At 59.2% G+C, this 114678-nt stretch carries 99 protein-coding genes and 1 pseudogene (2 of these 100 only partly in view); 58 read left to right on the plus strand and 42 right to left on the minus strand.

All coding sequences use genetic code 11. The annotated features are described in order from the left end of the window. Both ABIE13_RS13200 and ABIE13_RS13205 read right to left on the minus strand, forming a co-directional pair. Window positions 1-957: the 5' portion of a Bug family tripartite tricarboxylate transporter substrate binding protein gene (locus ABIE13_RS13200; RefSeq protein ID WP_354444106.1), read on the minus strand. Its footprint begins 12 nt before the window's first position; only the first 957 of its 969 coding nucleotides appear in the window; the start codon lies at window positions 955-957; the stop codon falls past the left edge of the window. 111 nt (window positions 958-1068) lie between these two features. Beyond that, the gene (locus ABIE13_RS13205; RefSeq protein ID WP_354444108.1) at window positions 1069-1746 is read right to left on the minus strand and encodes a MarC family protein; all 678 of its coding nucleotides are present in this window, start codon (window positions 1744-1746) and stop codon (window positions 1069-1071) included. 188 nt (window positions 1747-1934) lie between these two features. Here ABIE13_RS13205 and ABIE13_RS13210 point away from each other — a divergent pair, with 188 nt between their 5' ends. Further along, complete coding sequence (locus tag ABIE13_RS13210; RefSeq protein WP_354444110.1) at window positions 1935-3089, plus strand: aminotransferase class V-fold PLP-dependent enzyme; 1155 nt, start codon at window positions 1935-1937, stop codon at window positions 3087-3089. Between the two features lie 841 nt (window positions 3090-3930). Here the strand turns inward: ABIE13_RS13210 and htpG are convergent. The 3 genes from htpG to ABIE13_RS13225 all read right to left on the minus strand — a co-directional run bounded on the left by htpG (window position 3931) and on the right by ABIE13_RS13225 (window position 7967). After that, window positions 3931-6018, minus strand: coding sequence for a molecular chaperone HtpG (htpG, locus tag ABIE13_RS13215; RefSeq protein WP_354444112.1), 2088 nt, complete (start codon window positions 6016-6018; stop codon window positions 3931-3933). 328 nt (window positions 6019-6346) lie between these two features. After that, the gene (locus tag ABIE13_RS13220) at window positions 6347-7171 is read right to left on the minus strand and encodes a pseudouridine synthase (RefSeq protein WP_354444114.1); all 825 of its coding nucleotides are present in this window, start codon (window positions 7169-7171) and stop codon (window positions 6347-6349) included. Window positions 7172-7259: 88 nt separating this feature from the next. Next, window positions 7260-7967, minus strand: a complete 708-nt coding sequence (locus ABIE13_RS13225) for a Crp/Fnr family transcriptional regulator (RefSeq protein WP_354444116.1) — start codon at window positions 7965-7967, stop codon at window positions 7260-7262. Window positions 7968-8121: 154 nt separating this feature from the next. Between ABIE13_RS13225 and ABIE13_RS13230 the strand changes: the two genes are divergently transcribed. The 8 genes from ABIE13_RS13230 (at window position 8122) to ABIE13_RS13265 (ending at window position 18308) form a co-directional block, all read left to right on the plus strand. Beyond that, window positions 8122-10056, plus strand: a complete 1935-nt coding sequence (locus tag ABIE13_RS13230; protein ID WP_354444118.1) for an AMP-dependent synthetase/ligase — start codon at window positions 8122-8124, stop codon at window positions 10054-10056. Further along, a complete protein-coding gene (locus tag ABIE13_RS13235; RefSeq protein ID WP_354444120.1) occupies window positions 10053-10841 on the plus strand; it encodes an ABC transporter ATP-binding protein in 789 nt (262 codons plus the stop codon). The genes ABIE13_RS13230 and ABIE13_RS13235 overlap by 4 nt, the downstream gene beginning before the upstream one ends. An 84-nt stretch (window positions 10842-10925) precedes the next feature. Next, window positions 10926-11855 (plus strand): branched-chain amino acid ABC transporter permease, encoded by a 930-nt coding sequence (locus tag ABIE13_RS13240; protein ID WP_354444122.1) that lies wholly within the window; start codon window positions 10926-10928, stop codon window positions 11853-11855. A gap of 375 nt (window positions 11856-12230) precedes the next feature. Further along, a complete protein-coding gene (locus ABIE13_RS13245) occupies window positions 12231-13307 on the plus strand; it encodes a branched-chain amino acid ABC transporter permease (protein WP_354444124.1) in 1077 nt (358 codons plus the stop codon). Window positions 13308-13357: 50 nt separating this feature from the next. Beyond that, the gene (locus ABIE13_RS13250; protein WP_354444126.1) at window positions 13358-14686 is read left to right on the plus strand and encodes an ABC transporter substrate-binding protein; all 1329 of its coding nucleotides are present in this window, start codon (window positions 13358-13360) and stop codon (window positions 14684-14686) included. 87 nt (window positions 14687-14773) lie between these two features. Next, window positions 14774-15592, plus strand: a complete 819-nt coding sequence (locus tag ABIE13_RS13255; protein WP_354444128.1) for an ABC transporter ATP-binding protein — start codon at window positions 14774-14776, stop codon at window positions 15590-15592. A 311-nt stretch (window positions 15593-15903) separates the two neighbouring features. Next, window positions 15904-17160, plus strand: a complete 1257-nt coding sequence (locus ABIE13_RS13260; RefSeq protein ID WP_354444130.1) for a phenylacetate--CoA ligase family protein — start codon at window positions 15904-15906, stop codon at window positions 17158-17160. Between the two features lie 158 nt (window positions 17161-17318). Then, complete coding sequence (locus ABIE13_RS13265) at window positions 17319-18308, plus strand: tripartite tricarboxylate transporter substrate-binding protein (RefSeq protein ID WP_436278419.1); 990 nt, start codon at window positions 17319-17321, stop codon at window positions 18306-18308. 257 nt (window positions 18309-18565) lie between these two features. Here ABIE13_RS13265 and ABIE13_RS13270 read toward each other — a convergent pair whose 3' ends face one another. The 6 genes from ABIE13_RS13270 to ABIE13_RS13295 form a co-directional block, all read right to left on the minus strand. Continuing rightward, window positions 18566-19573, minus strand: coding sequence for a Bug family tripartite tricarboxylate transporter substrate binding protein (locus ABIE13_RS13270; RefSeq protein WP_354444134.1), 1008 nt, complete (start codon window positions 19571-19573; stop codon window positions 18566-18568). A gap of 83 nt (window positions 19574-19656) precedes the next feature. Continuing rightward, window positions 19657-20043, minus strand: coding sequence for a RidA family protein (locus ABIE13_RS13275; protein WP_354444136.1), 387 nt, complete (start codon window positions 20041-20043; stop codon window positions 19657-19659). 347 nt (window positions 20044-20390) lie between these two features. Beyond that, entirely contained in the window at window positions 20391-21317 is a 927-nt protein-coding gene (locus tag ABIE13_RS13280) for a LysR substrate-binding domain-containing protein (protein WP_354444138.1), read from the minus strand. Next, complete coding sequence (locus tag ABIE13_RS13285) at window positions 21314-22774, minus strand: amidase (protein ID WP_354444140.1); 1461 nt, start codon at window positions 22772-22774, stop codon at window positions 21314-21316. The genes ABIE13_RS13280 and ABIE13_RS13285 overlap by 4 nt, the downstream gene beginning before the upstream one ends. A gap of 79 nt (window positions 22775-22853) precedes the next feature. Beyond that, window positions 22854-23831: a Bug family tripartite tricarboxylate transporter substrate binding protein gene (locus ABIE13_RS13290; RefSeq protein WP_354444142.1), complete on the minus strand. Its 978-nt coding sequence runs from the start codon at window positions 23829-23831 to the stop codon at window positions 22854-22856. Window positions 23832-23870: 39 nt separating this feature from the next. Next, entirely contained in the window at window positions 23871-24671 is an 801-nt protein-coding gene (locus ABIE13_RS13295) for a creatininase family protein (protein ID WP_354444144.1), read from the minus strand. A 282-nt stretch (window positions 24672-24953) separates the two neighbouring features. Here ABIE13_RS13295 and ABIE13_RS13300 point away from each other — a divergent pair, with 282 nt between their 5' ends. From ABIE13_RS13300 to ABIE13_RS13310, 3 genes are read left to right on the plus strand one after another with little or no spacing between them, the layout of a single operon-like run. After that, on the plus strand, window positions 24954-25145 hold the full coding sequence (locus ABIE13_RS13300) for a 2-hydroxymuconate tautomerase (protein WP_354444146.1): 192 nt from the start codon (window positions 24954-24956) through the stop codon (window positions 25143-25145). Beyond that, window positions 25146-25940 (plus strand): HpcH/HpaI aldolase family protein, encoded by a 795-nt coding sequence (locus ABIE13_RS13305; RefSeq protein WP_354444148.1) that lies wholly within the window; start codon window positions 25146-25148, stop codon window positions 25938-25940. It begins immediately after the preceding gene. Further along, window positions 25937-26779 carry a cupin domain-containing protein gene (locus ABIE13_RS13310; RefSeq protein ID WP_354444150.1) on the plus strand — a complete coding sequence of 281 codons (843 nt, stop codon included), beginning with the start codon at window positions 25937-25939 and terminating at the stop codon, window positions 26777-26779. Before ABIE13_RS13305 ends, ABIE13_RS13310 begins: the two co-directional genes overlap by 4 nt. Window positions 26780-26894: 115 nt before the next feature. Here the strand turns inward: ABIE13_RS13310 and ABIE13_RS13315 are convergent, their stop codons facing one another. Continuing rightward, window positions 26895-27215 carry a DUF1840 domain-containing protein gene (locus ABIE13_RS13315; protein ID WP_354444152.1) on the minus strand — a complete coding sequence of 107 codons (321 nt, stop codon included), beginning with the start codon at window positions 27213-27215 and terminating at the stop codon, window positions 26895-26897. Between the two features lie 171 nt (window positions 27216-27386). On the opposite strand from ABIE13_RS13315, the gene ABIE13_RS13320 reads away from it, so the two are divergent. The 6 genes from ABIE13_RS13320 to ABIE13_RS13345 are packed head-to-tail and all read left to right on the plus strand — an operon-like array spanning window position 27387 to window position 34323. Further along, a complete protein-coding gene (locus ABIE13_RS13320) occupies window positions 27387-29747 on the plus strand; it encodes a bifunctional salicylyl-CoA 5-hydroxylase/oxidoreductase (RefSeq protein ID WP_354444154.1) in 2361 nt (786 codons plus the stop codon). Further along, the gene (locus ABIE13_RS13325) at window positions 29747-30214 is read left to right on the plus strand and encodes a MarR family winged helix-turn-helix transcriptional regulator (RefSeq protein ID WP_354444156.1); all 468 of its coding nucleotides are present in this window, start codon (window positions 29747-29749) and stop codon (window positions 30212-30214) included. Before ABIE13_RS13320 ends, ABIE13_RS13325 begins: the two co-directional genes overlap by 1 nt. Beyond that, on the plus strand, window positions 30211-31068 hold the full coding sequence (locus ABIE13_RS13330; protein WP_354444158.1) for an enoyl-CoA hydratase family protein: 858 nt from the start codon (window positions 30211-30213) through the stop codon (window positions 31066-31068). Before ABIE13_RS13325 ends, ABIE13_RS13330 begins: the two co-directional genes overlap by 4 nt. Then, the gene (locus ABIE13_RS13335) at window positions 31068-32255 is read left to right on the plus strand and encodes an acyl-CoA dehydrogenase family protein (RefSeq protein ID WP_354444160.1); all 1188 of its coding nucleotides are present in this window, start codon (window positions 31068-31070) and stop codon (window positions 32253-32255) included. Before ABIE13_RS13330 ends, ABIE13_RS13335 begins: the two co-directional genes overlap by 1 nt. Then, entirely contained in the window at window positions 32252-33889 is a 1638-nt protein-coding gene (locus ABIE13_RS13340; protein ID WP_354444162.1) for an AMP-binding protein, read from the plus strand. Before ABIE13_RS13335 ends, ABIE13_RS13340 begins: the two co-directional genes overlap by 4 nt. Before the next feature lie 38 nt (window positions 33890-33927). Next, window positions 33928-34323 (plus strand): RidA family protein, encoded by a 396-nt coding sequence (locus ABIE13_RS13345; RefSeq protein ID WP_354444164.1) that lies wholly within the window; start codon window positions 33928-33930, stop codon window positions 34321-34323. Between the two features lie 1047 nt (window positions 34324-35370). On the opposite strand, the gene ABIE13_RS13350 is transcribed toward ABIE13_RS13345, so the two are convergent. Further along, the gene (locus ABIE13_RS13350; RefSeq protein ID WP_354444166.1) at window positions 35371-36828 is read right to left on the minus strand and encodes a PLP-dependent aminotransferase family protein; all 1458 of its coding nucleotides are present in this window, start codon (window positions 36826-36828) and stop codon (window positions 35371-35373) included. A gap of 119 nt (window positions 36829-36947) precedes the next feature. On the opposite strand from ABIE13_RS13350, the gene ABIE13_RS13355 reads away from it, so the two are divergent. From ABIE13_RS13355 to ABIE13_RS13370, 4 genes are all read left to right on the plus strand, one after another. Then, on the plus strand, window positions 36948-37556 hold the full coding sequence (locus tag ABIE13_RS13355) for a LysE family translocator (protein WP_354444168.1): 609 nt from the start codon (window positions 36948-36950) through the stop codon (window positions 37554-37556). A gap of 194 nt (window positions 37557-37750) precedes the next feature. Beyond that, window positions 37751-38980, plus strand: coding sequence for a PLP-dependent aminotransferase family protein (locus ABIE13_RS13360; protein WP_354444170.1), 1230 nt, complete (start codon window positions 37751-37753; stop codon window positions 38978-38980). A gap of 35 nt (window positions 38981-39015) precedes the next feature. Next, entirely contained in the window at window positions 39016-39927 is a 912-nt protein-coding gene (locus ABIE13_RS13365) for a PhzF family phenazine biosynthesis protein (RefSeq protein ID WP_354444172.1), read from the plus strand. 11 nt (window positions 39928-39938) lie between these two features. Then, complete coding sequence (locus ABIE13_RS13370) at window positions 39939-40895, plus strand: threonine dehydratase (protein ID WP_354444174.1); 957 nt, start codon at window positions 39939-39941, stop codon at window positions 40893-40895. 289 nt (window positions 40896-41184) lie between these two features. Here the strand turns inward: ABIE13_RS13370 and ABIE13_RS13375 are convergent, their stop codons facing one another. The 6 genes from ABIE13_RS13375 to ABIE13_RS13400 form a co-directional block, all read right to left on the minus strand. Beyond that, the gene (locus ABIE13_RS13375; protein WP_436278411.1) at window positions 41185-42462 is read right to left on the minus strand and encodes a c-type cytochrome; all 1278 of its coding nucleotides are present in this window, start codon (window positions 42460-42462) and stop codon (window positions 41185-41187) included. Continuing rightward, on the minus strand, window positions 42459-43010 hold the full coding sequence (locus tag ABIE13_RS13380; protein ID WP_354444176.1) for a (2Fe-2S)-binding protein: 552 nt from the start codon (window positions 43008-43010) through the stop codon (window positions 42459-42461). Before ABIE13_RS13380 ends, ABIE13_RS13375 begins: the two co-directional genes overlap by 4 nt. Window positions 43011-43252: 242 nt before the next feature. Then, window positions 43253-46093 (minus strand): xanthine dehydrogenase family protein molybdopterin-binding subunit, encoded by a 2841-nt coding sequence (locus ABIE13_RS13385; protein WP_354444178.1) that lies wholly within the window; start codon window positions 46091-46093, stop codon window positions 43253-43255. A gap of 146 nt (window positions 46094-46239) precedes the next feature. Continuing rightward, on the minus strand, window positions 46240-47220 hold the full coding sequence (locus tag ABIE13_RS13390; protein WP_354444180.1) for a Bug family tripartite tricarboxylate transporter substrate binding protein: 981 nt from the start codon (window positions 47218-47220) through the stop codon (window positions 46240-46242). Window positions 47221-47845: 625 nt separating this feature from the next. Beyond that, complete coding sequence (locus ABIE13_RS13395; RefSeq protein WP_354444182.1) at window positions 47846-48706, minus strand: creatininase family protein; 861 nt, start codon at window positions 48704-48706, stop codon at window positions 47846-47848. Window positions 48707-48784: 78 nt separating this feature from the next. After that, window positions 48785-50029: a class I SAM-dependent methyltransferase gene (locus ABIE13_RS13400; RefSeq protein ID WP_436278420.1), complete on the minus strand. Its 1245-nt coding sequence runs from the start codon at window positions 50027-50029 to the stop codon at window positions 48785-48787. Between the two features lie 284 nt (window positions 50030-50313). Here ABIE13_RS13400 and ABIE13_RS13405 point away from each other — a divergent pair, with 284 nt between their 5' ends. Beyond that, window positions 50314-52590, plus strand: coding sequence for a protein-disulfide reductase DsbD family protein (locus ABIE13_RS13405; protein ID WP_436278412.1), 2277 nt, complete (start codon window positions 50314-50316; stop codon window positions 52588-52590). 623 nt (window positions 52591-53213) lie between these two features. Here ABIE13_RS13405 and ABIE13_RS13410 read toward each other — a convergent pair. Further along, a pseudogene (locus ABIE13_RS13410) lies at window positions 53214-53912 on the minus strand (TerC family protein); the annotation flags it as partial. A 341-nt stretch (window positions 53913-54253) separates the two neighbouring features. Continuing rightward, window positions 54254-55108: a 3-hydroxybutyryl-CoA dehydrogenase gene (locus ABIE13_RS13415; RefSeq protein ID WP_354444184.1), complete on the minus strand. Its 855-nt coding sequence runs from the start codon at window positions 55106-55108 to the stop codon at window positions 54254-54256. 378 nt (window positions 55109-55486) lie between these two features. On the opposite strand from ABIE13_RS13415, the gene ABIE13_RS13420 reads away from it, so the two are divergent. Next, window positions 55487-56062 (plus strand): DUF2889 domain-containing protein, encoded by a 576-nt coding sequence (locus ABIE13_RS13420; protein ID WP_354444186.1) that lies wholly within the window; start codon window positions 55487-55489, stop codon window positions 56060-56062. A gap of 22 nt (window positions 56063-56084) precedes the next feature. Here ABIE13_RS13420 and aroQ read toward each other — a convergent pair whose 3' ends face one another. Then, complete coding sequence (gene aroQ, locus ABIE13_RS13425) at window positions 56085-56525, minus strand: type II 3-dehydroquinate dehydratase (protein ID WP_354444187.1); 441 nt, start codon at window positions 56523-56525, stop codon at window positions 56085-56087. Window positions 56526-56771: 246 nt separating this feature from the next. Between aroQ and ABIE13_RS13430 the strand changes: the two genes are divergently transcribed. The 9 genes from ABIE13_RS13430 (at window position 56772) to ABIE13_RS13470 (ending at window position 66331) form a co-directional block, all read left to right on the plus strand. Then, window positions 56772-57674 (plus strand): LysR family transcriptional regulator, encoded by a 903-nt coding sequence (locus tag ABIE13_RS13430; protein WP_354444188.1) that lies wholly within the window; start codon window positions 56772-56774, stop codon window positions 57672-57674. A 126-nt stretch (window positions 57675-57800) separates the two neighbouring features. Then, window positions 57801-58955, plus strand: coding sequence for a mandelate racemase/muconate lactonizing enzyme family protein (locus ABIE13_RS13435; protein WP_354444190.1), 1155 nt, complete (start codon window positions 57801-57803; stop codon window positions 58953-58955). A gap of 59 nt (window positions 58956-59014) precedes the next feature. Next, window positions 59015-60007: a Bug family tripartite tricarboxylate transporter substrate binding protein gene (locus tag ABIE13_RS13440; protein WP_354444192.1), complete on the plus strand. Its 993-nt coding sequence runs from the start codon at window positions 59015-59017 to the stop codon at window positions 60005-60007. Then, window positions 60004-60738 (plus strand): aspartate/glutamate racemase family protein, encoded by a 735-nt coding sequence (locus ABIE13_RS13445; RefSeq protein ID WP_354444194.1) that lies wholly within the window; start codon window positions 60004-60006, stop codon window positions 60736-60738. The genes ABIE13_RS13440 and ABIE13_RS13445 overlap by 4 nt, the downstream gene beginning before the upstream one ends. Before the next feature lie 160 nt (window positions 60739-60898). Next, window positions 60899-61900, plus strand: a complete 1002-nt coding sequence (gene ttcA / locus ABIE13_RS13450; protein ID WP_436278421.1) for a tRNA 2-thiocytidine(32) synthetase TtcA — start codon at window positions 60899-60901, stop codon at window positions 61898-61900. Between the two features lie 12 nt (window positions 61901-61912). Continuing rightward, complete coding sequence (locus ABIE13_RS13455) at window positions 61913-62554, plus strand: DUF4136 domain-containing protein (RefSeq protein WP_354444198.1); 642 nt, start codon at window positions 61913-61915, stop codon at window positions 62552-62554. Between the two features lie 118 nt (window positions 62555-62672). Continuing rightward, window positions 62673-63317: a histidine phosphatase family protein gene (locus tag ABIE13_RS13460; protein ID WP_354444200.1), complete on the plus strand. Its 645-nt coding sequence runs from the start codon at window positions 62673-62675 to the stop codon at window positions 63315-63317. Beyond that, window positions 63301-64482, plus strand: coding sequence for a DSD1 family PLP-dependent enzyme (locus ABIE13_RS13465; protein WP_354444202.1), 1182 nt, complete (start codon window positions 63301-63303; stop codon window positions 64480-64482). The genes ABIE13_RS13460 and ABIE13_RS13465 overlap by 17 nt, the downstream gene beginning before the upstream one ends. A 79-nt stretch (window positions 64483-64561) precedes the next feature. Then, entirely contained in the window at window positions 64562-66331 is a 1770-nt protein-coding gene (locus tag ABIE13_RS13470; RefSeq protein WP_354444700.1) for a lysoplasmalogenase family protein, read from the plus strand. On the opposite strand, the gene ABIE13_RS13475 is transcribed toward ABIE13_RS13470, so the two are convergent. Continuing rightward, entirely contained in the window at window positions 66323-66799 is a 477-nt protein-coding gene (locus ABIE13_RS13475; protein WP_436278413.1) for an Lrp/AsnC family transcriptional regulator, read from the minus strand. The two genes, ABIE13_RS13470 and ABIE13_RS13475, sit on opposite strands and share 9 nt — an antisense overlap. Window positions 66800-66951: 152 nt before the next feature. On the opposite strand from ABIE13_RS13475, the gene glmS reads away from it, so the two are divergent. Then, a complete protein-coding gene (glmS, locus tag ABIE13_RS13480) occupies window positions 66952-68871 on the plus strand; it encodes a glutamine--fructose-6-phosphate transaminase (isomerizing) (protein ID WP_354444206.1) in 1920 nt (639 codons plus the stop codon). Window positions 68872-69042: 171 nt separating this feature from the next. Here glmS and ABIE13_RS13485 read toward each other — a convergent pair whose 3' ends face one another. The 6 genes from ABIE13_RS13485 to ABIE13_RS13510 all read right to left on the minus strand — a co-directional run bounded on the left by ABIE13_RS13485 (window position 69043) and on the right by ABIE13_RS13510 (window position 74538). Beyond that, window positions 69043-69942 carry a LysR family transcriptional regulator gene (locus ABIE13_RS13485; RefSeq protein ID WP_354444208.1) on the minus strand — a complete coding sequence of 300 codons (900 nt, stop codon included), beginning with the start codon at window positions 69940-69942 and terminating at the stop codon, window positions 69043-69045. A gap of 140 nt (window positions 69943-70082) precedes the next feature. Then, window positions 70083-70892 (minus strand): HpcH/HpaI aldolase/citrate lyase family protein, encoded by an 810-nt coding sequence (locus ABIE13_RS13490; RefSeq protein ID WP_354444210.1) that lies wholly within the window; start codon window positions 70890-70892, stop codon window positions 70083-70085. Window positions 70893-70899: 7 nt separating this feature from the next. Continuing rightward, complete coding sequence (locus ABIE13_RS13495) at window positions 70900-71466, minus strand: fumarate hydratase C-terminal domain-containing protein (RefSeq protein ID WP_354444212.1); 567 nt, start codon at window positions 71464-71466, stop codon at window positions 70900-70902. A 14-nt stretch (window positions 71467-71480) separates the two neighbouring features. Then, window positions 71481-72326: a fumarate hydratase gene (locus tag ABIE13_RS13500; RefSeq protein WP_354444214.1), complete on the minus strand. Its 846-nt coding sequence runs from the start codon at window positions 72324-72326 to the stop codon at window positions 71481-71483. A gap of 13 nt (window positions 72327-72339) precedes the next feature. Beyond that, window positions 72340-73311: a Bug family tripartite tricarboxylate transporter substrate binding protein gene (locus tag ABIE13_RS13505; RefSeq protein ID WP_354444216.1), complete on the minus strand. Its 972-nt coding sequence runs from the start codon at window positions 73309-73311 to the stop codon at window positions 72340-72342. Between the two features lie 12 nt (window positions 73312-73323). Continuing rightward, the gene (locus ABIE13_RS13510) at window positions 73324-74538 is read right to left on the minus strand and encodes a CaiB/BaiF CoA transferase family protein (RefSeq protein ID WP_354444218.1); all 1215 of its coding nucleotides are present in this window, start codon (window positions 74536-74538) and stop codon (window positions 73324-73326) included. 523 nt (window positions 74539-75061) lie between these two features. On the opposite strand from ABIE13_RS13510, the gene ABIE13_RS13515 reads away from it, so the two are divergent. From ABIE13_RS13515 to ABIE13_RS13535, 5 genes are all read left to right on the plus strand, one after another. Continuing rightward, window positions 75062-76978: an acyltransferase family protein gene (locus ABIE13_RS13515; RefSeq protein ID WP_354444220.1), complete on the plus strand. Its 1917-nt coding sequence runs from the start codon at window positions 75062-75064 to the stop codon at window positions 76976-76978. A 65-nt stretch (window positions 76979-77043) separates the two neighbouring features. After that, complete coding sequence (locus ABIE13_RS13520; protein WP_354444222.1) at window positions 77044-77604, plus strand: GNAT family N-acetyltransferase; 561 nt, start codon at window positions 77044-77046, stop codon at window positions 77602-77604. 100 nt (window positions 77605-77704) lie between these two features. Beyond that, entirely contained in the window at window positions 77705-78745 is a 1041-nt protein-coding gene (locus ABIE13_RS13525) for a MerR family transcriptional regulator (protein WP_354444224.1), read from the plus strand. A 34-nt stretch (window positions 78746-78779) separates the two neighbouring features. Beyond that, on the plus strand, window positions 78780-80195 hold the full coding sequence (locus ABIE13_RS13530) for a carotenoid oxygenase family protein (RefSeq protein WP_354444226.1): 1416 nt from the start codon (window positions 78780-78782) through the stop codon (window positions 80193-80195). Between the two features lie 165 nt (window positions 80196-80360). Further along, window positions 80361-82784 carry a DUF3772 domain-containing protein gene (locus ABIE13_RS13535; protein WP_354444228.1) on the plus strand — a complete coding sequence of 808 codons (2424 nt, stop codon included), beginning with the start codon at window positions 80361-80363 and terminating at the stop codon, window positions 82782-82784. 82 nt (window positions 82785-82866) lie between these two features. Here ABIE13_RS13535 and ABIE13_RS13540 read toward each other — a convergent pair whose 3' ends face one another. Genes ABIE13_RS13540 through ABIE13_RS13560 form a run of 5 tightly spaced genes read right to left on the minus strand, consistent with a single transcriptional unit; the run spans window position 82867 to window position 87221 of the window. Next, complete coding sequence (locus tag ABIE13_RS13540; RefSeq protein WP_354444230.1) at window positions 82867-83769, minus strand: enoyl-CoA hydratase/isomerase family protein; 903 nt, start codon at window positions 83767-83769, stop codon at window positions 82867-82869. A 35-nt stretch (window positions 83770-83804) separates the two neighbouring features. Next, window positions 83805-84770, minus strand: a complete 966-nt coding sequence (locus tag ABIE13_RS13545; RefSeq protein ID WP_354444232.1) for a Bug family tripartite tricarboxylate transporter substrate binding protein — start codon at window positions 84768-84770, stop codon at window positions 83805-83807. A gap of 44 nt (window positions 84771-84814) precedes the next feature. Further along, entirely contained in the window at window positions 84815-85810 is a 996-nt protein-coding gene (locus ABIE13_RS13550; RefSeq protein ID WP_354444234.1) for an NADPH:quinone oxidoreductase family protein, read from the minus strand. Next, window positions 85807-86565: a crotonase/enoyl-CoA hydratase family protein gene (locus ABIE13_RS13555; protein ID WP_354444236.1), complete on the minus strand. Its 759-nt coding sequence runs from the start codon at window positions 86563-86565 to the stop codon at window positions 85807-85809. The genes ABIE13_RS13550 and ABIE13_RS13555 overlap by 4 nt, the downstream gene beginning before the upstream one ends. Continuing rightward, window positions 86562-87221, minus strand: coding sequence for a TetR/AcrR family transcriptional regulator (locus tag ABIE13_RS13560; RefSeq protein ID WP_354444238.1), 660 nt, complete (start codon window positions 87219-87221; stop codon window positions 86562-86564). The genes ABIE13_RS13555 and ABIE13_RS13560 overlap by 4 nt, the downstream gene beginning before the upstream one ends. 128 nt (window positions 87222-87349) lie before the next feature. Between ABIE13_RS13560 and ABIE13_RS13565 the strand changes: the two genes are divergently transcribed. The 6 genes from ABIE13_RS13565 (at window position 87350) to ABIE13_RS13590 (ending at window position 92970) form a co-directional block, all read left to right on the plus strand. Next, window positions 87350-88573: an acyl-CoA dehydrogenase family protein gene (locus ABIE13_RS13565; RefSeq protein ID WP_354444240.1), complete on the plus strand. Its 1224-nt coding sequence runs from the start codon at window positions 87350-87352 to the stop codon at window positions 88571-88573. Further along, window positions 88570-89751 (plus strand): CaiB/BaiF CoA transferase family protein, encoded by a 1182-nt coding sequence (locus ABIE13_RS13570; protein WP_354444242.1) that lies wholly within the window; start codon window positions 88570-88572, stop codon window positions 89749-89751. The genes ABIE13_RS13565 and ABIE13_RS13570 overlap by 4 nt, the downstream gene beginning before the upstream one ends. Continuing rightward, window positions 89748-90635, plus strand: coding sequence for a MaoC/PaaZ C-terminal domain-containing protein (locus ABIE13_RS13575; protein WP_354444244.1), 888 nt, complete (start codon window positions 89748-89750; stop codon window positions 90633-90635). Before ABIE13_RS13570 ends, ABIE13_RS13575 begins: the two co-directional genes overlap by 4 nt. Window positions 90636-90679: 44 nt before the next feature. Then, window positions 90680-91828: a CaiB/BaiF CoA transferase family protein gene (locus ABIE13_RS13580; protein ID WP_354444246.1), complete on the plus strand. Its 1149-nt coding sequence runs from the start codon at window positions 90680-90682 to the stop codon at window positions 91826-91828. A gap of 55 nt (window positions 91829-91883) precedes the next feature. Then, window positions 91884-92312 (plus strand): PaaI family thioesterase, encoded by a 429-nt coding sequence (locus ABIE13_RS13585; RefSeq protein WP_354444248.1) that lies wholly within the window; start codon window positions 91884-91886, stop codon window positions 92310-92312. 148 nt (window positions 92313-92460) lie between these two features. After that, window positions 92461-92970, plus strand: coding sequence for a GNAT family N-acetyltransferase (locus ABIE13_RS13590; protein ID WP_354444250.1), 510 nt, complete (start codon window positions 92461-92463; stop codon window positions 92968-92970). Window positions 92971-93034: 64 nt separating this feature from the next. On the opposite strand, the gene ABIE13_RS13595 is transcribed toward ABIE13_RS13590, so the two are convergent. Next, a complete protein-coding gene (locus tag ABIE13_RS13595) occupies window positions 93035-94123 on the minus strand; it encodes a GlxA family transcriptional regulator (RefSeq protein WP_354444252.1) in 1089 nt (362 codons plus the stop codon). Window positions 94124-94177: 54 nt separating this feature from the next. On the opposite strand from ABIE13_RS13595, the gene ABIE13_RS13600 reads away from it, so the two are divergent. Both ABIE13_RS13600 and ABIE13_RS13605 read left to right on the plus strand, forming a co-directional pair. Then, window positions 94178-94921 carry an SDR family oxidoreductase gene (locus tag ABIE13_RS13600; protein WP_354444254.1) on the plus strand — a complete coding sequence of 248 codons (744 nt, stop codon included), beginning with the start codon at window positions 94178-94180 and terminating at the stop codon, window positions 94919-94921. Continuing rightward, window positions 94918-95895 carry a bestrophin family protein gene (locus ABIE13_RS13605; RefSeq protein ID WP_354444256.1) on the plus strand — a complete coding sequence of 326 codons (978 nt, stop codon included), beginning with the start codon at window positions 94918-94920 and terminating at the stop codon, window positions 95893-95895. The genes ABIE13_RS13600 and ABIE13_RS13605 overlap by 4 nt, the downstream gene beginning before the upstream one ends. Before the next feature lie 196 nt (window positions 95896-96091). On the opposite strand, the gene ABIE13_RS13610 is transcribed toward ABIE13_RS13605, so the two are convergent. After that, window positions 96092-96622, minus strand: coding sequence for a GNAT family N-acetyltransferase (locus ABIE13_RS13610; RefSeq protein WP_354444258.1), 531 nt, complete (start codon window positions 96620-96622; stop codon window positions 96092-96094). A 224-nt stretch (window positions 96623-96846) separates the two neighbouring features. On the opposite strand from ABIE13_RS13610, the gene ABIE13_RS13615 reads away from it, so the two are divergent. After that, window positions 96847-98901: a PhoX family protein gene (locus ABIE13_RS13615; protein WP_354444260.1), complete on the plus strand. Its 2055-nt coding sequence runs from the start codon at window positions 96847-96849 to the stop codon at window positions 98899-98901. 153 nt (window positions 98902-99054) lie between these two features. On the opposite strand, the gene ABIE13_RS13620 is transcribed toward ABIE13_RS13615, so the two are convergent. Further along, complete coding sequence (locus ABIE13_RS13620) at window positions 99055-99831, minus strand: enoyl-CoA hydratase/isomerase family protein (RefSeq protein ID WP_354444262.1); 777 nt, start codon at window positions 99829-99831, stop codon at window positions 99055-99057. A 222-nt stretch (window positions 99832-100053) separates the two neighbouring features. Here ABIE13_RS13620 and ABIE13_RS13625 point away from each other — a divergent pair, with 222 nt between their 5' ends. After that, window positions 100054-100542: a RidA family protein gene (locus ABIE13_RS13625; protein ID WP_354444263.1), complete on the plus strand. Its 489-nt coding sequence runs from the start codon at window positions 100054-100056 to the stop codon at window positions 100540-100542. A gap of 36 nt (window positions 100543-100578) precedes the next feature. Then, window positions 100579-101118, plus strand: a complete 540-nt coding sequence (locus ABIE13_RS13630) for a phospholipase D family protein (protein ID WP_354444265.1) — start codon at window positions 100579-100581, stop codon at window positions 101116-101118. A gap of 43 nt (window positions 101119-101161) precedes the next feature. Here ABIE13_RS13630 and ABIE13_RS13635 read toward each other — a convergent pair whose 3' ends face one another. From ABIE13_RS13635 to ABIE13_RS13650, 4 genes are all read right to left on the minus strand, one after another. Then, the gene (locus ABIE13_RS13635) at window positions 101162-102298 is read right to left on the minus strand and encodes a zinc-binding dehydrogenase (protein ID WP_354444267.1); all 1137 of its coding nucleotides are present in this window, start codon (window positions 102296-102298) and stop codon (window positions 101162-101164) included. A gap of 339 nt (window positions 102299-102637) precedes the next feature. Next, a complete protein-coding gene (locus tag ABIE13_RS13640) occupies window positions 102638-105007 on the minus strand; it encodes a DNA polymerase II (protein WP_354444269.1) in 2370 nt (789 codons plus the stop codon). A gap of 112 nt (window positions 105008-105119) precedes the next feature. After that, window positions 105120-106385, minus strand: a complete 1266-nt coding sequence (locus ABIE13_RS13645; RefSeq protein ID WP_354444271.1) for an Hsp70 family protein — start codon at window positions 106383-106385, stop codon at window positions 105120-105122. A gap of 101 nt (window positions 106386-106486) precedes the next feature. Then, on the minus strand, window positions 106487-107125 hold the full coding sequence (locus ABIE13_RS13650) for a TetR/AcrR family transcriptional regulator (RefSeq protein WP_354444273.1): 639 nt from the start codon (window positions 107123-107125) through the stop codon (window positions 106487-106489). A 137-nt stretch (window positions 107126-107262) separates the two neighbouring features. Between ABIE13_RS13650 and ABIE13_RS13655 the strand changes: the two genes are divergently transcribed. The 8 genes from ABIE13_RS13655 to ABIE13_RS13690 all read left to right on the plus strand — a co-directional run bounded on the left by ABIE13_RS13655 (window position 107263) and on the right by ABIE13_RS13690 (window position 114289). Next, window positions 107263-108600 (plus strand): NAD(P)/FAD-dependent oxidoreductase, encoded by a 1338-nt coding sequence (locus tag ABIE13_RS13655; RefSeq protein WP_354444275.1) that lies wholly within the window; start codon window positions 107263-107265, stop codon window positions 108598-108600. Further along, complete coding sequence (locus ABIE13_RS13660) at window positions 108597-109349, plus strand: DUF1365 domain-containing protein (protein WP_354444277.1); 753 nt, start codon at window positions 108597-108599, stop codon at window positions 109347-109349. Before ABIE13_RS13655 ends, ABIE13_RS13660 begins: the two co-directional genes overlap by 4 nt. Then, window positions 109346-110617 (plus strand): cyclopropane-fatty-acyl-phospholipid synthase family protein, encoded by a 1272-nt coding sequence (locus ABIE13_RS13665; protein ID WP_354444279.1) that lies wholly within the window; start codon window positions 109346-109348, stop codon window positions 110615-110617. The genes ABIE13_RS13660 and ABIE13_RS13665 overlap by 4 nt, the downstream gene beginning before the upstream one ends. Window positions 110618-110706: 89 nt before the next feature. Further along, window positions 110707-111192: a chalcone isomerase family protein gene (locus ABIE13_RS13670; protein WP_436278414.1), complete on the plus strand. Its 486-nt coding sequence runs from the start codon at window positions 110707-110709 to the stop codon at window positions 111190-111192. Between the two features lie 18 nt (window positions 111193-111210). Further along, complete coding sequence (locus ABIE13_RS13675) at window positions 111211-112491, plus strand: MFS transporter (protein ID WP_354444283.1); 1281 nt, start codon at window positions 111211-111213, stop codon at window positions 112489-112491. Next, window positions 112488-113048: a DUF3833 domain-containing protein gene (locus ABIE13_RS13680; RefSeq protein ID WP_354444285.1), complete on the plus strand. Its 561-nt coding sequence runs from the start codon at window positions 112488-112490 to the stop codon at window positions 113046-113048. Before ABIE13_RS13675 ends, ABIE13_RS13680 begins: the two co-directional genes overlap by 4 nt. A gap of 3 nt (window positions 113049-113051) precedes the next feature. Further along, window positions 113052-113843, plus strand: a complete 792-nt coding sequence (locus ABIE13_RS13685) for an SDR family NAD(P)-dependent oxidoreductase (protein WP_354444287.1) — start codon at window positions 113052-113054, stop codon at window positions 113841-113843. Between the two features lie 5 nt (window positions 113844-113848). Further along, on the plus strand, window positions 113849-114289 hold the full coding sequence (locus ABIE13_RS13690; RefSeq protein WP_354444289.1) for a nuclear transport factor 2 family protein: 441 nt from the start codon (window positions 113849-113851) through the stop codon (window positions 114287-114289). A 40-nt stretch (window positions 114290-114329) separates the two neighbouring features. Here the strand turns inward: ABIE13_RS13690 and ABIE13_RS13695 are convergent, their stop codons facing one another. Then, window positions 114330-114678, minus strand: partial view of a LysR family transcriptional regulator gene (locus ABIE13_RS13695; protein WP_354444290.1) — the final stretch only. Its footprint extends 575 nt past the window's final position; the window shows 349 of its 924 coding nt (coding positions 576-924); the start codon falls outside the window, past its right edge; its stop codon occupies window positions 114330-114332.

Genomic DNA, 114678 nt, shown 5'->3' on the forward strand with positions numbered 1-114678 from the left:
GGCACCAGACGCCTTCACTGCCTTTTCCCAGCGCGGGGTCTCGGCCGCTAGAAATTTCGCAAAACCCGCACTGTCCAGGAACGCCGGGTCGGCGCCCTGCGACACCATGCGGTTGCGCATCTCGGGGTTTGTGAGCACCTGTTTGAAAGCATCGCTTAGCTTGGCCACCACGTCCGGTGGGGTGCCGGCGGGTGCCAGGAAGCCGTAGAAGCCCACCACCTCGAAGTCTTTCAGGCCAGACTCGATGGCGGTCGGGATGTCGGGGAGGGCAGGGTTGCGCTCGCGGCTGGTTACGGCCAAGGCGCGCACCTTTCCTTGCTTGTGGTAGCTGGCTGCCTGAGGAATGGATTCGGCCATGAACTGCACCTGCCCTGCCATCAGGTCGGTGAAAGCCGGGGCGCTGCCGCGGTAAGGAATGTGGACCATGAACAGCCCGGCGGCGTTCTTGAACATTTCGGGCACCAGGTGGGAGATGCCACCGTTGCCAGCCGAGCCGTAGTTGAGCTTGCCTGGGTTCTTGGCGGCGTAGTCTCGGAATTCCTTCAGGTTCTTGGCGGGCACGTTGTTATTCACTAGCAGTGCCAGCGGCTGCTGGGCCGTGCGAGCGATGGGTACGAAGTCCTTTAGCGTGTTGTAGGGCAGCTTGTTGTAGAGCGCGCCATTGATCACCATGACCCCGGTATTCGCCAGCATGATGGTGTAGCCGTCGGCCGGGCTGCGTGCTACTGCTTCGGCTCCTACTGAGCCACCCGCGCCGGGTTTGTAGTCCACGATCAGAGGCTGGCCCAGTACGGCCTGCAGTCTTTCGGTCAGCAGGCGGGCATGCTGGTCCAGCGGGCCGCCGGCAGGGAAGCCGATCACGATCTTGATGGGTTTGTCGGGAAAGGCGGCCCATGCCTGGGTGCTGGCGGCGACCAGCAGGGTGGCGACGAGGGCGGGAACGCGCTTGAGGAACATGGGCTCTGACCTTGCTGGAATATGGTCAGATGATCCTAAGTGAGCCCGGCGACTCTGCGCGCTGGGCTTTTCCCTTAGATCATGAACACGTTCTTAGGCCTCACAGGGGCTTCAAATGATCTCTCGCACCAACTCTGTAATGCCAGTCCAGAGAATCTGAACGCCGATACACAGCAAGATGAACGCTGTGAGGCGCAGGAAGACGATCAAACCGACTTCTCCCAGCGGACGCAGCAGTTGGCCGGCGTATCGGAAAGTGAGCATGACGATCACGCCGGTGGCCAGCATGGCAGATACGCCGCCGCCGAAGTTGGCCAGGGAGGTGGACCAATGGTTGCTGTGCAAGGCGGCACCCACCGTGATGGCAGCGGAGATTCCGCCCGGACCGCAGGTCAGGGGAAAAGCCATGGGGTAGAAGGCTTTGATACGCACGTTCTCTTGCGTTAATGACTGTGCCATTTCGGCTTTGTGGTCGTTGGTGATCTGCGGGGCGTACAGCATGTTCCAGGCGGTAAAGGCCACGATCAGGCCACCGGCCACCCGCACGATGGGTAAAGAAACACCAAAAAAATCAAGCACATAAGTGCCGATGAGCATGGCGCCCGTCAGCATGAGGACGACGTTGATCCCGACCCTTCGCGCGAGCATCTTGCGCGTGGAGCGGTCAAGCCCCTGAGTCAGATTGACAAACACCGGCGCTGAGGCCGGTGGGTTGACGATGGGCAGCACTGCGGCGAGTGCAAAAAGAAAGCTCTTGCCGAAAGCAAGGGCGAGTGCAGGGAGTTCCATAACACTAATGTATTCGTCCTGGATGCATTTACGCGCGGCGCCTACGTGCTAAGCTGGCTTTTTTTATGGCCGGGCCGCCCCAAATTAAAAAGCGCCCCCTCGGGGGGCAGCGGATCTCGCGAAGCGGGGGAAGCGTGGGGGCCCTTTTTTATGAGGCGCCGGACTGGCGCCCGATTTCGGAGACGCTCATGCCTGCATTGTTGCCCAATATTGATCCTGATGGCTTGCTCGAGTTCTCGGTCGTTTACACAGACCGCGCGCTCAACCACATGTCCAAGCGCTTTCAAGGCGTCATGAAGGACATTTCCAGCACCATGAAAGAAATCTACGGTGCGGATGGCACCGCGATCGTGCCCGGTAGCGGCACTTTTGGCATGGAGGCGGTGGCCAGGCAGTTCGCAGGCGATCAAAAGGTGGTGATCCTTCGCAACGGCTTTTTCAGCTATCGCTGGTCGCAGATTCTGGAGATGGGGAAGATAACCGCGCCTGAGAACATCACGGTGCTGAAAGCGCGCCGGGTGGGCGATGGTTCCCAGGCGCCCTGGACGCCTGCACTCATTGAAGAGGTGGAAGCTGCCATTGCCCGAGAAAAGCCTGCGGTGGTGTTTGCGCCCCATGTGGAAACTGCCAGCGGCATGATATTGCCTGATGACTACATGCGCCGGGTCGCGGCGGCTACGCGGGCAGCCGGGGGCCTGTTCGTGCTCGATTGCATTGCGTCGGGTGCGATGTGGGTTGATATGCGCGCCATTGGGGTAGACGTGTTGGTGAGCGCGCCGCAAAAGGGTTGGAGCAGCTCACCGGCGTGCGCCATGGTGGGCTTGTCCGAACGTGCCCTCAAGGTCATGGAGGGTACTACCAGCAGCAGTTTCTCCTGCGATCTGAAGAAGTGGTATCAGATCATGCAGTCCTATGAGACGGGTGCCCATGCCTACCATGCCACTATGCCCACCATGTCGCTGCTGGATCTACGTGATGCGATGCAGGAGACCAAGCAGTATGGTTTTGCCAAGGTGCAGCAGGAGCAAGCTGAGCTGGGCCGCAAGGTGCGCGCTTTGTTTGAAAGCCAAGGCTTTGCCAGTGTCGCGGCCGAGGGCTTTAAGGCGCCAGGCGTGGTGGTGAGCTATACGACGGATCCGGATATTCAGAACGCCAAGAAATTCATGGCGGCAGGTTTGCAGACTGCGGCAGGTGTTCCTTTGATGTGCGATGAGCCGGCGGATTTCCGCACGTTCCGCATTGGGCTGTTTGGGTTGGACAAGTGGCACGACGTGGACCGCAGCGTGGGGCAATTGGCTGCTGCGCTGGAGCAGGTGGCGCCTGAGAAAGTGGCTACGGCCTGAGTGGTGCTCGGAGAATTCAAAATGGAACATCGCAACCCAACGCCTGAAGAAGCGCCACCGCAGCCAGATCAACCGCTGGCGCCGCCGCACAAGAGTCCGCCGGACAAGCCGTTTGATCCGGGGGAGCCTGTGCTGCGTTAATTTGGGGCTTTTGGGGGGCTCACTGGGTGGGCGGTTTGGTTTGAGTGATGGCGCTGCCTGCCCTCACTGCTAGTCCGGCCCCGCACCACCTTCTCTTACATGTGGGAGAGGGAAACGAGCCTCGCGCCAGCGACTAACCATTCGAGGGCCGAGCGAAGCAATGGCCCGATTGGGTGTCCCACCCCCTGTGGCCGTGCTGAGGAGCGGACAGCGGGTGGCGGGCAAGAGCACTGCAAGATGCTCTTGCTTCAAGATCTAGCTTGCTGCGGATGTCTGAGCGGCGTGAACGAAGTGAACAAAGCGAGTTCCGCAGCGCCGCCGCACGATGGAGCACCGGAGGTTGCCCGTAGCGCAGCGAAGGGACACGGACTTGGGGCCGCCTTTTTTCTGCCTACTCTATTTTGGCGGAGCCGGATGGCCGGCCCCAAAAAAGAGTAGGTGCGCTGCCGGGCGCACTCCCCGGCCTCCGACCTCGATCTATGCGCAGAAGGTAATTAGAAAGCACAGACAACAACTCAACCGCCGCCTACCCTCACCGGTTGGCCGGCCCCGCCCCACCCTCTCCCAAAGGGAGAGGGAGTAAGACGTCGAACCCGCGCCGGTTCTGGGGCTCAAGTCGGCAGGCGCGCCTGCATCAGTCTCTCTCAGGGGACGAGGGAGTAAAAACCCCACGCGCCCCATACGCAGGGGAATCGCGGCCTTAAACCAGCAATGCGTTCACGCGGCGCACGTAGGCTGCTGGATCCTCCGGCAAGCCGCCTTCTGCAAGCACTGCCTGGTCAAACAATATGTGCGCCAGATCGTCGAAGCGGTCGTTGCCTTCCAGCTTTTTCACCAAGGCATGCTCAGCGTTGATTTCCAGAACCGGTTTGGTGTCCGGCACCTTCTGACCAGCTTGCTTGAGCATCCGTGCCAGTTGCATGCTCATGCCAGCGTCCTTGACCACCAGGCAGGCTGGTGAATCGACCAGGCGGCTGGTGACACGCACGTCTTCGACCTGATCCTTGAGGACTTCCTTGAGGCGTTCCAGTAAGGGTTTGACGGATTCTGCGGCCTCTTCAGCAGCCTTTTTCTCCGCCTCATCTTGCAGGTCACCCAGATCAACCGCGCCCTTGGCCACAGATTGCAAAGGTGTGCCGTCGAAGTCAGGCATGTGAGATAGCGACCACTCGTCCACGCGGTCGGCCATCAAGAGCACCTCAATGCCTTTTTTCTTGAATACTTCGATCTGCGGACTATTGCGGGCACCCGCCAAGGTGTCGGCGGTGATGTAGTAGATGGCTTTCTGGCCGGGCTTCATGCGTGCCTTGTAGTCGGCCAGAGACACGTTGGCGGCATCGCCGGCGGTAGAGGCATAGCGCAGCAGCTTGGCGATGCGCTCGCGGTTGGCGAAATCTTCGCCCAGGCCTTCTTTCAGCACGCTGCCAAACTCACGCCAGAAAGTCGAATACTTGCCTTCACGGGTTGCTTCTTCGGCGAACTTGGCGGCCGCATCTGCAGCCGTTGGCGCATCGTTCTTGTCGACCACATCGGTCACGCCGTCTTCTGCCATCTCGGTGGGTTCCGGGGCGGGCGTGGACTCGCCAGAGCCTATGTCCACTTTTTGCTCAGCACCGTTCTCGGCGCTGGCATCAGCGGTGGCGGGCGCGTTGGCTGCAGCCTGTTCGGTTTTGGCCAGTTCTTCAAGCATGGAAAGAACGCGCCGCGTGTTGCCTTCGCGGATAGAGCGGACGTCGCGGCTTTCTTGCAGCAGCTCACGGCTTACGTTCAGTGGCAGATCGGCGGAGTCGACCACACCTTTGATGAAGCGCAGGTAGCGCGGAATGAGTTGCTCCGCGTCGTCCATGATGAACACGCGCTTGACGTAGAGCTTGACGCCGGCTTTCTTGTCCCTATCCCACAGGTCTTGCGGCGCGTGCGAGGGAATGTAGAGCAGTTGCGTGTACTCCGTGGAGCCTTCAACCCGATTGAGCGACCAGGACAGGGGATCTTCCCAGTCGTGGGCGACCTGCTTGTAGAACTCTTTGAACTGCTCGTCAGAGATATCTTTCTTGGGGCGCGTCCATAGAGCGCTGGCCTGGTTGATGGTTTCCCACTCACCGGTTTTGACCATCTCACCGGGCTGGCCCTCTTCCTTGCCTTCTTCCCACTTCTCGCCTTCCATCTTGATGGGCAGGCTGATGTGATCAGAATATTTGCCAATGAGCTCCTTGAGGCGCCAGCCGTCTGCGTATTCCAGGGCATCGTCGCGCAGGTGCAGGATGACGCTGGTGCCGCGCTCGGCGCGTGTGATGTCTTCAACGTCGAACTCGCCAGCGCCGCTGCTGATCCAGCGTACGCCTTGCTCCGCAGGCAGGCCTGCGCGGCGCGATTCCACCGTGATCTTGTCAGCCACGATGAAGCCTGAATAAAAGCCTACGCCAAACTGACCGATGAGCTGCGAATCCTGCTTCTGGTCGCCTGAGAGGCGAGACACGAAGTCTTTGGTGCCGCTTTTGGCAATGGTGCCCAGATGATCGATGGCTTCTTCTCGACTCATGCCGATGCCGGTGTCAGTGACGGTGAGTGTCTTGGCTGCCTTGTCGAAGCTGATGCGAACTTCCAGCTCTGGCTGATCGCCATACAGAGATGAGTCGGCCAGTGCGTTGAAGCGGAGCTTGTCGCAGGCATCTGATGCGTTGGAGATCAGCTCCCGCAGGAAAATTTCCTTGTTGGAGTACAGCGAGTGCGTGACCAGATGCAGCAACTGTGCAACTTCGGCCTGAAAGGAATGTTTTTGCTTGCTCATGAGTAGAGATGAGAGAAAAGGAAGGTAACGAAAAACGTGTCCGCTGAAGACCTCGCGCACGCCATGGCCGTAAGCATGGCTATTGCTTTCAGTTAATAAACACCGTTCGTGCGGAGGTTTTCCTCAAGCGCATAGTGGCTTTTGAACTAACTAGCACCGTTCGGGCTGAGCTTGTCGAAGCCTTGTGCAACGCTTCGACAAGCTCAGCCCGAACGGACTTTTGTGGCACGACCGGTATTTGTGGTGGCACGACTGGTAGCCGAAATCGAAAGTTTTCTTTAGATGAGGGTAACAGCTTAGATTTTCAAGCGCATGAACTTGCGGCCTATCAAAACAGCTCGCCTGGCGCGAGATAGCGCCACTTACCCACGGGTAATGGGCCTAGATTCACTTTGCCGATCCGTACGCGCTTGAGGCCGACCACTTTCAGGCCCACCAGCTCGCACATGCGGCGAATCTGACGCTTCTTGCCCTCGCGCAGAACAATGCGCAATTGCTCTTCGTTCTGCCAACTTACCTTGGCGGGCTTGAGGGGCTGACCGTCCAATTGCAGTCCGTGGCGCAGAAGGGCCAGTTTTTCTGGAGCTACGCGCGCTTGCGTATTCTGGGGTTGGGCATCAGGCGAATCGAGCATGGTCACACGCACCAGATACTCTTTCTCGATATCGGAATCCTGGCCGATCAAGTGCCGCGCAATTCGCCCATCTTGTGTCAGTACCAATAGACCGATGGAATCAATGTCAAGACGACCTGCTGGAGCAAGGCCCCGCATTTGGTGGGGCGCAAAGCGGGTCTTGGAGCGGTCTTCTGTCCAATGGCTATGAGGGCCGATCAGGCTGGCGGCCGGAGCGTGGCCATCTTCGGCCTGGCCGCTCACAAAGCCCATGGGCTTGTTCAACAGAATGGTGACGCGCTCGGCCTGCTCTCCAGTGGCTTCCTTGGCCACGGTGATGTGGTCTTTCATGGTGACCTGTTGGCCCATGCGTGCGACTTCGCCGTTGACCAGCACCCAACCGCGTTCTATCCACGCGTCGGCCTCGCGGCGCGAAGCCAGGCCCAGCTCGGACATGCGCTTGTTCAGCCTTGAAGTCGCAGGTGCCTCAGGGGCTCCAGCAGGGGCGCTTACGCGGCGAAAACGGGGTGGTTCAGACATGAAAGACTATCAAAAAAATAGCATGAAGGAACTGTGAAAAGCTTCCTTGAGCGGCCATTTTAAGAGCCGGGGGAGAGCCGTCGACTATTTACTCGGCGTCCCAGCTGCGCAGCGCCGCTGAATCAAGAATCCGCAGGCCGCCATATTCGATTCGGACCACGCCCTGAGCACTCAAAGCCTTCAGGGCCTCATTCACGCGCTGACGCGACAGCCCCACCAGGTAAGCGAGTTCCTGCTGAGTGATGCGAAGCAGGTCGCCCACGCCTGGGAACAGCACGGGGTTCACCAGCGCTGCGAGGTTCAGGGCCACCTTGGTCTCGGGGATTCGGCTACTGTCGGCCTGGCGTGCGCCGATAAATTGCGCCAGACGCTCGTTGAGCTGGTTCATGACGAAGCGGTTGAAGCCGATCGAGTGGTCCAGTAGCCAGTGAAACGTATCCACGGGCAGCCCCGCCACCAAACTGGGGCGCAAAGCCTGCACGTTGTAGCGATAGACCTCACGTTTCAATACCGTGCCTTCTCCGAACCAGCCGCCGGGCGATAGTCCGGAGAAGGTTCGGGTCTGGCCCTGTGCGGTGTCGGTGGTCATTTTGAGCAAGCCATCAATAACGCCAAACCAGTAGGTCGAGGGTCGCCCCACACGAAAAACCAGCTCGCCTGGCAGCGCTTCGCTCACGCGCAACTCAGCGACGACGCGCTCAATTTCCTCGCCTTGGAGATGCGATAGCCACGGAACACCAGCCAATTCATCAGTGGTGAGAGGCCTTCGTCTGTCGTGAAGGGTAGGGTGATTCATAAGATCGTAAACACGTTCTAAGGGAATAACCTAGGCGGATTCGGTCTGAATTGTCGTCCAAACGACAACATGACGTCAAAGTATAGGCATATCATCTTCCTCACACAAAGCACGGTGAATAGCCGGGCGCCCATAAGAGGAGACAAGCTAGTCCATGGCCGATACATTTCCACGCCTGCTGCAAAAGCATGCTGCCGAGCGCCCTCAAGCGCCTGCGCTGCGTGAGAAGGAGTTCGGGATCTGGCAGACCTGGAGCTGGCAGCGGGCTCTGGATGAGGTGCGCTGGATTTCCGGCGGTTTGGCGGCGCTAGGCTTCAAGGCGGGTGAAAACCTGGCCATCGTCGGCGACAACAGACCGCATCTTTATTTGTCTTTCATGGCCGTACAGGCTTTGCGCGGTGTTCCGGTGCCTATGTATCAGGACGCCGTGGCTGCTGAGATGGCCTTCGTTCTGCAAGACGCCGAGGTTCGCTTCGTGTTCGCGGAAAACCAGGAGCAAGTCGACAAGATGCTGGAGTTGCGTGAAAGCGCCCCGGGCCTGACGCACATCATCTATGACGACCCCCGTGGCTTGCGCAACTACAAGCAAAGCGGCTTGATCAGCGTGGATCAGCTCTTTGAGTTGGGACGCAAGCATGCGCAAGAAAACCCCGAGTTCTTCGACGCCATGGTGGCCAGCGGCCAAGCAGACGATGTCTCTGTCATTCTGTATACCTCAGGCACCACCGGCAAGCCCAAGGGCGTATGCCAGACCCATGCCAGCTTCATAGGCGCGGCGCGCGGTGGGGTGGCCACCGACGGGCTCAACGGTTCGGACAATGTGCTGTCTTACCTGCCTCCGGCGTGGGTGGGCGATTTCCTGTTTTCCATGGCGCAGTGGATGGTGGCCGGCTTCACCATCAATTGCCCTGAATCAGCGGAGACCGTCAGCATAGACATGCGCGAGATTGGTCCCTCGTATTACTTTGCACCACCTCGGATTTTCGAGGGCATGCTAACTTCGGTGTCTATCCGCATGGAAGATGCCGCCAAGCCCAAACGCTGGTTGCACGAAAAATTCATGGCGGTGGCGCGCCGGGTCGGTTCTGACATTCTTGATGGCAAACCAGTGGCCTTGGGCGACCGAGTGCTCTACGCCATGGGGAGTTTTCTGGTGTATGGGCCGCTCAAGAATGCCATGGGACTGTCTCGCATTCGAGTGGCCTACACGGCGGGAGCTGCCATTGGCCCCGACCTGTTTCGATTCTTCCGCTCCATAGGCATCAACCTCAAACAGCTCTACGGTCAGACGGAAACCTGCGCGTACGTCTGCATTCAGAAGAACGGCCGTGTGAAGCTGCACACGGTGGGAGAGGCGGCGCCAGGCATTGAACTGAAGATCGCTGATTCTGGAGAAGTGTTGGTGCGAGGCGTGTCGGTGCTCAAGGAATACTACAAGCGGCCAGACGCCACTGCGGAGGTGATGGATGCGGAAGGCTATTTCCATACGGGCGACGCAGGCGTGATTGATTCAGATGGCCACCTGCGCATCATTGACCGTGCCAAGGATGTGGGCAAGACGGCCAGTGGCGCCATGTTTGCACCCAACTACATAGAGAACAAGCTGAAGTTCTTTCCGCAGATCAAGGAAGCGGTTTGCTTTGGCGATGGCAGGGAGGCCGTGTGCGCCTTTCTCAATATCGATTTCGAGGCGGTGGGCAACTGGGCGGAGCGCCAGGGCCTTCCCTACGCAGGCTATGTGGATCTGGCGGGCAAGCCCGAGGTGCTCAAGATGATGGCTGAGTGCGTTGAGAAAGTAAACGCCGATCTGGCCAGGGAAGAGGGCATGTCCGGCACGCAGATTGCGCGCTTTTTTGTGCTGCACAAAGAGCTTGATCCCGATGACGATGAACTCACCCGCACACGCAAGGTGCGGCGGGGCTTCATTGCAGAGAAATACGCCGTGCTGGTTGACGCGCTCTACTCCGGCCGCACTGAGCAGTTCATTGAAACTGCCGTGAAGTTCGAGGACGGACGCTCAGGCAAAGTCAGCGCCAATCTGAGGGTGCTGGATACCAAGATATTCCCCATGGTGAAGGAGGCAGCATGAGTGCAGGATCTCGCGCTGGCGACGTCATTCTGGAAGTAAGCAACATCAGCCTGCGTTTTGGCGGTGTGAAGGCGCTGACCGACATCAGCTTTGATGTGCGTGAGCATGAAATCCGCGCCATCATCGGCCCCAATGGTGCGGGTAAGTCGTCCATGCTGAACTGCATCAACGGCGTTTACGTGCCGAATGAGGGCAGCATCACGTTCCAGGGCAAAACCTTCAGCCACATGAATTCGCGCCAGGTGGCCGAGATGGGTGTGGCCAGGACGTTTCAGAACCTGGCGTTGTTCAAGGGCATGAGCGTGCTGGACAACATCATGACGGGGCGCAACCTGAAGATCAAAAGCAACCTGCTTTTGCAAGCGCTGCGCATCGGCCCTGCCGAGCGTGAGGAAATCAGGCATCGTCAATTCGTTGAGCGAATCATTGATTTCCTGGAAATTCAGGCCTACCGCAAGACACCCGTTGGTCAGTTGCCCTACGGCCTGCAAAAGCGGGTCGATCTGGGGCGCGCCCTGGCCATGGAGCCCAGGATTTTGTTGCTGGACGAGCCCATGGCGGGCATGAACGTAGAAGAGAAGCAGGACATGTGCCGCTTCATTCTGGACGTGAATGACGAGTTCGGCACCACCATTGTTTTGATCGAACACGACATGGGTGTGGTCATGGACATCTCCGACCGTGTGGTCGTGCTCGACTACGGCAAGAAGATTGGAGACGGCACGCCACAGGAAGTGCGCAACAACGAAGACGTGATCCGGGCTTATCTCGGAACCAGCCACTAAACCAGGTTTCAGGGTTCATGCCATACGCCCCTAGCTGAACATGAACCCCGACCTCCCTATGCACAACGCTCAACCAAGAAGAACATGGCTTTTTTCCTAGAAACACTTCTCGGCGGCCTGATGACCGGCATGTTGTATGCGCTGGTTGCATTGGGCTTCGTGCTGATCTTCAAGGCCAGTGGGGTCTTCAACTTTGCGCAAGGGGCCATGGTGCTGTTCGCCGCCCTGGCCATGGCGCGCTTTGCCGAATGGATACCTAAATGGACCGGTATCGACAATCCCTGGTTCGCCAACGGTAGCGCCTTTATCCTGGCGGGCGTGCTCATGTTTGGGGTCGCCTGGTTGATTGAGCGCCTCGTGCTGCGGCATCTGGTCAACCAGGACACAGCCACCTTGTTGATGGCTACGCTAGGGATCACCTATTTTCTGGAGGGCCTGGGCCAGACGATCTTTGGAAGTGACATCTACAAGATCGACATTGGCATGCCGAAAGATCCCGCTTTCATCCTTGATTCGGTGTTCGAAGGCGGGATTTTGGTCAACAAGGAAGACGTGGTGGCAGCGGTGATTGCTGCGGCGCTGGTGCTGGCCTTGTCGCTGTTCTTCCAGAAGACCAAGACTGGCCGTGCCTTGCGGGCAGTGGCGGATGACCACCAAGCGGCGCAATCCATTGGCATTCCGCTTGGGCGCATCTGGGTCATTGTCTGGTGCGTGGCGGGTGTGGTGGCCCTGGTGGCGGGAATGATCTGGGGCAGCAAGCTCGGTGTGCAGTTCTCACTCACCACGGTGGCTTTGCGCGCTCTGCCTGTGATCATTCTCGGGGGGCTGACTTCGGTGCCCGGCGCCATCATTGGCGGGCTGATCATCGGTGTCGGCGAAAAGCTTTCAGAGGTTTACCTGGGCCCGTTTGTGGGAGGGGGTATCGAGATCTGGTTTGCCTACGTGCTGGCGCTGGTGTTCCTGCTGTTCAGGCCGCAGGGTTTGTTTGGCGAGAAGATCATTGATCGGGTATGAGACCCCCCCTGAGTCGCTTACGCGCCTTCCCCCCAGGGGGACACACCCAGCGGCCTGGCAAAGCCAGCTCCGCGGGTGTTTGCGCATGGCCTGCTCCGCGGCCCTTTGTGTTGCACGTGAGGCGGTCTCGCCTGGGTTACTTGGGCGCCTTCTCATCGGGGGGACACACCCAGCGGCCTGGCAAAGCCAGCTCCGCGGGTGTTTGCGCATGGCCTGCTCCGCGGCCTTTGGTGTTGCAGGTGAGGCGGTCTCGCCTGGGTCACTTGGGCGCCTTCTCATCGGGGGGGCACACGCAGTGGCCTGGGAAAGCCAGCTCCGCGGCCGATCGTTGTTTCATGCTCCGCGGTTGGCGGGTGAGCGAAATGGATAACTGATATGTTCTATAGAGAAAACGGCCAATTCAAAACGTCCTATCGGGCTGACCAGCAGATCTTTCCGATTGCTCAGGATCGCTGGGCGATTGCAGTTCTGCTTGCGGTGGCGCTGGTTGCAGTGCCCATGCTGGCGAGCGACTATATGTTCAGGGCCATCCTGATACCGTTTTCCATCATGGCGCTTGCCGCTCTGGGGGTGAACATTCTGGTGGGTTATTGCGGGCAGATCTCGCTGGGGTCAGGTGCCTTCATGGCAGTGGGTGCCTATGGCGCCTACAACCTGATCGCCCGCATAGATGGCATGCCCCTGGTGCTGGCGATTATTTTGGGCGGCTTGTGCGCCACGATCTTCGGCATCGTGTTTGGCTTGCCCAGTCTGCGGGTCAAGGGTCTGTATCTGGCGGTGGCTACGCTGGCGGCTCAGTTCTTTGCCGACTGGATGTTCCTGCGGATCAAGTGGCTGACCAATGACTCGCCCTCCGGGTCCGTGTCTGTGTCTCACCCCAGTGTGTTTGGCATTCCCCTGGAAAGCGGCGTGTCCAAGTATGTGTTTTGCATGGTCGTGTTGGTGGTCATCGCCTTGCTGGCCAAGAACTTGGTGCGGGGCGCCATCGGCCGTGAATGGATGGCCATTCGCGACATGGATGTGGCGGCGTCGGTGATTGGAATCCGCCCCATGTACGCCAAGCTGAGCGCATTTGCCGTGAGCAGCTTCATCATTGGCGTTGCCGGCTCGCTCTGGGGCATTGTGCACCTGGGTACTTGGGAACCTGCGGCGTTCTCGGTGGAAGTCTCCTTCCGCCTGCTCTTCATGGTGATCATCGGCGGCTTGGGCTCGATCATGGGGGCGTTTTTTGGCGCCGCCTTCATCGTGGTGTTGCCCATCTTCCTGAACCAGTTTCTGCCAAGCCTGCTGGGTCTGTTTGGCATCGGTATCACAACAGCCGGCATCTCGCATGCCGAGCTGATGATTTTCGGTGCCCTGATTGTCTGGTTTCTGATTGTGGAGCCGCATGGCCTGGCCAAGCTGTGGTCCACCGGAAAACAAAAGATGCGTCTGTGGCCATTCCCCCACTGAGCGCACGTTCCAAGAGTTCCCGTAGTGTTCATTTCAATAAGGAGACAAGCATGAAGTTAAGCACAACCATGATCGCCGCTGCAGTAGTGGCCGCCGGAACATTGCTCACTGCGGGCAGTGCATTCGCGCAGGCCAAGGAGCAGTTCTTCCCGTTGCTGTCCTACCGCACCGGACCCTACGCGCCTAACGGCACGCCGTGGGCCAACGGCAAGCAGGATTACCTCAAGATGATCAACGCACGCGATGGCGGCGTGAACGGCGTCAAGCTGACGTTTGAGGAATGCGAAACAGGTTACGCCACCGACCGCGGCGTGGAATGCTATGAACGACTGAAAAGCCGACCTGGCGTGGCCTTGTTTGATCCGCAAGCGACGGGCATTACATTCGCCTTGACCGAGAAAGCACCGGCCGACAAGGTCGCGCTGCTGACGCTGGGTTATGGGCTCTCGGTGGCGCAAGATGGCCTGGCTTTCAAGTGGAATTTCCCGCTCATGGGCAGCTACTGGACGGGCGCCGACATCCTGATCCAGCATATCGGTAAGGAAAACGGTGGTCTCGACAAGCTCAAGGGCAAGAAGATTACGCTGGTCTACCACGACAGTCCGTTCGGCAAAGAGCCTATCCCGTTGCTGCAAGAGCGCGCCAAGATGCACGGCTTTGATCTGCAGCTGCTGCCAGTGACGGCACCAGGCGTTGAGCAAAAGGCCACGTGGCTGCAAGTGCGTCAGCAACGTCCTGACTACGTGCTGCTCTGGGGCTGGGGCGTGATGAATTCCACCGCTTTGAAAGAAGCTCAGGCCACCGGCTATCCGCGCGAGAAAATGTACGGCGTGTGGTGGGCTGGCGCAGAGCCTGATGTGCGTGACGTGGGCGCAGGTGCCAAGGGCTACCACGCGTTGGCACTCAATGGTTCCGGCCAGCAAGCCAAGGTCATGCAGGACATCCTGAAGTTCGTGCACGACAAGGGCCAGGGTACAGGGCCCAAGGATGAGGTTGGCCAAGTGCTTTACATGCGCGGAGCCATCATTCAGATGCTGAGCGTTGAAGCTGTGCGCAAGGCGCAAGAGCGATTTGGCAAAGGCAAAGTCATGACCGGCGAGCAGGTGCGTTGGGGCCTGGAAAACTTGAACCTGGACCAGAAGCGGCTGGACGCACTGGGCTTTGGCGGTGTCATGCGTCCGTTGCAAACCACTTGCGCTGACCACATGGGTTCCACCTGGGCCCGCGTGCAGACCTGGGACGGTGCCAAGTGGAATATTGGCAATGACTGGTATCAAGCCGATGAAGCTGTGATCAAACCTATGGTCAAGGATGGCGCAGCCAAATACCTGGCCGACAAGAAGATGCAAGCCCGTCCGGCAGGCGACTGCAATAGCTGATCCGAGGGCATCCAGTAAGGCATTTCACTCATAGGCAGGCAGGGCGTGTTCTTGCTCTGCCTGCGAGTGATCGATCAAGGCATTCCGATGAGTGAAACACCAGCATCTCCCACTCTCCTCGTTGTCAATGGCATCGAGGTTATCTATAACCATGTGATCCTGGTGCTCAAAGGGGTGTCGCTGACTGTGCCTCAAGGAGGTGTGGTCGCTATCCTGGGAGGCAACGGCGCTGGCAAGACGACCACGCTAAGGGCTGTCTCCAACCTGCTTAAAGGCGAGCGCGGCGAAGTCACCAAAGGAACCATCGAGTACCGGGGTGAGCGAATCGAGAACCTGAGCCCGGCGGAGCTGGTGAAGCGGGGTGTGGTTCAAGTGATGGAAGGGCGCCATTGCTTTGCGCACCTGACCATTGAAGAGAATCTGCTGACCGGCAGCTACACCCGTACCGACAAGGCGGAAATCGCCCGCAACCTTGAAAAGGTCTACACCTATTTCCCGCGTCTGAAGACTCGCCGGACCAGTCAGGCGGCCTATACCTCGGGCGGTGAGCAGCAAATGTGCGCCATAGGACGTGCGCTGATGGCCAACCCCAGCATGGTGCTGCTCGATGAGCCGTCCATGGGGCTGGCGCCCCAAATTGTTGAAGAGGTGTTCACCATCGTCAAGGATTTGAACGTCAAGGAAAAGACCACATTCCTGCTGGCCGAGCAGAACACCAACATGGCCCTGCGGTATGCCGACTATGGCTACATCATGGAAAGTGGCCGCGTGGTGATGGACGGCAAAGCATCCGATCTGGCAAGCAACGAGGACGTCAAGGAGTTCTACCTCGGAGTCGGAGGCGGCGAACGCAAGAGCTTCAAGGACGTCAAGAGTTACAAGCGCCGCAAGCGCTGGTTGGCTTGATGGACTCCCCCCTGAGTCGCTTACGCGCCTTCCCCCCAAGGGGGGGACGCCTGCAGCGGCCTGGCAAAGCCAGCTTCGCGCAAGCCCTTTATGGCTTGCTCCGCAGCCTCTCGAATTTACTCCCTCTCCCGCTTGCGGGCGCCCGGCTAGGGGAGAGGGTAGGGCGGCGATTGGAATCTCAATGCCGTCAATTTCTTCACCGCGTGTCACAGTCAATGGAAGCGGTAGAGGTTGCCAATTCGGCTCGCATTTTTGAGATGCGGGTGATGAAATTTTGACGCGTCGTCATCGATAACTGATATGGAAACATCATGAGCGTGTATTTCGACACTCTGGAGACGCGTGACCCTGCCGTTCGCGAGGCGGCATTGATGGCGGCGCTATCGGGCCAGATTGCGCATGCCCAGGCCCATAGCGCAGCGATGGGCGAGATTCTGGCTGGCGTTCAGGCTGGCGAGGTGAATTCACGCGCCACGCTGGCCAAGCTGCCCGTGACGCGCAAGAGCGATCTGCTGGCCCGGCAAAAGGCACAGCGGGCTGCGGGGCAGGATGCCTTTGGCGGATTTGCCGCCATCTCTCGCGGTCCCCGGATGCGGCGCATCTACGGCAGTCCAGGTCCCATTTACGAGCCTGAAGGCGTCGCCGCCGACTACTGGCGTGCCGCGCGCGCCATGGTGGCGGCAGGCTTTCGTTCTGGTGATCTGGTGCACAACGCTTTCAGCTACCACATGACGCCAGGGGCGTTCATCATGGAGTCTGGTGCGCATGCCGTGGGTTGTACCGTTTTTCCTGCCGGCACAGGTCAGACGGAGCAACAGTTGGAAGCCATTGTGGAGCTCAAACCGCAGGCTTATCTCGGAACGCCCAGTTTTCTGCGCATCCTGGTTGAAAAAGCCGCGGAGGTGGGCACAGACATCTCCAGCATGCGCCATGGACTTGTGGGCGGCGAGGCTTTCCCTCCCAGTCTGAGAGACTGGTTTACCGCGCGCGGCATGCAGGTCTATCAGAGCTATGCGACTGCGGATGTCGGCCTTATTGCCTATGAAACATCATCCCGCGAAGGGCTGGTACTTGATGAGGGCGTGATCGTCGAGATCGTTCGCCCTGGCACTGGAGACCCGGTCGGGGAAGGTGAAGTAGGAGAAGTGGTGGTCACGGTCTTGAACCCTGACTACCCTCTCATCCGGTTCGGCACCGGAGATTTATCAGCGGTGCTGCCAGGCTTTTGCCCTACCGGCCGAACCAATGCGCGTATCAAAGGGTGGTTGGGCCGGGCTGACCAGACCACCAAGATCCGGGGCATGTTCGTCCATCCTTCCCAGGTTGCGGAGATTGTGCGCCGCTTTCCAGGTATTGGCCGTGCCCGGCTGGTGGTGAGCGGTGAAATGGCTAATGATCACTTGACCTTGGTCATTGAAAGCGATGGAAATCAAGGAGATGATTGGCGGCAGCAGGTGGTCGATGCCATCCGCGATGTCACCAAGCTGCGGGGGGAGGTTCAAATGGTGCCCCTGGGCAGCCTGCCCAATGATGGCAAGGTCATCGAGGACGCGCGCAGCTATCAATAAGGGCTTGCCCTAGTCGCCAGGGCGCTTGGCGCGGAAATTCGCCACATCAAGCCCATGTTTGCGAGCAAACCCCGATTCGCAGTGTCTTTGAATTTCCGTAAGATCAGGCGTTTTCTCCCTCTGGATTTTCGAAAAGGAACGCATTCATGAAAACTGGTTTGCCTACTGCCCTGCGCCTTGGCGCTGCTGCCGCTGCGCTGGTTTGCGCCGCAGGTGTACAAGCCCAAGCTTTTCCAGCCGCTGGCAAGACCATCACTCTGGTCGTGCCTTTCGCCGCAGGTGGACCTACTGACAAAGTGGCTCGCGATCTCGCTGAAGCTCTGCGCAAGCCCTTGAATGGCGCCACTGTGGTTGTAGATAACGCCGCAGGCGCTGGCAGCACCATTGGCACCGCCAAGGCTTTCCGTGCTGCGCCCGACGGCTACACGCTGCTGGTGACACACGTAGGTATGGCCACCACGCCGACTCTGTACCGTAACCCTGGTTACAAGTATGAGGAATTCGAATACCTGGGCCTGATCAACGAAGTGCCTATGGTCGTGGTCGGCAAGCCAGCGCTGGCTGCCAATACCTGGGCTGAGCTCAATACCTGGATTGGCCAGAACAAGGGCAAGGTCAATCTGGGCAACGCTGGATTGGGCAGCGCGTCTCACCTTTGCGGTCTGATGCTGCAAAACGCACTCAAGACCGAAATGACGACAGTGCCTTACAAAGGTACGGCACCCGCGATGACCGACCTCATCGGTGGCCAGATCGACATCATGTGCGATCAGACGACCAACACCACCAGCCAGGTTGAAGGCAAGCGGATCAAGGCATTCGCTGCCAGTACAGCAAAGCGCGTGGCCATTCCTGCGGTTTACAAGGATTTGCCTACCCTGGACGAGGCTGGACTCAAAGGCTTCAACGTGAGCATCTGGCACGGTTTGTACGCACCTAAAGGCACGCCACCAGCCGTGCTGAAGACGCTCAATGACGCTCTCAAAGTCGCTCTGAAAGACGCTGATTTCATCAAGAAGGAAGAGGGTCTGGGTGCGGTGGTGGTGAATGACGCCCGCGTCAATCCTGCCGACCACAAGAAATTTGTAGCTGCTGAAGTGGCCAAGTGGGGCACAGTCATCAAGGCGGCGGGTCAGTACGCTGACTGATACTGTCTGATATCGAGGTGCTTCGGGACCTCGAATATGGCGCAGCCACAAGCTTGACGAGAGCTTGACATTGGCAGGAGAAAAATGGCCTCTTTTAGAGGCCATTTTTTGGTTTTCAAGTCACAAGGAAGCCACAAGACTGCCGCTAGGCTGTCTATAGGGGATCCGAAGCGGTAAATATTGGGTATCTACGCTCGGCCTCTGGATCGCTTGGGGGAACCTTGTGATTCACGGGCGGCAGGTCCTGACCTAGGGCTCTACTCTTTCTCGACCTTCGCAGAGGACAGCAGTTTGGTTTGCTCCTCGGTTTCCTTCACAAGAAACTGTCTGAACTCAGCTGCCGAATGAGGGCGGTAGTTCTCTGCGCCCAGGTCGTGCATTCTCTGAACGAGTTCGGGGGTTTGCATGACCTTATTGGCCGCCGCGTTCAGCGCCGAGACGACATCCCCGGGGGTGTTAGCAGGTGCATAGAATCCAAGCCAGGTGACATGCTGATAGTCAGGAACTCCTGCTTCAGCGATAGTCGGTACAGTGGGCATGGTGTCGAGCCGCTGGGACCCTGAGACTGCGATCGCCCTGAAGCTACCTTGCTTGGCGTTTGGAATCGCAGACGGTGCACCTGAAAACATGGAATCGATATGGCCACCCATAACGTCCAGTTCCGCAGCTCCGCTGCCCTTGTAGGGTATATGCCTCAATTTGACGCCCGCATAGTGTTGCAGCAACTCCATTGACAAGTGATTACTGGAGCCGAGCCCTGCGGACGCGTAGCTGACGCCCTCGGCTTTGACCTTTGCCGCCGCTATCAAGTCTTTTACATTTTTGTAGGGGCTTTTGTTGGGCACAACTAGAACGTTGGGGAACACTCCTACTTTGAGAATAGGTTGAAAGTCCTTGGCTGGGTCGTAGGAAATTTTGTGCCGCAATAAGGCATTGGTGATGTGCCCCGGGCCAATCAACAGAAGTGTGTTGCCATCCGGGGCCGCGCGTGCGACTTCGGTAGTACCCAGGATGCCGTTGGCGCCCGCCTTGTTGTCGACGATCACAGAGCGATTCAAAAGAGGTCGCAGGTTGTTGGCAATCAGCCTGGCGACGACATCGGTGTATCCGCCCGGTGGAAAAGGCACGACGATCCTGATAGGCAGCTTGCTGTCCTTCCAGGGTTCAGCAGCACTTGCTGTAGGAGCCAACCCAAGTTGGCCGAGTGCGATGGCCGACGTCGCCTTGATCATGGTTCTGCGGGAAGCGGGCATTGAAAGTCTCATCGGAATCTCCTTCTAGTCATCCAGAATCAGTCGGGCAATCATTTCTGAGGGCCGGCGCCTGAAGAGGCCCGCCGTCTATGGTGTTATGCGATCGCCACACACTCCACTTCCACCAGAAAATCCTTGCGAGGAAGTCTTGCTTCCACCGTGGTGCGAGCCGGCCAGCTTTGTGGGTCTGTTCCAAAAATTTCTTTGTAGATGGCATTCATTTCCTCGAAGTCAGCGCGCCGATCGAGGTACACAGTGACTTTCACAGCCTTTGCGATGGAGGAGCCTGCCGCGGCCAAGATCTCATTCACATTCGCCAGAGCCTGTCTGAACTGGCCGCCGAAGTCACCTAGCGCCAGCTGCAGCTGGGCGTCGTAACCTGCGCACCCGGAGACAAATACCAGTCCTGCTGCCTTGACCGCGTGGGCGTGCGGCGACTTGCTGCGGGCGAGTCCGGGTGCATATATGGATTCCTTGAGCATAGTTTCTTTCTAAAAATTAGGAGGTGATTGCATCCCAATGGACTGATAGGATTTCCTGGTTTCAAGTCAGTCCGGAGCGCAGGAAAAAATGGTTTTGACATTGAGATGCGTGTCTAAACCTTCGACTCCAGGAAATTGTGCCTAGCCTTGCGCGAAGTCTCAATCGATGAAAATTCGAGGTCTTTCTACGAAAAGAAAGGAGGCTCCATGAGGCCTGGCGTCAATGAACCATCTGCAGGGCGTAAGGCTGGCTTGGAGATGCAATTGAAGAGCAGGGAAATTCGTTCTTGCCCCTGAAAGAGCTTGATAGGGCGAGCTCTTTGACCAAAGGTGCTGATGCTTGAATGTCAGGTACGTGCGGAGTGATGTTCCGACAGCGCACGGTCCAGTTCAGCTTCCGAGCGAGCGCCTTCTTCCTGTAACCAGGCTACAAACAGGTCAACGGCGTCGTTGCCCTGTCTCAAAGTTCCAATGGCATAGTCGCTTGATTGCACTGACGGATGCCCGAGAAAGGTTGATATCAGGCGGCCTTCACAAATGTCGTCCACAACGGTGGTCGCGGGAGCAATGACGACGCCATCGCCTCGCACGGCGGCCTCCACGGAGAAGTAGAGCTGATCGAAATGCAATCTCTTGACAGTCGTGCCGGGTGGCGTTTTAGCGAGCGCCTGCAATGCTGTCCAATAGTCCAATCCTTCGGCAGTGTGGATCAGAGGCACGCTGGCCATGGCCGTGAGTGGAATAGCGCCTTCCGGCACGAGCCGCGGGCTGCACAACGCCATGCGCCGGGCGGCGAAAAGCCGATGCCATTGCGCTCCGGGATGGGACTTGGCCGCTAGCCGTATGGCGATGTCATAGTCCCCGCTGGAGAGATCCGCATCGCTTAACGATGTCCCCAAACGAATCTGGATTTTGGGGTGACTTTCATGGAAACGTGGTAGCCGGGGAATGAGCCATCGTGTGGTAAGTGTCAGGCCTGCATTGACAGAAACGGAGCTTGCCGTGTGGCGGCGCTTGATAGCGGCCGCGGCGTTTTCCAGGCGATCCAGCGCTGGGCCTGCGGTGGCCCAGAAACGTTCGCCATCATCGGTCAGCTCGATGCGACGGCCTACGCGCTGAAATAGTGCAGTCCCGAACCACTCTTCGAGTTGGCAAACCTGACGCCAGACAGCGCCGTGTGTGACATGCAGCTCCTCTGCCGCCTTGACCAGGCTCTGGTGGCGCGCGGCGGCCTCGAACATGCGCACTGCATTGAGAGGGGGGAGCTTCCTCATGTGACTCCGTTGGGGAATGTAGCCCCGCTGGACAGGCGCGGCTCGAGTTGCTGCTGCAACAGGGGCGGCGTGCCTAGTAGCTGGCGGGCGTTTCCAATCATGTCTTCTATAGCGCATGCAATTTGCACAAGCATAGCCTCAGCGCCGCGCGGCGCCGCCAATTGGAGGCCGATAGGGAGACCCTCATGTGAAAGTGCTACAGGCATGCTGAGGGCGCAGAAGCCAAAGAGGCTGAAAACGCCTGTATTGCCCATGGCGTCTATATTCGCTCGAATGTATGTCTGAGGGTCATTCAAATCTTCTAGTAGTGGAGGCAGGTTCAGTGTGCTGGGGGTGAGCATAGCGTCCACATGCGAGAGACGATGCTCTGCTTGCTGAGCCAACCGATCCAGTTTTCGAATACTCCTGATGTAGGTGGTAGCCGTCATGCTGCTCGCCTGTGAAAGCCGCAGCCGCACGGATTCATCCAGCTCATCGTGCCGGTCGGGGAGCGTGGTGCCGAAGGATGCGAGCAACTCAGGCCCTGCAATACCGCCGTCGTGAAAAATTTCGTAAGCCTCATCGGCTTCGGTTAACCGAACTTCGACGATGTCGGCACCCGCTGAGGCGAGCTGAGTCAACACGTTCTCTACCGCCTCTGCAATGCCAGGGGCGCAGCGCGCAAAGAAGAAGGTGCGGTCCACTCCCAGCCGATAACCCGCGAGAGGCTTGGGTGTTGGCAACTGGGTTGGAGAGAGCTCGCATGAAAGTGTACGGTAGACCAAGGCGAGATCTGCAGCGGTCCGAACCAGCACTCCCGGCGTGTCGCAGGTCGAACTCAGCGGGACAATGCCGCGAGTGGACCAGGTTCCTGGTGATGGCCTGAACCCTACCGTGCCCGTGTACGCAGCTGGCACACGGACAGAGCCTGCCGTATCGGTGCCCAGTGCCACCCAGGCCGAGCCTTCGAGAAGCGAGACTCCGGCGCCCGAGCTGGACCCGCCAGGAACGCGGTGGCCTGTAGTATCCCAGGGATTGCGAGGTGTTCCATGATGGTTGTTAAGGCCCAGGCCACCCAGTGCGAATTCCACGGTGTGGGTCTTCCCGACCAACACAGCCAATTGCCGACGCAGGCCTTGTACCAGGGGGCCTTCGCTGCGCCATTGGTTAGGTAGTGCTCGCTTGGCGCCTGCGAAGGTTGGCCAACCGGACACGCCGTACATGTCTTTCACGGAGATGGGGATGCCTTGCAGCGGCCCCAGGTCCATGCCGGCTTTGAACGCACTGTCCGCTACTGCGGCCTGGGCCAGGCAGGCGCGTTCGTCAAAAAACTTGTATGCACCCAGCAGTTCTCCATGTTGCCGGTGTTGGCGAATGACATGGTGCGCCAAGCTCGTCGCACTGAGGCAGCCTGAGCGCAACGCACGCCCCAGTTCGGCGATACCGAGGTGGCCGATGGGAACATGTTCAAGTATCACCTGGTCTCTCCATAGAGCACTGCCCGCCCACTTGTGCAAACATGGACATGTTATGTGGCGGAGGATTCACTCGGAAGAATCAATCATTGGTGATCCCTGCTTCGCGGATGATGGCACCCCATTTCTGGCTTTCTGTGCGCATCAGTTGTGTCAGGGCTTCAGGTCTGCCGCCACGCAGGTCTACGCCGATGGCGCTGAGTCGCACTCGGATGTCCGGATCAGACAAGGCTTCGTTAAAGGCTCGGTTCAATACATCGATGCGCGCCTTCGGAGTGCCCTTGGGAGCCAGAATTCCATAGAAACCAATCAACTCGTAGCCCTTGAGGCCAGTTTCATGAAGTGTAGGCATTTGGGGGGCCAGCGGGGAGCGCTCACGCGTGGTGATTCCGATCGCTCTGAGCTGGCCGGAGTCCAGAAAGGCCTGCACTTCGGACATATAGGCGAACATCATGGACACTCGTCCCGCCATCAAGTCGGTTAATGCAGGAGCCCCTCCTTTGTAGGGAATGTGGGCCATGTCCACCTTGGCACTGCGTTTGAAGAGCTCAGATCCCAGATGGCTGGGCGTGCCGTTGCCCGCGGAGGCATAGTTCATTTTTCCGTTCTGACTTTTCAGGTAAGTGACCAACTCGCTGACGGTATTGGCAGGAACGCTGGGGTTGACGACCAAATAGCTGGGAAGAAAGGCTGCGTGGACGATGGGCTCAAAATCCTTCTGGGGGTCAAATGCCAAATCCTTGAACAGATGGGGGTTGACCGACAAGGCCACACCCGTGCCGAAGAAAAGGGTATAGCCATCCGGTTTGGAACGTACGACCGATAAGGCGCCAATATTGCCGCTTGCGCCTGCGCGGTTATGAATCAAGACGGGTTGATTGAGTTTTTCGCCCACCCGTTTGCCGACCAAGCGTGCGAAGGCGTCCGCGCCGCCGCCTGCTGGGTAAGGCACGACAAGGTTGATCGGGCTGCTGGGGAAGGCTTGTTGCGAGAGCGCGGGGGTGGCGCAGGCCAGGCCAAGAGCCAACGAAGCGATAGAGCGGACGAGTAGGTGTTTCATGGGGACTTTTAAATGATGCTGGTGGCAGGTGGTTGAGTTTTACGCGCTGGGCCCAGTGGCATCGGGTAATGGGCTCTGAATGGGGGCTCGCTGGCGCCGCGCCAGGTAGCGCTCTCGTGTCGATACCAAGGGGGCGAGGTCGCGCACGACACCTTCTTGCATGGCGCGAAGATGGGCCGCAGTCCGCTCAATGGCTTGTTCCACCATGGGGCGACCGATTTTTGCCGTGGATCGAGAGGCCACGGGTTCCCCTTCTTCGAGCAGGAGGTCGCTACGGACGTTGCCGGGTAACGCATGCAGCACCGTGGACGTTTCATATTCCTGCGCATGGCCCGGTACCGGGGCTTCGCAATGGTCTTCCGAGAATTCGCGGCATAGATTCCAATAGGACTCGAACTGGAGGTTGACTAGCGGCGCGGTGTGACGGTAGTAGAGCTGCCATTGGCGCAGGATGCCTTCTACTGGTGCTTCGTTTCCGGCATGACCGTTCAGGAGCAGGATGTGCGTTAACCCGCTTCGCACCAGGCTGTCTATGGTGTCGAAGACCACGCTGAACCAACTGCCTGGCTTGGCGGTCATGGAGCCTGGATGCTCCATGTGGTGTTCGGAAAGCCCCAGGCATGTGGGTACCGCCACGACGGCACGCGGATAAAGCTGTTGCGCCGCATACGTCGCGATGTGCGTTGCCATGGCGATATCGTGGTCCATGGCCAGGTGGTCCAGATGTTGTTCGGTCGCACCCAGAGCCACGATGGCCGAGTCGAGACGGCCTGCAGAGACAGCCTCCCGAAACTCACGCCGTGTGAGTTTTCCTATAAGTACTTCTTTATGAGATTCCACGACTACTCCTGCATGCACGGCTTTGGGCCGTGCATGTCGCTTTAATGGCGAGACTGGCATGAATACACGCCTATGGGCTAGCGCAGTCCCGTTTGACGAAGGGGATTGTGTGTCGAGCCTTCAGCTGCTTCAACCGAAAAAAATGCATTGAGGATCGATGAAAACTCAAACGATAGTGGAATTCGTTGTATCCGCAGATAACGCTGGATAGACTGAAAAAGCAGCGCTGATTGCCATCTTGTGAAAAGGCTGTGGTGCTGCACAACCCCACTAAGGAACACCATGCCCATCGTACAAATTCAACTTCTCGAAGGCCGGTCTGAGCAACAACTCAGTCATCTGATCAAGGAGGTCACTGAGGCCTGCCACAAAACCGTAGAGGTGCCGCGCGAGGCTGTTCGCGTGTCTGTGATCGAGGTTCGTAATACCCAGTTTGGAGTTGGGGGGAAGACACTCAAGGAGTTGGGGCGCTAGATGCGAGCGGAAAAAAATTTACAGTTAGCGCGAGCAGAGCGGGTTGAAGCACCGCGGATCGGTACTTTTATCAAAACGAACGCACCCTCCCTTGTGGAAGTCCTTGGTACAACAGGGCTGGATTTTGGTGTGCTCGATGCCGAGCACGCCCCTTTCGATCGCAATGCCCTGGATCTGATGCTGCTGGCTGGGAGGGCGGCTGGGCTGCCCCTGTATGTGCGTGTTCCCGACACCATGGCGTCTACCATTCTCAACGCCCTGGACCTGGGGGCTTGTGGCATTGTCGTTCCTCGCGTCGATTCTGCCGACATGGCACGGCATGTGGTGTCCTGTGCACGGTATGGAGGGGGGACACGAGGCTACTCCGGATCGCCGCGCGCAGCAGATTACGGAAGTGCGGATGGGGCTACCGCCCGTGCCCGGGGAGACCTTTTACCCGTGATATGCCAGATAGAGAGCGTCGAAGGATTGGCGTCTGTGCGCGAGATCGCGGCGGTCGCAGGAGTGGATGGCCTGTTCATAGGCCGTGCTGACTTGGCGCTATCCATGGGCGAGTCCGGTTCTCGTGCGGCGAACGTCATGGCTGCCACCGATCTGATCATGGCGGCCGCGCGGGAAGCCGGAAAGTTCTCAGTCCTGTATGCCTCGGCGCAGGAACAACAAGAGCTCGCCGGCCGAGGAGCGGATTGGCTCGTCGTGGAGTCCGACCAGTCGTTAATGAAGTTGGCCGCTGTCGCGTTAACGTCTGCCAATGCAGATCGGATTGCACATCTTTGCGGAAGGGGGCAGCCATGAGCTTAGATCTCCCCTACATGGCTACCTACGCGGACTATGGCGTATTGCCGCCCACCCAGGAGACTGCGGGTGGACGAACTTGGATCACGCGCGGCGCCCATTTCGTCGTCGGGTTGTCGGAGCTCGATTCTGGTGCGGAGGTGCATCGCCACCACCGGGATGAATCCTTCGTGCTGGTGGCGCGCGGTTCGGTGGGTATTCAAGCCGGACTTCATCAGGTGGAGGCCGCAGCCGAAACGCTCAGCATCACGCCGCCGGGAACGCAACGTTTAGTGGCGCGTACACCTAGTCTCGTGGCCTGGATTTGCACTGCCCGTGAGCAGGAGTGGGCAGCCTTGGCCAGCAATGCAGCTCTCTACGCGAAGGGCATACCATCGGCAGTGGCGGCTGCTGTCCCCTGGCCCATGCCAGTGGGGGGATTCAGGCTGCGGCACTACGTGCTGGCCGAACACACTCGGACCGGATCAGTCATGAGGCCTTTTCGCAGCTGCACCTTAATGGTCAACCCCTTGGTGAAACGGGCCGTGCCACGCGATAGCCGGCAACTGGATCCTCATGTTCATACTGATTTCGAACAAGGATCGCTGGTTTTGCAAGGCACCTACAAGCACCATTTGCGCTATCCATGGCCACCAAACTTGCAAGACTGGCGAGACGATGAGCATGTGAGTATCGGTGCACCGTCCTTGACGGTTATTCCAGCGGGTGCAATCCATACCAGCCATAACGTGGGACATGAACCTGGTTGGATGGTAGATATCTTCGGTCCCCCGCGCAGAGATTTCTCGTTGCAACCAGGAATGGTCTGCAACGAGTCCGAATACCCCCTGCCGGAATAGAGGATTGGCGGGCTAGGGGAAAGCACTCACCTTCAGGAGAGGCGGGCCATGGCTAGCCCGAGCCAGTCTAGCAGCCCATACTGCAGGGGAGAACGCTAGACTGCCCTCAAGGAGCTCAAACCCCCCAGACCACATCTTTTCCTGCTTCAGCGCTTTCGCGCAGCAAATCGATGAACGGCACGACGCGGCGGCCCAATGCTATGGGTTCATCGCCTGCCTTCGCGTGGTCCTTTTTTTCATCTTCGGGCTGAGGCGCGGGCAAAGCTTCACGCCGTTTGACCTCTGCCTGCAGTGCTGCGATGGCTGCCGGAATCTGCGCGACCGTGATGATGCCCGTCGCGCCGGGTGTCTTGCCGATGATCTTGAGCAACTCATCGCCAGTGTCCCGCAACATGATGACTTCAGCGGCGGCCTGGGATTTGAATTTGTACAGCATGCGGTTTCTCCTCAATTAAAGCCGTTCCGGACGTGGAAGGGCACTCAGCGTTCATTCTGCCTGTAAGCCTGCTGCGTGTGCGTAGGACCGGGGATAAAACGCGTCCAGCCCGAGCTCCCCTAGGGCGAACCCTTAATTGACTTTTATTGTTTAGACATAAATAATTGGTCCATGAACAAATTGTCCAGCATCGTTTGCATCGGCGGTGGCCCCGCCGGGCTGTACTTCGGCCTGTTGATGAAAAAGCAGCAGCCTGATTGCCGCGTGACCGTGGTCGAGCGCAATCGCCCGTTCGATACTTTCGGCTGGGGCGTGGTGCTGTCAGACCAGACGCTTGGAAACCTTCAGTTGGCTGATCCGGAAAGTGCTCAGCAGATCGGTGACGCGTTCAACCACTGGGACGACATAGAGGTATTTTTCAGAGGCCGCAGCGTGCGCTCTGGCGGCCACGGCTTCTGCGGCATTGGGCGTAAACATCTGCTCAACATCTTGCAAGAGCGCTGTCTGGTGCTTGGCGTCGATCTGGTGTTTGAGACGGATGTCACGGACGACCAAGCCATCGCGGCCCGGTACAACGCTGATCTGGTGATTGCCAGTGATGGGCTGAACAGCCGCATACGCACGCGCTATGAGAGCGTTTTCCAGCCGGATATAGACCTTCGGCAGTGCCGCTTTGTATGGCTTGGGACGCACAAGACCTTCGATGCGTTTACCTTTGCTTTTGAACAGACCGAGCACGGCTGGTTTCAAGCGCATGCCTACAAGTTTGACGAGAACACCTCGACCTTTATTGTCGAGACGCCAGAAGAAGTCTGGAATGCGCATGGGCTCGACAAGATGAGCCAGGAAGAAGGCATCGCCTTCTGCCAGAAGTTGTTCGAAAAATACCTGGACGGACATGACCTGATCAGCAACGCCAAGCACCTGCGCGGATCAGCCATCTGGATACGTTTCCCCCGCGTGATCTGCGAGACCTGGATCCATCATGAAGTCATCCAGGGCAAGCGCACGCCCATAGTGCTGATGGGCGACGCTGCGCACACGGCGCATTTCTCGATCGGAAGCGGCTCCAAGCTGGCCCTGGAAGATGCGATTGACCTCGCCAATGAGTTTGCGACCGGCTCCGATACCGACGAGGTGCTCGCAGCGTACCAGGCTCGGCGCAGCGTGGAAGTTCTGAAAATCCAGAACGCAGCGCGCAACTCCACGGAGTGGTTCGAGAACGTGGATCGCTACACCGGCATGGAGGTCGAGCAGTTTGCCTACTCGCTGCTGACGCGCAGCCAGCGCATCAGTCACGAGAATCTGCGACTGCGTGACGCCAAATGGCTGGAAGGCTACGAAGGCTGGCTGGCCAACGGGCCTGCGGTGCCACCCATGTTCACGCCGTTCAAAGTGCGGGGGCTGACGCTGAAAAACCGCATCGTTGTCTCTCCCATGGCGCAGTACAGTGCCAAAGACGGCGTGGTCGGAGATTTCCACATGGTCCACTTGGGCGCTCGCGCACTGGGCGGAGCAGCGCTGGTGATGGTAGAGATGACCAGCCCGGACGCCGAGGGCCGCATCACGCCTGGATGCCCTGCACTCTACAACGATGAGCAGGAGCAGGCTTTCAAGCGCATTGTCGATTTTGTGCATGCGCAAAGCGATGCAGCCATTGGTATCCAGCTGGGTCACAGCGGTCCCAAAGGCTCTACCCAACTGGGCTGGGAAGGCACTGATGAGCCCTTGCCTACGGGCAATTGGCCCTTGCTGGCTGCCAGCGCCTTGGCTTATGGTGAACAGAATCAGACTCCGGCGGCCATTAGCGTTGAGCAAATGCAAGCGCTCAAGCAGGCCTTTGTGGAGTCCACTCGCCGCGCCGCGAATGCGGGATTCGATTGGCTGGAACTGCACTGCGCACACGGTTATCTGCTGGCCTCTTTCATCAGCCCGCTGACCAACCACCGTACTGATGCGTATGGCGGCTCCCTTGAAAACCGCTGCCGCTATCCCCTGGAAGTGTTTGCAGCCATGCGCGCCGTCTGGCCTCAAGACAAACCCATGAGCGTGCGGATCTCCGCACACGACTGGGCGCCCGGTGGGACAACCCCAGATGACGCCGTTGAAATGGCGCGCTTGTTCAAGGCGGCTGGCTGCGATCTGATCGACGTCTCGTCCGGGCAGACCACGCGTGAGGCCAAGCCAGTCTACGGGCGCATGTACCAGACCCCTTTTTCCGACCGCATACGCAACGAAACCGGCGTTGCGACCATGGCCGTGGGCGCCATCTCGGAAGCAGACCATGCCAACAGCATCATCGCCGCAGGGCGTGCTGACTTGTGCGCAGTGGCTCGCCCGCACCTGGCGGATCCGGCGTGGACGCTGCATGAAGCCGCGAAGCTCCAGAGCCGGGCAGTTACGTGGCCCAAACCCTACCTGAGCGGTCGGGACCAGCTTTATCGCGAGATCGCCAAGCAGCAAGCGATGCTGGCCAGCGCCAACCTGGCGAACGCTGGTCCCAGCAACGACACGCAAGAGCAGGGTGCGTAATGGACCTGGAAGCGCGCGCCCACAGTGAGCATCCGGAGGAGCTTCGGCTGTGGCTTCGCATGCTCACCTGCACTCAGCTCATTGAAAAAGATATTCGCGCTGGTTTGCGGGAGCAATGGAATACCACCTTGCCGAGATTTGACCTGATGGCGCAGCTGGAACGTGCAACCGATGGGCTGCGAATGAATGAGCTTTCGCGTCGAATGATGGTAACCGGAGGCAATGTGACGGGCATCACGGACCAGCTCGAAAGCGAGGGCCTGGTCGAGCGCGCGGGTGTCGAGGGAGATCGGCGTGCCTATCTGGTGCGGCTGACCCCCAAGGGCCGGCAAGAATTCAAAACCATGGCAGCGGCCCATGAAGGGTGGATCGTGGAAGCATTTGCCGGCCTCGAGCCTTCCGAGTTGCGCGCCCTTCATCAACTGCTTGGCAAAGTGAAGCAGCATTTTCTTCAGGAGAACCCGTGAAACATTACATCGGCAAGAGCAACCCCATGCATGCGCAGTTTCGTGCGCAATCGAGCTACACCGCCCAGCACTTCAGCTGGCAATGTGATGCGGCGGGTGTCGCAACCGTGATGCTCAACCGGCCCGAGCGCAAGAACCCACTGACGTTTGACTCCTACGCCGAACTGCGCGACTTGTTCAATAGTTTGCGCTATGCGACGGACGTGAAGGTGGTCGTGGTGACCGGCGCGGGCGGCAACTTCTGCTCCGGCGGCGACGTGCACGACATCATTGGCCCGCTCACCAAGATGAGCATGCCTGAGATGCTGGAATTCACCCGCATGACCGGAGATCTTGTAAAGGCTATGCGTGGTTGCCCTCAACCCATCATTGGCGCGATCGACGGCATTTGTGCGGGTGCTGGCGCCATGATGGCCCTGGCTTGCGACATGCGCTTTGGCACGCCAACTGCGAAGACGGCGTTCCTGTTCACCCGCGTGGGTCTGGCAGGTGCGGACATGGGCGCCTGCGCGCTGCTGCCGCGCGTCATTGGCCAAGGCAGGGCGAGTGAACTGCTGTTCACCGGGCGCGCCATGACGGCGCAAGAGGGCGTGACCTGGGGCTTTTTCAATGCCCTGTACGAAGGTGGAGAATTGGCCGAGAAAGTCAACGCACTGGCACACGAGCTTGCGGCTGGCCCAACTTTTGCGCACGGCATGACCAAGACCATGCTGAGCCAGGAATGGTCGATGACGATTGATCAGGCCATTGAAGCAGAAGCGCAGGCGCAAGCTATCTGCATGCAGACGCAAGATTTCCGGCGCGCTTACGAAGCGTTTGCAGCCAAGCAAAAACCTGTGTTTGGGGGCGACTGATGAGCGGCGCATTGATGCAACCGACGGCGCTGAAACCTTCCACCGAGCATCTTGCGCTGCCTTTTTTTGATGCGACGCATCGAGAAATTTCCACACGCTTGCCGGACTGGGCCAACGCGCAGGATGTGAACGAGTCAGATGACCGTGCTGCTTGCAGGGACTGGGTGCGCAGACTGGGGGATGCCGGTTGGCTGCGCTATTGCGTCTCGGCCGAGTTTGGCGGTACTTTGCCCCAGCTCGATTCCCGGGCTCTGGTGGTGCTGCGCGAAACATTGGCGTTTTATTCACCGCTGGCTGATTTCGCGTTTGCCATGCAGGGCCTCGGTAGCGGCGCCATCTCCCTGGGGGGCACGGCCGCGCAGCAACAAGCCTATCTTCCGGCGGTGGCCAGGGGCGAGAAGATTGCGGCCTTTGCGCTCAGCGAACCTCAAGCCGGATCGGACGTTGCAGCCATGGCCACGCAGGCTGTGGAGGCGCCGGCCTGGCACCTGAACGGGACCAAGACCTGGATCAGCAACGGCGGTATTGCCGACTTCTATTGCGTGTTTGCCAAGACGGATGCGCAAGCGGGAAGCCGCGGAATTACAGCGTTCATCGTGGACAAGAACGAGGCTGGGCTCGACGACAGCGAACACATACACGTTATGGCGCCACACCCGCTGGCGACACTAAAGTTGACAAATTGCAAAGTGGCGGGCAATACCCCGCTGGGCGAAGTCAACGGCGGATTCAAGCTTGCCATGCAGACGCTTGACATCTTTCGAGCCAGTGTGGCGGGCGCAGCGCTGGGCATGGCGCGTCGCGCATTGGCCGAAGCGATCGCCCATGCACGCGGTCGCACCATGTTTGGCCACACGCTCGCTGATTTCCAGCTCACGCAGGCCAAGTTGGGCGAGATGGCCGCACTGATCGACGCTGGTGCATTGTTGACCTACCGCGCTGCCTGGATGCGCGACACGCAGCAAGGTTCCATGAAGGAGCGCAGCGTGGCTGCCGCCATGGCCAAGATGACCGCTACAGAGAACGCTCAGCGTGTGATCGATATGGCGCTGCAGATGCATGGTGGTCTGGGCGTGATGGTGGGCAGCAAAGTGGAATCCTTGTACAGGGACATTCGCAGTCTGCGCATTTACGAGGGAGCGACCGAAGTCCAGCAACTGATTATTGGGAAGGCCGTGTTGCAATGAAATCCCCCAGCGCCCAAACCGACCGCTTCGTTCATGACCGTCTGCCTCCTCCTGAGCAGTGGCCTGAGCTGCTCCTGGATCGGCCGGAACTCGAATTTCCTCCTCAGCTCAACATCGTGGCGCGGCTGCTCGATGATGCGGTAGAACACAAAGGCTGGGCAGATCGACCTTTGCTGCGCTCCCCTCAGATAAGTTTTACCTACGCGCAGACGCGCGAGCGGGTGGACCGGATTGCGGGCTACCTCATACACGAACTAAAGCTGGTACCTGGCAACCGGGTGTTGCTGCGTGGCGGAAACTCGATTGGCATGGCGTTGTCTTGGCTGGCCGTGGTCAAGGCGGGGCTGGTGGCGGTGGCCACCATGCCACTGCTGCGTGCAGCGGAGCTGGTCAAAGTGATTGAAAAAGCCCAGCCGGCAGCCGCCATTTGCGATGCCAGTTTGCTGGCGGATCTGGAGCAGGCTCGGGCCCAGACCCCCGGCGTATTGCGCCATGTGACCTGCTTTGGATCTCCTGATAACCCTCAAGATCTTGGCGCACTGGCTGCCCAGCAACCGGCCAGCTTCAGTGCTTGCCCTACTGCGGCCGATGATATTGCACTGCTCGCCTTTACCAGCGGCACGACTGGGCTTCCCAAGGCCGTCGTACATACACACCGTGACGTGCTGGCCGCGTGCGAGTGCTGGCCCCGGCATGTGTTGAAGTCCAGTCCGGAAGACGTGGTGACTGGATCCCCTCCGCTGGCGTTTACCTTCGGCCTGGGCGGGTTGTTGCTGTTTCCAATGTGGGCGGGCGCCAGCATTTATTACCCTGATGTGCCTTACAACCCGGAGACCATGGTGCGCCAGATGCGTGAGCATGGCGTGACGACCTGCTACACCGCACCCACCTTTTATCGCCAGATGGCGCCGCATGCCAAGGCGATCGGAATACCAAGTTTGCGCACTTGTGTGAGCGCAGGAGAGGCCTTGCCCGACGCGACGCGCCAACTTTGGAAGGAAGCTACCGGTATCGAGATGCTGGACGGTATCGGTGCGACCGAGATGTTTCACATCTTCATCTCCTCCGCGGGTTCGGATGTCCGACGGGGTGCGATTGGGAGAGTGGTTCCAGGCTATGAGGCCAAGGTGGTGGACGATCGGGGGCAGGAACTACCGCGCGGAACGGTGGGCAAGCTGGCCGTGAAGGGTCCGACGGGCTGCCGCTACATGGACGATGTTCGCCAGGCCAAGTATGTACACGATGGCTGGAACCATCCCGGCGATGCCTTTGTACAGGACGAAGATGATTACTTCCATTACCAGGCGCGCGACGATGACATGATCATTACCGCGGGCTACAACGTCGGCGGGCCTGAAGTAGAAGATTGCCTGCTCACGCACCCTGCCGTGGCGGAATGCGGTGTCGTCGGCAAGCCTGACGAAGACCGCGGCATGATCATCAAGGCGATCGTGGTGCTGAAGCCAGGGATTGAGGGCAATGCGGCCCTGGTCAAGGCCTTGCAGGACCATGTCAAAAATCAGATTGCGCCCTACAAGTATCCACGCGAGGTGGAGTTTGTCTCCGTATTGCCGCGCACGGAAACCGGCAAGCTGCAGCGCTTCAGATTGCGGCAAACCCCGGGTGGTCAATGACGAGCGCCGTTTCACATCCATACAGAACAAGCACTGACATGCATACAAATCTTCAACCAGAAGGCTGGGCGCCAGCCAAGGGCTATGCCAACGGCATCGCCGCGCGCGGTACACAAATCTATGTGGGTGGCCAGATTGGCTGGAATGCCCAGCAGCAGTTTGAGACCGATGATTTCATCGAACAATGTCGCCAAACTTTGCAGAATGTGATGGATGTTTTGCGCACGGGCGGTGCGGGTCCGGAGCACATGGTTCGCATGACCTGGTATGTGGTGGATCGCGTTGAATACAACGCGCGCCTGAAGGAGCTGGGCGCGGTGTACAGAGATGTCGTGGGCAAGAATTTTCCTGCCATGACTTGTGTGCAGGTCGCGGGCCTGATGGAGGCCAGGGCGAAGGTGGAGATTGAAGTGACGGCGGTGGTACCGGATTGATTTGAGCCTCATCGTCGGCTGGACGGCCTTCGGATCGCCTGCCCTCTCGCAGGCGTGAAGTGATGTGCAAGCAGGACTACCTCTCTTTTTCTTGAGGGCTGTTTAACTCCCTCTCCCTATAGGGCGGGGCGGGGCCGGCCAACCGGTGAGGGCAGGCGGCGGTTGATTCAATCGCGGTGGCTACTAATTACCTGTTGCGCTTGCATTGAGGTCGGAGGCCGGGGAGTGCGCCCGGCAGCGCAGCCACCTTCTTTTGCTCCGCCAAAAGAACCTGGCGCAAGAAAAGGCGGCCCCAAGTCCGTGCCTATGCCGGCCGCGACCCTACACTTCGCTACGGGCAACCTCCGGTGCTCCATCGTGCGGCGGCGCTGCGGAACTCGCTTTGTTCACTTCGTTCACGCCGCTCAGACATCCGCAGCAAGCTAGATCTTGAAGCAAGAGCATCTTGCAGTGCTCTTGCCCGCCACCCGCTGTCCGCTCCTCAGCACGGCCACAGGGGGTGGGACACCCAATCGGGCCATTGCTGCGCTCGGCCCTACACGTATCAGTCGCAAGCGAAGGGCTTTACTCCCTCTCCCGCTAGCGGGAGAGGGGACAGCATCCTCGCGCCAGCGATTGATTATTCGAGGGCCGAGCGAAGCGATGGCCCGAGTGGGTATCCACCCCCTTTGGCCGTGCCGAGGAGCGCAGGGTCAGGGGCGGGCAAGAGCACTGCAAGATGCTCTTGCTTCGTGAACTAGCTTGCGGCAGCTGTTTGAACGTAAAGAGCGAAGCGAAAGAAGTGAGTTCTGCCGCGCCGCCCCTGGACCGAGCACCGGAGGTTGCCCGGAGCGCAGCGCAGGGACGCGGGCAGTGGGGCCGCCTTTTTTCTGCCTACTCTATTTTGGCGGAGCCGGATGGCCGGCCCCAAAAAAGAGTAGGTGCGCTGCCGGGCGCACTCCCCGGCCTCCGACTTCAATAAAAAAGCAGAAGGTAATTAGTAGCCGCAGCGATCAATCAACCGCCGCTCGCCCTCTCCCATACGGAGAGCGAGTAAAAGCCTATCTGTCACCCCAACATCACATCCCTCACCTTCGCAAACTTCGTCCAGAACTGCGCATCCTGCGTAGTCGCAAAGTTGATGCGCATCAGCGTGCTCGGACGCCGCTCCGCGTAGAACACGGCGCCTGGGGCCAGCAGGTAGCCATCGTCCAGCATGCGCATGGCCAATTGATCGGTGTCGACGCCGGTGTCTACCCAACCAAACATGCCCGCAGGCTCGGCGACCAGCGTGCAGCCGTGTGCCAGAGCCAGCTTCACGCAGCGGCTGCGCGCGGCGTCCAGGCGAGTGCGTATGAGTTGGGCATGGCGGCGCAGCAAGCCCTGCTCAATGCAATGAGCAAGCGCGCGCTCCAACAGGCTTGGGGTGGTTAAGGTCGACAGCAGCTTGGTGTCCAGCAGAGGCTCCATCAAGGCAGGTGGAGCGGCCAGAAAGCCTATGCGCCAGTTGGGTGCGAGGATTTTGGCGAAGCCCCCTACGTACACGGTGCGCCGCAAGCCATCGAGTTGCGTCAAGCGGGTGGCGTGCGCGGGAGCCAGGTGGCCGTAGCAATCGTCCTCGGCAATGTGAAAATCGTATTGCTCGGCCATTTGCAGAAGCTGATGGGCGTTGGCCGGTGTGATGCTGCAGCCCGTGGGGTTGTGCAGGACGCTCACACACACGAAGAGCCTGGGGGCCGCCGGAGTGCCGGCATGCGCCTGGCAGTAGCGCGCCATGACTTCCAGATCGGGACCGTCCGATCGGCGCGGTACGGCCAGCATGCGAACTCCCAATGCAGCAAGCCGTGTGAATTCCACAGGCCAACCCGGTTCCTCCACCATTACGGTGTCTCCGGGTTTGAGCAGTGTGCGGCTGATGATGTCCAGTGCGTTCGTGGCCCCTACGGTCGTGATGATCTGGTCGGATCCTGCGCTGATACCCAGATCACCCAGGCGTGCGGCCAACACCCGTCGCAACCCTGCGTCTCCGGTGGGGTCGCCATAGCGTACGCTGGCCTCGCGCAATGCAGCACTGCTGGAGACCTTTCGCAGTGATGTAACCAGAGGATCGGTGGCGATCCAGCTCGGTGGCAACATACCCACACCAGGTTGCGGCTTATCGTCTTGATAGGAAAACATGCCGCGCATCAGCGTGGTGGCGCTGATGGTGGTGCCGTAGGGACGCGTTGCGCTTGTCAAGACTGGCTTGGGGGGCGCCTCACCGCGCTCAAGCGCTGCTGAGCGGGGCGATCTCAGCGTCCTGTCCCTCACAAAGAATCCGCGATTGCGGCTGGCTTCCACCAGACCTTGCGCCAGCAACTGGTCATAGGCCGCCACCACAGTCGAAGGGCTGACACCATGTTGCTCTGCACACTTGCGGACGCTAGGCAGGCGGGTGCCGGGTGCCAGCAGATGGTCGCGAATGTGGGTCGCAAACCGCGCTGCCAGTTGGTCCGAGAGCGACTGTGAAGGAGAGCGCAGCAGCATGGGGCCTTTCGGGGTACTCGGTGAAAACAGTGTGTGGTTCAGGCGAACAATACAGTTCGAATTCTGAGCTTGTCAACTGTACCGGTGGTGTACTGAAATTTTCGGTACATTGCCATCCTATGCCGCTCTCTGAATTCACCGCACTGCTGATGCTGGCCATGGCCTCCAGCTTTACGCCTGGGCCCAATACGACCTTGTCCACCGCCATCGCGGCCAACCGAGGGGTGCGTGGCACCATGCATTTCGTCTGTGCGGTACCGGTGGGTTGGGTTCTTCTGCTGTTGCTTTGCACTTTTGGCGTTGGCGCACTTTTGGCCGCATGGCCGCCTCTTCGCTGGGCATTGATCGCTTTTGGTGTCGGCTACATGCTATGGCTGGCAGCCCGGCTGGCGCTCTCCAGAAAAATGATGGCTCAAGCAGGCGGGGCGGAGGTGAACGTGAGCTTCGTGCAAGGCGTGCTGCTGCAATTCCTGAACATCAAGGCCTGGATGCTGGCGCTTTCCATCGTGGGAAGCTGGATTGCCGGCAGACCAGACTGGGGCACCCGTACCCTTCTTGTGCTGCCGGTCATCATGGCCTTCGCATTCTTCAGCAATTTGAGCTATGCCCTGGTGGGTTCACTGCTTCGCCAATGGTTGGCACAGGGGCAGCGTCTGCTGTGGTTCAACCGCATGATGGCCCTCATATTGGTCTTGACCGCCTTCTGGATGGCCTGGATGTCGTTATGAGCGCACCCACAAATTCTGATCAGGGCGAACGTCTGGTGGCTACAGGGTTTGCCAGCCAGCGTTTGTCAAAGCCACAATAAGCGCTTGGCCCACAGACAACGGTTTTTTCTGCGCATTGTTTTTTGTTGAAACGACAACTGCTTTTTTCCAATTCTTCCGTACTTCCTGTATCTCCCACTCACAAGAGAGCTCCCATGAACCTGACAGACAAACCACACCCCTGGCAACTCGCTGCCCGCGCTGAGGCCATGAACCCCTCGGCAATCCGTGAAATCCTGAAGGTCACGGAACGGCCTGGTGTGCTCAATTTTGCGGGAGGCCTGCCTTCACCGGAGACATTTCCCATCGAGGCCATGCGTGCCGCTTGCGCCACCATATTGGCTGAGGGCAGCTTGACGGCCAAACCTTCGCTGCAATATGCCGCCAGCGAAGGCTTGCCAGAGTTGCGTGAGTGGGTCGCCAGTGAGATGGGTAAGCAGGGCGCTACAGTCTCCCCTGACCAGGTGTTGATCACCACCGGTAGCCAACAAGGCCTGGACCTTATCGCCAAGGTGCTGATAGACAAAGCGGCACCTGTGATGGTTGAAACCCCTACCTACCTGGGCGCGCTTCAGGCCTTTTCGCCCATGGAGCCGAGCATCGTGAGCGTCGGCAGCGATGAGCAGGGCGTGCAGCCAGAGGCGTTGCGTGCGCAATTGGAAGGCATGGCTGAGCGGCCCCGCTTCATGTATTTGCTTCCGAACTTCCAGAATCCGACTGGCCGGAGCATGTCAGATACCCGGCGCGCAGAAGTCTTGGCGGTGTGTCAGGAATTCGGTCTGCCTGTGGTGGAAGACAACCCCTATGGTGAACTCTGGTTCGATCAGGCGCCCGCCAAGCCACTGCTGGCTCGCTGGCCAGAAGGCGTGATCTACCTCGGCTCGTTCAGCAAGATTCTGGCGCCTGGTTTGCGACTGGGTTATGTCATCGCTCCGCCTGGTCTGTATCCCAAGCTGCTTCAAGCCAAGCAAGCCGCGGATTTGCACACGTCCGGCTTTAACCAGCGCGTGGTGGCTGAAGTCATTCGCGACGGCTTTCTTGATAAACATGTGCCCACCATCCGCGCGCGCTACCAGGTTCAGCGCAACGCCATGGTGGCGGCCCTGGCGCGAGAACTGGGTCCCACGGGCGCGACCTGGAACGAGCCCAGCGGCGGTATGTTCATCTGGGTGCGCTTGCCAGAAGGCCTGAATGCTCAAGCCTTGCTGCCCAAAGCAGTCGATGCAGGCATGGCCTTCGTTCCCGGCGCGCCCTTCTATGCGCGCGACCCTGATACGCGCACCATGCGGCTTTCGTTCGTCACCTCCAAACCAGAAGAGATTGACCGCGGCATGGCGGCACTGGGGCAAGTGGTGAAACAGGCACTGGCCGCGCTCAAGAGCTGACACCCTCCACTAACCACTACACCCATCCAGGCACCATGACTTTCCATCGGCCCTTCGCTCAGATCGACGTTTTCACAGCGGTACCCGGTTACGGCAATCCGGTAGCTGTGGTGCTGGACGGCCATGGCCTGGACGATGCGGCCATGCAGCGTTTTGCACGCTGGACCAATCTTTCCGAGACCACTTTCGTTCTGCCGCCCACCGATGCGGCAGCCGACTACGCCTTGCGCATTTTCACGCCAGGAGGCGAGCTGCCCTTTGCTGGTCACCCTACGCTGGGCTCCTGCTTTGCGTGGCTCGCGGCGGGAGGGCAGCCGAAGTCTCGTGATCAGATCGTGCAGCAGTGTGCCAAGGGTTTGGTCCGTATCCGGCAAGAGGGTGGGCGCCTTGCTTTCGCAGCGCCACCGGTTCGCTGCACTGCTCCGGCGCCGGATTTGTTGGCGCGGGTGGCGCAGGCGATGAACCTGCGCGCGGAACAAATCGTGCGCGCGCAGGAGCTGGACAACGGGCCGGTCTGGTTGACGCTTCAATTGGAAAGCGCAGATGCGGTCTTGGCTGTAGAGCCGGACCACGCCCAACTGGCCGCGCACGGGTACAAAGTGGGCATCCTGGGAGTCTATGAGTCGGCAGACAACCCACTGATTTCCAGGTCAAGTCGTGAGGCGAAGGCATTTGCGAGCGCCCTCCAGCGAGCTGATGCTCCATTGATCGAAGTGCGGGCTTTTGCGGCGTCTACGGGTGTGCCGGAAGATCCTGTGACGGGTAGCCTGAATGCCAGCCTGGCTCAGTGGTTGACTGGAGAAAAAGAATTGCCCCCGACTTATGTGGCAAGCCAGGGTACCGTGCTTGGTCGTGAGGGCCGTGTGCATGTCCAGCGCGACGAGACCGGACAGGTCTGGGTGGGCGGTGACTGTGTTTCCTGCATAGAAGGCAAGGTGCTGCTGTGAGTGGCAGCAAAATGAGCATGCCCTCTTTAAGAGAGATCGAAGCCGCGGCCGAAGTTGTGTACCGGGAATTTCCCCCCACACCGCAATATCGGTGGGCGCTTTTGTCTGAAAGACTGGGTACGGAGTGCTGGGTCAAGCACGAAAACCATACACCTGTGGGTGCCTTCAAGATTCGCGGCGGCTTGACCTATTTTCACGAACTGTCCAAGCGCGGTGAGCTCCCGAAAGAAGTTGTCAGCGCGACCCGCGGCAATCATGGGCAAAGCATTGGATGGGCCGCGCGTGCGCACGGGGTGGCTTGTACGATTGTGGTGCCACAGGGCAACTCGGCAGAGAAGAACGCGGCCATGCGCGCACTCGGCGTCCAACTTATCGAGCATGGCAATGATTTCACTGAAAGCGCGGACTTTGCTCGCCAACTGGCGGCAGAGCGGAAAGCGCTGATGGTGCCAAGTTTCCACATGGATCTGGTCCGTGGTGTGTCAACGTACTGGTTGGAGTTTCTGCGCGCCGTGCCTGATCTTGAGGTGGCCTATGTGCCCATCGGACTGGGTTCGGGTGCCTGTGCGGCCATTGTGGCCAAGCAAGCCTTGAATCATCCCGTGCGTATCGTCGGGGTTGTGAGCGCTCATGCAAGAACTTACGCAGATTCCATTGCCGCCGGGAAGGTCGTGGAAGCACCGGTGAGCACCAGGCTGGCGGATGGTATGGCGGTGCGAAGAGCGGACGAGCGCGCGCTTGAATGGCTGTCTCGGCATTTACATCATGTGGCGGTGGTCACGGACCAAGAAGTCGCGGGTGCCATGCGTGCGCTCTATGCCGATACACACAATCTGGCCGAAGGCGCAGGAGCTGCAGGCTTCGCTGCTGCGTTGCAGGAACGAGGTCAACTGCGCGATCAGCGGGTGGGTGTGGTGCTCACGGGGGCCAATGTGGATGCTTCTCTGATGCGCGAGGTCTTGCAGTAACGAGTCTCTCCGGGGACCGACGATCTTCTGCTCGGCATCTTTGGATTGGGGTACGCCGCAGAATGCCAAGCTGGAGCTTGGCGCTCCCAGGAAACAGCCCACTTCCAAGAATGCACCTCAGCGCGTCAATAAGTGTCCTCCTGGGACCGCCGAGCTCCTGCTCGGCTTCTTTGGAGTTGGACACGCTGCAAAATGCCGAGCAGGAGCTCGGCGGTCCCAGCAGAACAGCCGAAGGCGAGTTACTTTCAGCTTGAGCTGCTATGGATTGAGCGCATTGGGCCAGAAGGCATCACTTGCCGTGATGTCCCGCCCCGGGTTGCACACGAAGCGCTTTGACCTGTTCTGCTGTGACGTCGGCGGGTTGGCCGCCATGCGCGGCGCGCAGGTAGTTGGCCAGCTGAGCCAGCGAAGCGTCGTCCAGGTCGCGCGCGAAGCCCGGCATTTCCTGCATGGCTTCGACACCCGGGAATTTCTGCGCTTCGATGCCATCCAGTATGGAGACGATCAGATTGCGCGCATCGCCGTAGCGCACGGTGGAGTTGCCATGCATGGCCACTGCGACGTGCGGTTTGCCTTCGCCGGCAATCCCATGGCAGCCAGCACAAAGAGCCACATAGTGCTTGCGGCCTTGCACCTGCTGCGCTGCTTCTGCAGATGGCGGGGGCAGTGGCTTGGGTGGAGGAGGGGTGTCCCCCAGCAGATAGGTGCTTAGCGCGACGAGGTCGTCTGGCTTGAGGTACTGGCTGCTCAGGTGGATGACGGGATACATCTCACCAAACGCAGAGCCCTGAGGGGCGATGCCGGTAGCGAAGAATGTGCGCAGGTCTTCTCCTGTCCAGCCGCGCGAAGCCAGTCCTTCCGGAGTGATGTCCGGAGCTGCTACACGTGCCAGGGCAGAGCCCTTCAGCGGAAGGGCGTCGTCCAGCCGCCCCATCATCGCGCGGGGCGTGTGGCACTCTGCGCAATGTCCCAGCGCATTGGCCAGATAGCGGCCCCGCAGCCAGGCGTCGGACTGGCCTTTGGAGGCATCAGGCAGTTCATCCTTTAGGAACAACATGTTCCAGCCCATCATGGCGATGCGGATGTTGTAGGGGAAAGAGAGGTCGTGTGGCCGGTTTGCTACCGGCGCGGGCTTGACCTGCATCAGGTACGCATAGATGGCATCGCTGTCTCCACGAGAGATTCCCCGGTAGGACGTATACGGCATCGCCGGATAGAGATGCTTTTCTGGGGTGACGCCGTCGTGCAAGGCCTTGTAGAAATCGTCAGCACTCCAGTTTCCGATGCCGTGTTCCTTGTCAGGGGTGATGTTGGTGCCGTAGAAAGTGCCGAAAGGCGAGGCCAGCGGCACCCCGCCAGCGAAGGTGGCGCCGCGCGGGGTGGTGTGGCAAGCGGCGCAGTCTGCAGCGCGTGCCAGATAGCGGCCTCTTTCAACCTTCTGCGCGTCTGTCAGCGGCTGGGCGGGTGGCTGGTCTGCTGCAGGCGGAATGGCCGCGCCATTGCCACATGCGGCCAAGCTCAGAACTATGGCAGAGAGGGACAGGAGGCAGGCGAGGCGGCGCATCATGACTCCTTTATCAGCCCGGGCGTGGAAAGGATCACTTCCTTGACCGCCGAGTAATACCGCACATAACCGGTACAACGACAGATATGCTCGTCCAGTGCCTCGGTGATGGTCTCTTCGACTTTGTCCCTGGCGATGGGCTGCCGTTTGAGGCGCTCCACCAGCACAGTGGCACCGTTGACAAAACCGGGCGTGCAATAGCCGCACTGAAAGCTGAAGTGGTCCAGGAATTTCTGCTGGATAGGCGACAAAGCAACGACTTCGCCCTTTTCATTGCGCTGCGCGTGGCCTTCTACGGTGCGGACCTTCTTGCCGGCAAAAAAGTGCGCGCCGGTGATGCAGGTGCGCCTTTCCTCACTGGTGCCATCGTCGTGGTCCAGAATCACCACACAGGCGCGGCACACGCCCTGTCCGCAGCCCAGCCGCGAGCCAGTGAGGCTCAGGTACTCGTGCAAGAAGTCAATCATCATCAGGCCTTCCGGCACAGCCATAGGGCCGACGGCCTTGCCGTTGATGGTGAGAGACAGTGGTTGGGTGGTGAGACCTGTCATGGGTGGGGCCTGAATGGAGCGGTTGCACCTGCCAAGGCAGGACTTACGGAGTGACGCTGAAAAGCTCTTTTCATCGCAGGGCCGCTCCCAAGATGAAAAGCACCCCCTTGGGGGGGCAGCGGACCACGCGAAGCGGAGGAGCGAGGGGGCCATTTTTCATTGCAGGGCCGCTCCCAAGATGAAAAGCACCCCCCCGGGGGCAGCGGACCACGCGAAGCGGGGGAGCGTGGGGGCCATTTCCTTCATTGCAGCACCTTCTGAATATGCTGAGGGCTCACTGGCAATTCGGTGAACCGATGGCCGATTGCATGGTGAATACCTGTCACGATGGCACCGACTACAGGGATCATCACCACCTCAGCGATCCCTTTGGGAGGATCGGTTTCGGAAAGCGGTGGCAGGGTGGTGCCGGTCTGCGTCCAGACTGCCACATCGCTGGCGCGTGGCAGGTGGTAACGGTTGAAGTTCCAGGTCCCGTTACCCGGTCCTTCTTCATAGAGGGGAAGGTATTCATGCAAGGCATGGCCAATGCCCATGGCTATGCCACCTTGCAACTGGCCTGACACCAGTTCAGGTGACAACTGCGTGCCGCACTCCATGATGGAGTGATGCTTGAGGACTTCGACTTTGCCGCTGGCCTCGTGCACGGCCAACTCCACCAGCGTTCCCACGGCAGAGTAGTAGGTCACCGCTGCGTTGTTGCGTTGAACCGGGGGGATGTAGACTTTAAGCCGGTCGAGTGCCTTCCAATTCCCATCTGCCGCATTGTTGTCGGTCTGCTTTTCAGCGGCGCCTGCACCCGACGGGTGGCGGACTGCCAAGCCGTCGATAGGCAGCCGAACGTTCTTGCCATCCACTTCGAAATCTGCCTCGCTCCACTGCCAGCGGTTGAACACGTGCACTGAGGCACCTGTCACCAGGCCCAGCTCATGTGCCTTTTTGGCCAGTTGTTCCAGCGACAGCAATTCCATGCCTCCGGCCGTGAGCTTGCCTTCTACCCAGCGCGCATCTTCCAGCCGTACGACGAAAGAGGCGGCTTGACCGCCACCGATGCCTTGCTGCCAGATGGCCAGTGCCGCAGGCCACAGGCCGTGCATGAAGATTACCCGCGCCGCCTCTCGTGTGCTGTGGGTGTAGTAGTAGGCAGAATTGGTAGCACTTGCAGGGGAAACGGAGGCGGGTGACCAGCGCGGGTTGGTTGACAGCTTGTCTTGTTCCTCCTGGCTCATCAGGTAGGGGTTGCCGCTGGTAACCATCGGCAATTCTGGCCAATCGGTCACGGATACCCGCACTTCGCTTGCCGGCTTGCCCAGCCAGCGCGCCACAGCGACCGCTTGCGAGGTGGACATACCCGTACCGATTTCCGCCCCGGAGTGATGCAGCGCAATGCTGCCATCGGCAGCCATCTCTACCCTGGCCATGGATGCCTCGGCACCCGTGCCAAAGTCTTTCTGCACACAGGAAAAGCCAACGCCGTAGCGCCAACCCGGATGACTGGCCTCGTAGTCTGCCTTGCGTTTGGTCCGTTCAGTCCACAGTGGATGAACTTGCGCAGCACGGAGCACTTCGTCCGCACGGATGGCGCCTGCCGGAATGGCGCCCTGCGTATTTTTCATGCCTGAACGCAGCGCGTTGCGAAGCCTGAATTCGATAGGGTCCAGCTTCAGCTGTTCCGCGAATTCGTCAACCATCATCTCCATGGCCGCCATGCTTTGCAGCGTGCCGTAACCCCTGGCAGAGCCAGCGTCAATCGCGCGCGACGCAATGGCGACCGCGCTGAGATCGCTTTTTGGAAAGTAGTAGATGGACTGAGCTGCCGTGGCGGCCACCATGGCCACTGAAGGCGAGAAGTTGGCACGGCCCCCTCCGTCGCATTCCATCTCTGCCTGGAAAGACTTGAAGAGACCGCTCTTTCTGTCCACCGCGACCCTATAGTGCATTTTGAACGCGTGGCGTTTGATCGAAGTCTGGAACTGTTCGTAGCGGTCGTTGGCCAGCCGCACTGGCTTTCCGTCTGCATAGAGTGCAGTGGCCAGACCGTAGAAAGGAAAGTTGTAGTGGTCCTTGGAGCCATACCCTACGGTGTAGCAAGGGTGCACGACAATCTTGTCGACCGGAAAAACCGATTTCGATTTGGCCGCCATTTCCGCAGCGCTTTCCACCACCTCAGAAGGGCCTTGTGAGGCCACCACCAGATGGAGGGTACGGTTCGCCGCGTCGTACCAGCAGTTGGCGTTGTCAGGCTCCAGTGCGGCGGTGTCGACAGATTGCGTCTGGTATTGACGATCCAGCACCAGCCAATCAGCTGGAGGTTCTGCCAACTCCTTGCGAAGGGCATTGGCACGCGCCATGCCTTGCTCGCCCAGCTTGCCATGGTCGTTTCCATCCGGCCATACGGGTTGATGCTTTCGCATGGAGCTTGGAAAAATGGGCGCGTCTTTCAAGCTCGAGAACACGTCATCGTCGAATGGCGTGGCGCCACCTTCGCGCACAAAGCGGAACGTGCCCCAGGGGTCGCGCTCCAGAGGGCCTGTCTTTTCCCCGTACCGGATGACGTCGTTCTGAAACTGAAGCTTGTCTTTGGCAAAGCGATAGCGAGCGAAGTCGTGATAAATCAAGATAGCGACCGCATGCCCCAGGTAGGCGGGTGTCTTGCCCACCGGCAGCAGCATGTCTTCGCCATAAAACTCAGGAAAGGCCACACCGTCTCGCACGAGGTCTTCCGCAGTGACCAGGCGGTCAGGCTTGAGCTCTTCTCCGAGCCGAGAAATATCGATACCCTGAAAAAGCCTGTCCGCTTGCGTGGTTCGCAGAATGAACGCATGTGATTGTTGGTCAGGCCAATGCGGCATGTCGCGTGCACGCACGTCGCGGGCGAACACCTTCTCGCCGGTGACCTTGGCCATGCCGTCAATGCGAAAACGTGGTGCTCCGGTCTTGGGATCGACCTGCACAGGCTGCAGGATCTTCTCTTCGAAAAGGGCGGCGAACGCTTTGCTGCCCAATGGGGCAATGTAGACCGATATGCCCGCGACCACACTGGCCTTCAGCAGCGTGCGGCGTGACAGAGGAAAGTCCGGCATGGGTCACCTTTTTTTCGTCGGACCGCCCTACCTGGTCTCTGATAGGGGCGGGCGGTTCACTACGAAGCGAGAAATCGTGGGTACTGGGCTTCCATGTTGGCTGTGTCGCCGCGGATGGATTCCGCCAGGGGTCTGCGGGTGGCAGCTTACTGTGGCTGAAATCCGCTGTCTTTGATGATGCCGGACCACACTTTGGTGTAGGCCTGTTCCCGGCTGGCGAGCTGGCGTGGCGTCATGTAACCCACAGCCAGACCCATATCAGTCAACTGCTTGGCGACCTCAGGCATGGCCACCACTTTTTGCAGTCCACGCGTGAAGCTGTCCACAAAGCCGGCAGGCGTGCCTTTGGGCGCCCAGATGCCGTAGAAAGGCTCGTCCTCCAGGCCTTTGAAACCGAGCTCACTGAAGGTAGGCACGTCGGGCAACGCGGCCTGGCGGCGGCCGCCGAGCACGCCAATCACGCGCACCTTCCCGGCACGTTGGTACTCGATAAAGTCCTGCACGGAAGCCACACCCGCTGCAATCTGATTGCCTAGCATGTCGGCGATCATGGGCGCACTGCCTTTGTAGGGCGCCGACACCAGATCCACGCTGTATTTCTTGCTCAAAAGCTGCACCAGGAATTCAGGCGTGGATGCTGGGGCAGGAATGCCCACTGCACCTTTGCCGCCCTGTTGGGTTTTCACCCACTCCACATACTCGGCAACGGTCTTGGCGGGCGTGCCGGGCGACACCGCCAGACAATTGACGAAGGTGGCGAACCCGCCTACGTTGACAAAATCGGCTTGTGGCGCGTACCCGGCCGTCTTCACAACCTGGGGCAGTATGGAAATAGTGTGGTCGTGCGAGAGGAAAAGGGTAGTGCCGTCAGCACGGGCCGCCTTGAGCTGCTGCGCCGCCACTTGGCCACCTGCGCCGGGTCGGTTGTCCACCACCACGTTGCGACCCAGCACATCTTTCAACTTGTCGGCCAGCAGACGAGCGATGACATCCGTGCCACCGCCGGCCGGAAATCCCACCAGCAGGTGAATGGGGCGTTCGTCGCGTGCTGCCCATGCGGGTGTGGCGGCGATACCCCATGCGGCGGAGGCCAGCAGTCTGGAAGAGAAAGTGCGGCGGTCGATCATGCGGTGCTCCGTTAGGCTGAGTATTTATGTGGTAACGACATGATTCTAAGAGCGGGGAAAGAAAATGCCCACCCCAAAAGGTGGGCGTTCACATTGGGAAAGATGGGGCGGCCGACTTGAGCCCCAACTCTTACTCACTCTACCTTGGGGAGAGGGTGGGGCGGGGCCGGCCAACCGGTGAGGGCAAGCGGCGGTTGATTCAATCGCGGTGGCTACTAATTACCTGCTGCTCTTGCATTGAGGTCGGAGGCCGGGGAGTGCGCCCGGCAGCGCACCTACGTTTCTTTGCTCCGCCACCGGATGGCCGGCCCAAGAAATGTAGGCCAAAGAAAGGCGGCCCCAAGTCCGCGCCTATGCCGGCCGCGTCCCCACACTTCGCTCCGGGCAGCCTGCGATGCTCGGTCCAGGAGCGGTGCCGCCGAACTCACTTCGTTCACTTCGCTCTCTAAGTTCAAACAGCGGCGGCAAGCTAGATCACGAAGCAAGAGCATCTTTCAGTGCTCTTGCCCGCCCCCGGATGGCCGGCCCCGGGCCCTGCGCTTCTCAGCGCGGCCAAAGGGGTGGGAGCCCGATTCGGGCCATTGCTGCGCTCGGCCCTACACGTATCAGTCGCAAGCGAATGGCTTTACTCCCTCTCCCGCGGGCGGGAGAGGGTAGGGGTGAGGGCGGGCAATTCACTACTCAGCGGCGGCAGACGGTCAATTTCCGCAAGCAATGCTGCAAGCGAGCGGCCCGCGCTTTCCACCAGAACGCGGCCATCTTCAACAGTCGCGGCTGCCGCGTTGCCCATGGCACCTGCGGCGTTGTAGTCTTGCGCAGCCCAGGCCAGCTTGGCGCTTTTGCCGTTTCCAAGAATGGAAAACGCTGCAGCGCGGTCCTTGGAGGCCGAGTGAAAGTCCTGCGCGGAATCCATGCGCACGGTGTCGGGCTTGAGGTGGCGCATCATGGCCGTTTCAAGCTGCCCACCATGCACCCCAAACCTGTGCTCTCCCGCTGAAAAGCGGGCATTCACGTCTTCACCCTCCGTGTCGAGGAGGGGCAAGTTGAACCAGCTGCAGGTGTAGACCAGAAGATTCAAACGCACCCTGAGATCTCGCGCCACAACGTCGAGCAGTCCTACATTGCCGCCATGGGTGTTGAAGATGAGGAGCTTTTTCACCCCGGTGGCTGCCACGCTTTCTGCAATATCGGTCCACAGCCGTAGGACTGTGTCGGCCTTCAAGGTCAGGGTTCCGGTAAAACTTGCATGCTCCGGGCTATACCCGATGGCTTGTACCGGAAGAAAAAGCGCTGGTACCTGCGCCGGTATGTGCGGCAGTGATGCGTCAATGATGCCCTGCGCCAGGTCGCTGTCCACAGAAAGCGGCAAGTGCGGACCGTGTTGCTCCGTGGCGGCAACTGGCAAGACCGCAATGGCGCGTTCCAGAGAAGGATGGGCGAAGTCTGTGGTGGCCAGATCGTGCCAGAAGCGAGTTAGCGTGGGCATCGCCGCATCTTACTGAAACAGAGGCCTCCCCTCGTATTCGGAGAGAAGTTTGTTTCAATGAGAGGCTAGGCGTGCCTCCTAGGACGAGGGGTACATCCAACGTCTCGACAACGGAATGCTGCCAGCGCTTTGGCCGCGGCGTCGGCACAAAACCTGAAAGAGCGACACTTCGTCATGCTCGAAAGCCCATTGACTGCCTACAAGATACATGCGCCAGATACGCCAGTGCTTCTCGTCCACAAGGGACTTCAGGTGTGCCCCACCGGCTTCAAAAGATTTACTCCAGAACTCCAGCGTACGCGCGTAATGGCGGCGAAGGTTTTCGGCGTCAATAGCCTCCAGGCCTCCCTGCTGCATGGTCGTCAGGACGGTTCCTATATGAGGTAACTCGCCTTGAGGGAAGACGTAGCGGTCTATGAATCTGCCGCCACCATGGCTCGTCTCGCCGTTTTGTGGATCGGTACTGGTAATACCGTGATTCAAGGCCCAGCCACCGGGTGTCAGAAGATCGTGGATGATGCGGAAATAGCCCGGCAGGTTTTTCAGGCCAACATGCTCGAACATACCTACGCTGGTGATGCGGTCAAAGGGGCCGCTGACGTCCCGATAGTCCTGCAAGCGGATTTCGATCTGATTCTGCAGACCTGCAGCCCGCACGCGCTCGGTGGCCAATTCGTGCTGGTTCTCTGAAAGGGTGATACCCACGCAGGTGGCCCCGAATTTCTCTGCCGCCCGCAGTACCAGTGCGCCCCATCCGCATCCTATATCCAGCAGTTTATGGCCTGGTTCGATGCGCAGTTTGGTCAAGATATGGTCTATCTTTTTCTGCTGAGCCTGCTCCAAGGTTTCCGTACCGGTTTCGAAGTAGGCACACGAATAGACCATGGCGGGATCCAGCCACTGCGCATAGAACTCGTTGGAGACGTCGTAGTGGTATTGGATCGCGGCCTTGTCATGCTCACGGGTGTGGTGGCCTGCTTCTGCAATGCGGTGGAGCAGGCGTTGCAGCAGGCCTTCTTGCTCCTCGGTAGTGCCATTTTCCGCCAGTCTGTGCGCCATATCGATCACATCCTGCACAGACCCGGTGACGTCGATATGGCCTTCCACATAGGCGCGGCCCAGGTTTTCGAGCGAGGGGGCCAGCAAGGCCGTAATTCCCGCAGCGTCCTTGACATCAACGGTCACGCGAGCAGTATCAAAGTTTCCCAGCGCGACAGCCGGGCCTCCGTGCCAGCGTACCTGCAACGGGAGATCAATTTTCTTGCGCAGCCGCTCTGCCCACGGGTTCAGGGCTGATGCGAGCTGCGAAGGATCAAGAGTCAGTCTCACGGGTTTCGCGCCTCCCTAAGTGCTGATCGAGAAAAAAAGAAAATCCACAAGAGCCTTCAGGCAGCAGACTTCAGCCTTCTGCCCGTCGACAATAGTAAAAAGTTACCATGAACGAAGAAAATTTGCACGGGTGGACCTGATTGCCCGCGCAACGTGTGTCCAATGGGCTTTCTGCCAAAGCTCTATAGTCAGTGTTTTGGCCCCTCTTTTGACAATGCCGCCCGGGAACCAAGCGCTCTCGTGGAGGTCCTATGGCGCTGCCTCTCCCTTCTTTTCCCATGAGAACGCTTTCTTTCTTCAGTGGTGTGTTGATCGCCGCCTTTGCCATGGCGGGCACGCTTGGGGTTACGCCCGTTGCTGCTCAGAACAACTCACTCAAGTCCACTGCATCCACGGAGCAGGTGCGCGCAGAGTTAATGGCTTATGCCCCGCAGGGTGTGCCGGTTGGCCAGACTGGTGCCCTGGCCGGCACCGGGGCGTCCGTGGCCGCGGGGCAATCCACTCAAGAGGCGCCGGTCTGGGTTGGCCTTCAACTGACGCATGCTCCCCATTGGCATACCTACTGGAAGAATTCCGGTGATTCGGGTTTGCCTACAGAGCTGGAATGGACATTGCCGCCAGGCGTCATGGCGGGAGACATCGCCTGGCCGTTGCCCAGGAAGTTTCCGATTGGCCAGTTGGCCAACTACGGCTATGACGGTACGGTTCTCCTGCCAGTCCCTCTGACCATCACCCCTGAATACAAGCCTTCGGCTTTCTCTAATACGCTGGATGTCAAGCTCAAGGCGAGCTGGCTGGTCTGTCGGCAAGAATGCATTCCACAGGACGCAGAATTTGCACTGCAGATTCCACTGCGCAGCTCCACGGCGCTGAACGGAAGTGCGTTCGAGGCTGCCTTCAAGAGCCAACCTCAACAGGTAGAGGGGGCGCATCGTATCGAGCTGCGCGATGGCGGAAAACGGCTCTCGGTAAGGGTTGAAGGCTTGCCCTCTGCATTGCAAGGCCAGGTCCTGGAAATGTTCCCCGAGACCCCGCAAGTCTTGCTGACGGCTGCCACCCCAGCTACTGCGGGACAGGCCCCAACACCTTCGACCTGGTCCCAGCGTTGGGATGGCAAGGTCTGGACCGCCGATTTTCCGCTCTCGCCCGATCGGTCCGAAAGTCCATCCATGATGCCCTTGGTGCTGGTCTCAGGGGGGCAAGGCTGGCGTGCTGAAGTGCCTGTAGAGGGGCCATGGCCCGCAGTCGCCCAGGCAGCTACAGTCTCACCGGCATTGGAAGCCGCGCTCAAGGCCAACGCAGATTCCCAGCCGACTACAGCCCCGCCCAACACCGCCGTTCCTGCGGCCACCTTCATGCTGGCTCTGGTGGGGGCTCTGATCGGCGGCTTGGTGCTGAACCTGATGCCTTGCGTGTTTCCGGTGCTGGCGATCAAGGTGCTGGGGTTTGCTCAGCACGCCCAGGACAAGCGTGCGCACCGCGTCAGTGGACTGGCCTATACGGCCGGCGTGGTTCTGTCCTTTCTGGCGCTGGGAGCACTCATGCTGGGGTTGCGCGCGGCTGGAGAGCAATTGGGCTGGGGCTTTCAGCTGCAATCGCCAGCGGTCGTCGCAGCGCTGGCAGTGCTGTTTACCGTGATCGGCCTGAACCTCGCGGGCCTGTTTGAGTTTGGGAGTTTCTTGCCTAGCCGCGTGGCGACCATGGAAGCCAAGCACCCTGCCGCCAACTCGTTTCTCACCGGTGTTCTGGCGGTGGCGGTGGCATCCCCCTGCACGGCGCCCTTCATGGGCGCTTCTCTGGGGCTGGCGGTGGGCTTGCCTGCTATGCAGGCACTGCTGGTGTTCGGCGCCATTGGCCTTGGTATGGCGCTGCCCTACCTGGCCGCCAGTTGGTTGCCCGCAGTGGCGCGCATGCTGCCCAAGCCTGGGGCGTGGATGATCGTCTTCAAGCAGTTCATGGCGTTTCCCATGTTCGGCACCGTGGCATGGCTCTTGTGGGTGCTGGGGCAGCAAAGCGGCATTGACGGTGCGGCCGCCCTGATCGCTTTACTGGTGGCGTTGGCCTTTCTACTCTGGGCCGTGGGTCTGGGAGGCCGCACGCGCTGGAGCATGACTGCTTTGTCTGCTCTGGCGCTGGTGCTGCTGGCGGGAGCCATCGGCCCCAACGTGGTCAAGCCCATGGAAGAGGCGCCCGCCTCGGCTTCAGTGTCCACGGGGCAGCGGTGGCAGCCCTGGTCTCATGAACGGGTAGCGCAAACACTGGCGGCGGGGCAGCCGGTGTTCGTGGATTTCACTGCTGCATGGTGCGTGACCTGTCAGTACAACAAGAAGACTACCCTGAACAACAGTGACGTGCTGGCCGCCTTTGATGCGGCCAAGGTTCAGACCTTGCGTGCAGACTGGACACGCCGCGACCCCGTCATCAGCGCAGAACTACAACGCCTGGGGCGCAGTGGTGTGCCCGTTTATGTGTTGCTGGCCCCTGGGCGAGACCCGGTGGTGCTGAGCGAAATCCTCAGCGTAGCCGATGTGAAGGCGGCCCTGGGGCGTATCTGATCTCCAAGGCCGGAGCCGAGCTGAGGTGAATAGGGCGCCAAGGCTATTTACTCTGCCAGCTCATTGACAAGAATCAGCAAGGTTCCCATGCTGGCAGCTGCACCATGCATGGCCCAGCCCGACTTGGCGGGCGTGAGTTCAGGAGCGACGGGCTCCAGATCTATTCCCGCCTTGGGCCGACGACCATCGAGCACCATCAATGCCCTGTTCTCCAGCCTCAAGCTACGTGTGACATCCAGCAGTGGCAGTGTAGCCAGCCGGCCCTCCACCGTGCTTCCATCCGCTTGCAAAACGGGCCTCAGTGCACTGAGGGCTTCGGCCATCCAGTCTTCTCGCCGCTGTTTGCGCGCTTCGGGGCTGGTCCATTGGCTGGCATGCCGAGTCAATTTCGGTGCACAGCCCATCACTATCCAGTTGCGTGGCCCCTCGATCGCTTTGCCCGCGGGCGCGGATTGCTGCCGCGCCAGGAACTCGGCGGCGTAGGCAGCGTCGTCGACATAGAGAATGACGGTTTCCATGCTGGACTCCTTCTTCAGGTGAGAATGCACCGGCCCAACCGGTGCGGAAATGGCAGCGAGAGCTTCCGCTGCGATAGGGTGGGTATGTCCATCGGTGGGTGCGATCGCTGCGGTGCGCTCACCTTTTGATTTGCGATTGGAAAGCCATGCGCCACCCAGCACCAGGACGATGCACGAGGCGATCACGGCCCAGCGAACCCAGGTGACTGGAGCCTCATCGGTGCCGAACCAGCGAGCCAGCAGGCGCTCCCCAACCAGCATGGAGCCGGCCGTGTAGGCCAGCACGCCTGCGCCTATGTAGATGATGGCCGGGAAGCGATCCACCAGCTTGAGCACCATGGTGGAGCCAAACACCATGATGGGCACACTGATGAGCAGGCCGATCACCACCAGGTCCATAGCGCCGTGCGCCGCGCCGGCCACGCCCAGGACGTTGTCGATGCCCATCAGCGCATCGGCGACGACAATGGTCTTCATGGCGCCCCAGAAAGTACTTGCGGCGGGCCCATGTTCGTCTTCACCACCTTCCTGGGCAGCTACCAACTTGTAGGCAATCCAGAGCAAACCCAGGCCACCGACCAGCATCAACCCCGGAACTTTCAGGAGCCAGACCACCACCAGGGTCATGGTGGTTCTGACGATAATGGCGCCGACCGTGCCCCAGACAATGGCCTTTTGCTGCAGGTGTTTTGGAACATTGCGCGCAGCCAGTGCAATGACGATGGCGTTGTCGCCCGCCAGAACCAGATCAATCAGGATGATGGCCAACAGGGCGGACCACCAGGGGGCAGAAAGAAACTCCATGACAGCAAACCTTCACAAGCGAGACAAAAACTGCCTGGCAGCGCTGAAGATGTTGCTGTTTTCGAAGGCTGCCTGAAATCAGACTTCGAAAGCAAAAACGACTTCGATCAGCCCTGCGCGGCGCGTGATCGAAGGTCTACTCGGCGGGTGTATCACGTAACGTAACAACCCCGCCCAACAGGTCGGGAGCGCGAAAACGCTCTGAGTTGACGGCCTGCCATAGGCCATGCTCATCACACGATGGCATGGCGCTGAGCTACTCCCCTTCGTTCAACAAGATTAGAGCACCCTCCAGAGGGGGGAGTATTCGGGCTTTCCCCGAGAGGGTGCTATCAGCGAACTTACTTGGCGTAGTTGTAAACGCCTTCGCCAGTCTTGCGGCCCAGACGGCCCGCCGCTACATATTCGCGCAGTAGAGGGCACGGCCGGTACTTGCTGTCGCCAAACTGTTCCAGGTAGACCTCCATCACAGCCAGGCAGACGTCAAGCCCCACCATGTCGGCCAATGCCAGGGGACCGATAGGATGGTTGCAACCCAGGCGCATGCCGGCGTCGATATCTTCAGGCGTCGCCAAGCCTTCCGACAGCACGAAGAAGGCTTCGTTGATCATGGGCACGAGGATGCGGTTGACGACAAAACCAGGCGCATTTTTCACTGTGATGGGCGACTTGCCCAGCCGGACCGCCAGATCCTTGACCGTGTCGTGCGTGGTGTCGGAGGTCTGCAGTCCGCGGATGATTTCCACCAGCGCCATCATGGGCACTGGGTTGAAAAAGTGCATGCCAACGAACTTGTCTGCACGCTTGGTCACCGCAGCCAACTGCGTGATCGAGATCGAAGAGGTATTGGTCGCGATGATGACGTCAGGCTCAAGCAGGTCGTCCAATTGCTTGAGGATCTTGTTTTTCAGATCGTGGTTTTCTGTAGCGGCTTCTATCACCATCTGGGCCCCCTGAAGGGCGTCGTAGCTGGTACTGCCCTTGATCCGGCCGAGTGCGGCAGCCTTGTCTGCTTCCGTGATTTTTTCTTTCTGCAGCAAGCGATCCAGGCTTTTTTCTATGGTCGCAATGCCTTTGTCGACCGCGGCTTGCGCGATGTCGACCATGACGACGTTAACGCCAGATACGGCGCAGGCTTGCGCAATGCCATTTCCCATGGTGCCCGCGCCCACGATGCCAACGGTAGTGATGCTCATGTCAGTGTTCTCCGTGAAGTAAAAGTGCCGGCAGGTCGCGCCGGCATCAATTCGAAAATGTGAACTTGCGGGTGGATTATCCGGGGTTGTGACCGGTCGCTATCGCCAAAGGCGGCGCGTGCGCGACAGCTCAAGGATCTGAGCGTGGACAAAAGTAATCAAAACCGGCACGGTGGGTGCAGGATAAACAGCAGCTCAAGGCCTCAGCATCGTCTCTCCGGCTACAGAAAAAAATGCTGCCTGTGCGGACTTTGGGGCTACGGGAGTATCCTTGGGCATGAGCACCCGCCCTTTTTTTGTGGTCGCATCCATGTGCCACGCCCTTCCTGGGCATCGCGCTCGGAGTCGACTTCCCGGTATATCCATCGTGTAATTTCAATGCCGCTCACTGCCCCTGCTACCCGACGCGAGGTTCACCACCGCGTGATCGACATGAAAACTTATGCCCGGGACGATGGTCTTTTCGACGTCGAAGCCCATTTGGTGGACACCAAGCCGTTTGATTTTTCGCCGCTGGTTGTACCCAAGCATGTGCCTGCCGGAGCTCCCATTCACGATCTCTGGATTCGCCTTACGGTAGATGGCGACTATGTCGTCAGGGCGATCGAGGCGTCATCGGATGTCACGCCCTACGACATCTGCAAGGGTGCCGAAGATACGCTTTCTGTACTGATTGGGGAGCCCTTGGCCCGCGGCTGGTCTGCCAAGGTGAAAGAGCGCCTGCGAGGCTCAGCGAGCTGCACCCACCTCATGGAGATGTTGATTCCCCTGGCTACCACGGGGTTGCAAGGTATCTGGGGTTCGGATGCGACCCGGTTCAAGACCTTGGTTTCCGACGGGGGTGCAACCAAGGTGGACAGCTGTTATGCCTATAGCCGCCACCGCGCAGTGGTGAAGATGCATTGGCCTGACCGCTATGTGCCCGCTGAGAGCCAGAACGATCAGTTGGGGTAGGCGGAGATACTTCGACTTCGGGTTACTCGGGCAGTGCGCTTAGAGCAGCCCGTAGCCCTAGCAAGTAACTGTCCGCCCCAAATCCGCAGATTTGCCCACGTACGATATCTGCGAAAACCGAGTGGTGACGGAATTCTTCACGTGCGTGAATATTGGACATGTGCACTTCCACAATGGGGCAGGTAAGGATGTCCAGTGCATCGCGGATGGCGTAGCTGTAGTGCGTCCAGGCGCCGGCATTGATGAGCACGGCATCCTTGCCTTCGGTAAACGCGGCATGGATTCGCTCGCACATGGCGGCTTCGCTGTTGGTCTGAAAGCACTCCACCGCAGCGCCCAGTTGCTGGCCCAGCGCTTGCAAACGCGTATCGATTTCCTGCAGGGTCACGGTGCCGTACTGCTTCGGATCTCGCTTGCCGAACATATTGAGATTGACTCCGTGGAGGGTCAGAATTTTTTTCATGCGAGCCTTTTTTGTTTCAACCCTGAATTTTGCCGCGTGTTGCTCCGCCTTTGTCGCTTGAATTGGTGGAGGCGGAGAATGTACGGAGAAGGCCACACAGTAACCGGGACTGGTTGCGAATCCTGGTATACCTGACATAGACCTTGCGCTGAAAGCCTATGATCTGATGGAACCACACTAGGGGGCTGTTCGATCAGCTGCCTCCGCGCACGAAGCACCACCACTCGAACCTCGACAAGAACCGCCATGTCTGATGACCTCCGATCACTGCGCCTGTTCGTCGCGGTGGCTGAGCACGGCAGTATTAGCCGCGGTGCCGAGCATTGCCATCTGGCTCTTGCGGCGGCCAGCAAGCGCATGGCAGAAATGGAAGCGCGTGCGAGACTGCCGCTGTTGATCCGGCACGCGCGTGGCGTGGTCTTGACGCCAGCCGGGCACGCGCTACTGGCCCATGCGCGCATGGTGCTGCTGGCGCTGGACCGCATGAACGCCGAGCTCGATGACTTCCATCATGGTGTCACCGGTGTCGTGCGGATCGCGGCCAACGCTTCGGCGATTGCGCAATTTCTACCGGCCCAGATCGGCTCGTTCCTGAGGCAGCATCCCGGCCTGAAGATCGACTTGCAGGAACACGCCAGTACCGAAGTGGCCAAGATCGTGAGCAGCAGCCTGGCCGACATCGGCGTGCTCGAAAGCCAAACGCAGGTAGAGAATCTGCAATGTCTTCCCTACCGTGAGGACGAACTGGCTGTCGTGGTCGGCCTGGAGCATCCGTTGGCCCAGCGCCGGCATCTGGACGTGACCGAGCTGCTGCGTCACGAACACATCGTCGTACGCGAAGGCACGGCCCTGTACCGACTGCTGCACACCAATGCCACCCAATTGGGTCTTTCGCTCAAGGTGCGTATGCAGGTCGGCAGCTTCGACATCGTCTGCCGCATGGTGGAAGAAAGCGTGGGCATTGGACTGCTGCCGCGCGCGGCTATCGCTCCTCAACTGGCCACCATGCGCCTGCGTTGCCTGCAGCTCGATGCACCCTGGGTCCACCGCAAACACCTGCTGTGCGTGCGGCAGGTGGAAGGATTGACTGTGGCGGCGCGGGCGGTACTGGATTTCCTGGGCACCCCGGAAACCCTGCCTCAGCATTGATCTTTGATACGACAAGCCTTCGCGAAACGCGAAGGCTCGCTGTATCAATGCCGAATTGTCCGGGCGCAGACGCGATGAAATAATTTCCGCGATGCCACTGAAAAGACTACCCGGAGACCCCGCAGCATGAAGATTGTCCGCGTCAGCGCCACACCACTGTTCATACCCGTGACCGTGGACGTACTGGGTTTGAACAAGACTACATCACTTTCGTTGTGCCTGACGGAAGTGGAGACCGATGACGGTCTGGTCGGACACGGTATGACCGCCATCACAGAGGAGGAGGTGATTGCCTCCATCGTGCGCGAAGTCGCAGGGCCGGCCCTGATAGGCGAGGATCCGATGGCCACCGAACGCTTGTGGGAAAAGCTTTACTGGCTGCTCTCGCCGCGTGGTCAGACCGGCTATGCCAGCCATGCCATGGCTGCGCTAGACATCGCCTTGTGGGACCTCAAGGCACAAGCCTTGAAACAACCGCTGTGGCGTCTGCTGGGCGGAGCACGCCAGCGCGTGCCTGTCTATGCCACCTTTGGGTTCGGTTTCTTCGAACGCGATGAGTTGGCTGCTGCGGCCAAGTTGTGGGTCGACCAAGGTTTCAAGCGCTTGAAAATGACCGTTGGCGGTCATGCGTTGGCGCGACGCGATGAGCCGCGCCCGATCGACGCGGTGATCGCGGAAGACGTGCGCCGCGTAGCGGCCGTGCGGGAAGCCGTGGGGCCGGATGTCAAGCTCTACGTGGATGCCAACTGCGGGCTCGATTTGTTCCATGCGACAGAGCTGGCGCAGCGCATCGAACCCTATGGCATCAGCTTTTTTGAGGAACCGCTGACGCAAAACGACGTGCGCCAGATGGCCCAACTGCGCAAGCGCACCAGCATTCCGCTGGCCTGCGGCCAGAACGAAGGCTTGGCCTTCCGCTTCCGCGACTTGTTGGTGGAACAGGCGGCAGACGTGCTTCAACCCAACGTGACGATTTCGGGCGGTTATTCGCAGTGCCTGAAGATCGCCGGAATGGCGCAAGCGTTCAACATACCGATTGATAACGGCGGCGCCTGGCCTTTCCACAATATGCACCTGCATGCCGGTGTGGCCAACGGCGGAATGGTCGAGTACCACTACGTGGCGGTACAGATGCTGCGCCAGGTTTTTAACGATCTGCCAGAGCCGAAGGACGGATGGATGACGCTGTCCGAGCGGCCTGGGCTGGGCTTTGCACCTGACCCGGAGCGAGTCAAGGAGTTGGCTAAACGACCACTGTCTGGCGGCAAAGGCAAAGCCTGATCCCAAAGCCAACCTGCCTGGGCCACTGCCCTACCGACAAAAAAAATGGAGACCTCCCGATGAACTTGCCTACTCATTCCGTCCGGCGCCGATGGCTGGCTGCCCTGGCCCTGACCAGCGCCCTGGCGCCCGCTTTCAGCTGGGCCCAAGCGGACTACCCGAATCGGCCCATCCGCCTGCTGGTGGGCTATGCTGCCGGCGGTGGCGTGGATGGCGCTGCACGCTTGTTAGCCAATCAGCTCTCCCAGCAGCTCGGTCAACCGGTTGTGGTCGAAAATCGTGCCGGCGCTACGGGCCAGATCGCAGCCGATGCGGTGGCCAAGGCGGCGCCTGACGGCTACACCCTGCTGGTGAGTGAAAGCGCTTTGATGATTGCGCGGGCCTTGCAGCCGACACAGTCGGTCGACCCTCTGACTGCATTCAATCCCGTGGCGGGCCTTTTCGTCACTCCGCTGGTCATCATTAGCAACAGTGATTTTCCGGCCCGCACGCCCGCCGATCTGGTGCGTGAACTCAAGCGCAACCCGGGCAAACTGTCCTATGCCACATCGGGCGTCGGTACCGTGCACCATATGGGGTTCGAGGTCCTCAAGCAGGAGACCAATACCTTTGCGTTGCACGTGCCGTACCGAGGTGCATCACAGATTGTGCCGGACGTGATCAGCGGTCAAGTGCAGTTGGGCGTGGTGAGTTTGACCGCCGCAACGGCTCAGGCCAAAGCTGGTCGCGTGCGCGCCCTGGCCCTGATGAGCCGCGAGCCGGTGCCCGGTGCCGAAAGCATACGGCCGTTGGCAGATGCGGTGCCCGGGTTCAATGTGGAGCCACGTCTGTTCCTGCTGGCGCCGGCCGGTACACCTGCAGCCATCACCACCCGGCTGTCAGCCGCCGTCAAGACCGCTCTGGAACAACCCGAGACAGTCCGGGGCTCGCTCGCGCAAGGTCTGCCAATCTCCTTTCTCGGCGCCCAGGAGTTACAGAAGGCGATGAAGGACGAAGGGGCGCACTGGCTGCGCATAGTCCGTGAGCGCAAGCTGACGGCCGAAGGAAAATGAACACGCTTGCGCATTTGGGGTTGATCGTTCCTCCAGCGGATGGCGCAGTGCCGCCCGAAGGGGCTGCCTTATACGCCGGCCGAGCTCAGTTCAGCGCACGCGGACTTGGGCTCGCTGAAATCTCCAACCGCGGCTACAACGCCGTGATTGACCGCGTGGCAGAGCTGGCTCGCGAGCTGGCGGATGCCGGGGCACTGGCGCTTTCCCTCATGGGTACCTCGCTCAGCTTCTACCGTGGCGGACGAGCCAACGAAGATCTGAAGCGCACCATGGCACAAGCGAGCGGCCTGGCTTGCACCACCATGAGCGATGCTGTGGTTAACGGCCTGCGCAGAATGAACGCTCAACGGGTAGCTGTGGCGACCGCCTACATTGACGAAGTCAATCATCAGCTCGATGCGTTCTTGCGCGAGTCAGGCTTCTCACCCACTGTCGTTCGCGGCCTGTCCATCACCGATGTACAAGCGGTCGCTGACGTCCCGCCAGCCGTGCTGGCCGATTTGTGTCGCGAGGTATACCGCGCCCAACCTGGTGCCGATGCCATTCTGATCTCTTGCGGTGGTCTGCGCACACTAGCTGCTACTCAGCTCGTCGAGGCCGAGCTGGGCGTTCCCGTTGTCTCCAGCTCACCGGCTGGCTTCTGGGATCTCATGTGCACCGCGGGGCTACCGGCGCACAGCCAGGGGCATGGTCGGCTTTTTGAGCTTCCTACGGCATCCTCCTCTGGTTGAGCACCCCCGACGCCTCTTTGGAAAACCTTTCAGCCAGGACTGAGAACGAGCGTCAAAAGGGTCAGGAGATGCAAGAAGAATCCCTTCTTGGTCCTGGATTTTGTCGCTTGTTGCGCCACCGGGCTCCTGAAATAGGACAATCGGGGGTATGAGCACTCTGATGGCACCCGAACAAACATTGGCCTCGCCGGCCGAAACCGGCCCCGCCGCCCGTAGCAAAGCTGAGCGCGAAGCGCTCAAGCTGGAGAAGCGGCTTTGCCGCCAAGTTGGTCAGGCCATAGCCGATTTCAACATGATCGAGGCGGGCGACCGCGTGATGGTATGCCTGTCTGGCGGCAAGGACAGCTACGGCATGCTCGACATACTGATGAAGCTGCAAAGCAGGGCGCCTGTGCCGTTTGAGTTGGTGGCGGTGAACCTGGACCAGATGCAGCCCGGTTTTCCAGCGCATATCCTGCCGGACTATCTAAAGGGCCTGAACATTGAGCATCACATCGAGACCCAGGACACCTACAGCATTGTCAAAGCCAAGATTCCTGAAGGCAAGACCACCTGCAGCCTGTGTTCACGTCTGCGCCGTGGAATTCTCTACAGCGTGGCACGCCGCCTGAAGTGCAACAAGATCGCCTTGGGTCACCACCGAGACGACATGTTGCAGACCTTCTTTCTTAATATGTTTTTCGGCGGCAAGATCAAGGGTATGCCTCCCAAGCTGACGAGTGACAACGGCGAGTTTGTCGTCATCCGCCCGCTTGCCAATGTGCCGGAGAAAGACCTGATCGATTGGGCCGCACACCGCGAATTCCCCATCATTCCTTGCAATCTGTGTGGAAGCCAGGAAAACCTGCAGCGCAAGGTCGTCGGAAACATGCTGCGAGACTGGGACAAGAAATTCCCCGGGCGGCTGGAAACCATGTTCACCGCTCTGCAGAATGTGGTTCCGTCCCATTTGATGGACAGCTCCTTACATGACTTCAAGAGCCTGCAGGCCACCGGCATACCAGATGAGGATGGTGACAAGGCGTTCGATGAGGAACGTTTCGAGGCGCCAGCGATCTCAACACTAGGCTCTCTCCGCTGGGCGGCTGCACCAAGTGCATCCTCTTGCGGCTCATCGAGCGAACCCCCTGCCTCCGCGGTTTTGGCGGAGGCCGTCAAATAGAAGGAGGGCGCCATGCGCAATATCTTCGTTGTGTTGTTGGCCACCGTGCTTCTGAGTGCCTGCGCTGTAGGCCCCCGCACCGTGGATGCTTCTGTACAGACTACCGCCGCTAGAGCACCTGGCGCGGCCGTGCTGACTGGTGCCCATTACCAATTTGAACGCGGCCAGCAGTTGGTGGGCCAGCCTCCCCCCGAACGCCTGGAGGCTATGGCGAAAGATGCGCTGGCGCGCGTCGGATTGATCCATGACGAAGCCAGGCCTCGTCTGGGTGTTCAGGTCACAGGCAACGTGGGCGCCTACTGGGACAACGGTGGCTACGGACGTTCTGGTTGGTCGTTCGGGCTGGGAATGGGCCGGGGCTTCAGAGGCGGCGGAGTGGGTTTTGGCATTGGTGCGCCCCTCTGGGACCCCGACATACCTTTTTACGTGAGCGAGGTTTCCGTCTTGATTCGCGACCTTCAAAGTGGCCAGATTGTCTACGACACCCGCGCGCGCCACGAGGGGCCCTGGCACGATACAGAGAACGTGTTGGCGGCATTGTTTACCGCAGCATTGGAAGGCTATCCTGCCCCCGGTCTGGCGAGCCGCCGCGTGGCAGTCCCACTGCTGCCACCACCTCCTGCCCCCAAAGCGCCACCCGGAACGACTCCCTGAGCGAGCGCGCCACAAGAACGCAATACCGATAAGCAAGAGCAGGCCGGAGGCGGTTTCAGATTCATTTTTGGTTCGGCGCGCCGTGCTCAAATCACGCCATCAGTGGCATGATGGCGCCATGGAATCTACCCGCATTATTGCCGTACGCCATGGAGAAACCGCCTGGAATCGGGACACTCGTATCCAGGGGCACCTGGATATTGAACTCAACAGCCGAGGCCGTGCTCAAGCCGCTCATCTCGCCAGAGCGCTGGCCGACAGTGAGTCCATTGATACCATCTACAGCAGTGATCTAGCTCGCGCCAAAGCGACTGCTCAAGCTGTGGCCGATGCCACCGGCGCGCCCCTCACACTGACGCCCGATCTACGCGAGCGATGCTTCGGTGATTTCCAGGGCCTCACGTTCACTCAAATCAGTGAGACCTTGCCCGAAGAGGCTCAGAAATGGCGCAAACGCGATCCCGACTGGGCACCGCCAAACGGGGGGGAGTCCTTGCGCGCTCTTCAGCTTCGTTTGGCCGAAACCGTGAATCTGCTGGCGGCCCGTCATGTGGGCCAGCAGATTGCCTTGTTTACCCATGGTGGCGTGCTGGATATGCTTTATCGCCTTGCTACAGGACTGGGCCTGCAAGATGCGAGAACCTGGCAACTGGGCAATGCTGCGGTCAATCGCCTGCTGTGGACGCCTTCTGGCCTGACCCTTGTCGGCTGGGGCGATGAAACGCATCTGGAAGGGGCCTCACTTGATGAAACCACCACCTGAAGCTGAAGACCTGCCTCCACGCTTGCTCGGCCTGATCGGCCAAGGCGTAGAGAGCATCGAAACGCCGGCATTGGTAGTGGACGCCGATGCACTGGGCAGGAACATCCGCCGTATGGCTGATTTCGCCACACGGCACCATATGCGGCTGCGCCCACATGCCAAGATGCACAAGAGCGTGGAGATCGCCCGGCTGCAAATGCAGGCCGGTGCCGTAGGCATTTGCGTGCAGAAGGTATCAGAGGCCGAGGTGATGGCGGCCGGAGGCCTCAACGATATCTTCATCTCCAATGAAATCATCGCGGCGCCCAAGCTCCTGCGCGTGGCGGCCCTGGCCTACCAGATGCAGCAGCGGGGTGGCCGCCTGGCTATTGCGGTCGATAGCCACGAAGGCATAGAAATGCTGGCTCACGCCATGCGAATGACCAATGCTTCCATCGATGTGTTTCTTGAGATCGACGTGGGGCAAGGACGTTGCGGCGCGCCCGCAGGTCCGGAGGCGGCCCGACTGGCGCTGGAGATCGAACGCGGCGCTGCTCAACTTCGCTTTGCGGGATTGCATGCCTACCACGGAGGCGCGCAGCATTTGCGCACGCCTGACGAACGGCGCATGGCCATCTCGCATGCTGCCGAAGCAGTGGGCAAGGTCTGCAGCCTGTTGTCAGCTGCTGGCATCGAGGTTCCGTTGGTCACGGGGGCGGGTACCGGAACCTTCTCGCTCGAAGCCGCCAGCGGCGCATGGCATGAATTGCAGCCCGGCAGCTACCTGTTCATGGATGCCAGCTACGCGCGCAATCATCAAGACAACACGCAGCCACGCTTCGAGCACGCGCTGTTCGTCAAGTCGCAGGTCATCAGCGTGTCGGCAGACAGGGTGGTGGTGGATGCTGGCCACAAGAGCCACGCCATCGATTCAGGTCTGCCGCTGGTGCATTCATTGCCAGGTCAGGCTTCGCTGACCTATGCCGACGCTGGAGACGAACATGGCATTTTGCGCCTTGCCTTAGGCGGCTTGCTGCCGCTTTTGGGCGCGACTGCCTGGTTGATTCCCGGCCATTGCGATCCCACCGTCAATTTGCACGACTTCATGATTTCCGTGCGAGGCGGTTTGCAGGAAGGACGCGTGGAATCCATCATTCGGGTGGATGGGCGCGGGGCCGTTCAATGAAGCTCAGCCTTCTTCGTTAACCGATCTCCACGCAGTTGGTCAAGGCGCCTGCGACCGCACCCTTCCCAGCCTCAAGATGATGCCCTCACCCAGTCAGATCATTGTCTTTGCTACCCCCGTCTTCCTGGTGCTGATTCTCTTGGAATGGGCTTGGGGAAAACGCAAGCAGCGCAACACCTACCGCATGGCCGATGCGATCAACAGCCTTGGCCTGGGGGTTCTCAGTCAGATCAGTGCGGTCTTCATGAGCCTGCTTCGCATAGGCATCTACACGGCTGCTTTCGAATACGTCGCCCTATGGCGGGCAGATGCATTCTGGACAAGCTGGTATGGATGGTTGGTGGCACTGCTGTTCTACGATCTGTGCTACTACTGGCTGCACCGCATGGGGCACGAGAGCGCAGTGCTATGGGCCGCGCACGTGGTGCACCACCAAAGCCAGCATTACAACCTGAGCACGGCCTTGCGGCAGACCAGCTCGGGTGCACTGCTGGGCTGGATCTTCTATCTGCCCATGGCCCTGGCGGGCGTGCCACCCGTGGTCTTTGGCGTGGTCGCTTTGATCGATTTGCTCTACCAATTCTGGGTCCACACCGAACACGTGCCCAAGCTGAGCTGGTTTGACCGATGGTTCTGCTCGCCTTCCAATCACCGCGTCCACCATGCCGTCAATGACCGCTACCTGGACAAGAACTACGGTGGCATCCTGATCATCTGGGACCGAATTTTCGGCAGCTTCAAGGAAGAGGACGAGCGGGAAAAGCCTCTCTACGGCACGCGGGCGCCTCTGAATTCCTGGGACCCCCTCTGGGCCAACGCAGAGGTGTACTGGGCCCTCGCGCAGGACTCCTGGAGAGCGCGCCGATGGTCAGATAAACTGCGCGTTTGGCTCAAACCCCCTGGCTGGCGCCCGCCCGATGTGGCCGCGCGCTGGCCTAAGTCCCCCTTCGATATCACCACTGTGCGTCTTTTTGAGCCTCCTGTCAGCCGCGGCGTGCAATGGTTTGCCGGCATCCAGTTCATCGCGCTGCTCGCGGGGGCTGCCTTGTTCCTATGGCGTGCGGATTCTGCCCCGCTTATCGACTCGGCGCTTTGGTTCGGTGTTTTGCTCGCAGGCCTCTGGGCAGTGGGTGGGCTGTTGCAAGGGCGTATTGGCATCTGGCAGGTGTTGATGATCGAATCAGCCGCTTTGGCCTCAGTCACAGCCGCACTTGGCCTGATGGATGGGCATCGCGTATTCAAACCCATGGTCATGGTGTGCGCCATCGCGTTCGTGGCCACCCGTGTTCGGGCTCTGCAAGCACCCACAGACAAATCCAGGATTCGCTTTGAGCTTCTGCTCGCCCTGGGCCTTGGATTTTCCATGCTGGGCGACGTGGCGCTCATGTTCGAAGGCTATTTCATTCCGGGTTTGATGGCTTTCCTGTTCGCGCACCTGACCTACATTGCTTTGTTCAAACGAGGCGTGTCCTGGTTCCCCAGCCGTGGTGCGTTGCTGGCTACGCTGTCCATAGGCTTGGGCATGTATGCCTTCCTCTGGGTGGGCGGCCTGCCTCCTGCCTTGCGGATACCTGTGGCGGCGTATGTCATCGTGATTGCTCTCATGGCAGCACAGGCCATTGGGCGTTTCCGGGCCAGCGGCGATAGAGAGAGCCTCATGGTGGCCTTGGGGGCTAGTGTCTTCATGCTGAGCGACGCCTTGCTGGCCATCAACCGCTTTGTGACGCCTTTCCCTTTGGCGCAACTGGGGGTCTTGGTCACCTACTACGTGGCGCAGATTCTGATCACGGTTTACGCACGCCCAGTACGAGCTCCTCAGGTGCGTCCAACGATACTTGAATCAGCTTGAGGCTTTTAACGGCAGTCGCGTGTCGAACTTGCCTCGTTTGACTGAGAAAAAAGCCTTCACGTTGCGAACGTTGGCATCTTGCGTAAACAGCCGTTGCGCCAAGGCCTGGTACTCAGGCATGTCGTGCACCCTAACCATCAGTATGAAGTCTGGCCCCGGACTGACCCGGTAGCACTGCGTGACGGCTGCATCAGCAACCGCAAAGGCCTCAAAAGCATTCAGGTGCTCGTCGCCCTGGCGGTCTAGTGAGACTTCCACCACCGCTGTAAGCCCGTGGCCTTGCAGGGCTGCCATTTTGTCTTCATTCAGCAGCGCAACTTGTGCGGCAATCAACCCCGCATCACGCAAGCGCCGTATTCGTCTGAGGCAAGTGGGCGCGGAGATCCTGGTCAATTCTGCCAGGGACTGGTTACTGAGACTGGCATCTCGCTGGAGTTGATCCAGCAAAAGCCAGTCAATGTCATCCATGATTATTTCATTCATAAAATCAATGAATATGAAATATAAATTCAAACGTGATAATTGTAGATAGATTATTTCATTTTCTATTTAATAATTTATCAAAAATTTCATGACCCCTGGCGTACGATGGCCCATCTCCCTCACAAAGAGCCTCAAGTATGTGCGGCATCGTCGGCGCGGTCTCCACGCGCAACATCGTTCCTATACTCGTCCAGGGCCTGCAGCGCCTTGAATACCGCGGCTACGACTCCTGCGGCGTCGCCGTTCACGCTGCTGACTCAGCGTCGCCTGCGACCAGCACGCGTCTCAAGCGGCTGCGTGGTATTGCGCGTGTCTCTGATCTGGGCACTCAGGCTGAGCAGCAGAAGCTGGTCGGGGTCACCGGCATAGCGCATACACGCTGGGCAACCCACGGCGCGCCGGCGGTTGCCAATGCGCATCCCCACGTCAGCCGTGGTCCCGTGCCAGAAGGCATGAGCGGTGAGCAGGCCGCTGACCGGCCTGCGCGCGTGACCCTGGTGCACAACGGCATCATTGAAAACCATGAGGCCTTGCGAGCAGAGTTGCTCGCGCGTGGCTATTTTTTCACCAGCCAGACCGACACGGAAACCGTGGTCCACTTGATAGACAGCCTCTACGAGGGTGATCTGTTCCAAGCCGTCCAGGCGGCAGTGCAGCGGTTGCATGGCAGCTATTCCCTGGCTGTGCTGCATCGAGATGAGCCCCACCGTCTGGTCGGAGCTCGGGAAGGATCGCCCCTTGTGCTGGGCTTGGGCTCAGATGGTCAGGAGAATTTTCTCGCCAGCGACGCCATGGCGCTGGCCGGCGTCACAGATCAGATCGTCTATCTGGAAGAAGGCGATGTCGTGGACGTCCAGTTGGGCAAGTACTGGATCACAGACCGCACCACGCAAAGCGTGACCCGTCCGGTCAAAACGGTGCACGCCATGAGCGGCGCCGCGGAACTGGGGCCTTACCGGCACTACATGCAAAAAGAGATCTTCGAGCAGCCCCGCGCCGTAGCAGATACCCTGGAAGGTGTACAAGCCGTGGTGCCAGAGTTGTTTGAGGCTGCGAACAACCACGCACCTGGGGAGGGTGCCTACGCGACCTTCCGGAAGGTGGACAAGGTCCTGATTCTTGCTTGCGGCACCAGTTACTACTCAGGCTGCGTGGCGAAATACTGGCTGGAAGCCATTGCCAAGATTCCCTGCCAGGTCGAGATTGCCAGCGAATATCGTTATCGCGAATCCGTGCCAGATTCCAAGACGCTGGTGGTCACCATCAGCCAGTCTGGTGAAACCGCTGACACCCTGGCTGCTCTGCGCCATGCGCAAAGCCTGGGCATGCCACACACTCTCACCGTGTGCAATGTAGCTACCAGTGCCATGGTGCGAGAGTGCAAGCTGGCCTATATCACCCGTGCTGGTGTGGAAATCGGAGTAGCTTCCACCAAGGCATTCACTACCCAGTTGGTGGGCCTGTTTCTGCTCACTTTGGCGCTGGCCCGCGCGCGGGATCTGCTCACGGACGAGCAAGAGGCCGATCACCTGACTGCCATGCGCCACTTGCCCATGGCGCTGCAAGCGGTGCTGGCCCTGGAGCCCCAGATCATTGATTGGGCGGAGCAATTCACCACGAAGGAAAACGCCCTGTTCCTTGGTCGTGGCCTGCATTACCCGGTGGCCCTGGAGGGCGCTCTGAAGCTCAAGGAGATCACCTACATTCATGCCGAAGCGTATGCCGCGGGCGAACTCAAGCACGGCCCTCTGGCCCTGGTGACCAGCGCCATGCCGGTGGTCACCGTGGCGCCTAACGATGCGCTGCTGGAAAAGCTCAAGAGCAATATGCAGGAGGTGCGGGCGCGCGGAGGTGTACTTTACGTGCTGGCGGATGCCGATACCCACATTGCCTCCAGTGAAGGCATCCACGTGATCCGCATGCCGGAGCACTATGGCGCTCTTTCCCCCATCTTGCATGTGGTTCCCCTGCAGCTACTGGCCTATCACACGGCGGTAGCGCGTGGCACGGATGTCGATAAGCCAAGGAACCTGGCTAAATCGGTGACAGTGGAGTAGCTAAGTGGCTTCCTGCCCTGTCAATACCTGTTCGTTGCACAGCGCATTGGGAGCCATGCAGTCGCCTGGCTTTTCACAAGACAGGATGAAGGGTTCGTTTCGCAACAGATGACGCGACGGAGAAGGTGAAGTGCCGAGTGCTTATAGGGACTGTTGGTATTTGAGCGAGGCTTAAGGTCCAGCGTCGATTACCTGCGAAAGAGCCTGAACAAGGCGCACGGATTGCTCGCTCTTCTCGCGCCCTCGCGCTGTGCAGACCAGCATCTGTCGCTTCGCCCATTCGTTGCGCAGCATGCGGATTTCTAGATTCATGCCGTACCGATAGGCCAGAGCGGCATGTTCGGGCAGAACACCGATGCCCATGCCCGCTTCAATCATGCGGCACACGGCTTCGAATCCCTGTACCTGAACTTTCAGCTTGAAGGCTTTCTGAGCCAAACCTGCTTGTGATGCAAGGAGGTCCATCAGAGATGCACCATGCTCGAGACCAACCAATGGGTAGTCCAGCACCTGATCAAAATACAGGTCCTGATGTTTGGCCAGGGGGTGGTCAGGGCGCATGACCACTGCCAGATGGTCTGAGCGATACGGCTGACAGTCGAGACCATCCAAGGATCCGCCCCCGTTAATGATGCCGACATCGGCCTCGCCAAGCAGGAGGGCCTCCACAATCTGTTGACTCCAGCGCTCCTTAACAGTGATGGCGATATCCGGATAGTTGAGGTTGAAGTCGGCTAAGTCAGCGGGGAGGTACTGTGCCATCGCAGAGGTGTTGGCCTGCACGCGTACGGTGCGGCGCCGCCCTGGGCCGTGTTCTTCCAGGTCGGCGTGCATCTGATTGAGCTGGATGAGCATCTGCTTGGCATGGTGAAGCAATGTCTTTCCTGCAGGCGTGAGCGCCACACCTTTATGAGAACGGTCAAACAAGGTGCACTTCAGGCGGTGCTCTAGCAAGGTGATGCGTCGGCTCGCAGCTGCCAATCCCATGGACTGCGCTTGGGCGGCTCTCGTCAGACTGTGCAATTCGGCTGCCTTGACGAAAAGGGCAATGGAATCCAAGTCTGGAAGCATGAGGGGAGTTTACATCTGGCGCTTGGCGGGACGAGCGACTCGGGCTCGCCGTGAAGCGCCTGGGTCCGTCGAATGGCCACAAGTACAGCGCTCGCTCAACTTCAGGTCCAAGGCGTGAATCATGCGTTCTGATTCGCAGTCTAAGTAGGCGCGTCTGCAATGTTCAGAATAGACTGCGCGCGCCTTGTGACTGGAAGGTCAATCATCTTGCCATCCACCATGGCCGCGGCACCTCCCGCGGCGCGCGAGGCCGCGACCACTCGATGGGCCCAGTCCACTTCTTTACCAGTCGGACGGAATGCGGCATTGACTGGGGCAACTTGCGACGGATGAATACACAGCTTGGCACCAAACCCCAGTCTTCGTGCTCTGGCGGCGTCCGACTGCACCACCGCAGTGTCTCGAATCTCAGTGGTCACGCCATCTACAGGCGCTGCAAGTTTTGCGAGTCGGGAGGCTAGCACTAATTGGGAACGGAAGAAAAGCAGTTCTTCGCACTCGCCGGAAATGCCCATGTCCAGTTGAAAGTCGATAGAGCCGAAGACAAAGCGTTCCACGCCTCTGACCTTAGCCAGGGCTTTTAGCGCATCAAAGCCGGTCGCCGTCTCGATGAGGGGCATGAGCCGAGCCTGGGGTGCGGCCTCCGCGCAAGCCATCAGGTCGTCCGACTTGTCCGCCTTCGGCAGCAAGATGGCGCCGACTCGAGGACTTGCGAGCACAGCCAGGTCACCTGAAAACCAAGGAGTCTCGGTGCTGTTGATGCGGACTGTGACCGACGATTGAGCGGTCGTGAGCCAGCGCTTTAACTGTTCCCGAGCTGAGACTTTTTCTTCAGGGGGGACGGCATCTTCCAGATCTATGATGACCGAACCAGCGCCCGCGCTCAACGCCTTCTCGAAGCGTTCGGGGCGGTTCGCTGGCACGAACAGGTACGAGGTGAAGGCATGCATCCGACGGTCAGGTGTTCTGCAGTTGAGCGCGGTACTTCTCGACTTGCTCTGCATACATGTCGCGGCCGTGGGCATCGTTAGTTACCAGCAGGGGAAAGTTCTCGATTACCAGGCGTTGTACAGCTTCGGTCTTGAGGTCCTCATAGGCGATGACTTCCGCAGAGCGAATGCATGCGAACAGTGTCGCCGAGATGCCTCCAATTGCCGAAAAGCAGACAGCGCGATTCTTTTCACATGAGGGCCGGATGGAGGGGCCTCGTGGCCCCTTGCCAATGGCGCCGCGCACGCCGTAGTCGAATAGCACGGTCGCATAGGGGTCCATGCGGTACGCGGAGGTCGGAGCCACAACGCCAATGGCATGACCCGGCTTGGTCGGGCCGGGACCTCCGTAGAACACGACGTGCCCGCGCAAGTCCACGGGCAGGTCCCGGCCCGCCTCCAGCGTGTCTACGAAGCGTTTGTGTGCAGCATCGCGCGCCATGTAGATGACCCCGGAGAGATAAACCTCATCGCCAGCATGGAGCTTGAGCACAGCCTCGTCGTCGAGGGGCGTCTGGAGATAGTGGACGGCCATTGGATAACTCCTGCTCAGATGGTGGCGCTTGCGCGGCGGCTAGCGTGGCATTGAATGTTCACTGCTACAGGGAGGGCTGTAATATGACAGGCGTAAGTCTCCACAGCGCACCATAAGGCGGTAGTCGATCCGCCATATCCCTGAGGGCCGATTCCGGTCCTGTTGATTAGCTCAAGCAATTCGCTCTCGAGTTCGGCAATGTGCGGCTCTGGGTGATGTTGCCCAATGTCTCGCAAGATTGCCTTCTTGGCTATGGCGGTCACCTTGTCGAAGCTTCCACCAATGCCGACCCCGACCGTCAATGGAGGGCATGCTGCTCCTCCCGCCGCCTCGATCGCTGACAAAACAAATTTCTTGACGCCTTCCTTCCCTTCACCTGGCAACAGGAACTTCATGGTGCTCCAGTTCTCGCTGCCGCCCCCCTTGGGTACAACGGTCAAGTGGATTTGGTCGCCCGGGACGATTTCCGTATGGACCACAGCCGGTGTGTTGTCATTGCTGTTGACTCTCAGCAGCGGATCTGAAACAACAGACTTGCGCATGAAGCCCTCCGCATAGCCCTTACGCACCCCCGCTTGGACTGCTTCTTCAAACCCCCCGCCGACGACGTGGACGTCTTGGCCTAGCTCGATGAAGATGATGGTCAGACCAGTGTCATGGCAATACGAGACTTGGTTCTCACGAGCAATCTTGTCGTTGTCGATGAGTTTCAAGAGCACGGACTTGCCGAGTGGCGAGACTTCCTTTTCCACTGCTTCATGAAACCCTTGCACCAGGTTATCTGGTAGCAAGTGGCAGGCATCGACGCATAGTCTTGCAACTGTATCGGTGATTTGAGTCGTGGGGATTTCTCTGATCATGGGTATCTCGTGGTTATTCGACGCTGACTTTGGCATCCATAACGACATTTTTCCAACGCTCGACTTCTCCGGCCAGGTATTTGTCAAATTCAACGGGCGTACGCTCAACAGGCGGAGTCAAGGCTTGTGAACGCATCTGCTCCTGGAAGGCTGGTGTTCTGTACATATTGATGATTTGTTTGTTGAGGGTCTCGACAATTTCTTTAGGCGTGCCCTTGGGCGCAACAAGTCCGAAGAACGCAACGGCGCTCAGTTTGGGAAAACCGAGTTCGCCGAGAGTAGGCACATCGGGAATATAAGCAGAACGCCTGCCGTCAATGACCGCAACAGCCTTCAGCTGATTGGCCTTGATGCTGGTGATCAGCGGTGGAAGTGAGTCGGAAGTCACCTCGAGTGTGTTGCCGAGGACGGCGCTTTTGGATTCAGAACTGCCTTTGAAGGGGACGTGAACAAGCGGGAAGTTGATTTCCTTCTTGAGCAACTCCATCGTGAGATGTTGCAAGGAACCATTGCCCGCCGAGCCGTACGACATATCCTTTGTCTTGGATTTTTTGACCATGTCAGAGAAGCTCGCGATTCCAGAACCGTTGGAAACGGCAATGACTTGGGGCGTGGATGCTGTTTCCGCGATGCCAACAAAGTCGGTGAGCGGGTTGTACTTGGTGTCCTTGGGATATAGCGCGGGGGCGATTGCGAAAGGGCCGGTGCTTGTGAGCAGCAAGGTGTTGCCATCCGGCTTGGCGCGCGCTACGAAGGCGGTCCCAATGCGACCGCCAGCCCCAGGCTTGTTGTCAACCACGAACCCTTGATTTAAGTTGGTCTGCAGTTCCTTTGCGATCATGCGTGCAACGATGTCCCCGGTCTGACCCGGGGCGAACGGAACCACTATGGTCACTGGCGCAGAAGGCCAATTCGCAGCTTGCGCCGCTCCTAAAGAGAAAACCAGCGAGGCGATGGCGAGCGAAGTGGGGAATTTCAGTTTCATGGGCTTGTCTCCTTATAAGTTGGATGTAGTCAAGAGCGATGTTCCGGGCTCGCTCTTGTGTGGGTCATGCGGTGTCAGGATGTCGAGGTCGAACCCCAGTTCCGAAAGGATGGAGTTGGTATGCTGTCCGACAGAAGGGATGGGTCCCATCCTTGGACTGAACGCGCTCTGTCGGCCAGGGGGAAGAAGAGCAGGGATGGGACCTGCTGGGGTATCGACCTCGCGCCATCTCTCGCGTGCCTTCAATTGGGGGTGTGACCAGAGACCATCCATTTGATTCACCCGGGCGTTTGCGATGCGCGCTACGTCCAACCGTCGAATAAGTTCTTCGGTCGTCAGGGCCGCAAGTTTCTCGTTGATGAGGTCCTGCAGCACGACTCGATGGCTATGGCGTTGCGCATTCCCTCTGAAGCGCACATCTTCCAGGATGTCGCGGGACTGCAGCACCACAAGGCAAAAAGCCTCCCATTCCCGTTCGTTCTGAATGCCCAGCATGACACTGCCCCCATCGCCGGCGGGAAAGGGACCGTAGGGAAAGATGGTCGCATGCGACGCTCCATTGCGCTCCGGAGGCGGGGCGCCGTCATAGGCGTAGTACATGGGAAAACTCATCCACTCGGCCAGGGACTCCAACATGGAGATGTCTATGTGCGAGCCTTTGCCTGTGCGTTGTCGCTGCATCAGCGCGGCCAGGATGTTCGTATACGCATACATCCCTGCGGCGATGTCGGCGATAGAGTTCCCGGACTTCACAGGCTCGCTAGCCGTTCCAGTAACAGAGAGGTAGCCTGCTTCGCTTTGAATCAGCAGATCGTAGGCTTTCTTGTCGCGGTAAGGCCCATCTTCACCATAGCCGGAGATGTCGCAGACGATGAGCCCTGGATGCCTGGCTAACAATTCGCTTGCCCCAAGGCCCAAACGCGCAGCAGCTCCAGGTGCCAAGTTCTGCACCAGAACGTCGGCTTTCTCCAGCAGCTTGGCCATCACCAGGGAGGCAGCTGGGTGCTTCAGGTCTAAAGCCAAACTTTCCTTGGATCGGTTCACCCACACAAAATGTGAAGATTGGCCGCGGACACGTTGGTCATAGGCCCGGGCGAAGTCTCCGCTACCAGGTCGTTCCACCTTGATGATTCGAGCACCGAGGTCCGCCAGCTGTCGTGTGCAGAACGGCGCGGCGATCGCGTGTTCGAGAGAAACCACAGTGATGCCATCAAGTGGAAGTGTCAATTTTCGCCTTCGTGGAGATTTGTCGGGTCATGCTACTGACTGACCAACTCAGGCGGAATGGCTAGTTCGCAGAGGACTCTTCGAATAATTCGAAGGCATCGAGTCCCCGGCAGACATGTGGGCATTCGACGTTCGGTGCAGTCTCCTTCGTGTTGGAGCTGGTTCAGCAGAAAGCAATCAACGTCGTCGTGCCTCGGCGCTCTTTTTCACCATCGTGCATGTGGTGCCCCTGCAGCTGCTGGCCTATCACACGGCGGTAGCGCGTGGCACGGATGTCGATAAGCCAAGGAACCTGGCTAAATCGGTGACAGTGGAGTAGGGCTGCGGGATATTAAAATCCCAGCCACGCCGAATTGCAGATCCTTTACGGAGCCCCTCTCGGCGTTACTTCGCATCCCTTCACCACTGGCGCATCCAGCGAGGAATTTCACGACGTTCTATCGGTTGAGATTCCTGGTTCTGGCTAAGTTCTTACTCAGTGCTGGCCGCAGGGTCCATGAGTCCCCTTTGATCTAGTTCAGACATGGCGAACGCTGGTCGCTATCAATCGCATATTGATGGTCTTCGGGCCATCGCTGTCATCGCCGTTATCGCTAATCACCTGAATCCAGCCTGGATGCCGGCCGGATATTTGGGTGTTGATATGTTCTTTGTCATATCGGGCTACGTGATTTCGATTTCCCTGTGGGAGAAGTCGCATTGGAAGTTAGGCGACTTTCTGCTGGATTTCTATCGGCGGCGGGCCAGGCGCCTGGTACCTGCCTTGGCCTTCATGGTTCTTGTGGCTGGCACCTTTGTGTGCCTGTTGGTCCCCGAGCCCATGGAAAACCTGAAGACAGGTGTTGCAGCACTGTTCGGGATTTCCAACTTTGTTCTCTATGCCAGAGCGTCAGATTATTTTGCCACTGCGATCCAGGCCAACATATTTGCGCACACCTGGTCATTAGGAGTTGAAGAGCAGTTTTATCTGATCTATCCGCTGGTGTTCTGGCTGGCGATGAGGTGTAAAGATAGACAGAGGGCTGTTTTAATTTTAGTGGGAGGGTTGAGCGCAACATCACTCCTGGCGTTCCTGTGGCTCTACGGGTCGGATCCTGGCAAGATGTATTTCCTGTCTCCATTGAGGTTTTGGGAGATGGGGGCTGGGGCATTGGCGTTCTTCATTGAAAAGCATACTGGCATTACAAGCCGCGCAAGATGGATTTCGCCATCTGCCGGTGTGGCGACCATCGCATTGGTTTATCTGCTTTTCAGCCCATTCAAGCATGCCACTCTGATGGTTGTCATGGTGGTTATCCTCGCCGCATGGGTAGTAGTCACCGCAAAAATAAACTTGATATTGGCTGGATTGTTAAACACCCGGCTTATTCAACGCATAGGGCTGGCATCGTATTCCCTCTACTTGTGGCATTGGGTTTTCATAGTACTGGCGCGCTGGACGTTCGGACTCAGTGCGTGGACCTCACTGTACGTTCTTCTTGCAACGTTTATATTTGCGGAAATTTCCTATCGATTCGTTGAATCACCTTTCCGGCACAGCAGAAACCTGAGTCCACTCATTGCAGGCTTATCGATGAACGCTCTGGTCGCATTGACCTTGGTGTTGGGAGCGCCTTACTTCAAGCCTGTTTTCTTGAAACTGGAAGGCGAAGTCCTGCAATCGCCCCAAGCTTTTCTGGATAAAGAGGGTTTCGAGTTCAAGGAAACCTGTATCGTGGATGGTGAGAAACGCCTGCTAAAGAACGACACCTTTGAAAAGTGCACACTCAAACCCATATCAAGTCATTTGCCCACCATCTGGCTGATGGGTGACAGCCATGCGGGCCATCTGCAAGCCATGCTTTGGGATCTGCATGAAGAAACGGGCGTGGGTGTGCATCTCATTGAAACACCGGGAAAATATTTTCCTTTGGTAGGAGGCGAATTTGAACCGCGAGAAAAAATCTTCCAAAGAGTGAAGGCAGCGATGCGCCCCCATGATATTTTCATGGTCTCAAGAATATATCTTGAACGGTATGGTGACGGTGTTGCCGACGATCTGGATTATTGGGTCGAGGAAGTGGAGGAGCTGGCAGAAGAATTGAATGAAAAAGGGGTGAATCTAGTGGTGTCCGGGCCACCGCCAATTTTCAATTTCGAATACAAATCCAGCTGCGCGAGTGTGCTTTTTCCCAAAGACAATTGCTCTGTACCACGTGAACAACTAGCCAATCGTGTCAATAAAGTGGAGGAGGTTCTGAGTCAGTCTGCTCAAGAACACCCCAACATGTATGTTTTTTCGAGCTTCAGTTTCATCTGTCCACCGAATCAGAAGTGGTGCAGTCCGGTGGATGGCGATATGTTCATGTACCGAGACAAAGATCACTTGAATGTCTACGGGGCGAGCAAGTTAACCGCGGGGTTTGAGGATTTCCTTGCCAAGAAGAGATTGCTGCCGTGAGTCGCAGCCAAAAGTCATGCATGAAACGAACCCCGCTGCGCTGAACTCCAACATCTTGACTAGCAATGCATCGTGAACTAACAACGCCTCGTCTCTTGCTTCGCCAATGGAGCGAGAGCGACTTCGAGCCTTTCAGCGCGCTGAATGCCGACGAAGAGGTGATGAAATACTTTACGTCGCCGCTCAGTCTGCAGGAGAGCCATCAGATGGCAGAACGCTGCCAAAGCCTGATTGCCGAAAGAGGTTGGGGATTATGGGCGGCCGAGGAGAAGAACTCGGGTTTATTTATAGGCTTCATCGGTTTGCACATACCGGCCGCAGCTTTGCCCTTTTCTCCATGCATAGAAGTGGGCTGGCGCTTGGCGAAAGAGCATTGGGGGGAAGGCCTTGCAACTGAAGGTGCCAGAGCCTGCCTACAGTTCGCGTTCGATGAACTGAAAGCGCCAGAAGTGGTTTCCTTCACCTCCATCCATAACCATCGGTCCGAGGCCGTGATGCAGCGCCTGGGTATGGCACGGGACAAGGAGACGTTTTTCCATCCCGCCATCGAGAAGGATCACCGACTGTCTGAGCACTGTCTCTACAGGATTCAGTCGATATTCGCCAGACACACCAGCTTAGTATGAAGCAGCCGACGTCCTGGATCTACGCTCTTTATTTCGCTCAAAGAGCTTGACCCTCTCGTTACGGCAGGGTCTAGGATGCCTTCTACTTTGAAGGGACGGCATGTTTTTGAAGATTGGCGAACTCGCTCGGCGTACCGGACTGACAGTGCGCGCCCTGCGGCATTACGACGACATCGCCCTATTGGTGCCGTCTGAAAGGTCTAGTGGCGGCTATCGTCTGTACGGCCGGAAAGATGTGGCCCGGCTTTACCGCATTCAGGCGCTGCGGCGACTTGGGTTGTCTCTTGCTGAGATACACGGTTTGCTCGACAACGCGGCCGGCGCGATTTCGGAAGTCGTGGCCCAGCAGGTAGCGCAACTCGACCGGGATATCGAGCAGGCTTCAATGCTGCGCGCGCACTTGCTCACAGTGCAGAACCAGTTGCGGGCCAGTGAAGAACCGGGAATCAACGACTGGCTCCTGGCGCTTGAAAGCATGGTCGCGGGCTCGAAATACCTCAGCGACGACGAGCAGCGCACGCTCAAGACGCAGCGCGAGGGCTTCGCGGATGCCGTGGCACCGGAGCGTGCCGAGTTGTTGGCATTGTTGCAGCGCTTGATTGCGGCCGGTGTCTCCCCTGAGAACCCGCAGGCACAGATTTTGGCCCAGCGATGGATAGAGCTATTGCTCGAAGAAGCTGGTGGCGACGAAGGCTTGTTGATGAAGCTCTACACCATGCACTGGAACGAGCCGTCACTTCACGCGTTGACGGGAGTGGACCGCACGGGCATTCGGTACATCTCGCACGCGATGGCCTTCGCGCGCCTGCAGCTCTACGCTCCCTACTGCAGTGCAGAAGACATGGCCACATTGCGCCAGCACTACGTGGCGCAGACCGATGCATGGCCACCGCTCATTGCCGAGGCGCGGCAACAGATGCTGGCGGGGGCTCCCTCCAATGGTGTCGCCATGCGCGCGCTGGCGCTGCGTTGGCAGGCGCTCTCGCTGGCCAAGGCCGGCGGCGACGTCGCGTTGCACGCGAAGCTGCAAAGTGCATTCCACCGCGACGCAGCTCTGCGGGCAGGCTCTGGCATCGACGAGGCATTGGCCGCCTATGTCAGGCAAGCCATCGCCCACCTGGACGACGAGTCTATTTCCTGAACAAGCCCGAAAAATCATCCCCGTGAACACCTCCATGCAGACTAACCCTCACTTTTTTGATGGCAACTACGCGTCTCTCACTGAGGAGCATGACATCCCGGCGCTTCACATCGAAGGCACGCTGCCTCCGGAGCTTTCCGGTAGCTTGTTCCGCGTCGGTCCAAACCCGCAGTACGCGCCGCGCGACAACAGCTACCACTGGTTCTCTGGCGACGGCATGGTGCATGCTTTTCATATCGGCCAGGGCAGGGTGTCGTACAGCAACCGCTGGGCGCGCACGCCGAAATGGCAGCTTGAGCATGCAGCTGGACGCGCGCTCTTCGGCACCTTTGGCAACCCGGCCACCAGCGACCCGCGGGCGGAAGGCCAAAACGGCGGAACAGCCAACACCAATATGCTGTGGCATGGCGAGCGCCTGTTCGCGCTGGAAGAGTCGCATCAACCTTTTGAGCTAGACCCCCATTCACTGGCGTCCAAAGGTCACCAAAGCTTCGGTGACCGCGTGACTTCGCGTTTCACCGCACACCCGAAAGTCGACCCCGAGAGTGGTGTCCTGCATTTCTTTGCCTACTCGCCCGACGGCCCTTGCTCGCCGACCATGCACTATGGCGTGATGGATCAGGATTGCGAGGTCACGCGGCTTGAGTCATTCACATCGCCGTATGCCAGCATGGCGCACGACTTCATGGTGACGCGTGGGTATGTGCTTTTTCCTGTCACGCCGCTGACGCTCAGCGTAGAACGGGCCATGCGCGGCAAGCCACTGCTGGCCTGGGAGACGGGCCTGCGAACCCACGTTGGCGTGATGCCGCACGGCGGTGGGGTGGACACACTGCGCTGGTTTGACGCCGACGCCTGCCACGTGTTTCATGTGATGAATGCCTGGGACGATGGCAACACCATCGTGGCCTACGTGATGCAGTCGGACACGGCGCCCGGCCTGCCTGATGCTGAAGGTCAGCCCGGAGACCCCGCTGCCATGGCCGCGCGGCTTTGCCGCTGGACCTTCAATCTGGGCAGCGCCGACACTGGATTCCAGCGTGAATACCTGGACGACCTGGCAGCGGAGTTTCCCCGCATTGACGAGCGCTACGCGGGCCGGCGTAACCGCTACGGTTTCTATACCTGTCATAGGACATCACGCGCGCGGGATGACTCGGAAAGCGTGCTCTACGACAGCCTGGCCCGTTTCGACTTTGATACACGAAAACGCAGTATGTACACCTTGCCTCTGGGAGACGTGGTGTCCGAGCCGGTTTTTGTACCGCGCTCCACCAGCGCAGCCGAAGGTGACGGTTGGCTGCTTGCCGTGGCATGGCGTGACAAGGAACAACGCAGTGACCTGCTGGTCTTCGATGCCGTGGACCTGGCCGCGGGACCTGTTGCAGTCGCAGGTTTGCCGCACCGCGTGCCGTTCGGCTTTCATGGGACCTGGAGACCGGGTCTGTAAAGCACCACTGCCTGCGCTAGGCGCGGGCCAACAAGTTGTTTGCGCGCGGCTTAAAAAATTCGGTGTACTGTCAGGCATCGCCCCGAAGCATTTTGAAACATAGGCAGGCCTATTAAGCTCACAAGCTATCCGTGAATCGCCAACCGGCCTCCTATGATGCTAAAGATGACCTGGATCCACCGTTGCGCGCTTGCCCTAGCTTTCCTGTCCTGCCTGGCGCTGCCCACGGTTCAGGCTCAGCCGGCCGCCTCCGCGGCTTCGGCGCCGGTCGTATCGGTTGCCCCAACTTTGGCAACTGACGCACCTTTGCCCGATGTCGAATCCTTGCGTAACCAGTTCGAACGGTTGCCTGCGACGGCGGTAGGCAACGAAGCCGTGAGCGCCCTGCTGAGCAGCTACGCGGCATTGAACTCAGACGCGACCCGCATCATTGCTGCGCGCTCGGGTGAGTTGAAGGATCTGAATGCACGACTTGGTGAACTGGGCGCGGCCCCGGTCGCCGGGTCTACTGAAGACCCCGACATCAAGCGGCAACGCCTCACGCTGACCCGAGATCGCAACGCGGTGGACGCAGATATCAAGCTGGCACGCCTGATCGTGGTTGACACCCAGCAGCGCAGCGAGGCACTGCGCGCCCGCGAGCGCGATCTGTTTGCCGCGCAATTAACTGATCGCGCTTCGTCGCCATTAGGAAGTGCATTCTGGAGTGAATTGAGTCAGGCCTGGCCGGGCGACCGCTCCCGGCTGGAGCCGTTGGCCGATGAGCTGCAGGCCGCTGGCACCCGCTTGGCAACTCCGGAGCATCGCGGTGCGGTGCTGCTGGCTTTGGCACTTGCGCTGCTGGCAATTACCGTGGGTGACTTGCTTGCTGAACGCGGCCTTGCCCGTCTGGCGCGGCGCTTTCTGCCGGGCGGCCGACTGCGGCGTTCGTTGCTGGTCATCTCCATCGTCGCCGTTAACATGGTGGTGGTGGCGCTCGCCCTGCAGGGCTTTCTGCAGACAATTCAGGAGCGCGCTGGCTTCGGTCCGTTGTCGGGCAAGCTGGTGGCGCTGGTCGATGACTCGGTGCTCTATATTGTCTTCGTGACCAGCTTGGGTCGAGCGCTTCTTGCCAACGCCCGCCCTTCCTGGCGCCTGCCGCCTCTCTCCGATGCACAGGCGCTGAGACTCAGCGCCTTCCCCTGGTTGGTGGCGATGGTTGGCGTGATGGTCTGGGTGCCCACCCAGGTGGCAACCATTGTCCAGCTCAGTACGGCTGCAGTACATGCCAGCCAAGCCACCACGGCGATCGCGTTGGTGCTGCTGATTGCCGCTACGCTGAAGCGCCTGCACATGCCCGAGCAGCCCAAAGAGAACGCGGCTGAGCCATCGGGACCACGCCCGCTCTGGCAAGGTTTGCTGCTGGGCCTGGTTGCATTGGCGCTGGTAGGCGTCGTGCTTCTGGTTGCCATCGGCTATATGAGCGTAGCCAGCTTGCTCGCTATGCAACTGGCCTGGGCGGGGCTGGTGGGCATTAGCTTCTACGTGTTGTTCAAGTTCGCCGATGACCTCTTCATGGCGATCGTGTCCTCGCGCAGCAGTGTCGGGCAGCGCCTGCAAAAGAGCTTCGGTTTTGCGCCGGCTACGTTAGATCAGGCCGCGGTGGTGCTGTCGGCGCTGTCGCGTGTGCTGCTGTTTCTGTACATGTTGATCGCGCTGGGAACGCAACTGGGCACGCGACCGGATGAAGTGCTCCAGCGCAGTGACCGCATCAGTGCGGGTCTCACGATCGGCGAGTTTCAAATCAAACCGGCCGCTATCTTCAGTGCTCTGGCCGTGCTGATTGGTGGCTTCGTGGCACTGCGAGTGTTTCAGCGCTGGATGCGCGAGCGCTATCTGCCCACCACCACCATGGAGCCGGGAATGCAGAGTTCCCTGTCTACGCTGCTGAATTACGCTGGCGTGGTGTTGGTGGTGGCCGCCGGGATGTCGGCCATGGGTATAGGGATCAATCGCATTGCCTGGATTGCCAGCGCGTTGTCGGTAGGCATTGGCTTTGGTCTGCAGGCCATCGTGCAGAACTTCATCTCGGGGTTGATTCTGTTGGCAGAAAGGCCCGTGAAGGTGGGCGACTGGGTGATTCTGGGCACGACGGAAGGTGACATCAAGCGAATCAACGTGCGCGCCACGGAGATACAACTTGGAGACCGCTCCACGGTGATCGTGCCGAATTCTGAGTTCATCACCAAGACTGTGCGCAACATGACACTGACGAGCACAGAAGGTCGCGTACTCATTCGTCTGCCCATGCCGTTGGCGACCGACGCGAAGCTGGTGCGAGAGCTGATGCTGGCCGCCTGCCGCGCCCACCCCGGCGTGCTGGAAGCTCCTGAGCCCTCCCTGAGCCTGGAAGGCATAGAGAACGGAAGCTTGATTTTTCAGGCCATCGCCTACGTGGCCAGTCCACGCATGGCCAGTGGCGTGCGCAGCGACCTGCTGTTCACCATACTGGATGACTTCAAGAACGCCAACTTGCCCCTGGCCGTGCCCACCATGATGATGGCCAGCCCGCCAGCAACGCCTGCCGGAGGTTCAGACGCTTCACGATGAGCGCGAAAGTCGGTCTGTGCGCCATCAGCTCACCGTGTGACCTATCGATGGCGCTCCCCCGGTTCATTCAGGTGTCTCGTGATCAATGGTTGCGTGCGCCCTGCCGCTTTGCGAAGAACGCTTGAACCAATACTTCCCTTTCCGGGCTGGCCAGGCAGCGAAGGAAGGAGCTCAATTCGAAATCCATTCCAACATCAAATGGATCTTCGATGGCACGGGCAATCGACTCCAATGCCAGTGTGGGTGCCAAGGCGCCAGCGATTTGCTGCTCCAGTTGGGAACGTACCGCATTCAATTGAGCACGAGAGGCGGTTACATCGTCCAGGGCCGTCGCATCGCGTGTCCGGCGCAACGGAGCGCGGGTACGCACCAGTGAATGCGCGAGGCTGAGGGCTGCAGCGACCTCGGCGCCATCTTTAACGACTTGGTCAACCAAGCCTATATCCAAAGCTTGTTTGGCGCTCAGGAACTCCCCGGTGACAACCATTCTCGCAGCGATGGATGCCCCCACAAGGCGTGGAAGGCGCTGTGTGCCGCCGCCGCCAGGAATCAAGCCCAGTTTGACCTCTGGCAAACCGAGCCTGGCCGTCTGCCCGGCGATGCGGTAGTGCGCTCCCAATGCCAACTCAAGGCCGCCGCCCAACGCAGCGCCATGAATGGCGGCCACGACTGGCTTGCCCCCGGCGTCGAGTAGATTCGCGAGAGCAGCCGTCCAAGGCTGCTCTCTCAGCTTGTTGAACTCCCTTATATCCGCTCCCGCGCAGAAGAATCGGCCTTCGCCGCATAAGACGATCGCGGATATGGCAGGGTCATTCAATGCGGAGGTGAGCTGGGCATGAAGCGCCTGTCTCAAGCCGTTGGACAGGGCGTTCACTGGCGCGTTGTCCAACTTCAGGATCGCCAGAGCGCCCTGAGTGGCGCGGTGAACGAGATGGGTAGGTTCGGTCACTTCTGCGTACTCCGAGCGCAGTGCATTCGGTTTCATACAGCGAATACAGGATGCGTATGAATGGTTGAATGCTACATTTTTGGAATCTTGAATTCCTTGACCAGCAGGCTTTCGCGTTTGATTTCATTTTCCTGGAACTTGCGAAGCGCAGCTGCGTCGCCAAGGAATGCACTGAAATTGTTCTTGTCGAGATACTCCTTGCTTTCGGCATCGCTATAGACTTTGAGCAGGGTTTGCTCTAACGTGCTGCGCACAGACGCTGGAGTACCCTTGGGCGCAAAGACTGCCCACCAGGCCACTTGGAAAAAATCCTTGTAGCCGAGCTCTTGCAGAGTGGGGGTGTTGGGTTCGTTAGGCATGCGCTTCTCGGCGGTTACAGCCAGCAGACGGATCTTCCCGGCTTGCACGAGCGGTGTCGCCGCACTGAGTTCGACGATGGAGAAGTCCACCTGACCACCGGCCAGGTCCGCAATTGCCGGAGCTGAACCCTTGTACGACACCTGCGTTGCTTTCCCTCCGGCGATGGACAGAAGCCACTCCGTGGCAATGTTATAGGTCGCGCTGCCGCTGGCGTAGTTCAACTTGCCCGGGTTGCTCTTGGTTTCGTTGAGTAGTTCAGTCGCGGTCTTGAAGCGTGAATTGGAGGGCACAAAAAGACCCATTGGGGAATAGGCGACACGTGCTACGGGTTGCAGGTCAACCAAAGGGTCGTAGGGCAGCTTCTCGTACAAGGCGACGTTCGTCGACACGGGACCATTGGCTGCCCACAGAAGTGTGTAGCCATCGGCGGGGGAGTTGATCACGGCTTGTACAGCAATGATGGCATTGCCGCCGGCGCGGTTCTCGACCACCACAGGCTGTTTGAGTGCTGTCTCAAGGCGGCGCGCGGTGTACCTGGCCACCGTATCGGTGCCGGAGCCCGGCGGGTACGGAACGATCAGCTTGATGGGTTTCTCAGGAAAGGTTGGTTGTGCGGGCGCGACAAGGCTCGTCGCGGCAAGGGCAAATCCGAATAGCAATGTTTTTAGAGCTGACACGTTGTCTCCTTGGTTGGTAAATTGGGCGGGATGGGGCGGTTGAATCAGGGGTGAAGGGCGCTTCTACCGATGACGCTTTGCGTGGAGAGCGCGCTCAGCGCTTCCTGGAAGTCGGCCAGCGCGTAGGCTTTGTGGGTGCGTGGGCGTAGATCTCCTGCCGCGACCCATCCGAGCAATTCGGCGAAGGCAGCTCTCACTTTGGCTTCTGTCGAAGCTGGCGGCGACTGGCGGCCCCAGCCCATGTAGTAGCCCCAGTAGATGCCGATGACGGTGATGTTCTTGACCAGGAGAATGTTGGCCGGAACGGAGGGAATGGTTCCGCCCGCGAAGCCCATGGGAATGATTCGTCCGTCCGGTGCAATGCATCTCAGTGACTCGTCGAAGGTGCCGCCTCCGACAGGGTCGAAAATGACGTCACCACCTCGGCCGTCTGTTGCGGCGAGCACTGCATCCCGAAATCCGCCTTGTTTGTAGTTGATCAGCACGTCAGCGCCGTGCTCCTCTGCTACGCGAAGCTTGGGTTCGGTGCTTGAACTCGCAATAACGCGAGCGCCCAGTTTCTTGCCGATTTCGATAGCCGCAAGTCCACTACCTCCCGCGGCGCCGTGGACGAGCAGCGTTTCCTGCGGCTGAAGCTGTGCGCGCCACTTCAGGGCGCCGTAGGCTGTGGCGTAGATCGTCGGAAAATGCACGGCGGCGTCGAAATCCACCGCCGCCGGGAGTGCAAAAACGTTGTGCTGCGGGGCAACCACCTCTTCGGCGAATCCCCCATGCCGAACTCCGGCAACGACCCGATCCCCGGGTTTGAACAGAGTGACTGCAGGCCCACATTCCAGCACGACGCCGGCCACCTCGGTGCCCGGCGTGAAAGGTGGCTCCCAGCGGTTCTGATGTTTACCTTCAATCACAAGGAGATTGGCGAAGCTCACGCCCGACGATCGAACTCGAATCCGGATACCGTCCTCGGTCAACGTTGGGGAAGCAACCTCGCTGATCTGCGCATTTTGCAGCCCGAACTGTCGCACTACGACCGCTTTCATCTGAGCGCTCCATGACGCCCGCGTCCGGACGCAAATTGTGCGGCGCCCGCACCCGCCTCGAGAGTTTTGGCTTCGGCTGCGAACGTGTCCTCTGCAATCAGTGCGGAAGAGAGGTCCATGCCCTCTTGATGGTAGGCCGACATGCGATCAGATCGCATCGCAACCTGCGGGAATTCACACATCATCTGGGCCAGGGATTGCGCCTCTGCGCGCGAACAGCCGTCTTCGACAACGCGATTGGCCAGCCCCATGGCAAGCGCCTCTTCGGCACCTACTTTGCGTGCTGTCAGCAACATGTCGAGCGCGCGACTGAGTCCAATCAGGCGTGGAAGCCGCACTGTGGTTCCGTCGCTCATGGGAACACCCCAGCGGCGCGAGAGCACGGCGAATGTGGCAGATGCCTCGACGACACGCAGATCGCACCAAAGCGCAATGCCCAGTCCCCCAGCACATGCATACCCTGCAATCGCCGCGATGACGGGTTTGGCGAGAGGGCGAGACAGCGGGCCGTGCTCGCCAGCCCAGGCGTCATACACGGTACCCGCAGCCAATTCCTTCAAATCTGCGCCGGCGCAGAAAGCCCCGCCTGCGCCGCAAAGCACGGCGACGCGCGCACTCTCATCCAGTTCGAAGGTACGCAGCGCGACGCCCAGTGCTTCTGTCGTCTCCAGGTCGAGGGCATTTCGTACTTCTGGCCGGTTGATGATGATCGTCGTCACCGCACCGTCTTTTTCGATCAGGATCTTGGAGCTCATGAGACCGCCTTGAGGTTGCGTTCCGGCAGAAATGCGTGCAGCGCGAAACGACCGATTTCCTCGGCGAGTTTCAGGCGCTGCGCCTGCGTCTCACCTTCTCTGGGGTGGTACCAGCGAGAGGTCCAGTTCAGTGCACCCAGGAGGGCCTTGACCGCAATCCTGGGATCGACCTTCCGAAAGTCCCCAGACTCCACGCCGGCCTGGATCACTTCGAGATAGAGTTTCTCGTTGCTGTCTCGCAAAGCAACCACACTTACTATTTCCCGTCGCTCTTCTTCCGTGGTTCGACTGCCCAGTTGCATCTCCAGCCCTTGCGCCGCGACACGCAGGTAGTGGAGATGCTCCATCACCAGCAAAGTGTGGGCAATGGACATCTGCTCTAACCGTTGGCGAGGTGTGCCTGGTCCCGTTGCAATGCCCGCAATAGCCTGGCGGGTGAGTTCCATGGCGCGCCGTTGCACGGCGAAGAACAGGTTGGTTTTGCTGCGGAAGTGGTAGTAGATGATTCCCTTGGAAGCGGAGCCATAGTTGTCGCTGATGTCATCGAGCGACGTGAGTGCGAAGCCCTGTTTCATAAAAACAGCAGCTGCCGCATCCAGGATGCCTTGTTGCTTCTCGTCTCCGGCGGGTGTGCCGATCTCTCGTTTGCGTCCCACGCTGTACTCCAAATTTTGGGGGCTGAGCTGCCTGTTGCAAAGAATTGCTGGCGCAACAGATTTTTGTGCGCTAAAGTAATGCTACTACGTAGTAGTATAAAAAGTCCAGCATTTATTCAATACGGCAAATGACTCCTGACAACGATCCGCTGACGTCTCTCGACTGGCCCTTCCTGGAGCCAAAGCATCGGCTCCTTGCCCAGGAGCTGGAGACTTGGGCGCACAAGTTGCGCATTCCGCAACTTGAAGATCGGCAACCTTCGCGCGAGACCGTAGACAGCGTATGCAGGCAATTGGTCAAGGCGCTGGGTGACGCGGGTTTTCTGCGCCTTTGTGTAGATCTGGGCGATGGTTCGGAGTCCCCTTTAGACACTCGCTCGATCTGCGTTGCCCGCGAAATCCTCGCCCGGCACCATGCCCTCATGGACTTTGCCTTTGCAATGCAGGGACTGGGTTCGGGCGCCATCTCTCTCGTTGGAACTGCTGAACAACGGCGCCTGTACTTAAAAGACGTCGCAGCAGGAAAGCTCATCGCCGCATTCGCGTTGTCTGAGCCTTCCGCAGGATCCGACGTCGGAGCCATGCAGTGCACGGCGGAGCGCAGCGGCGAGCACTTTGTACTCAATGGTGAGAAAACCTGGATTTCCAACGGAGGTATCGCTGACTTCTATGTGGTCTTTGCCCGGATTCCGGGTAGCCAGCGATCCAGTGGAATTTCAGCGTTCATCGTCGATGCACAGACCCCGGGGCTCGAGGTCGCTGAACGCCTCGACGTCATTTCTCCACATCCTCTAGCGCGTCTCAGGTTCAAGAATTGCCAAGTGCCCAAGGCCCAGTTGCTGGGAGACGAGGGGAGCGGCTTCAAGCTGGCCATGCAGACCCTGGACATCTTTCGAACCTCAGTGGCGGCTGCGGCACTCGGCTTCGCTCGCAGCGCCATGCATGAAGCGGTTGGCCGAGCCAACTCGAGGCAAATCTTCGGCTCGACCCTGGGTTCGCTACAACTGGTTCAGTCCAAGATTGCACAGATGGCCTGCTCAGTGGATTCTTCGGCCCTTCAGGTCTACCGGGCTGCCTGGTCGAAAGACCAGGGAAGGCGCGTCACGCGAGAGGCGGCAATGGCTAAACTCATTGCCACCGAATCCGCCCAGGTCGTCATCGATCAGGCAGTGCAGATATTCGGAGGCGAGGGCGTCAAGGTGGGCTCCAAGGTCGAGCAGCTCTACAGGGACATCCGCGCACTTCGCATTTATGAAGGAGCTACGGAAGTGCAAGAAATCATCATCGGCACCGACGTGCTCAAGGCCGCCCAGCGCGCAAGTCAATCTTCTGCATTGGAGGTGCGAGCATGAGCGGCCCATTGACAGGCATCGTGGTGATCGATGCGTCGAACTTTGTGTTTGGCCCGGTCTCGACCCAATTGCTGGGTGACATGGGCGCAGATGTCATCAAGGTGGAGCCGCCCGAAGGAGATCCAACACGGGGAATCGGAGCCGGTAGAACAAAAGGCATGGGTTCGTTTTTTCTGAACCTGAACAGAAACAAGCGGAGTGTGGTCCTTGATCTCAAGTCGCCGGAAGGAGCCAGATCATTGCGCAAGCTGTTCGCGACGGCAGACGTCTTCGTTCACAACATGCGAAGCTCAGCGCTGCAAAAGTTGGGATTGACCTTTGAAGCATTGCATGCGGAGTTTCCCCGGCTTATTCACGCCTCGGCGCAGGGTTTTGGCGCGGGCGGCCCGTACTTCGACCGACCTGCATACGACGATGTCATACAAGGGCTGAGCGGTATAGCGGGTCTCAATGCCGCAGCCTTCGGGCAACCGGCGTACGCCCCCATGCTGCTGACAGACAAGCTGTGTGGCGTCTATCTCGCGCAGGCCATCACCGCCGCACTACTCTACCGGGAGCGCGAAGGCGTTGCGCAGAAGGTGGAAGTCCCCATGCTGGAGACTATGGCCTCGTTCAATCTGCTTGATCACCTGGCTGACGGCGTTCTGCAGCCGGAGCCTGGAGAGGCTACGAGTTGGAAGGGCTATGCCCGGGTATTCAATCCCAGCCATCGGCCACTTCACACCAAGGACGGGTATATCAGCATCATTGCCAATACGGATTCTCAATGGCGAAGGCTATTCCAGCTCATAGAAAAACCCGAGCTCTCGGATGACAAGCGATTCACGACCATAGGCGACCGCATGAAGCACGTCGGGGAGCTTTACACGCTCGTTGAGGAGGCACTGAGCGAGGGGACATCCGAAGAGTGGCTAGCAAAGCTCAGCGCAGTCGATGTGCCTTGTGGGCCGATCCACGACCTGAATGCCCTGCGCATGGATCCTCATCTTGCTCAGACCGGGTTCTTTCGCACCTTCCCGCATCCAAGCGAGGGAAATCTGGTCATGCCTGCACCTCCGATCGGCTTTTCTGCCTCACCAGCTTCGGTTCGCCTTGGACCGCCGAGACTCGGGGAACACAACGCAGAGATCAATCACTCAGCCGAAGTGCCTGCTAAGAAGACTGGAGAAAAGCCTTGACCGGCGAAGTTACTGCGCGTGCGGCCCCCAACTTGGACCTACTCAAGGCGAGAAATTTTCCGCCGGTGAGTCAGACTTTCGGCGAGCGCGATTGCATTCTCTATGCCTTGGGCCTTGGGATAGGAAACGATCCGTGCAACGTGGAGCAACTGCGATTCGTGCAGGGCACGAGGATTTCAGTACTGCCCACCATCGCCGCAGTACTGGCAAGCCCTGGTGAATGGATGCGGGATCCGTCTCTTGGGATCAAATGGGAACGCTTGGTCGCGCTTTCGCATCACCTGGAAATCCGTCGCCCCATCCCATCGGCGGGGACGGTCCATTCGCACGTGAAGGTCACCGATGTTTTCGACCGCGGGGAAAATCGTGGCGCGTTGATCCACTGGCAGCGGGAGTTGATCGATGCATCAACCCAAGAGTGCCTGGCAATCCTCAAAGGGCTGGCGCTTGCGCGCGAAAACGGCGGTTTTGGTGGACATGCACCACCTGTGGCCAAGCGCGAACCCGAACCAGCTGGGCCGCCGCAGGTCTGCTTTCGATGGAGCACGTTGCAGATGCAGGCGCTGATCTATCGCTTGTCCGGCGACCTCAATCCTTTGCACTCAGATCCTGAGGTTGCAAAGGCGGCCGGGTTCGAAAAGCCCATTCTCCATGGTCTGTGCAGCCTGGGCGTGGCTTGCTTCGCAATAGTGTCCAAAGTGTGCCGCGGCGATACGTCCGCACTCAAAGAGATATCCGCCCGCTACACGGGCGTGGTTTACCCGGGTGAGACCCTGGAAGTTCAGATCTGGCATGAAGGTCCGAACGTGCGCTTTCGTTGCCGCGTGGAAGAGCGAGATTCAGTGGTGCTGGAAGGTGGAACAGCGCAATGCCTCGTGTTGTAGTCGCGAAAGAAATTGCTTAGGTTTTTGAATATTTGGAGAAGAGCATGAGCTATCCCCTTAAAGGAATCACAGTCGTTGCAGTCGAGCAAGCAGCTGCTGCGCCCTATGCCTCAAGCCGTTTGGCTGATGCAGGCGCCAGGGTCATCAAGATCGAGCGACCCCAGGGTGACTTCGCACGAGGCTACGACAACGCAGTCAACGGCGATAGCACCTATTTCGTCTGGCTGAACCGGGGCAAGGAGTCGGTCGTCCTTGACTACACCAAGGAAGAAGACAGCGCCCTCTTGCAGCAAATCATCGCCGGCGCTGATGTGCTGATCCAGAACTTGGGCCCCGGGGCGGCGGCAAGAGCGGGATTTGGCTGGGAGGAAATGCGGCAACGCCATCCACGCCTTATTACATGCGACATCAGTGGCTACGGGGAAGGGGGCCCACGTTCGGACATGCGTGCATATGACTTGCTGGTACAAGCGGAGAGCGGTATCTGTTCAGTCACCGGCACGCCGGAGGCGCCGGGCCGCATTGGCATCTCGGCCTGTGACATTGGCACCGGCATGTATGCACACGCAGCCATTCTGGAGGCCTTGCTTGCACGAGAGCGAACAGGCGAGGGAAGCGCTATCCATTTGTCCTTGTTTGATGCCATGTGCGATTGGATGACAGTGCCGCTACTGCACTATGACTATGCCGGCACTGTATGGCCCAGGGTCGGCCTTGCTCATCCCACCATTGCTCCTTACGGTGCGTTCCCGGTGGGCGCAGAAGTAGGCCAATCGCGTGACGTCTTGATAGGCGTTCAAAACGACGGCGAGTGGAGCCGATTCGCAGCCAGGGTGCTCGAGCGGCCAGACCTGCTGGAACGCCCTGAGTTCGCCACCAACATGCTGAGAGTAAAGAACCGCGAGCAACTGGACGCCGAAATCAAGGTCGCGCTTGCGAAGATTTCCCCCGACGATCTATGCGTCAAGCTGCAGGCTGCGCAAGTAGCGTTTGCCGAGGTGAACGGAGTGAAGGAGCTGTCGTCGCACCCCCATCTGCGCAGGGCATCTGTATCGACCGTGCATGGGAATGCGGATATCGTGGCGCCCCCTGCCATCTTTCGGGGCGAGCCCAGGAAGCTGGGTCACGTTCCGAGCGTAGGGCAGCACAGCGCGGCCATTCGCGCTGAGTTCGGCGGACCGCAAAAACCATAGTGGTGGCGTCGCGGACCCATGTTTTGGCGAATCGATAAGTAAAAGGTTGTGGACGATGGACCTTGATGATTCCGCAGGCAGCCCCAAGGCTGCTCCCGAAGGATTTTCTGATTACCACGCCACAAGCGAATTCATGCGGCAGGTCGGCCCTGTCTATGCTCGTGTGGAGTCAGACAATACGGTTACTGTCGCCTTGTTTGTTCGGGCAAGCCACCTGAACTCCCATGCCGTTGCACACGGGGGCATGATTGCGACTGTCGTCGACAGTGCCCTGGGATTCAATGCATCGCGTATCGCTGGTGTGCCTACCGTCACGGCTAATCTGAGTATCACCTACCTTAGCGGGGCCAAGGAGGGGGATTGGCTAGAGCTTGCTGTACAGATCAATCGGTCCGGGCAGCGACTTGTTTTTCTCAGCTGCACAGGGCGCGTTGGCCACAAGACGATCGTCAAGGCTGACGCCGTCTTTGCTGTAAAAAAATAGACGGTAGTTGTCGGCTGGCCCTTCAGCATCTCGGTTCTTCGCGGTTTGAAAAAAGGTGCTGTGCGCCTGGTGCGCTCCCTCGAGTGCGGAGTCGATATCATGAGCTGAGCGTTGTCCAGGGTGAACCAAGCTTCTTGAATCGATCGCCATGCTAGAAATCGCGCTAGTGAACCTTGAATTAGCCCCCAGCTGGAGTGCGGCGGATCGTAGCTTTCTTGTCGAATACTCTGCCAATCCCAGGCTTGAGCGGGGGCACCTGTTACTGGATCCCATACCAGTCGATCCGTACGTCAAAACCTACTCTGTGGATGCCCATCAAGAGGCAGAGTGCCATGTTGCACTTGTTGATGGCAAGGTTGCAGGTGAGTTGCGATGCGGGCCGTATTGGAATGGTTACCTCTATGTGCACGACCTTGTCGTGGGGGTGGGTTATCGCCGGCAGGGGGTCGGAGAAGCCCTTGTAAGACACTCCATTCGAAGAGCCAACACCATGGCACTACAGGGCGTGATGTTGGAAACGCAAAATACCAACTGGCCTGCGTGCTGTCTCTATGAGCGCTGCGGCTTCCAACTTGGCGGTTTCGATAAACTTCTCTACAAGGCTCTGGAACCCAGCTCTACAGAGCTTGCCTTGTTCTGGTATTGGACCCCGAACTGATACATAGAGTGATTGGTCCGGCCTCGGACAACTGCCTTGGAGATGGCCGCTTCGTCATAGATGGTCATTCTCTCTGGACGGTGAGTGTTTTCGGCGTCAGGGAGGCCGCAAACCGCCGCCGGTAGTCGCGGGGCGCCACGCCCAGATGTCTGCGGAAGTTCACGCGCATCCGTTCCTCATCGCCAAAGCCACACAGCCTCGCAATCTGATCGATATTGCGGGTGGAATCTTCGAGCAGCCGTTTGGCTGCCTCAAGCCGGAATAGCTCCACCGCCTTGGCTGGTGTTCGCCCGGTCTTTTGTTTGTAGACCCGTGCAAAATTGCGTGGGCTCATGCGGGCCTGCTCGGCCAACTGCTCCACACCAAGGTCGCTGCGCTCAAGGTTGTCAGCGATCCAGAGGTTGAGTTCATCAAACATCGCTGCTGAGTCTTCGGTCTGGGACCGCAACATGCCGCTGAACTGCGACTGGCCACCCGGACGTTTGAGGTAGACCACCAGTTCACGTGCCACCTCCATCGCCACGTCGTGGCCGCAATCGGCCTCGACCAACGCCATCGCCAGATCGATGCCGGCGGTTACACCGGCCGAAGTCCACACTGCGCCCTGCTGCACGAAGATGGCATCGCGGTCGATCTGCACCGTTGGAAAGCGATCGCGCATCATGTCGAACAGCAACCAGTGTGTAGTGGCGCGCTTCTGATCGAGCAGGCCCGCGGAGGCCAACAGAAAAGCCCCACTGCACACAGATGCCGTGCGACGCGTCTTGACGGCTGCGCGTTTGAGCCACTGGACCAGCGGCGCCGCGTCTTCGAGCACCTGTGCCATGTGCGGCGAGCCGGGCACCACGAGTGTGTCCACGGTCGACGCACGATATTTCTCAAGCGCATCGGTCTGCAGCACCAAGCCTTCGGCGCTGCGCACCAAGCCGCCCCCCAAGCTGGCAGTGCAACGCTCGTAGCCCGGAAGGCCACGGGCTTGCATCGCCTTGCTTGCGCACCAGAACACGGTCTGCGCTCCGGTCAGGTCGAGCAGGCCGACCTCCGGGAAGGCGATGAACAGCACACGCTTCGGGCGAGTGCTGCGAGGAGATGGTCGGGGCGTCAACCTCGGCTTGGCGATCGTGTTTGGCAGTATTTCAGGGTTCTTTGTCATTTCAGCCAAATTGTTTCATATCTACCATCGACACATCAACACAAGGCATTGACCATGAAAATCGTCGTCATTGGAGGCACCGGCCTCATAGGAAGCAAAGTCATCACACTGTTGCGGCAACGTGGGCATGAGGCTGTGGCGGCCTCGCCCAACACAGGCGTCAACACCCTCACAGGTGAGGGCTTGGCCGCCGCACTAGCGGGCGCGCAGGTGGTTGTCGACGTGGCCAATTCACCCTCATTCGAAGACGCCGCCGTCATGAACTTCTTCCAGACCTCGGGCCGCAACCTGCTCGCTGCCGAGGTGGCTGCCGGCGTGCAGCATCATGTGGCGCTCTCGGTGGTGGGCACTGAGCGGTTGCAGGGCAGTGGCTACTTTCGCGCCAAACTCGTGCAGGAGCAGCTCATTGAAGCCTCCGGCCAGCCATACACCATCGTGCGGGCCACGCAGTTCATGGAGTTCCTGCCTGCGATCGCTCAGTCGGGCGTTGTTGGCGACGTCGTACGTTTGCCATCCGCGCACGTGCAGCCAATTGCTGCGCAGGACGTGGCCATCGCCGTAGCCGACTGCACATTGGGCGCACCGGTCAACGGCAAGGTCGAAGTCGGTGGTCCTGAGCGTGCTGGAATGGCGGCGATGGTCGAGCGTTACCTTCGTGTCACGGGCGACACGCGTGCCGTGGTGGCTGATCCTGCGGCGTTGTACTTCGGCCAGGAGATAGTCGATGCTTCGCTCACCACGGCTGCCGATGCCCGGATTGGCCCGACCAGCCTCGACGCCTGGTTGGCTACCCGATGAACGTCGGCCGCTCATACCGGCTGCGCGAGTTTTTCGTCTGGACTCGGCGCGAGATCTACCTGCTGCTGGCGTTGGCCATCGTGCCTGTCAGCCTCTACGAATTGGCGGGCTGGCACTGGTTGTCCATCCCGTGGACGGTGGTGGCGCTCATCGGTACGGCCACCGTGCTGATCGTGAGCTTCAACAACACCCAAACCTACGCGCGTACGGTAGAGGCGCAACAGGTCTGGACGGCGATCCGGAGCAGCAGCAAGGCCTGGGGTTTGATGAGCCGAGATTACGTGCGCAACCCGGACGCCACCCGCGAGCTTGTCAACCGGCACATCGCCTGGGTGACGGCGCTGCGCTACCAGATGCGAAGGCAGCGCGCCTGGGAAAGCACCTCCCGGAGCACCAATGCCGAATACCAGACGAATTACAGCGTGCCTGAACACGAAAGCCCTCTGGAGACCGAACTGGCCCGCTACATCCAGGGTGATGCGCTTGCTGCCGTGCTGGCCTCGCGCAGCAAGCCGACGCTGCTCATGTCACAGCAGAGCGAGGCGATCCGCAATATGTTCGCTCGCGGCGAAATCGTCATCAATTTCTTTATTGAGATGGAAAAAGGAATCAAGGAACTGCTCGATCACCAAGGCCGCAGCGAGCGGCTGAAGAACTTCCCCTATCCTCGGCAGTACGCCATCGTCAATGCCTTGTTCATCCGCTTGTTCTGCATTCTCTTGCCGTTCGGCTTGCTCAAGGAGTTCGATGCACTGCACCGGGTGTGGCTGGTGGTTCCGTTCAGTGTGCTGATCTCATGGATGTACACCTCGCTGCTACAGGTCGGCGAGAGCACCGAAAATCCGTTCGAAGGAGGCGCCAACGACGTTCCCATTGCACAGATTGCGCGAATGGTCGAAGTCGAACTGCGCACACTGCTAGGCGATGTCGACGTGCCACCTCTGCTGCAACCCAAGAACAACATCATTCTTTGATAGTAAGAGCGCGTCGGCAGGGTTTTGAACACAGTCCCTAGCCCTTTAGCTGTGAAGCCATGCCACCGTGCTGTGTTAGCTGGCTCATCGACAACATCCTCAAAGGCTTGCGCCGCTTTGGCTAACCTGCATTGGCGCGGCATCTGCTTGAAGTCCCTGCGGTTCACCGTGGGGCAACAAGCTGAGTCCGCAAGCGTCATGCAGTCGCTGCTGTCTCCCCAAGAGCCAAGGTCATGTGCTGGCCGTCGTAATACTGGCCATTCAAGAAAACAGCCTTTGGTTCTACACCGTAAGGGGTAAATCCAAAACCCTCGTACAAGGCCACGGCGGGCACATTCGGGATGTAGACCATCAAGTTGATTCTTTGGAGGGCGTTGTTCCTCCCATGCTCAATGGCCCGCCCCACAACCATGCGCGCGATCCCCTGGCCTCGATGGTTTGGTGCCACGAATGTCCCCCACAGCAAGGCCTTGTGCCTCGAAGACTCAAACCTGCTGGTCCAGGCGAGAGCAGCACAGCCTTGCAACACACCATCCACAAAAGCGCCGAACGCCGCATTGGGCGCTGGTGATGAGAGCTGATCCCGAAATCCTTCTAGAGGTCTTGTCAGTTCCTCGTCCATGCTGAGTCCCATAGGGACGGGGTTATCTGCCGTGACTGCCCGGCGCAAGGCGGAAAACTCTTCAGCGTCTTTCGCTTCCAGTGGTCGTATTTCCACTTTGCCCACAGCCTTGCTCCGTTCATTGTGATGGGGATGATTCTTTGGAAGAGCATGGTACCTACATGCAACCCAAGTTGAAAGGGTGCAGACCCATCAGGCCTGTAATCCTCAACGCAAACCGCAGCCAGGCATTGCGTCGTTGTACTGACTTTTGACTGACTTCATTTCGTCATATACGGCTCCTAGACTACGTTCGTCCGACAAGTAGCAGACTTTAAAAAGTACCCACAATGAGCAAACACATTACGAGCAATGCCGTCAGTAACGCAAGCGGCAACGAACCTTTCAGCAGCATTCTTGAAAAGACCTTGTCACGCCGCACACTCGCCCGGGGTGGTCTGGGAGCTGCGTTGGCAGTGCTGTCTGGCGTCAGCCTCAGCGCTTGTGGTGGCGGTGGTGATGATGACACGCCCACTCCTGATCCCAAGTTGACACTTGGCTTCCAATCCTTGCCTGTGTCGATGACTGATGGCTGCGTGGTTCCTGCTGGCTACATCGCTCACGTGCTGGCACCTTGGGGCACTCCTTTCGACGACAACGCAGCTCCCTGGGATCGCGGCGGCAATAACAGCTCCAACGACCTGCTCCACTCAGCGGGCATGCACCATGACGGCATGCATTACTTTCCTTTGGAAGGTAGCTCCACTGAAGGCTTGCTCGCCATCAACTATGAGTACATCGACGAGAAAGCGCTGCACCCCAATGGCCCCACCACGGTGGATGGCAAGCGGCCAGCAGAGGAAGTCCGCAAGGAAATCAATGCCCACGGCGCTGGTGTGATCCACATACGCAAGGCCGATGGCAAGTGGAACGTGGTCAAGAACTCCAGGTACAACCGTCGCTTCACTTCCGCCACGCCCATGAGCCTGGCTGGCCCGTTGCGTGGTACTGCCTCGGTCATAACGCCTTACTCGCCTAACGGCACGTTGGTACGGGGCACCAACAACAACTGCGGTAACGGCTTCACGCCTTGGGGTACCTACCTCACGGCCGAAGAGAACTGGTATGCATGCTTCGTCAACAAAGCGCCTGCAGCCGATCGTCCAAAGAGCCAGGTTCGCATGGAAATTCCTTCGACCTCTGGCCGCTACAAGTGGGAAACCGCTGCAGGCGACGCGACTGAGGTGCAAGGTGAGTTTGCGCGTTTCGACATCACGCCCACTGGCGCGGATGCCACCCAGGACTGGCGCAATGAAGCCAATGCTTTCGGCTACCTGGTTGAGATTGATCCTTACGACCCCACTAGCATTGCCACCAAGCGCACAGCGCTGGGCCGTTTCTCGCACGAGGGTGCCAACTACGCCAATCCGGTTGCAGGCAAGCCACTGGCTTTCTACAGTGGCGACGACAAGCGTTTCGAATACATCTACCGCTTTGTGTCCGAAGCCGTATGGGATCCTTCGGATGCCAATCGTACCAACCGCCTGGCCGTGGGCGCCAAGTACATGGACAAAGGCACGCTGTATGTGGCACGCTTTGGTGCCGATGGTTCAGGTGAGTGGTTGCCATTGAACGAATCTGCCAAGGGCAAAGATGGTCGTACCCTGCTGGAAGAGTTCGGTAGTCTGGAAGCCATTCTGCTCAACACACGCGGTGCTGCGGACTTCGTAGGCGCCACGCCTATGGACCGCCCTGAGTGGACCATGACGCATCCCGTCAATGGTGACGTCTACGTAACTCTCACCAACAACACCAGCCGCAATGCCGCTGCGGGTACCAATGCGCCCAACCCACGTTTGAACAACGCCAATGGACACATTGTGCGCTGGCACGACGAACCCAACTCGAACAAGTTCCGCTGGGACATTTTCGTGTTCGGCTCAAGCGCCGGCGCTGCCGCCGATGTCAACCGCTCTGGCCTGACCGCTGCCAACCAGTTTGCCAGCCCAGATGGTTTGGGCATCGACCCGCGCGGCATCATGTGGATTCTGACCGACAACGGTATTGACGGTGGCCGTAACAACGATGTGGCCAAGACTACCAACGACCAGATCCTGGCGGTCATTCCCGGCGCATTGGCAGATTCCACTGGCGTGGGCCCTGCCATCAACAAGGACAATCAGAGCGACCTGCGCCGCTTCTTCGTGGGCCCGAATGAAGCTGAGATCACTGGCTTTGCGTTCACACCGGACTTGAAGTCGGTGTTCGTCAACATCCAGCACCCAGTGAACTGGCCTGCCTACGATACGGAGGACGCGACCAAAGCGAATGCTGGCGACAAAGTGCGCCCGCGTTCCTCCACCGTGGTTATTCAGAAAGCTGACGGCAGCGCTATCGGCGTGTAATTCAGGCGCTCCTTCTGGAGCCGTGGCGAGCAGTCCGTTCACTCGAGCTGTCTCGTTGATCAAGGGCTACGCATGAATTGTGCGTAGCCCTTGATTCGTTCGGAAGGTGGTGGCAGATACGAACCCCGCGGCGACCAACCGAGTCCGGTGCTTTCAACGGCCCTGGAACTTGGGTGGGCGCTTCTCGGCAAATGCGCGACGACCTTCAATCCTGTCTTCCGTATTGCGCAAATTGCCGAAGGCTTGCTGCTCCAGCTCAAGGCCCGCAGCAAGAGACAACTCGCCACCGACTTGCGCCAGCTTCTTCGCAGCCACCACTGCCAACGGGGCGTTCGCTGCGATCCGGGTCGCAAGGGTGCGCGCTGCTGTCAAGAGATCCCCAGGCTCGACCACTCGGCTGACCAGACCAATACGCAGGGCTTCCTGGGCGTCCAGGCGCTCGCCACTCAAAAGCATCAGCATGGCGTCCGACTGTCCCACGGCTCGTACGATGCGCTGCGTTCCACCGCCTGCAGGAATGCTGCCCACGCACACTTCAGGAAAGCCGAACACGGCGTGACGGGAGGCCAGCCGTATGTCGCAGAGCATGGCCAGTTCCAACCCGCCACCGAGCGCAAGTCCGTTGATCGCTGCAATCATGGGCTTGGGAGTTTGCAATGCGGAAATGGGTACTCTGGCCGCGTGAGTTCCGAAATGCAATTCGGCGAAGCTCTCGGGCGGAGGCATGGTCTTTTTTAAATCGACGCCCGCACAGAACGCGCGTTCACCAGATCCGATGAGAATGCCTACGCGGACATCCTGGCGGTTGGTTATTTCACTCCAGGCGCTGTGCAACTGCTCGGCGGACTCAGGGTCGATGGCGTTCATCGCTTCCGGGCGGTCAAGGGTCACGGTGGCGATGTGGTCGCGTATTTCCAAGGTGATGGGCATGGGTGCAATCCTTCAAAAAGTGCCAGCCGTGCGTGAGAATCTGACACAACACCCGTGTGTGCCGAGTCTCAAGCAACCGCCATGATCTCAAGGATTGTGCCGTGATATCGATGCCTTCAGCTTTCGATCAGATCGAGAACTTGTCATAAGCTTGCAGTGTTGGCGCACCTCCGATCTATCCGGCGTGACTGCCTGTTCGGTCAAAAATATTTCTATAGAGCCATGTCCTCAGACCATCGCTTTGAAACGCAAGCCCATGCGCTCGGCTTTCCGCTGTCCGCTCCTATAAAAATAGGCGGGAACTACACCCCTGCGCTGCGAGATGGTGACCTCATCTACGTCAGCGGCCAAATACCTCGCATGGGTGACTCTATCGCCGTAGTAGGTGCTGCGGGTGCCGAAGCGTCATTTGAACAAGCTTGTTTTGCGGCGCAGATCAGCACCCTGCGAGCACTTGCCTTGGTCAAGCAGGTCTGCGGCTCCCTTGACCATGTGCGCAGCGTTCCTCGTATGAGCGTGTTCATACGTTCAGCGTTGACATTCACTCAGCACAGCGAGGTGGCAGATGCAGCCTCCGATCTGTTGCGCACTGTCCTCGGTCCGAATTCCGCACACGCGCGTACGTCGGTGGGTGTGTTGCAACTACCCAAGGGGGCCACGGTGGAACTCGACTTCACTTTCAAGGTGGCCGAGCAACTGAGCGGCGCTTGAAACCAGCAATAATTAACCTGCTGTCAGGAGTCAAGCATGTCGCCTATTCGACGTTTCACCATTGCAGGCTTTCTTTGCGTTCCCGTCTGGCTCCACGCGGAGCCTAGCGTGCAGGTGGGGTTTTCTCCAGAAGGATCTGCTCGCAAGCTGGTCATGGAAGTCATTGAAGGTGCGCAGAATAGCATTCAGATGCAGGCCTATTCATTTCGGTCGCCAGATATCGCGCAGGCACTGGTCAGGGCACAGAGCAGAGGTGTTGAGGTGCGCATCGTCGTGGACAAGAAACGCAACCAGAACAAGACCAGCAAGTCAGTAATGGACTTCGTCAGCAGCCAAGGCGTGCAGGTGAGGACCAACCATCACTTCAATCTCCACCACGACAAAGTCATCATCGTGGATGGCCACACGGTTGAAACCGGGTCGTTCAATTTTGCACCGTCTGCAGAGAAGGCCAATTCCGAAAACGTGGTGGTCATGCGGGGCATGCCAGACGTGGCCAATCAATACCTCAAGCATTGGCAGTCACGCTGGGACCTCGGCCAAGCCTATGCTGTCTCTGTCCAGGAGGCCAGGTAGGGCCGAGGGGCACAGGACGCAGGCCCCTCTCGGACAATGGCGCTTACAGCGAAGGGTCTATCAGCACCTTGGCACCCGTGTTGCGAGCGCCGTAGAACGCGATGGTGTCTGCATCCAGCGCCCCGGCCAGAGAGACCGTGTGTGCGTAATGACTGGCAAAGGTAGTCTTCAATTCAGCCGCCACGCGCTCTCGCAGCTTCTGTGCGGCTTCATTTCCGATCTTCTGAAGGAAGGGAAACAGCAGCCAGCCTCCCATGCTCCAGGCCAGGCCAAAGGTGCGTTGGAATTCGATCGGACGGGAGTCTAGCTGCCCGTACAGGTAAACCTGCTTGTGAACGTTCGATCCGTAGCGGTTGTACTCTTTGGCATTGCGGTTGATGGCGTTTTCCATGCATTGCAGGATCTGGCCTGCCAGAGGGCCCCCACCAGTGGCGTCGAACGCCATCGTGGCACCTGTGGCCTCCAAGGCATTGGTCAGGTCAGCGAGGAAATCGGGCGCACTGCTATCGCACACGTACTTGGCGCCCAGCTCGCGCAGCAATTGCGCTTGCTCGGGCTTACGAACGATATTGACCAGGCCAATGCCGTCCTTCTGGCAGATCTTGTTGAGCATTTGCCCCAGGTTGCTGGCAGCCGCAGTATGAACCAGGGCGGTGTGCCCCTCTCGTTTCATCGTCTCGACCATTCCCAGCGAGGTCAAGGGATTGACGAAGCACGAGGCGCCTTCCGCCGCAGTGGTGCCTGCGGGCAGGGGCAGGCACTGTGCAGCCGGCATGACGCGGTACTGTGTGTACATGGCGCCCCCAATGGCAGCGACGGTGCGCCCAAGCAGCGCTTGTGCGGCTGGAGAAGAGCCTGCTGCGACCACCAAACCGGCACCTTCATTGCCCACAGGCATGCTTTCGCCTACGCGAGGGGCCAGGCGCGGCATGGCCTGTGCGGGCATGCGCAGTGTGGCCACCGGCCTGTCGGCGCTGCCTGAGACCTCAATTCTGGCCAGCTCGGCCGGGCCCAGGAGAAGACCAATATCCGACGGGTTGATCGGGGCGGCTTGCATTTGTATGAGCACGTCATCCGGTCCCGGGGTGGGCACGGGAACGGATTCAAGGCTGAGTTGCAAGCTACCGTCAGCCTGTACGAGGGATCTGAGCTCCAGAGCGGAGGAGGGGAGGGTGGTCATGACGGACTCTCGGTAAGTTGGGGGCCGCTCCAAGCGGGCGGATACAGCCGCGGGCTTGGAAAGCTCTGCAAGCCACACGAAGCTTTCATTGTCAGTCAGCGGCCCGCATGTTGCTTAAGCGCTGTGCATCAACACCTGCGCGGTGAATGGGTTTTGAAGGCTCCTTAGCTCGCCATCACATTGCACATTCACCGTGGATTTATTGAAGCTTTTGTAGTTCATGACGCTCAAACTATCACCGTTCACGCTGAGCCTGTCGAAGCGCCGCGCAAGGCTTCGACAGGCTCAGCCCGAACGGATATTCGTTTTGATTGGAGAAAGTCTCAATGGATCGAAGAACTAAAACAGCAGACGCTGGGACGTCGTGAGCGCGGAAAAACTATCTCCCAAGGGCGCAAGAATGACATCGGCAATGGGCTGCAGTTGTTTGCTGAGGTAGTGCGCATAGTCGATGTGGGACTGGCGTGCCTCCAGGGGCTCCGGCCCATTTCGGGTCATGACGTACTGTATCCATCCGCCGCTTTGATATTGTCTGGGGCGGCCAATCTTGGCATTGAACTCGTCGGCCATCCGAGCCGCGCGGACCTGGGGCGGAACATTCCTGTGATAGGCGTCCAGCCGGTGGCGCAGACGCTTGCGGTAGACAAGCAGGTGATCCTTTTCACCCGCTACTGTGGCGCGCGCATAGTCGGACACGAACTCGCGGTAGGGCGCGCCCTGAAAAATGCGAGTGAGCAGGCCTTCCTGGAACTGGCGTGCCAACAGCGTCCAGTCGCTACGGGCCATTTCCAGGCCTCGGTAGATCATTTCCTCTTTATTGTTGACGTCCACGCTCAAACCGGCATAGCGCTTCTTGCTGCCGACATCCGAGCCTCTAATGGTCGGCATGAAGAATTTCTTGTAGTGCGTATCCAGCTCTATTTCGAGGAAGTTCTCAAGGCCTTGGCCATCTCTTAGAGTGTTGCTCCACCATTCGTTGATGTCTCTCACAAGCGCTGTGGCGACGGCGTAGGCATCGGTATTGGTGTGCGGCTTTTTGAGCCAGATAAAGATGGAGTCGGTGTCGCCGTAGATGGCCTCGAAACCACGTTTTTCCACGAACGCCTGGGTGAGCTTCATCATTTCGTGTCCGCGCAAAGTGACAGCCGACACCAGCTTGGGATTGAAGAACCGACATTCTGTTGCTCCCAGCACGCCGGCAAAGGAGTTCATGAGCAGCTTCAGCGCCTGGGAGAGTGGTTCGTTCTTTGCCCGCTTGGCTTCATCCCGTGCGTGGGATAGCGTGGTCACAATTTCCGGCAGGCAGTGCTTCTCGCGCGAAAACAAGGTTCCGTCGGGGCCCTTGACCAAGGCGGGCGACTCTGGCTCACGGCTGGCCTCTGCATATCCGACAGGGTCCACCAGGAAGGTCCGGATGATGGAGGGATACAGGCTCTTGTAGTCCAGCACCACGACGGAATCATAGAAGCCCGGCTTCGAGTCCATCACGTATCCGCCCGGATAGGCCTTGCTCGCAATCTCTCCCACATTCGGTGCCACATAGCCCTGACGGTGCATTCGGGGCAGGTAGTGGTGGCTGAATGCGGCAATGGAGCCACCGAAGTGGTCCGCTTGCAAACCTGTTGTCTGCGCGCGTTCCAACACGAACTGCAGCAGTCTGGTTTTTTCGAAGATGCGCAGAACCAGGGCGCAGTCTTGAATGTTATAGACCGCCAGCGCAGGCTTGTCTTCGTGAAAGCGCCGTTCAATTTCGGCCATCTTGTCGTATTCGTCGCCGATGGCCTTGCCTTCTCCCAAGAGTGTCTGCGAAACGTTTTCCAGGCTGAATGAAGGGAAGCTCCATACGGCAGCTCTCAGTGCGTCTATGCCGTCGATCACCAGCCGGCCGGGCGTGGGCGCGAAAAGATAGCCTTGCTTTCTCGGGTGGGTCCGCCATTGCATGGCTTGGCGCCCCCGGCCCAGCAAGAGCGGTACGCCGCACTCATCCGCCGTCTTCTGAAGAATGCGCAGATCGAACTGAATCACGTTCCAACCCACAATCACATCGGGGTCGTTCGCCACGAACCAGTCGTTCAGGCGCTCCACCATGATCTTGCGGGTCTGGCAATAGACAAGTGAGAAATCCAGTGTCTCACCATGTTCCCGAGGTTCGCCCAGCATGAAGACGACGCGATCAGCCATGCCATCCAGCGCGATGGAATACAGGGCGCCGTGCTGGCTGGTTTCAATGTCCAGCGAGAGGATTTTCAGTACGGGGCGGTAGTCATCGGCTGGCTTTAACCGGCCATCTATGAGGGTGGTGCCTTCAAGACGGCCACCCTGGACCTCCACGCCTGCAAAAATGAACCGCTCCATCAGGTAGCGGTCATGGGGACGCACGTCGGCTTCGAGCAGGGGAATGTTCTGCGGCTTCAGGGCCTGCGCGAGTTTGCCAAGTTGCCGGAACTGCGCGGCATAGATAGCTGCGACGGGCTCATGATGGAAGGTCTCCAGCTCCAGTGAACGAAGCTGCATGCCGGGGAAGTTGGCAAGTAGTGCCTCCACAGCGTGCCGGTACTTCTCTAGAACAAAGGCAACCGATTTCTGTGCAGTGAGCGTGAGCTTTCTTGGACCATCGTCTGTAGCCAGCCAAAGCTCAATCTCCGTCCCGGCAGGCGTGTCCCGCCAGTGACGGGTGAGGATGAAACCTTGGAAGACGGTGGGCAGCACAGTTGAAGACGTTTTGGACCGGTCGCCGCCATGGCGACCCTTTCAAAGGTATCACACGCCAGAGGCTAACGCCCGATGGACTGATCCTTCAGAACCGTTTTTTCAAGAGGCGTCAGCCCCTGCTATAGACCAGGCCTGATGCCACACCGCCGAACAGATCGCCCTCCATCATGGCCACACCGGGAAACTCAGCCTGCAAGGCGTGCTGGAACGGACGCAGTGCCGAAGAGCCACCGGTGAGGTAGATGCCGTCCAGTTGGCTGTCTTTGAGCCCCGCAAGCTGCACGCACTCTCGAGCGCAGGCCACGGTCCGCGCCAGCAAGCTGGCAAGATGCTCGCGCAAGTCGGCTGCGCCCATGGAGGCGAGCAGTCCGGGTTCGAGCACGGACAGGTCGATGCTGGTGTCCGCACCGCTCTGAGAACAACTGATCTTGGCCTGCTCCACTTCATGGGCGATATGGTGACCATGGCGCTCCTTCAGAACTTTCATCAGGCGCGCGTGCAAGTGGGGGTCGGTGTAATTGACGCGCAGGGCCTGCGCCTGGCTGATCGAGCGCGCCAGGTATTGCCAATGAATCAAGTGCCAGGTGGCCAAGTCGAAGAAGACCCTGCTGGGCACCTCCCGCCGCTGGGGCCCGAGGTGGCGGTAGCCCAGCAACGGCATCACCTGCTCCAGGCTGAGCTTCTGGTCGAAGTCGGTCCCGCCGATGTGCACGCCCGTGGTGGCCAATATGTCCCTGGATCGGTCATCCTGATTCATGCGCTCGGGGCCCAGGCGCACCACGGTGAAGTCCGAGGTGCCACCGCCCAGATCGACCACCAGCACCATGTTCTCCCTGGTCAGGCGCCGCTCGTGATCCAGTGCCGCAGCAATGGGCTCCAACTGGAAAGACACCTGCTCAAAGCCAACGTCGTGCGCAGCCTCCAGAAGTGATTGCTGGGCGAGCGCGTCGCGCTCAGGCGCATCGTCCACAAAGTGCACGGGGCGGCCCATGACCACGCGCGTTGGCTCCGCTCCCAGCGCCTGGGCAGCACGCCTGCGCAGTTCGCCCAGGAACGTGGCCACAATGTCCTTGTAGCTGATCTGCTGGCGGTTGACCTCTGTTTTCTCCAGCAGCAGTGGGCTGCCCAAGAGGCTCTTCAGGGACCGCATCAGCCGGCCTTCCGTGCCGACCAGGTACTGCGACACCGCATCGCGACCGAAGTGCGTGGTGCGGTCTTCTGCGTTGTAGAAAACCGCGGTGGGGATGGAAAGCGCATGGCCTTCCAGTGCAATAAGCTGGGCCGTGCCTTCCGGCTGGGCCCATGAGACAGCCGAATTGGAGGTCCCGAAATCGATGCCAAGCGTGATCGCCTGGCCGGAGAGTCTTTTATCCATAGCCTCTGATCCTAGCTCGGATATTCAGGAGATACTCCGCGCGACGTTCAAAGGGGGCAGATAGCACGAGTCCAGAGACCGCTAACGCCGGGCAGGGCTGTCTATTGCGGCAAAGCCAAGCCATCAAAGGTGGTGCTCAGTACCCACTCAACGATCTGTTGATTGGTGTACTGGCCTGACTCCTTGAGCAGAGCCACCACGGGATCACAGGCACGCGCGAATAGTGTGTAGAGCACCAGCTCGGAAGGAAGCCTGGCCTGGAGCTGGCCCATGGTCTGTGCTTCGGTGATCCAGATGCTGAGCCGATTGCTGAGGGCAATGAGGCGGTCTATATAGGCATCGTTGGATTGCAAAGATGTGCTCAGAGAAGAGTTCTGTGCGGGCAGAGAGGGCATTTCGCCCTCAAGCTGTGTGCGCATGGCCCAGCTCGTGACCGCCTTGAGCTGATGCAAAGGCGTGGTTGGCGAGTCGGCCGCGGCTGCCTTCGCCGCCTCGTCACGCAGACCGTCCACGAAAGCCAGTGCCCGGTCCAGCACACCCACCATGGCGGCTCCAGCCAATTCTTCTTTGGAGGTAAACAGCTTGTAGAGGCTGGCCTTGGCCATGCCGGCTTCGGCGGCAACCTCGTCGACAGTCATCGCGTCATAGCCCTTGGTCGCCAACAGCCGGTTGACGGCCGCGACGATAGCCTCTTCGCGCACGCGCTGTATCTGTTCCTTGATCGACGAACGGGTTTTCATGGGTGCATTTTAGACCTGTTAGATCATATTGGAAACTTGATAGTGCAAAAACAAGCTTATTGGTTTATAGTTTGAACTCATCAGTTCAATATTTGGGCTTCAAGGTCTAATGACCTGTTTTTCGATAGGGGATGTCCATGCATCGCATTGCTGTCATCGGGTCGGGTATCGCTGGGCTTGCGGCTGCGCGCAAGCTCGCGCACGCACCTGGTCGGCACCGCGTCACACTTTTTGAGGCCGGAAGCCATTTCGGTGGGCATGCCAATACCGTCGATATGACGCTTGGTGGCGTGAGCCAGGGGGTGGACACGGGCTTCCTGGTCTTCAATCACCGAACCTACCCGTTGCTGACCAGCTTGTTTGACGATCTCAAAGTGCAGACCGTCGACGCCGAGATGTCTTTTTCGGTTCAGGTGCCCAAGCCGGATGGCAGGGAGGGGCTTGAGTGGAGCGGCACTTCGCTAGGGGGCGTGTTTGCACAGAGGCTTAACTTGCTTCGGCCACGGTTCTTGAACATGCTGGCAGAGATTCTTCGTTTCAACCGGCTGGCGACCAGACTGGCCCTCAAGGGAGATGAAGCACAACTGCGCAACTCCATTGCGGACTTTCTCGACCAACACCGGTTTGGACAGACGTTCCGTCAGGACTACTTGCTGCCTATGCTTGGTTGCATCTGGTCGTGCCCGATAGACCAGATGCTGCGCTTTCCCGTGGCCACGCTGATCCGCTTTTGCCATAACCACGGTTTGCTTCAGGTCACGGAGCGGCCCCAGTGGTATTCGGTGGTAGGTGGATCGCGCCAGTACGTCCGGCGCGTGGTAGATGGTCTGCTGCAAGATGACCGGCATGAAGCGCGTCTACGTTCGCCCGTTCTGGGCCTGCGACGTTTGCCCGGTGGCGTTCTACTGGAGACCGCACATCGCACCGAGCAATTTGATTCCGTGGTTCTTGCGTGCCACAGTGATCAAGCCCTTCGGTTGCTGGGCTCAGATGCGACGCCTGCGGAGCGGCAGGTGCTGGGAGCCATCCGCTACCAGCCGAATCTTGCGGTTCTTCATACAGATGCGAGCGTGCTACCCAGGCGCACAGCGGCATGGGCAGCCTGGAACTATGAACGAGCGACTCAACCGGGGCGTGAGCAAGCCAGTGTCTGTCTCCACTATCTGCTCAATCGCCTGCAACCGCTTCCCTGGCAGCAGCCGGTCATGGTGTCACTGAATCCAGCGCGAAAAATCGATGAGCGCAAGGTTCACGCGCGCATTGAATACAGCCACCCCGTCTTTGACCTGCCTGCTATCGAAGCGCAGGGCAGTGTGCGCTCCCTGCAAGGGGAGCGCCGAACCTGGTTTTGCGGGGCCTGGTGTGGCTACGGTTTCCATGAAGACGGTTTGCGCTCGGGGGTGGAGGCGGCTCGGGGCGTGATTCAAGCCCTGGCCCGTTTGCCTGATGAGAGCGCTGCCGAGCGTGTCGCATGAACGCTCGCCCACTGATCGGCTTCGGACATGTGTGGCACCGCCGCCTTCGGCCGGTGGAACATGCCTTCCGTTATCCCAGCTACTTTCTCATGCTGCCTATGCGCAGCTTGCGATTGCAGTCCCATGCTGCGCTCAGGCGCAACCAGCGCGGCTGGATCAGTTTTCATGACCGCGACCACGGCGAGGGCGCAGCCGATGCGCTGGCCTGGTTCGAGCAGCTTCTGGCCGATGAGGGCATTGCCGATGCGGACGGCGAAGTCTGGCTGCATACCTTCCCGCGCGTGCTCGGGTATGTGTTCAAGCCCGTCAGCTTCTGGTATGCCCATCGTGCAGATGGGACGCTGGCGGCGGTGCTGGCTGAGGTCAACAACACGTTTGGCGAACGCCATGCGTACCTTCTGGCCGGGCCCGAACTGGCTTGGGGCAGTGAACAGTCAGCCACCAAGCAATTCCATGTCTCACCGTTTTGCGAGGTTCGAGGGGAGTACCGCTTCCGGTTCGAGCGCACCGAAGACCTTACCCTGGCGCGCGTGGATCTGCACGATGACCAAGGCCCCCTGCTGCAGACCAGTGTAGGGGGCGTACTGGAGACGCTGAGCCGCAGGAGCGCACGCCGGGCCTTCTTCGGCACTCCATTCATGACGCTGGGCGTTGTCGCTCGCATCCACTGGCATGCGTTGCGCCTATGGGCCAAGCGCGTACCGTTTCATGGCAAACCTCCGGAGCCCAAGCGCTTCGTCACAAGATGAATGTCACCGCCACCCCCTTGCTGAGAACCACTGCCTCAGCCCAGCGCCGCCCTCCCCGGAGGGCCCGTCGCGTACTCAATCTTCTTCATCGCTTGCCGCGTGGCCAGTTGGACTTGCAATTGCCAGACGGCCGCCTGCTGCACCTGTCCCAGGAACCTGATTCCAGCCAGGCCGATGCACGTTGTGTACTGAATACATGGCGCGCTTTGGAGCGCACGCTGAAATCCGGTGATATCGGTCTCGCGGAAGGCTATATCGCTGGCGAATGGGGCAGTCCGGACCTGCCAGCGCTCCTGCGTCTGTGCATGGAAAACCGTGACCACGTGGAGCGCCTGGTGTATGGGAGCTGGTGGGGGCGGCTGGCCTACCGCCTGCGGCATCTCATGCAGCGCAATTCGCGCTCAGGCAGTGTCAAGAATATCCATGCGCACTACGACCTGGGCAACGACTTCTACCGTCTCTGGTTGGATCCCGGCATGAGTTACAGCGCTGCCTGGTTCCAAGGCCTTGAGGGTAAAGCATTGCGGCAGGCGGATCTGCAGGAGGCCCAGCAAGCCAAGATCCGGCGAACGCTGGACGAAGTACGGCTGCAAGCAGGTGAGCGGCTGTTGGAAATAGGATGCGGCTGGGGCGGTCTTGCAGAGACCGCCGCGCGTGAGCGTGGCGCTCAGGTCGCCGGCGTGACGCTCTCGACCGAGCAATTGCTGTGGGGGCAACAGCGCATGCGCGATGCGGGCCTGGATGGTCAGGTACAACTTCGCTATCAGGACTACCGCGACCTGCCCGCGTTGTACGCAGGTCAGCCCGTAGACGCCATTGTGTCCATAGAGATGTTCGAGGCAGTGGGCCGCGAGTACTGGAGTGGCTACTTCGAGGTCCTGCGCGAGTGTCTCAAACCGGGAGGTTACGCCTGCATTCAGACCATCACATTGCGTGAAGATCTTTTTGATCGTTACGTGCGTTCCACGGACTTCATTCAGCAATACATCTTTCCTGGCGGGCTATTACCCAGCATTCCCGCGTTCGAGCAAGAGGCAGAGCGCGCGGGTCTGGTGGTGGAACGTCGCATGGCTTTCGGACGGGACTACGCCGAAACCATCAGACGCTGGCGCCACGCGTTTCAGGACCACATCGAAGCCGTTCTCGGGCAGAACTTCGACGAGCGTTTCGTGCGGATATGGAGCTTTTACCTGGCTTATTGCGAGGCGGCTTTCGAAACCGGCAACACGGATGTCGTGCAGTTCACCTTGCGCAAACCCCTGGCATGAACTCGATACGGCGCCGTCATGCCTTGGTGTGGGGCGCCGCGAATGCCGCATGTTTTTCTTTGATTGACCCATCCAATGAAGCCCACGCGATGAATATCACTGCAGACTTTCCCCCGGAGTTGAAGACAGCCTTGCCGGCCGCGCGTGTGCTGGGAACGGGCGTGCTCCGCTTTTTTGGACTGCGGGTTTATGAGGCGCGGTTGTGGACTTTGCCAGGCTTTCTGCCTGAGCGGTATGAGAGTCACCCCTTTGCGCTGGAGTTGACCTACGAGCGCAAGTTGCAAGGCAAAGACATCGCCGAGCGCTCTATTGCCGAAATGCGCCGGATAGGCAGCTTTACTGAAGCGCAAGCTGGGCAGTGGCTTGCCCTGATGCTGGAAGCTTTTCCAGACGTGACGTCCCGAGACCGGTTGCTGGGCTTTTGGGATGGGCAAGGCGAGGTGCGCTTTACTCACAACGGCAAGCTCACGGCCCGTGTGAGAGATGCGGAGTTTGCGCGCCTGTTTTTTGGCATCTGGCTGGCACCGCAAAGCGCGGCGCCTGCGCTGCGGACGGCGTTGCTTGGCCTCGGCTGAGCGACTCCAGATCCCATCATGTCCCACTCGAATGCCACCAATCCGCTTCCGCTCTCCTGGAGAACCGGACTGGCCTATGGCGGATTGGCTGCCCCGCTGGCATTTGCCTCATTGCCGTTGTATGTGAGCTTGCCGCACCACTATGCCTCTGTGGCAGGGGCCCCATTGGCGGGGCTGGGTCTGGTGCTGTTGGCCACGCGTGGGCTGGACGCCATTCTGGATCCTGCACTCGGACGTCTGGCAGATCGAATGTTGAGACAAGGCAAGCTCCCGGCCTGGCGTTTGGCAGCGCTCGGCAGTCTGCTGATGGCGCTGGGATTTTTCGCCATCTGGCACCCGCCGCTTGGCAGTGAGGCTGCCATGCTGGGATGGCTGGCTGGCAGTTTGCTGCTTTGCACCTTGGCTTACAGCGCGGTCAGCATCGTTCACCAGGCATGGGGTACTCGCTGGGGCGGTGATCCGGCTTGGCGTGCACGGGTGACGGCCTGGCGTGAGGGCTTCACATTGGCAGGCGTGCTGCTGGCCAGCGTTTTACCCACCTGGATTGGTTTTGATGCGACGAGCCTATCGCTGGCATGGGGTCTCGCGTTTGGTCTGGCGGGTCTGTATTTCCTCAAGACGCCGCGTGTGCCGCCGCCGCTCATTGCATTCGCGGCTGAAGCATCGCCATGGAGGGACGCGGGCTTTCGGCGCCTGCTTACCGTCTTCATGCTCAATGGTGTGGCCGCAGCCATTCCTGCCACCTTGCTGCCATTCTTCATCTCAGATCGATTGCAAGCGCCACAGCTTCAACCGTTGCTCCTGCTTTGCTACTTCGGTGCCGCGGCCCTGGGCCTGCCTCTGTGGGTGAAATCGGTGCGACGCTGGGGCTTGGCGCCGACTTGGCGTGCGGGCATGGTGATGAGTGTGATCGCCTTCTGTGTGACCCCCTGGTTGGGGGTGGGCGATTCGATGGCTTTCACCGTCATATGCCTGGCCAGTGGGCTGGCGTTGGGGGCCGATCTTGTTCTGCCCGGAGCCTTGCTCACCGGCGTCATTCACGAGTCTGGAGCAGGCGGCCGCAGCGAAGGTCGTTATCTGGGTTGGTGGAGTTGCGCGACCAAGCTCAACCTGGCGTTGGCCGCTGGTTTGGCGCTGCCACTGCTTTCGGTGGCTGGATATGTCAGCGGGGGCTCAGACCCCGCTGGCCTGCAGGCATTGGCTTGGGCCTACGGAGGCCTGCCTTGCCTACTCAAACTGGCGGCCTTGGCCGTTCTCTGGCGGGCAGAACGCCTGCATCCTGCATGGAGGCTTACATGAACACTACGTTCCTTTCACGTCCTTATTCTTCGATGCGGCGGCTTCTTCTGGGGGCGACCGTCGCCGTTGTACTCGCGGGATGCGCGGGGCCCTCGGTACAGGAATATGCGAAGGAGAAGCCTGCGTTTGACCTGAGGGAGTATTTCAATGGACCGCTGACGGCTCATGGGATCTTCACGGATCGATCCGGCAAGGTGGTCAAGCGCTTCAAGGTGGACATGACGGGGCGCTGGAATGGCAATGAAGGCGTACTGGACGAGAAATTCACCTACAGCGATGGCACCTCGGATCAGCGAATCTGGACTCTGCGGCACTTGGGCGACGGCCGCTATAGCGGAAAGGCCGGCGACGTAGTGGGAGAGGCCACTGGACAGATTGCGGGCAATGCGTTTCATTGGACCTACGTGCTCGCCTTGCCCGTCGACGGAAAAGTCTGGAACATGGATATGGATGATTGGATGTACAAGATGGACGAGCGTGTCGTGCTGAACCGGACCGCGATGAGCAAGTTTGGAGTGCATCTGGGGGATCTGACAGTGACGTTCATCAAGGAGTGATGAATGCAGCTGACTTCCAAGCGTCTCAACCCACCACTTGCCGACTGGAAAGGCCGCGTGGTGTGGATTTTGGGAGGCTCGTCAGGGATAGGACGGGCAACGGCTGAAGCGCTGTATGCGCAGGGTGCCCGCGTGATTGTCTCGGCGCGGCAGGCCCCGCCCCTGCGGGAATTTGTTGAGGCGCGGGCGGGCTGCCTGGCTCTGCCGCTGGATGTCACGGATGCCGCAGCGGTGACCTCAGCGACAGAGGCTGCTTGGGCGCATGCGGGCAAGCCGCTGGATCTGATTGTCTACTGCGCCGGACATTACCAGCCTATGCGAGCCACGCAGTTCGATCTTGCCGAGGCGCAGCGCCATTGGGCTGTGAACTACGGGGGCGCCCTTCATCTGCTCGACGCCGTGTTGCCTATGCTGCTGGCGGCCGGCAACGGGCATCTGGCGCTGGTGGGTTCTGTCGCGGGGTACCGCGGGCTCCCCATGTCGCTGGCCTACGGTCCGACCAAGGCCGCACTCAACAATCTGGCAGAGAACCTCTACCTCGACCTACATAAGTGGGGTGTTGGCGTCTCTATCATCAACCCAGGGTTTGTAGAAACAGCACTGACGGCACAGAACAGTTTCACCATGCCGGCGTTGATACGCCCCGAAGAAGCTGCCCGGCATATGTTGCGCGGTTGGGCAGATGGCCGTTTTGAAATGAACTTTCCGCGCCGTTTTACGCGCTGGGTGCGGTTGATGCGCTGTTTGCCGGACGCCTGGTACTTTTCTGCGGTTAGCCGTATCACTGGAGCATGAGACCTATGAGCAAGGACATATCCGATCCAAGATTGATTCGCCTCGCCATGGCCTATGAAACCTTGCACCCCGCGAGATTGGATGATCTGGTGTCTTTGTACAGTGATCAGGCCGTGTTCAAAGATCCTTTCAATGAAGTGCGCGGCAGACGCGCGATCACAAGGGTTTTCAGCCACATGTTCAAGCAGATCAAGGAACCTCGCTTCACGGTCCTTGAAGGAGCGTCCAATGGATACAACGCCTTTTTGCTGTGGGAGCTGAAATTTCTCAGGGATTCAGGTCAGACCATGGCCATTTGCGGTACAAGCTATCTGGAGTTCGCACTCGATGGCCTTGTGCTCGTGCACAGAGATTACTGGGACCCGGTGGAAGAGATATTTGCGAAGGTTCCTGTACTCGGGTCCATCGCTCGTTACTTGCAGAGAAAGCTGAGCGCCACGCCTTGAAGACGCTGCTGCAGGAATCTGTAGCGCAGCGGTTCCTGGTTCAACTCTTTGAGCGCGCACGCGCATCTGCATATAACTCGAACATCGTGCTCCTGATCCATTGGTTCGCCGTGTCCTTATGGTATTTGGCATGCCAGAAAAGGTTGATGGCGATCTGCGGTAGCTTCACGGGGTGCTCCACATAGTTGAGGCCGAAGGGCTTGGCCATGCGCTCGGCCATGCGTTCAGGGACAGTGGCAATGAGGTCGGTGGACTGCAGGATGTGGCCCACCGCCACGAAGTGAGGGACGTGCAGCTTGATCTTGCGCCGGGGAGATGCGGCATCCAGGATTTCATCCACCTGCCCGTGGCCCGTACCTGCCGAGATGATGGCGACATGGTCTGCGCCG

It is taken from the genome of Ottowia thiooxydans (assembly GCF_040548795.1).
In the GTDB taxonomy this organism is placed as follows: Bacteria; Pseudomonadota; Gammaproteobacteria; order Burkholderiales; family Burkholderiaceae_C; genus Ottowia; species Ottowia thiooxydans_A.

What these genes read in the sequence shown, in the direction of transcription:
- ABIE13_RS13205 (WP_354444108.1), bottom strand. Translation starts at nt 1,746, where the DNA reads ATGGAACTCCCTGCACTCGCCCTTGCTTTCGGCAAGAGCTTTCTTTTT.
- ABIE13_RS13210 (WP_354444110.1), top strand. Translation starts at nt 1,935, where the DNA reads ATGCCTGCATTGTTGCCCAATATTGATCCTGATGGCTTGCTCGAGTTC.
- htpG (WP_354444112.1), bottom strand. Translation starts at nt 6,018, where the DNA reads ATGAGCAAGCAAAAACATTCCTTTCAGGCCGAAGTTGCACAGTTGCTG.
- ABIE13_RS13220 (WP_354444114.1), bottom strand. Translation starts at nt 7,171, where the DNA reads ATGTCTGAACCACCCCGTTTTCGCCGCGTAAGCGCCCCTGCTGGAGCC.
- ABIE13_RS13225 (WP_354444116.1), bottom strand. Translation starts at nt 7,967, where the DNA reads ATGAATCACCCTACCCTTCACGACAGACGAAGGCCTCTCACCACTGAT.
- ABIE13_RS13230 (WP_354444118.1), top strand. Translation starts at nt 8,122, where the DNA reads ATGGCCGATACATTTCCACGCCTGCTGCAAAAGCATGCTGCCGAGCGC.
- ABIE13_RS13235 (WP_354444120.1), top strand. Translation starts at nt 10,053, where the DNA reads ATGAGTGCAGGATCTCGCGCTGGCGACGTCATTCTGGAAGTAAGCAAC.
- ABIE13_RS13240 (WP_354444122.1), top strand. Translation starts at nt 10,926, where the DNA reads ATGGCTTTTTTCCTAGAAACACTTCTCGGCGGCCTGATGACCGGCATG.
- ABIE13_RS13245 (WP_354444124.1), top strand. Translation starts at nt 12,231, where the DNA reads ATGTTCTATAGAGAAAACGGCCAATTCAAAACGTCCTATCGGGCTGAC.
- ABIE13_RS13250 (WP_354444126.1), top strand. Translation starts at nt 13,358, where the DNA reads ATGAAGTTAAGCACAACCATGATCGCCGCTGCAGTAGTGGCCGCCGGA.
- ABIE13_RS13255 (WP_354444128.1), top strand. Translation starts at nt 14,774, where the DNA reads ATGAGTGAAACACCAGCATCTCCCACTCTCCTCGTTGTCAATGGCATC.
- ABIE13_RS13260 (WP_354444130.1), top strand. Translation starts at nt 15,904, where the DNA reads ATGAGCGTGTATTTCGACACTCTGGAGACGCGTGACCCTGCCGTTCGC.
- ABIE13_RS13270 (WP_354444134.1), bottom strand. Translation starts at nt 19,573, where the DNA reads ATGAGACTTTCAATGCCCGCTTCCCGCAGAACCATGATCAAGGCGACG.
- ABIE13_RS13275 (WP_354444136.1), bottom strand. Translation starts at nt 20,043, where the DNA reads ATGCTCAAGGAATCCATATATGCACCCGGACTCGCCCGCAGCAAGTCG.
- ABIE13_RS13280 (WP_354444138.1), bottom strand. Translation starts at nt 21,317, where the DNA reads ATGAGGAAGCTCCCCCCTCTCAATGCAGTGCGCATGTTCGAGGCCGCC.
- ABIE13_RS13290 (WP_354444142.1), bottom strand. Translation starts at nt 23,831, where the DNA reads ATGAAACACCTACTCGTCCGCTCTATCGCTTCGTTGGCTCTTGGCCTG.
- ABIE13_RS13300 (WP_354444146.1), top strand. Translation starts at nt 24,954, where the DNA reads ATGCCCATCGTACAAATTCAACTTCTCGAAGGCCGGTCTGAGCAACAA.
- ABIE13_RS13305 (WP_354444148.1), top strand. Translation starts at nt 25,146, where the DNA reads ATGCGAGCGGAAAAAAATTTACAGTTAGCGCGAGCAGAGCGGGTTGAA.
- ABIE13_RS13310 (WP_354444150.1), top strand. Translation starts at nt 25,937, where the DNA reads ATGAGCTTAGATCTCCCCTACATGGCTACCTACGCGGACTATGGCGTA.
- ABIE13_RS13315 (WP_354444152.1), bottom strand. Translation starts at nt 27,215, where the DNA reads ATGCTGTACAAATTCAAATCCCAGGCCGCCGCTGAAGTCATCATGTTG.
- ABIE13_RS13320 (WP_354444154.1), top strand. Translation starts at nt 27,387, where the DNA reads ATGAACAAATTGTCCAGCATCGTTTGCATCGGCGGTGGCCCCGCCGGG.
- ABIE13_RS13325 (WP_354444156.1), top strand. Translation starts at nt 29,747, where the DNA reads ATGGACCTGGAAGCGCGCGCCCACAGTGAGCATCCGGAGGAGCTTCGG.
- ABIE13_RS13335 (WP_354444160.1), top strand. Translation starts at nt 31,068, where the DNA reads ATGAGCGGCGCATTGATGCAACCGACGGCGCTGAAACCTTCCACCGAG.
- ABIE13_RS13340 (WP_354444162.1), top strand. Translation starts at nt 32,252, where the DNA reads ATGAAATCCCCCAGCGCCCAAACCGACCGCTTCGTTCATGACCGTCTG.
- ABIE13_RS13345 (WP_354444164.1), top strand. Translation starts at nt 33,928, where the DNA reads ATGCATACAAATCTTCAACCAGAAGGCTGGGCGCCAGCCAAGGGCTAT.
- ABIE13_RS13350 (WP_354444166.1), bottom strand. Translation starts at nt 36,828, where the DNA reads ATGCTGCTGCGCTCTCCTTCACAGTCGCTCTCGGACCAACTGGCAGCG.
- ABIE13_RS13355 (WP_354444168.1), top strand. Translation starts at nt 36,948, where the DNA reads ATGCCGCTCTCTGAATTCACCGCACTGCTGATGCTGGCCATGGCCTCC.
- ABIE13_RS13360 (WP_354444170.1), top strand. Translation starts at nt 37,751, where the DNA reads ATGAACCTGACAGACAAACCACACCCCTGGCAACTCGCTGCCCGCGCT.
- ABIE13_RS13365 (WP_354444172.1), top strand. Translation starts at nt 39,016, where the DNA reads ATGACTTTCCATCGGCCCTTCGCTCAGATCGACGTTTTCACAGCGGTA.
- ABIE13_RS13370 (WP_354444174.1), top strand. Translation starts at nt 39,939, where the DNA reads ATGAGCATGCCCTCTTTAAGAGAGATCGAAGCCGCGGCCGAAGTTGTG.
- ABIE13_RS13375 (WP_436278411.1), bottom strand. Translation starts at nt 42,462, where the DNA reads ATGATGCGCCGCCTCGCCTGCCTCCTGTCCCTCTCTGCCATAGTTCTG.
- ABIE13_RS13380 (WP_354444176.1), bottom strand. Translation starts at nt 43,010, where the DNA reads ATGACAGGTCTCACCACCCAACCACTGTCTCTCACCATCAACGGCAAG.
- ABIE13_RS13385 (WP_354444178.1), bottom strand. Translation starts at nt 46,093, where the DNA reads ATGCCGGACTTTCCTCTGTCACGCCGCACGCTGCTGAAGGCCAGTGTG.
- ABIE13_RS13390 (WP_354444180.1), bottom strand. Translation starts at nt 47,220, where the DNA reads ATGATCGACCGCCGCACTTTCTCTTCCAGACTGCTGGCCTCCGCCGCA.
- ABIE13_RS13395 (WP_354444182.1), bottom strand. Translation starts at nt 48,706, where the DNA reads ATGCCCACGCTAACTCGCTTCTGGCACGATCTGGCCACCACAGACTTC.
- ABIE13_RS13405 (WP_436278412.1), top strand. Translation starts at nt 50,314, where the DNA reads ATGAGAACGCTTTCTTTCTTCAGTGGTGTGTTGATCGCCGCCTTTGCC.
- ABIE13_RS13415 (WP_354444184.1), bottom strand. Translation starts at nt 55,108, where the DNA reads ATGAGCATCACTACCGTTGGCATCGTGGGCGCGGGCACCATGGGAAAT.
- ABIE13_RS13420 (WP_354444186.1), top strand. Translation starts at nt 55,487, where the DNA reads ATGCCGCTCACTGCCCCTGCTACCCGACGCGAGGTTCACCACCGCGTG.
- aroQ (WP_354444187.1), bottom strand. Translation starts at nt 56,525, where the DNA reads ATGAAAAAAATTCTGACCCTCCACGGAGTCAATCTCAATATGTTCGGC.
- ABIE13_RS13430 (WP_354444188.1), top strand. Translation starts at nt 56,772, where the DNA reads ATGTCTGATGACCTCCGATCACTGCGCCTGTTCGTCGCGGTGGCTGAG.
- ABIE13_RS13435 (WP_354444190.1), top strand. Translation starts at nt 57,801, where the DNA reads ATGAAGATTGTCCGCGTCAGCGCCACACCACTGTTCATACCCGTGACC.
- ABIE13_RS13440 (WP_354444192.1), top strand. Translation starts at nt 59,015, where the DNA reads ATGAACTTGCCTACTCATTCCGTCCGGCGCCGATGGCTGGCTGCCCTG.
- ABIE13_RS13445 (WP_354444194.1), top strand. Translation starts at nt 60,004, where the DNA reads ATGAACACGCTTGCGCATTTGGGGTTGATCGTTCCTCCAGCGGATGGC.
- ttcA (WP_436278421.1), top strand. Translation starts at nt 60,899, where the DNA reads ATGGCACCCGAACAAACATTGGCCTCGCCGGCCGAAACCGGCCCCGCC.
- ABIE13_RS13455 (WP_354444198.1), top strand. Translation starts at nt 61,913, where the DNA reads ATGCGCAATATCTTCGTTGTGTTGTTGGCCACCGTGCTTCTGAGTGCC.
- ABIE13_RS13460 (WP_354444200.1), top strand. Translation starts at nt 62,673, where the DNA reads ATGGAATCTACCCGCATTATTGCCGTACGCCATGGAGAAACCGCCTGG.
- ABIE13_RS13465 (WP_354444202.1), top strand. Translation starts at nt 63,301, where the DNA reads ATGAAACCACCACCTGAAGCTGAAGACCTGCCTCCACGCTTGCTCGGC.
- ABIE13_RS13470 (WP_354444700.1), top strand. Translation starts at nt 64,562, where the DNA reads ATGCCCTCACCCAGTCAGATCATTGTCTTTGCTACCCCCGTCTTCCTG.
- ABIE13_RS13475 (WP_436278413.1), bottom strand. Translation starts at nt 66,799, where the DNA reads ATGGATGACATTGACTGGCTTTTGCTGGATCAACTCCAGCGAGATGCC.
- glmS (WP_354444206.1), top strand. Translation starts at nt 66,952, where the DNA reads ATGTGCGGCATCGTCGGCGCGGTCTCCACGCGCAACATCGTTCCTATA.
- ABIE13_RS13485 (WP_354444208.1), bottom strand. Translation starts at nt 69,942, where the DNA reads ATGCTTCCAGACTTGGATTCCATTGCCCTTTTCGTCAAGGCAGCCGAA.
- ABIE13_RS13490 (WP_354444210.1), bottom strand. Translation starts at nt 70,892, where the DNA reads ATGCATGCCTTCACCTCGTACCTGTTCGTGCCAGCGAACCGCCCCGAA.
- ABIE13_RS13495 (WP_354444212.1), bottom strand. Translation starts at nt 71,466, where the DNA reads ATGGCCGTCCACTATCTCCAGACGCCCCTCGACGACGAGGCTGTGCTC.
- ABIE13_RS13500 (WP_354444214.1), bottom strand. Translation starts at nt 72,326, where the DNA reads ATGATCAGAGAAATCCCCACGACTCAAATCACCGATACAGTTGCAAGA.
- ABIE13_RS13505 (WP_354444216.1), bottom strand. Translation starts at nt 73,311, where the DNA reads ATGAAACTGAAATTCCCCACTTCGCTCGCCATCGCCTCGCTGGTTTTC.
- ABIE13_RS13515 (WP_354444220.1), top strand. Translation starts at nt 75,062, where the DNA reads ATGGCGAACGCTGGTCGCTATCAATCGCATATTGATGGTCTTCGGGCC.
- ABIE13_RS13520 (WP_354444222.1), top strand. Translation starts at nt 77,044, where the DNA reads ATGCATCGTGAACTAACAACGCCTCGTCTCTTGCTTCGCCAATGGAGC.
- ABIE13_RS13525 (WP_354444224.1), top strand. Translation starts at nt 77,705, where the DNA reads ATGTTTTTGAAGATTGGCGAACTCGCTCGGCGTACCGGACTGACAGTG.
- ABIE13_RS13530 (WP_354444226.1), top strand. Translation starts at nt 78,780, where the DNA reads ATGCAGACTAACCCTCACTTTTTTGATGGCAACTACGCGTCTCTCACT.
- ABIE13_RS13535 (WP_354444228.1), top strand. Translation starts at nt 80,361, where the DNA reads ATGACCTGGATCCACCGTTGCGCGCTTGCCCTAGCTTTCCTGTCCTGC.
- ABIE13_RS13540 (WP_354444230.1), bottom strand. Translation starts at nt 83,769, where the DNA reads ATGAAACCGAATGCACTGCGCTCGGAGTACGCAGAAGTGACCGAACCT.
- ABIE13_RS13550 (WP_354444234.1), bottom strand. Translation starts at nt 85,810, where the DNA reads ATGAAAGCGGTCGTAGTGCGACAGTTCGGGCTGCAAAATGCGCAGATC.
- ABIE13_RS13555 (WP_354444236.1), bottom strand. Translation starts at nt 86,565, where the DNA reads ATGAGCTCCAAGATCCTGATCGAAAAAGACGGTGCGGTGACGACGATC.
- ABIE13_RS13565 (WP_354444240.1), top strand. Translation starts at nt 87,350, where the DNA reads ATGACTCCTGACAACGATCCGCTGACGTCTCTCGACTGGCCCTTCCTG.
- ABIE13_RS13570 (WP_354444242.1), top strand. Translation starts at nt 88,570, where the DNA reads ATGAGCGGCCCATTGACAGGCATCGTGGTGATCGATGCGTCGAACTTT.
- ABIE13_RS13580 (WP_354444246.1), top strand. Translation starts at nt 90,680, where the DNA reads ATGAGCTATCCCCTTAAAGGAATCACAGTCGTTGCAGTCGAGCAAGCA.
- ABIE13_RS13585 (WP_354444248.1), top strand. Translation starts at nt 91,884, where the DNA reads ATGGACCTTGATGATTCCGCAGGCAGCCCCAAGGCTGCTCCCGAAGGA.
- ABIE13_RS13590 (WP_354444250.1), top strand. Translation starts at nt 92,461, where the DNA reads ATGCTAGAAATCGCGCTAGTGAACCTTGAATTAGCCCCCAGCTGGAGT.
- ABIE13_RS13595 (WP_354444252.1), bottom strand. Translation starts at nt 94,123, where the DNA reads ATGACAAAGAACCCTGAAATACTGCCAAACACGATCGCCAAGCCGAGG.
- ABIE13_RS13600 (WP_354444254.1), top strand. Translation starts at nt 94,178, where the DNA reads ATGAAAATCGTCGTCATTGGAGGCACCGGCCTCATAGGAAGCAAAGTC.
- ABIE13_RS13605 (WP_354444256.1), top strand. Translation starts at nt 94,918, where the DNA reads ATGAACGTCGGCCGCTCATACCGGCTGCGCGAGTTTTTCGTCTGGACT.
- ABIE13_RS13615 (WP_354444260.1), top strand. Translation starts at nt 96,847, where the DNA reads ATGAGCAAACACATTACGAGCAATGCCGTCAGTAACGCAAGCGGCAAC.
- ABIE13_RS13620 (WP_354444262.1), bottom strand. Translation starts at nt 99,831, where the DNA reads ATGCCCATCACCTTGGAAATACGCGACCACATCGCCACCGTGACCCTT.
- ABIE13_RS13625 (WP_354444263.1), top strand. Translation starts at nt 100,054, where the DNA reads ATGTCCTCAGACCATCGCTTTGAAACGCAAGCCCATGCGCTCGGCTTT.
- ABIE13_RS13630 (WP_354444265.1), top strand. Translation starts at nt 100,579, where the DNA reads ATGTCGCCTATTCGACGTTTCACCATTGCAGGCTTTCTTTGCGTTCCC.
- ABIE13_RS13635 (WP_354444267.1), bottom strand. Translation starts at nt 102,298, where the DNA reads ATGACCACCCTCCCCTCCTCCGCTCTGGAGCTCAGATCCCTCGTACAG.
- ABIE13_RS13645 (WP_354444271.1), bottom strand. Translation starts at nt 106,385, where the DNA reads ATGGATAAAAGACTCTCCGGCCAGGCGATCACGCTTGGCATCGATTTC.
- ABIE13_RS13650 (WP_354444273.1), bottom strand. Translation starts at nt 107,125, where the DNA reads ATGAAAACCCGTTCGTCGATCAAGGAACAGATACAGCGCGTGCGCGAA.
- ABIE13_RS13655 (WP_354444275.1), top strand. Translation starts at nt 107,263, where the DNA reads ATGCATCGCATTGCTGTCATCGGGTCGGGTATCGCTGGGCTTGCGGCT.
- ABIE13_RS13660 (WP_354444277.1), top strand. Translation starts at nt 108,597, where the DNA reads ATGAACGCTCGCCCACTGATCGGCTTCGGACATGTGTGGCACCGCCGC.
- ABIE13_RS13665 (WP_354444279.1), top strand. Translation starts at nt 109,346, where the DNA reads ATGAATGTCACCGCCACCCCCTTGCTGAGAACCACTGCCTCAGCCCAG.
- ABIE13_RS13670 (WP_436278414.1), top strand. Translation starts at nt 110,707, where the DNA reads ATGAATATCACTGCAGACTTTCCCCCGGAGTTGAAGACAGCCTTGCCG.
- ABIE13_RS13675 (WP_354444283.1), top strand. Translation starts at nt 111,211, where the DNA reads ATGTCCCACTCGAATGCCACCAATCCGCTTCCGCTCTCCTGGAGAACC.
- ABIE13_RS13680 (WP_354444285.1), top strand. Translation starts at nt 112,488, where the DNA reads ATGAACACTACGTTCCTTTCACGTCCTTATTCTTCGATGCGGCGGCTT.
- ABIE13_RS13685 (WP_354444287.1), top strand. Translation starts at nt 113,052, where the DNA reads ATGCAGCTGACTTCCAAGCGTCTCAACCCACCACTTGCCGACTGGAAA.
- ABIE13_RS13690 (WP_354444289.1), top strand. Translation starts at nt 113,849, where the DNA reads ATGAGCAAGGACATATCCGATCCAAGATTGATTCGCCTCGCCATGGCC.